Source organism: Pseudomonas sp. CH235 (assembly GCF_004368175.1).
Lineage (GTDB): Bacteria > Pseudomonadota > Gammaproteobacteria > Pseudomonadales > Pseudomonadaceae > Aquipseudomonas > Aquipseudomonas paraglycinae.
The window spans coordinates 55,922-166,459 of sequence record NZ_RRZJ01000012.1 but is presented as its reverse complement, the minus strand read 5'-3'; the positions used below and the strand labels follow the sequence as shown (position 1 = coordinate 166,459).

Here is a 110,538-nt window from a genome sequence, read left to right as displayed (position 1 = left end):
GGGTCTTTCTCGAAATATTTTTTGTATTCCATCCAGGTCGTCGCGGCCAGCGTGCGCAACTCTCCTCGGGCCAGCGCGGGTTTGAGCAAGTTGGCCGCGTCGCTGCCACCCTCGGCACCGCCAGCGCCGATCAGCGTGTGGGCCTCGTCGATGAACAGGATGATCGGCTTGTCGGCGCTGCGAACTGCGTCGATCACACCTTTGAGCCGCTGTTCGAATTCGCCTTTGACCCCGGCCCCGGCCTGCAGCAAACCAAGGTCGAGCACCCGCAAACTGACTTCCTGCAACGACGGCGGCACATCCCCGGCGGCGATGCGCAGTGCCAGGCCTTCGACCACGGCAGTTTTGCCGACTCCGGGTGCGCCGACCAGAATCGGGTTGTTCTGCCGGCGTCTCAGAAGAATGTCGACGCACTGGCGGATTTCGCCATCGCGACCGACGATCGGGTCGATGCGCCCGGCATGGGCGTCGGCGGTCAGATCCTGGGTGTATTGATCGAGCACAGAGTCTTGCCGTGGCGTTGGACTCCCCGAAGACACAGAGCGCGGGCCAACGTGCTCACGGGAGTTTGCCGTCCATTCCAGCAGGTTTGCGCGCAAGGCTTCTTTCGGAATTCGCAGCAATGACGACGCGCTGTTGAGCAGCAGGCTGCGGCGTTCGTCGCGATCGATCAGCGCCAGCAACAGCAAGCCGGAACGAATGCTGTCGATCCCCAGCACACTCGCCTGCACCACGGCGTCTTCCAACAATCCCAGCGTGTGCGAAGACAGCGCCGGCGTGCGCGTGCTGCCGGTCTTGAACAGGTCCAGCGCCTTGTTGATCTCCGCCGTCAGCGCATCACGCTCCAGCCCGAAGCGCGGCAGCAGAAAAGCAAAATCGCCGCCCTCGATATCCAGCAACTCCAGCAACAGATGCTCGATCTCGACAAAGTGATGCCCGCGCTGCAAGCACCGTTGCGCGGCACGTTCGAGGGCGCGGCGGTTGTCCGGGTTGAGGCGTCCGATCAGGCTGGCCAGTTCCATTTCAGGTAATCTCCAGCTGACGCAGGCGGGTTTCGATCCGTTGCACGGCGAGGCTGGTCTGGCGTTGCAGGCCACCGTTCCAGCTCAGCAGGGCCGGGGTTTGTCGGCCGAGTTGCAGCGGCCCCGCACCGCGCACCAGCAGCACCAGTTTCACGTCCAGATCCGGGCCGAAATACAGCGCAGCAAGGCTGGCCAGTGCCGGATGCGCTTCGCCTTCCGGCAGGAATCGCGCGGCCTGCGTCGATGGCAGCGGCCCCAGCGTCAGACGAATTCCGGCGTGTTCATCCCAGACCCGAGTACCGGCGACAGCACTGCGGCCGAGCTGCAGATTGCGTCCGCCGGCCTTCATGACGCTGCGGCTGGCACGTGGAATCTCACGCCACGCCCCCTCGTAAGCGCTCAGTTCCACCGCCACGGAAAACTGCTCACGGACAATCGCCGCGAACCCCGCCAATGACCGGCGGCCATCGGCGTACAACGCGGTGCAGGCCAGAACGGCGCAGTCGGGAATCGCCTGGCGCTCTTGCAGGGATTTGGGCAATAACCCGGTCAGCGCCCGCAATTGCGCCTGCACGGGCGAAGCGCCGGGCGTGGTGAAACCGAGGGCGATCCGGTGTTTGCGCATCACCTTGTACAGCAGGCTCAGCAGCCGATGCTGGAACAGGTCGAGGAACTCGGCGGGCGCGTGATCCTTGGCCCGCGCACGTTGTTGCAGCCATTCCTGATAGGCGTAAGGCAGCGGGCCGTCGGGGCCGCCGAGGCCGAACATCGGCGAGTTCAGGGTCAGCGGTTCACCGGGGTTTTCTTCCAGGCTTTCGATCTGGCTGGCGGCGAACAACGGCGTCAGCGGCCCGCGCAATTTCAGCGCTTCGGCCTGTGGCGATGTACCCGAACCAAGGGCGTCGGCCTGGGGCTGTTCGCGCTCCAGCAACAGCAACGCCTGCAACCATTCGAACGCCTGTGGATCACGGCGCAGGCGCTGGCTCAGGGTCAGAGCGACAGGGGCATGCCGGCTTGGGGTTGCCATGCCTTGACCTCCTTGTCTGCCTGCATGAGCACCGTGCGCACAAAGCGATTGGCCGAGGCGTACACCGAAAAGAATTGCGCGAGCACCGCTGAAAACAACACCGCGCTGCTGCCGACGAAATGCTGTGGATCGAGCTGCAATTGCACTTCAAGCCCGTTGCGCCAGCCGCGCCAGGCGTCGGCGCCGACATGGCCGATTACTCGTTCGCAACCGAGGCTCAGCAGACCTTCAATCTGGCGCAGGGCGCTGGCTTCATCGCGCAGGTTGTGCAGGGTCAGGATTTCCTTCAGCGCATCCAGTGCCTGCGGCCCTTCGACCAGCGACAGATGATTGAGGGTCAGTTGCGAGACCAGCCGCCAGCGCGAATCACCGTCCAGACGCGGCAGGCTCTGCGGGCTCGGGGGATTGCGCAGGCGTGCCCACGCCACCGGGCCCGGCCGTTCGAAACCCAGCGGTGTACCGGCGGGCAGGCTCTGGGCCAGATGCCGATTGGTGCAGAGCAGTTCGGCGGTCAGGCTGTAATCGGGCAGATCGGTCTGCGGTTCGAAACGGGTGTCGACGACGCTGACCAACAGATCGCTGCCGAGCCGGTTCGGCGTCTGTCCGTTGACTCGCCGCGCATGCCAGTAACGTTGCCGGTCACCGCTGCTGTGCTGGCTGCCGAAATACGCCGGCAGCCGTTGCACACCGCTGGCGGAGCTGGCGCGCACGCTGCGGATGCTGTGGATCTCGACGCTGTTTTCCCGGTGGCTGTCGGCGATCAGTCGATACTCACTGCGGGTGCCGTCCGGGCGCAGCGGCTCCGAAGTGCGCGGGAACAGGTTGATCACCGGCGCGCAGCCCAGCGCTATATCGCTGGCCTGCAAGTGCAATCGGCCGGCCGGGGCCCGATCAAAAACGATGTACAGATACAGCGTCTGGCTGTCACTCGATACGCCGGACAGTGGCAGATCAAAGAAGTGGAATTTGTCCGGGAACGCGAAGTACTCGGCCAGCAGGCGCATACCTGGATGCACGCCGTCTTCGTCCGGCAGCAGCACTTCGTCGTCGGCGAAACCAACCATCTTCGGCAGACCTTTCACGCCGGCAGGAATGCTCCCCGGCGAGCCGGCCAGCACCTGCACCGCGTGGGCGCCGAGCAGGTCATAGAGGCTGGCGTTGATCACTGGTGATGCGGCCAGGTGAATGCGCAAGTGTTCGATGCCAAGCTCGGACCACTGACTGTCGCCGAGGCAACGCAGACTCAGGCGCAACGCCGAGCGGGACTGCGCCACACCGGTCAGCGCCTGGGCTTCATCGCTACCCAGCAACAAGGCTTCACTGACTTCGACTGGCCACAAACGCACGGCGGCGCTGGTGCGAAAGTGAATGCTCTCGCCCTTGCTGGTGGTGACGAACAATGGCGTGTCCCGGGGGAGGGGATAGCCGCCGTCGAGGTTGCCTTTGCTCGGGTCCGGTTCGAACTGGACGATCGCGCACGACGGCAACGGGCGCATGGCCAGGGGATAAAGCTGTTCGAGCAATGCGTCGCTGAATTCGGCGTAGTCGTCATCCAGCCGTCGTTGCAGGCGTGCGGCGAGCAGGGCGAAACCTTCCAGCAATCGTTCGACGTGCGGGTCCGGGCATTCGCCGGGAGACAACTCCAGACGTCGCGCGACTTTCGGATAGCGCTCGGCAAACTGTCCGCCGGCATGTCGCAGCCAGGTCAGTTCGCGCTGGTAGTAGTCGAGCAGTTGCGGGTCAATCGAGTCGCTCATGGCGCACCTCCAGCCCTTCGTTGCCGGGCTCGATGACAAACGCCACCGGCCAGTGCTGCGTGCCGCTGCGCAATTCACCGGTCAGGCGAATGCTCAGGCGCTGCGGGTGCTCGGGCAGGGGATTGACCTGAACCTCGCCGAGCAGCAGGCGCGGTTCGAAATGGGTGATGGCTTCGCGAATGTCCCGCATCAGCCGGCGACGGTCATCGCTGCGCTGTTGTTGCAGGGCGCTCCAGTCCGCGATGCCGTAGTCGATGACGCTGGGCGGGGAGGTGAGGGGGCGCGGGCCACGGCGGGTGTTGAACAGGCGCCCGAGCTCGGTGTGCACCGAGTCGAGCAGATCCTGCCGATCGAACTCCCGCGCCCCGTCGCCCTCGCTCGAGGCGAGGCGTTCGAACAGCGGTGGAAGTAAGCCGGTGCCTGCCATGGCCGCGCCGCCGGGTTAGCTGACGAGCTTGTTGGCGGCCATGTCCCAGGTCGAGGCAGCCGTGCCTTCCTTGGTGCCGTCGTCTTTCTGTGCGGTGAGTTCCCATTTGATCTTGGTGAAGTTCAGGGATAGGGTTTCCACCGGTTTGCCGCCGGTACCGCCGCTGACGCTGACGTTGGAAATCACCACGTTGGTCAGGGTGTAGATGATGAAGGGCAGCAGTTGCCCGCTGCCTTCGGCGGCGTTGCGGCCGATGGTGATCTTGGCTTCCGGGATCGGCTTGCCGGCACAGCAGTATTCGTTGAGCGACGGTGTGGAGGTGTCGACGAATTTGGTCAGGGTGAACTCGCCGACGTGGGGCTTGCCCGAGGTTCGTTCCGAGTTGCTGACGTCGTTGGTGACTTGCATCGCCACGTTGTGGCTGTAGGACATGACTTCGATCTTGTCCGCGTAACCCTCGAGCAGGCTGTCGCCTTTGATGTCGCCGCCGAGGTCGAGAATGATTGCATCCATCGCTTGAAACTCCTGAAAGGTGTCGTGCCAGGAAAACAGGGGAGCGCCCGCAGGAAATCCGGCGGGCGCAGGCAGGTCAGGCGGCTACCGGTGGCGGCAGCGTGGCAACCAGGCGGATCGACGCGGTCAGCTCTTCGAGCTGGAAGTGCGGCCGCAGGAACACCGTCGCGCGATAGGCCCCAGGCTTGCCGGCGACCTCGGTGACGTCTACCCGCGCTTCACGCAACGGGTACTGCGCCTTGATTTCCTGCGGGGCGTTGTCGTTGATCAGCACGTAGTCGGCGATCCAGTTGTTGAGGTAGGTCTGCACGTTGTCGCGGGTCATGAAGCTGCCGACCTTGTCGCGCATGATCACCTTCAGGTAATGGGCGAAACGCGAGGCCGCGAGCACGTACGGCAACATCGCCGAGATCCGTGCGTTGGCGTTGGCCTCGTTGGTGTTGTAGACCTTGGATTTGTTGGTGGTCTGGCCGCCGAAGAACACCGCGACGTCGCTGTTCTTCTTGTGGCACAGGGCGATGAAGCCGAGGTCGTTGAGTTCCTTCTCGCGGCGGTCGGTGATCGCCACTTCGGTCGGGCATTTCAGCGACAGATCACCGGAGCTGGTGCGGAAGGTGTGCGCCGGCAGACCTTCAACCGCGCCGCCGCCTTCAGCGCCACGGATCGCCGCGCACCAGCCGTATTTGGCAAAGGCTTCGGTGATACGTTGCGACAGCGCCCACGCGGCGTTGCCCCACAGGTATTTGCTGTGGTCGGTGCCGTTGGTGTCCTCGACGTAGTTGATGCCTTCCACTGGCGAAGTGTCCGGGCCGTAAGGCAGGCGCAGCAGGAAGTGCGGCAGCACCAGGGAGACGTAACGCGAGTCTTCGCTTTCGCGGAACGAGCGCCACTTGATCAGCTCCTGGCTCTCGAACACTTTCGACAGGTCACGCGGCACCGCCAGTTCGGTGAAGCTGTTCATGTCGAACAGGCGCGGGCTGGCGGCGGCAATGAACGGCGCGTGGGCAGCTGCGGCGACGTTCGACAGTTTCTCCAGCAGGCCGATGTCCTGCGGGTGCCGGCCGAAGGTGTAGTCACCTACCAGCAGGCTGAACGGATGGCCACCGAAGGTGCCGTATTCCTCTTCGTAGATCTTTTTGAATAGCGCGCTCTGGTCGAACTCGACGGCTTTTTCCAGATCGTTCTGCAGCTCTTTCTGGGTCACGTTGAGCAGGCGCAGTTTCAGCCGGGTGCTGGTTTCGGTGTTCTGCACCAGCATGTGCAGGCCACGCCAGGACGCTTCGAGTTTTTGCAGGTCCGGGTGGTGCAGCACTTCGTTGAGCTGGGCGCTGATCAGCTCGTCGATCTGGCTGATGCGGTCGTTGATCATCGCCACGGTGTCCTTGTCGATGGCCATGCCTTCGTCGAGCACCTGGGTGGCGAATTCCGCGAGCATGTCGCGGGCGTAATCCTGCTGACTGTCGTCATGGGCCATGCGGCCCTCGGCGATGATTCGATCGAGCAGGGATAAAGTCTCGGCGGCAGCATTTTCGCTGGCTTGATTCTGGGCGGCGGCGGGCATGGCGAATTCTTCCTCGGTCAGGTGGACGATCAGGCTTGCGGTTCGGCCGGAGCTTCGGCATCAGCGGCCGGGACAGCGGTGTCCGGGCGGGCCGACTTGATCTCTTGCAAGCCTTCGGTGTTGGCGATGACGTCGCGCAGCAGCTTGTCCAGATCGTCATTGCCGTCGAGTTTGGTCAGCAGGTCGCGCAGACGCTGGCGGGCCTCGAACAGGCGCCGCAGCGGCGTGACTTGCTCCACCACCTTGACCGGGTCGAAGTCGTCGATGTGCTTGAAGTTGAGTTCGATGTTGAGCTTGCTGTCGTCGCCGCTGAGGGTGTTGTTGACCTGCAGCGTGGCGCGGGGGGCGATGGAGGCGAGGACGTCGTTGAAGTTGTCGCGGTCGATTTCGGTGAAACGGCGTTCGGTCAGTTTTGCCAAGGGTTCGAGCGGCTTGCCCGAGAGGTCGGCGAGGATGCCGACTACCAGCGGCAATTCCTTTTTCTCGATGGCATTGCCGATTTCGACGTCGTAGGTGATTTGCACGCGGGGCGGGCGAACCCGGTCGAGCTTGTGCTGGGTACTTTCTGCCATGTCGGCGGACTCCGATGCGATGAGCGGGCGCAATGCATCGGGGAGGCCCGTTCATCGCTTTCCCTTGCTGGACCACAGGTTAGAAAGGGTGGCAGATGACCTGTCGTTCCTTTGACAAACCTTCCTCATTCGGCTGTAGGAACCGAACTACCCAAGACGCTAGAACAGGTCTATAAAAATGCAAGCGAAAACTTTTTTGGACTGACTGGCGAAAAGGAAAATTCATTTTGTCTGCACGACTTTTTCTAACGATCGGGTTTGCGCTGCTCGCCGGCTGTTCGTTTTTCGGGCCGAAAGTCGATCTCGACAGCCTGACCCTCGACGTCGCTCCCAAGGCCAATGACGACACCCCGATCGCCGTGGATTTCATCGCGGTCAACGATCCGGATCTGCTCAAGCAACTGTCGGGCATCAGTGCCCGTCAGTGGTTTGCCGAGCGCGAGCAGTACCAGCGCGACTATCGTCAGCTGATGAGCGTGTGGGGGCTGGAGCTGGTGCCGGGGCAATTCATCGACCGCCAGCCGTTCCCTTTGGGGGGCAAGCGGGCGGCTGGACTTTTGGTCTTCGCCAGCTATAACACTCCCGGAGCGCACCGCCTGCGGCTGGACGATCAGAGCGACGCATGGCTCAAGTTCGACAGTCGCGAGATGAGCCTGGTCAGCAAGGAAAACTGAAACACACCGTCCGCCGCCGGTTCGCGGTGCAGTCGAAGGGAGTCGTATGAGTCTGCTACCTGACGCGGTCTGCTGGCATGAAGGCATGCAATTGCTGCCACAGCATTTTCAGTTACAGGGCCTGCGGGCCGAGGCGCTCGGCGCGCATCTGGCTCAGGCGTGCAACCCGTGGTTTTTCGGCGTGAGCCACATGGAGTTCGACCCGTCGGCGATGAGCGCCGGGGTGGTGCGGGTGCTGTCGTTGCAAGGGACGATGCCGGATGGTCTGCCGGTCAATCTGCAAGTTGGCGTCGACTCGACGCTGGAACTGGACGTCGCTGCCGCGATCGACGCCACGGACGATGCGACGGTGACGGTTTATCTGGCGATCAGTCCGCTGTGGCGCGCCGGACAGTTGCTACCACTCAAGGGGCGTCTGCAATCGGTGGTCGGCGAGGCGTTACCGGATCTCACCAGCGGTGAATTTCCTGAATCGATCACGGTGTGGCGTCCCAATCCACGGCTGTGTACGCAACTGAACAAAGCCGATTCGATCTGCCTGCCGCTGCTGAAAATCCGCAAGGAGGGCGGCGGTTTCCTGCCGTTGCCGTACACACCGCCGACACCGGTCCTGCTGCCGGAATCCCCATTGGGTCGGCGAGTGACCGGGCTCTGCGCACGGGCGCGGGAGAAGTGCCTGTTCCTCGGCGGGCGATTGCGTCAGGCGCAGCAGGCCGGCAATCAGGATGACGCGCTGGAAATCCGTAGGCAGATGACGGCGTTGTGGGCGCGGTTGCCGGAAGTGGAAGGGGCGCTGATCAGTCGTGTCGCTCATCCGCAAAGTGTTTATGTGCAACTGCTGGGACTCGCCGGTGCGTGGTCGGCGCTGGATCCGCTGGCGGGGGTACCGGCCTTTGCGCCATTGGATTTTCTCGAATTGCAGCGTGGTTACGAACCGTTGCTCGACTGGCTGGAAAACACCCTGGAACTGATCCGCGCCGGTTATCGCAGCATCGCGTTCGAGCGCGGCGAGCAGAGCTTTTCCATTCAGTTGCCGGACGAGCAAGCGAGCCAGCGTCTGGTCATCGGCCTGCGCATGCCCAACGGTGCAAGCGAGCAGGCAGCCGGCGAGTGGTTGCGGGGCGCGATCATCGCTTCGGCGCCGCACATCGCGTTGCTCAGCCGCCAGCGCATGAGCGGTCTGACGCATCAGGCCATGAGCCGCAGCGAGCAGGTGGCTTACAGCGTCGGCGACGACACCCGGTTGTTCGTGGTGACCGCCGAAGGCAGCTGGTTCGACGCGCAACTGCCGCTGATGATCGCCGCGCCGGCCACCCGGCTGACCAGCAGCCCGTGGCAAGTGGTGTTGTTTGTCGCCCAGAACAGTGAACGTGCCTGATCACACAAGGAACGTCGTATGTCGCAAGGAAGTGCCGCAAGCCTCGGGTTGCAGGACGCTCCGCTGAGCAGTGCGTTCCGCCAGACGTGGCAGCAGTGGTCGCAGGACTGGAGCCAGTTGCCCAAGGACAGCGAGGACGAAGCGGCGCTGGTCGAAACCGTGGTCGAACTCTCGACCCAGGCTTCGCAACGGCTGTGGCGTACCGCGTTTGCCCGAGTGGGCGATTCGGCGACCGCACAGGTCAAGGCGTTGGTGTATGCCTTTGTCGCGCTGGTCGATGAGACCCTGTTGTTCAGCCCGTGGCCGGGCCAGAGTGCCTGGCAGGAAAAACCTTTGGAGTCGCGACTGTATTCCAGCCGTCAGGCCGGCGAGCAAGTGCCGGCGGCGATCCAGACCTTGCTCGATGAACAGCAGCCCACCACTCGCGATCTGGCCAACGTGTATTTGCAGTGCCTGATCCTCGGTTTCCACGGACGCCTGCGCGGTGAGCAGGGTCAGGTGCAACGGGAAAAATGGCGGCGGGCGCTGTTCATGTTTGCCTGGCAGGACGAGGCCGATTACGCGGGTGTCAGTCAGCGACTGGTACAGCCTTCGCTGGCGACACCCTTGCAGTTGCCGGTGCGCACGGCGTTGCCCGATGGCTTTCGTCTGGCGCTGGGCATTCTGGCGATGATTCTGCTGCTGACCGGGCTCGGGCAGTTTCTGTGGCGCGACATCCGTCAGGAACTGGAGCCGGTGTTGCAGGCGCCCGACACGCTGACGGCGCCGGAGCAAGACTCATGAGTACCCTGACGATCGTGGCCTGGGCGGTCGCCATCCTCCTGCTGTTGGTGATCATCGCGCTGGCGGTGTGGTGGCTGCGCACCCAGAGCGGCGCGGCGATCCGCAGTTTCTACGCCGCCGTGCGGCACATGGAACAGGAGCAGAGCGCCCACGACCGGTATCAGATGCCGTGGCTGCTGATGCTCGGCGATGAAACCCAGGGCGCGCAACTCGCCACTCAATGGCGTTTGCAACCCACTGACAAACCGGCGTGGTTCGGCCGTTGGTGGTCGGACTCCGAAGGCGCGGTGCTGGTGGTGCCGCAGGCGCTGTTTCTGCCGGAAGACGGCATGCACCTGCAACGCGGCGGCTGGTGGCGCTTGCTCGGGTTGATCCTGCGCCTGCGCAGCAAGCGGCCGCTGGACGGGGTGATCTGGACGGTGCCGGTCAGTCGGCTGAGCAATCTGGAACAGGCCACGCAGCTCGGTCTGGCGGCGCGTCGGCGTTTCATCGATCTGTTGCAGCGCTTTGGTCTGAGCCTGCCGGTGTACGTGGTCATCACCGGGCTGGAAGAACTGCCGGGATTTCAGGAACTGATCAGCGCCTTGCCGGACGAGGCCCGCGATCGCACCTTGGGCTGGTCGTCGCCCTATGCCCGCGATGCGGTGTGGCAGGGGCAATGGAGCGATCAGGCGCTGGATCGGTTGCACCGTGCGGTGGCGGAAGCGGTGATCGAAATCGGCACTTTGTCCGGGCATCTGAGTGCCGATCTGTACGCCTTGCCGGAACGTCTGGAAACCCTGCGCCGTGGTTTGCAGAACGTGCTGGAGCCAGTGTTTCAAGGCAACGCTCAGGGCGAAGCACCGTGTTTTCGTGGCGTTTACCTGACGGCCAATCAGCCGGCCGAGGATGCGCTGGACGGTTTTTCTGTCGATGACAGCGGCCTGCAGCAAAGTGCGTTTGTGCGTCAGTTGTGGCGCCAGCGAATAGTCGGCGAACGCGGACTGGCCCAAGGCGTGCCGCGCCTGATGCGCTTGCGCCAGCGCTGGCAGCGAGTGACCGCCGGGGTGGCGCTGGTGGTCGGGGTGGTCTGGGCGGTGGCGATGCTCTGGGTCTGGCAGGCGTCGGTCAAGGACGCCCATGAACTGGCGCGGCTGCTGCAAGGCGCGCAGAAGAATTACGTGGCGGTCACCGACGACGAGCATCGGGTCGAGCCGACCCGGCGCAACGTGCAGAACTTCTGGCGGGTGCTGGAACGGGCGCCGCACTGGCACTACGTTTCGCTGGCCTTTCCGACGTCGTGGTTTTCCTCGCTGGACGGGCGACTCGAACAGGAAGTGTTCAGATCGACCCAGCGCCACATGCTGCAACCGCTGCACGATCTGCTGGTCGCGGAGCTGGCGAAAATCAAGGCGATCCGCGCCACCGACCGGCGTACCAGCGTCGAAAGCGAAGACCCGGCGCAGTGGCAGAATTATCAGAAGGCCACGGATCTGGTCGAGCGGGCCTTGCGTCTGGAACAACAGAACCAGTTGTTCGCTCAGGTGCAGAACAATCAGCGGACGCCGCTGGAGGATTTGGCGCAGCTGAGCAACAGCGCGCTGTCACTCAACCTCAACGCCGGCACCTTGCCCCATGCCGCCTACTACAACCGGCTGCTCGCAGCCAGTGATGGCGGCGACTTGCAGGCTCTGGATCTGAGCGTTGAACGGCCGTTGATCGTGAGTAATTTCACCGGGCTGATGGAGCGCTGGCTCGATCAGTATTTTCTGGCCGACAACTTCGTCAGCAAGGCCGGCTACCTCAAGTTGCATCTGGAACAGCTTGAAGCCGGGAGTGGCAACAGCCTCACCGAACTGGAAGACCTGCGCGCGCTGATCGACGACCTGCAAGCGGCGATCGCCCTGACCAACTCGACCTGGAGTCGCGGCAAGGGTCAGGAGCTGGTGCCGGGTTATCGCGAGTTTCTCGACAAGGTGCGCAAGAGTTCATTGCTCGGCCCGGCGGTCGAACAGCAGCTCGATGCGCAGGCCGGCAAGTTGCAGCAGAGTTTTCGCGATCAATGGATCGCCCAGGTGGGTTCGCGGGGCAATCTGCTGGTGCAGCAGGGCAGCGGGCAACTGGCGTTGCAGGATCAGGTGGTCAAGCTCAACAACGCGGTGCAGGCGCTGTTCAAACGTGACTTCGTCTCGATTGCCCTGCGCGCCAGTCAGGACAGCGTCAACAGGCAGGGTCAGACCGTGGACGGCGATGACCTCAACGAATCGCTGAATTATTTCGCGAGTTATAAAAGCTACGTTGCCGAAGAACTGCCGCGCATTCCGCCGGCCTATCGCGAAGCATTGCTGCAAGCGGCCGAAACCGCCGCCGCGCAAGCGATGTGGTTGAGTCTCAAGGATCATGATGATCAGACTCATCCTTACGCGGTATTCAACGTGCAGGCCGTGCAGGCGATGAACCTGCAAAAGGCCTTTGTCGAGGTCCATCGCAGTGATCTGGCGGCACGTCTGCAAGGGGCGCTGAACCGCCGGGCGATGGCGCAGATCGTTGGCGGGCTGGATGAAATCACCGCGCAGCCGCTGTTCGGTGGCCGCACGGAAATCAGCCAGTGGGATGGCTCGAAAAACCTTGGCCTGCAACTCTACGGCGCCAGCGATGTGCAGGATCTGAAGCTGAGCCTCAAGCAGCAATTCAACACCATGCTCGGCATCACCGAGCGTCGCGCCCCGGCGCTGGAATGGCTGAAGACCCAGCAGGGCAATCTGTCGGCGCTGGATTACGAGCGCGTGACCCAGTTCAGCGCGCTCAATGACGAATTGCTCAAGTACAAGGATTCCAACCCCGCCAGTTCACCGGCGCAGATCGAGCAACTGGTCAGCCGCGACTTCATTGAAATGGACACCGGTTCCTGCGTGCAGGTGTTGCAGACCGCCAATCTGACCGGCGGGCGCGGCACCCTGGCGATGCGGGCGGTGGAGTTGCAACAGTCGGCCCTGCAACGCTGCCAGTTTCTGCAACAGCAACAGGCGGCCGCCGCGTGGAACGAGCTGGCCACCTACTTCAATCAATACCTGGCCGACCGCTTTCCGTTTGCCAACGGCGTGCAGGCTCCGGATGCCGACCCGGCGCGGGTCCAGCACTTTCTGGAAATCATCGACAAGCGCTTGCCGGTGGCCCAGGCCGGACTGGTCCTGAGCCAGACCCCGGAGCGGCTGGCGGCAGAAGATTTTCTCAACCGGGTGAAACAGGCCAGCGTCTGGCTGACACCGCTGTTCGTGCGCGACAAGAGCGGCATTCTAGGCGTCGAGCTGGATGTACGCTGGCGCACCGATCGCGAAGAAGAGAAGGGTGCCGATCAGGTGATTGCCTGGGGCTTGCTGGCCGGCAATCAGCAGATCAGCTATCCCGCTGCCGATCAGCCGAACCTGCGCTGGATGCCTGGTCAGCCGATCCGCCTGACCTTGCGCTGGGCGCGCAACGGCAAGGAGCGTCCGGTCAATGACCCGCTGCAACCGAACCTGGTGGTGCGCGATCTGGAGGCCGGTTGGGAGTACGGCGGGCCATGGTCGCTGCTGCGCCTGATGCGCGCGCACTTCTCGGTGCAGCGCCAGCCGAGCATGGATTACACCGATTTTCCGTTGAGCCTGCGTTTGCCGGTTACCGCGCAGAACGACAGCGTCACCAGCGAATTCACCCGGATGTTCGTGCGCGTGTCGCTGATGAGCCAGGGCTCGAAACTGCCGCTTTCGATTCCACCATTGCCGACCCGCGCGCCGCGTTCACCGTTCCAGGTGACCGGCACCACCGCCGCCCTTGAAGTCCAGAAGGAGGATTTGTGAGCCTGCCATCGACCCCGTTGCCGGACCTGATCGATCAGTTGCTCGCGCCCATCAGCGACGACGCGCCCTGTGGTGCGGATCTGCGCTATGAGCGCGAGTACGACCAGTTGCGCGATCTGCGCCGCGAGGACGACGCGAGTTTGCCCACGGGTGTCTGGCAGTCGACCCTGAAACGCGCCAACTGGCCGGAAGTCGAGCGGCTGACCACCACGTTATTGCTCGAGCGCAGCAAGGACCTGATGCTCAGTGCCTGGCTGGGCGAGGCCTGGCTGCATTTGCAGGCACTCGATGGACTGCCGGGCAGTCTGGCGCTGATTGCCGGTCTGTGTGAGCGCTATCCCGAACATCTGCATCCGCAGGCCGACGACGGTGACCAGTCGTGGAGAGCGATTCCGCTGGAATGGCTAGTGCGTCGCTACAGCGAAGTGTTGCTGACCCGGGTGCCTTTATTTGGCGCCAACAACAGCGATTTTGAGGGCTACACCCTCGAAACCTGGCGGCGGATTCAGGTGCGGCAGGTGCAGGCCAACGACTCCAAAGGCGCCAAGGCGTCGGCCGAAACGGCGCGCAGCGAGCACAAGAAACTCATCGAGCAGGTGCGTGCCACGCCCATGGCGTTCTGGCTGCGCCATCAAGGCAATCTGCTGCTGAGCCTGCAACACCTGCAGCGTCTCGATGACTGGTGCGATGCGTATCTGGGAGATCAGGGGCCGGGGCTCGGGCCGTTGCAGGACACCCTTCAAGCGTTGTTGATACTGGTTCAGGAGTTCATCGCCATGCACCCACAACAACCACTGTCGGCACCGCCGCCTGCGCCGGTCGCAGTCTCACCGGTTGAAGCGTCTGTCGCGGCCACGCCCGAAGCCGCGCCAGTGCCGCGCGAACCGGCCAGTCGAGAAGAGGCTTATCGGCAATTGCTGCTGATCGCCGAGTACCTGGCCCGCACCGAACCCCACAGCCCGGTGCCGTATCTGATCCGGCGCGGGGTGGAGTGGGGCAACAAGCCGTTGAGTGAGTTGCTCGGCGAGCTGATTTCGGCAGACGCCGAATCCCGGCGTCTGTGGACCTTGCTCGGCGTGCTTTAGTGCACGCGCTGGTTGTTGAGTTTCGGCGGCAACTGGAGCGGCGTCAGCACCGGTTGTCCGGAGAAGAACGCCACCAGATTTTTGCCCACCAGCTCCACGGTGCCTTGGGTGGCTTCCGGTGACAACCCGGCGACGTGAGGGGTAAGAAGCACGTTGCTGAGGTTTTTCAGCGCATCGGGCACTTGCGGCTCGTGATCGAACACATCCAGCGCTGCGCCGGCGATTCGACGTTGTTCCAGTGCGGCGATCAAGTCGGCAGTGGCGATCACGCTGGCACGGGCAATGTTGACGATGAAACCATTGGGCCCCAGGGCATCAAGCACCGGGCGGGTCACCAGATGCTGGCTGCCGATGCCGCCGGGCGTGGCGACCACCAGAAAGTCCGAGGCCCGGGCCAGTTCGGTCGGGGTCGAGCAGAACGCGTAAGGCACGTCACTGCGCACCTGACGGTTGTGGTAGCTGATCTCCATGTCGAAGCCCAGGCCTGCGCGTTTGGCAATCGCCATCCCCACTGCGCCCAGACCGAGAATCCCCAGACGCTTGCCGGCCAGCGACGGGCGCATGATCTTCGGCCACTCGCCGCGACGCACTGCGGCATCGCAGCGCGGAATGTCCCGCACCAGCGCCAGCAGCATCGCCATGGCGTGGTCGGCCACCGACGAAGCGTTGACGCCTGCGCCGTTGGTCACGGTCAGGCCACGGTCGCTGGCGGCCTGCAGGTCGACCTGCTCGTAACCGGCGCCGATCACGCAGATGATTTTCAGCGCGGGCAAGGCCGCGATTTCTTCAGCATATAAACCCAGCGGGCCACGGGTCAGCACTGCGTCGATCCTTGCCCCATGGGTGGCGATGGCTTGCGCGCGCTCGGCAGGGGTCGGCGCGAGAATCAGGTGAAAACCCTGACGTTCGAGGATCGGCAAATAGTCATTGATGGTTTCAACCAGTACCAGAACGGTGGCGGGCATTGCTCGGCTCCTGTGATCGTCGGTATTCGGGCGCAAAAGTCGCTTCAGAGTGCTGATTCCAGAGCGGTTTGGCAATGGCTGGCACGGCCCCGCATCAGGCAGTGTAGGAGCTGATGCGGGGAGCGCGCGGGTGCTTCGTCAGAAGGTGATGTCGGCGCTGGCGGTCACTGGATCACGTCACGTACTGGGCGATGCCGTTGCCGAATGACCAGTTCTCTTTTTTCACTTCCACCAGATTGATGAACACGTCTTCCTGACGCACGGCCAGTTGCTGGTTCAGGTTGCGCGCGATGGTCTGGAACAGCCGTTGTTTCATCTCCACGGTGCGGCCTTCGCTGATGGTCAGCTGGATGAACACGATGCCGTCGCTGCGCTGGATCCCCAGGTATTGCGGGTCATAGACGAAGTGCTGGTCGTCGTGCTCGGCCAGCACCTGGAAATTGTCGTGTTCCGGCACATTGATCTCGCTGCGCAGGGCGGCGTAGATCACTTCGCCAATGCGTTTGGCGAACGTCGGGTCCGGGTTTTTCTTGATGTCGACGCGGACGAGAGGCATGGGATGGCTCCACAGGTGAGGGGACTGGACGGGGATGTCAGTCAATTCGCCATTGGGTATAGCCGAAAAATGCCAGACGGTGAGGTTGTTTAAAAACGTTAGGAAATGGACGCACCGTCCTGCGGGATTTACGGATGTTGCCTACGAGTGCTGCCGGATTCATCCGCTATACGGCGGGGTGAGAAGCGCGGAATTATAGAGAGCAGGACGGGATGCGTTCTTCATGACGAAGCAGTAATCCGGACGGAAATTGCCATCAGCCAAGGAAGGCCAATGTTTCAGAACAACCGCGAAAACCTGGAACTCGACAGGCTGCATAACGAAACGCGAAAACTGATAGCTGAGCGGCAGAAGCTTATGGCGGAACAGAAGAAGCTGAAGTGGGAGACGTATTTTTATCCAGTTGCGGTGGTGGCCGGCGTGTTGACGGCAAGCGCGGCATTGGCAGGCGTCTTTTTCAAGTTTTGAGCGTTCGTTTTCGCAATCTTCAGACACATGACTCAAAAGGAAATCAACATGAGCACCTATGACGCCAAAGCCAGAATGGAACAACTGGAACGGGAACACGATGAGTGGGCCGAAAAAATACGTATCAAAGACAGGAAAGAAATGCGCCCGATCTGGGGGTTGATGGGTCTGGGCATCTTTTGCATGTTCCTCGGCTTCATATTGGCCCGATCGATCTGATCGGGCTTTCCCATGGCTCATTCGGCGCCGGTACATGTCATAAAACGACATGTAGCGTATCTGGCGCCGACAGGCTTTTTCCCAAAAGCGACAAGCCTCCGATCTGCTCCGTACAACCATTCCTCAGCTAAGTCTTTGCTTCTGCTCATTTATCGCGGAGAATCGCGCCCCTGTTTCGGCCGGAGCATGTCTGTCGGTTTTTTCCGACGCGTCCTGACCGAGTGGCAAGTGACCGGAATGCGGAGATCCGACCGGATGAATGATCAGGCCAATAGCGTCGAACAACGCTTTGAGGCGGCAGCACCAGCCGAACTGTCGAGCTGGAATCGCCATGACACTACCTGGATGTTGGGACTGTTCGGGACGGCCATCGGCGCCGGTACCCTGTTTTTGCCGATCAATGCAGGTCTGGGTGGCTTCTGGCCGCTGGTGATCCTCGCGCTGCTGGCCTTCCCGATGACGTTCTACGCACACCGCGGCCTGACCCGCTTCGTGCTTTCCGGTCGCGAAGGCGCCGACATCACTGACGTGGTGGAACAGCATTTCGGCATCAAGGCCGGCGCGCTGATCACTCTGCTGTACTTCTTCGCGATCTTCCCGATCCTGCTGATCTACAGCGTCGGCCTGACCAACACGGTCGCCAGTTTCCTCGAACACCAACTGCACATCACGCCGCCACCGCGCGCGCTGCTGTCGTTCGTGCTGATCCTCGGCCTGCTGGCCGTGGTGCGCTGCGGCGAGCAAGTGATCGTCAAGGCCATGAGCCTGATGGTGTATCCGTTCATCGTTGCGCTGCTGTTCCTGGCGGTGTACCTGATTCCGCACTGGAACGGCGGCATCCTGACCACCGCTTCGCAAGTGCCGGCACCGTCCGCGCTGCTGCACACGTTGTGGCTGGCGATTCCGGTGATGGTGTTCTCGTTCAACCACTCGCCGATCATCTCGGCGTTTGCTGTGGACCAGAAGCGTCGTTACGGCATTCACGCGGATGAGCGCAGCTCGCAGATCCTGTCTCGCGCGCACCTGCTGATGGTGGTGATGGTGCTGTTCTTCGTGTTCAGCTGCGTGCTGACCCTGTCGCCGGAGCAACTGGCCGAAGCCAAGGCGCAGAACCTGTCGATCCTGTCGTACCTGGCCAACCATTTCAGCAACCCGACCATCGCGTTCGCGGCACCGCTGATTGCGTTTGTGGCGATTTCCAAGTCGTTCCTCGGCCACTACATCGGTGCCAGCGAAGGCCTGAAGGGCTTGATCGTCAAGAGCGGCAAGCGTCCGGGCGCCAAGGCGCTGGACCGCATCGTGGCGGCGTTCATGCTGGTGGTGTGCTGGATCGTGGCGACCCTGAACCCGAGCATCCTCGGCATGATTGAAACCATCGGTGGCCCGGTCATCGCGGCGATCCTGTTCCTGATGCCGATGTACGCGATCCGCAAAGTGCCGGCGATGGCCCGTTATCGTGGGCAGATGTCGAACGTGTTTGTCACCGCAGTGGGTCTGGTGGCGATTTCGGCGTTGATCTACTCGCTGACTGCTTGAGGTTCAACACAGGATCCCGTTTGATCTTGTGAAACAGAAAGGCCGACCTGCCTCGCAGGTCGGCCTTTTTTGTGCCTGTATGGTTTGTGATTGATCGTTCCCACGTCGAGGCGTCGAACCGTCTGCGTGGGAATGCCTCTTGTGACGCTCTGCGTCACGGTTCGGGACGCAGAGCGTCCTTGGCTGCATTCCCACGCGGAGCGTGGGAACGATCAACGCGGGGATAGGCCTTACTCGGTAGGCATAAAAAAAACGCCGCTCATCTCGCGATGGGCGGCGTTTTTCATTGCGTTGCAGCGTTAGGCTTGAACGACAGGGATCTTGGCGTTCGCAGCAGCTTCACGGAACTCGGCAATCTGGTCGAAGGACAGGTAGCGGTAAACGTCGGCCGCCATGCTGTCGATCTTGCCAGCGTATTCCATGTACTCCTCGACGGTCGGCAGGCGACCCAGGATCGAAGCAACGGACGCCAGCTCAGCCGAAGCCAGGTAGACGTTCGCGCCGTCGCCCAGACGGTTCGGGAAGTTACGGGTCGACGTCGACACCACGGTGCTGTTCGGCTCAACGCGTGCCTGGTTACCCATGCACAGCGAGCAGCCTGGCATTTCCATGCGGGCGCCGGCCTTGCCGTAGATGCCGTAGTAGCCTTCTTCGGTCAGTTGGTGAGCGTCCATCTTGGTCGGCGGCGACAGCCACAGACGGGTTGGCAGCTGACCTTTGACCTGATCCAGCAGTTTACCGGCAGCGCGGAAGTGACCGATGTTGGTCATGCACGAACCGATGAACACTTCGTCGATCTTCTCGCCAGCAACGCTGGACAGCAGACGGGCGTCGTCCGGATCGTTTGGCGCGCAGAGCACAGGCTCGCTGATGTCGGCCAGATCGATTTCGATGACTTCTGCGTATTCGGCGTCGGCATCGGCTTCCATCAGTTGCGGGTTGGCGATCCAGGCTTCCATCGCTTGGGCACGACGCTCCAGGGTACGCGCATCGCCATAGCCTTCGCCGATCATCCAGCGCAGCAGGGTGACGTTGGACTGCAGGTACTCGGTGATCGACTCTTTCGACAGCTTGATGGTGCAACCGGCAGCCGAACGTTCGGCCGAGGCGTCGGACAGTTCGAACGCCTGTTCCAGGGTCAGACCTTCCAGGCCTTCGATTTCCAGGATGCGGCCGGAGAAGGCGTTTTTCTTGCCTTTCTTCTCGACGGTCAGCAGACCGTTCTGGATGGCGAAGTAAGGAATGGCGTGAACCAGGTCACGCAGGGTGATGCCAGGTTTCATTTTGCCTTTGAAGCGCACCAGGATCGATTCCGGCATGTCCAGCGGCATGACGCCGGTGGCAGCGGCGAACGCGACCAGACCGGAACCGGCCGGGAACGAGATGCCCATCGGGAAACGGGTGTGCGAGTCACCACCGGTACCGACGGTGTCCGGCAGCAGCATGCGGTTCAGCCACGAGTGGATGATGCCGTCGCCCGGACGCAGGGAAACGCCGCCGCGGGTCATGATGAAGTCAGGCAGGGTGTGGTGGGTGGTCACGTCGATCGGCTTCGGATAAGCCGCGGTGTGGCAGAAGGACTGCATCACCAGATCAGCGGAGAAGCCCAGGCACGCCAGGTCTTTCAGTTCGTCACGGGTCATTGGACCTGTGGTGTCCTGAGAACCTACGGTGGTCATCTTCGGTTCGCAGTAGGTGCCAGGACGAACGCCTTTGCCTTCTGCCAGACCGCAAGCCTTGCCGACCATTTTCTGCGCCAGGGTGAAGCCCTTGGTGCTTTCAGCCGGTGCTTCCGGCTTCTTGAACAGGTCGAACGCTGGCAGACCCAGTTCGGCGCGAGCCTTCTCGGTCAGGCCACGGCCGATGATCAGCGGGATACGGCCGCCGGCGCGGACTTCGTCCAGCAGGACCGGGGTCTTCATTTCGAAGGTGGTGATGACTTCGTCGGTACCGTGCTTGCAGACTTTGCCTGCGTGCGGGTACAGGTCGATCACGTCGCCCATGTTCATGTTCGATACGTCGAACTCGATTGGCAGTGCGCCGGCATCTTCCATGGTGTTGTAGAAGATCGGGGCAATTTTGCTGCCGAAGCAGAAACCGCCAGCGCGCTTGTTCGGCACGTAAGGGATGTCGTCGCCGAAGAACCACAGGACCGAGTTGGTCGCCGATTTACGCGAGGAACCGGTACCGACCACGTCACCGACGTAGGCGATAGGGAAGCCCTGGCCGCGCATTTCTTCGATCTGCTTCATCGGGCCGGTCTTGCCTTGCTCGTCCGGAACGATGCCGTCACGGGCCATTTTCAGCATGGCCAGGGCGTGCAGCGGGATGTCTGGACGCGACCAGGCGTCAGGAGCAGGGGACAGGTCGTCGGTGTTGGTTTCGCCAGTCACCTTGAAGACGCGCAGGCTGATCTTGTCGGCCAGCACCGGACGCTTCTTGAACCACTCGCCGTCAGCCCAGGATTGCAGCACGGCCTTGGCGTGAACGTTGCCGTTCTTGGCCTTTTCAGCCACGTCGTGGAAAGCATCGAACATCAGCAGGGTGTGCTTGAGTTCCTCGGCGGCCACTGGCGCCAGCTCGGCGTTGTCCAGCAGTTCAACCAGGGTCACGATGTTGTAGCCGCCCTGCATGGTGCCGAGCAGTTCTACAGCGCGCTTCTTGTCCAGCAGAGGGGAGGAGACTTCGCCCTTGGCCAGTGCGGAGAGGAAACCGGCCTTGACGTAGGCGGCTTCGTCCACTCCTGGTGGTACGCGATTGGTGATCAGGTCAACGAGGAAAGCTTCTTCGCCAGCCGGAGGATTCTTCAGCAGCTCGACCAGGCCTGCAGTTTGTTCGGCGTTAAGCGGCTGGGGAACGATACCCAGGGCTGCACGCTCTTCGATATGTTTGCGGTAGGCTTCAAGCACAGTTATTACCCTCATCAGTGGTCCCAAATGGGTGTCCGGGACGCTCATCCCGAAATTGCCGTACTCATGCTCCTCACGACGTTGTGGGTCGTTCGGCCAGAATTACCGGCAATTCCTTACAGAAGCTGCTTTCAAAGTTTTACGCCTGCAGAACGGGGAGCTGATGAGGGTTGGCGTATGGCTTTTCCCCGCTGGAAAAACCTTCCGCCAACACCGCTCTGAAGGAACGACTGTGCTCGTGACGCTTTGAAAACAGCTTCTAACGGACATTGGCGCCTAAAAAGGCTGGCTGATTCTACGGCAAAAAAAATTTAAAGGTAAGTCGCGCTCTATTGGACTTTGGTTGCGTTGTGCACGGCTGGGGCAAACCCTGATCCGGCGCTTGCCCCTGACGTTTGAGGGGTGATGAATGGCGGACAAAGGGCTAACATGCCGACCTGTTCCGCGTTTCAAGTGTTTTGCCCACTCTATGCCCAATCAGACCATCAAGACCCCCTGCGTCGGCCTCTGCTCCACCGTTTACGGTGATCTGGTGTGCCGTGGCTGCAAGCGTTTCCACCATGAAGTGATCCATTGGAACGGTTACAACGAGGAGGAAAAGCGCGCGGTCTGGCTGCGTCTTGAGCAATTGCTGTCACAAGTGATGGCGAGCAAGGTCGAGGTCTTCGATCCGGCGCGTCTGCGCCTGCAACTGGAACAGCGCAAGATCCGCTTCGTGCCGCATCAATCGGAATATTGCTGGGCGTATCAGCTGATCGCCCGGGGCGCGCGGGTGATCATTAATCTGGAAGCCTACGGGATGGTGCTACTGCCGGAGTTTCGCGACTGGAACCTGCCGGAACTGCGCGATGCCATTGATCGGGAATTTTTCCTGCTGTCGGAAGCGCACTATCAACGCTACATTGCGCCCGGTTTCCTCAAGGATGCCCTCGGCGACTGATCTATTGCTATCGCTGGCAAGCCAGCTCCCACAATGATGGTGTAAAGCTCTCCATGGAGTGCACACCTAAGTCCCTGTGGGAGCTGGCTTGCCAGCGATGACGGCCTTGCAGGCGCCCCAATAGTTAATGCTTCACCGCCAACTCCACCAGGTGGTCTTCAACCTCCTGCGGTTTGAGCACCAGCACGTCACTTTCCAGTTGATCCAGCACCTGTTCGGCCGTATTGCCGATCAACGCCCCCGACACACCGCTGCGCGCCACGGTGCCAATCACCGTCACCGCCGCCTGCAGCTTGTGCGCCGTGAACGGAATCAGCACATCCGCCGGGCCTTCCTCGACGTGCAGGTGAGCGTCATCAATGTCGAATTCAGCCTGAAACGCCCGGCATTGTTCGCGATAGCGCGCCTCGATGGTTTCCTTGAGCTGGAACGTCGGGTCCGCCGCCGACAGCATCGGTGACGGATGGGCGGTAATCACGTGCAGATGCCCCTTGGCCAGGCTGGCGATGTCGAAGCCGTGGTCGATGATCGTGGTGTGCAGATGACGGTGTTCGCCATCGGCATTGCCGACGTCGACCGCTGCCAGAATCACTTTGTCCTTCCACGAACCGGCGGTTTTCACCAGCAGCACCGGAGTAGGGCAGTGGCGCAGCAGTTTCCAGTCCGCCGGGGTCAGCAGGGCCTTCTTCAACGAGCTGTCGGGGAAGTGCTGCTTGATCACGAGACCGCAGCCTTCGGCCTGCTGCACGTCGATGATGGTTTCGTGCAGGCTCTCGTTCCACGCCTGTTCGGTGGTGACGCTGTAGCCGTCCGCCAGCAGCGCGGCCTTGAGCACGCTGAGCATGCCGGCGTGATCGTGCTTCTTGTCGCAGACCAGCAGGTGCAGATGGGCCTGGGTCACCCCGGCGATCAGCTTGGCGCGCTTGAGCGCCAGGCTTTCCGCGTGTTCAGGTTCAATGACCACCAGAATGCTGCGAATGGCTTGCATGAGTGAGTCTCCAGCAATGAAAAGGCACGGCGTTGCACAACTATAGTTGCTGCGCATCCGTCTGCGACTTGATGCATATCAACGCGGGCCGCTGGTGGTCTGCGGGCAGGCCGGTATAATCGGCGCCCTTCGCTCGAACACCTTTTGACCGTGAGCCCCATGATCCTTCCCGAAATCCACGAATTCCTTGGTTGCCGCACGCCTGATGCCTGGGTTGAAGCCGCGCTGGCCGATCAGGAAACCCTGCTGATCGACCACAAGAACTGCGAGTTCAAGGCCGCCAGCACCGCGTTGAGCCTGATCGCCAAGTACCATTCCCACGTCGATCTGATCAACATGATGTCGCGTCTGGCCCGGGAAGAACTGGTGCACCACGAGCAGGTGATGCGCATCATGAAGCGACGCAAGATCGAACTGCGCCAGCTGCACGCCGGCCGTTATGCCTCGAGCCTGCGCAAAGTGGTGCGCAGCCACGAACCGGTGAAACTGGTCGACACCCTGGTGGTCGGCGCCTTTATCGAAGCGCGCAGTTGCGAGCGATTCGAAGCGCTGGTGCCGCATCTGGACGAAGAACTCGGCAAGTTCTACTTCGGCCTGCTGAAAAGCGAGGCCCGGCATTTCCAGGGTTATCTGAAACTGGCCTACCAGTACGGTGACGCCAAGGACATCGCCCAGGTGATCGAGAAAGTCCGCGCCGCCGAGCAGGACCTGATCGAGTCACCGGACGAGGAATTCCGTTTCCACAGTGGCGTACCCGTCGCGGCATGAATTGTTAAAAACTCTTAAGAGTATGAAACATCAACGAAAACCGGCCCCAGAGGCCGGTTTTTGCTGCCTGCGATAAACGTCTCGCCATTGAATGCCCGCATAATGTCGCCCACTTCACAAAGCGGTTGGCGGCGGTTGTTATGGATAACCTGGGTTTTGGCAGAGTCCTGCTGGTGGAAGACGATGAGCGGCTGGCCGCACTGATCGCCCACTTTCTCGAACAACACGGCTACGAGGTATGCACGGTGCATCGCGGCGATCTGGCCGTGGCCGCGTTTCTCGAATTCAAGCCCAAAGTGGTGGTGCTCGACCTGATGCTGCCGGGGCAGAGCGGCCTGCACGTGTGCCGGGAAATCCGCAGCGTGTCGGACACACCGATTGTTATTCTGACGGCCAAGGAAGATGACCTCGACCATATTCTGGGCCTCGAGTCCGGGGCCGACGACTACGTGATCAAACCGATCAAGCCGCCTGTTCTGCTCGCACGCCTGCGCGCGCTGCAACGCCGGCAGGTGCCGGACAGCGGTGTGGTCAGCTCGCTGGAATTCGGCAATCTGGTCATCGACCGCAGTTGCCGCGAAGTGCGTCTGGCGGGCGAGCTGATCGAACTGACCACCATGGAATTCGAGCTGCTGTGGCTGCTGGCCAGCGCCGCCGGCAAGATCCTGTCGCGCGATGAGATTCTCAACCGCATGCGCGGCATCGCCTTCGATGGCCTCAATCGCAGCGTCGACGTGTACATCAGCAAGTTGCGCAACAAACTCAAGGACAACCCTCGCGAGCCGGTCTGCATCAAGACCGTGTGGGGCAAGGGTTATCTGTTCAATCCGTTCGCGTGGGAGTTGTAGATGCTGCGGTTATTTCTCGGGCTGTTTCTGGTGATGACCGTCGGGCTGGTGGCGGCGCTGCAAACCGTCGAGCACACCTTCAACGCTTTGCTCGACAACCAGATGCAGGCCTACAACCGTGAGGCGGTTCGCGGCCAAGCGTGGTCGCTGGTCGAACACATGCGCGACCAGCAGGGCGCGGCGCGCGAGGCGCAACTGGAAGCCTTGCGGCCGCACTACGGGCTCACGCTGAGCCTGGTCGAGGCTGACCAGTTGAAACTCAACGATCAGGAAAAAGCCGAACTGGCCCAGGATGTGTTGGTGATCCGCGATGACTACACCCAGTTCATCAGCAATATCGACGGTGGTTCGCAGTTGCTCAGCATCAAGCTGCCGCCCGAGCCGAGCCTGATGCCGTTCTACATTGCCGGGGCCTATATGATGTTGGCGGTGCTGCTCGGCATCGTTTTGTACTTCTGGGTTCGCCCGCACTGGCGCGATCTGGAAAAACTGCGCCTGGCCGCCGAGCGCTTCGGCGACAACGACCTTTCGGTGCGGATCCAGCTGTCCAAACGTTCCAACATCCGCGACCTCGCCGGTCACTTCAACCTGATGGCGGCGCGCATCGAAGGCCTGATCGCCAATCAGCGCGAACTGACCAACGCGGTCTCCCACGAACTGCGCACGCCGATTGCCCGGTTGTCGTTCGAACTCGACCAGCTCAAGCAACAACCGGACGCCAGCCAGAACCGCGAACTGATCGCCGACATGTACGCCGACCTCGGCGAGCTGGAAGAAATGGTCTCCGAGCTGCTGACCTACGCCAGCCTCGAACGCGGCGCGACGGTGATCACCCGCGAAAACATTCAGGCTGCCAACTGGCTCGACAGCGTGGTCGGCAGCGTGGCGCTGGAAGCCGAGGCCGCCGGGGTGCAGCTGTTGATCGTAGATTGCCGGGTCGATGAAGTGCGGATCGAACCGCGGTTCATGGCGCGTGCGGTGATCAATCTGCTGCGCAATGCCATCCGGTATGCCGAGCAGCGGGTCGAGGTGTCGCTGGTGCGCATCGGCGATCAGTACGAAGTGCAGGTCAACGACGACGGGCCGGGTGTGCCGCTGGCCGGTCGAGAGAAGATTTTCGAACCGTTCTCTCGTCTGGACGCCAGCCGCGACCGCCGCACGGGCGGCTTCGGCCTCGGTCTGGCGCTGGTGCGGCGGGTGTCGCAATCCCATGGCGGGCAGGTCGAGGTCGGCGATTCGCCGTGGGGCGGCGCGTCGTTTCGCATGACCTGGGCGCATCTGGATTGATGACTTTCCCTCCCCCGAAGGGGGAGGCAGTCGATTAACTGAGGACGTAGTCCACCGGTTTCAGCGCCGGCGGCAACGGCTCAGTCCCCAGCTCCGCCAGAATATCCCGCTCGATACCCCGCACCAGCGCATCGGTCGGCAAATCGTTTTCATCCCGGCCGAACGGGTCCTCCAGCTCATCGGCAATCGCATCCAGCCCGAAGAAGGTGTAGCTGACAATCGCCGTGAACAGCGGCGTCAGCCAGCCCAGCGGTTCTGCCATGGCGAACGGTAGCAGGATGCAAAACAGATAAATCGTGCGGTGCAGCAGCAGGGTGTAAGGGAAGGGCAGCGGCGTGTTCTTGATCCGCTCGCACACCGCCTGCGCCTGGGTCAGGCTGGTCAGGTGATTGGCCAGCAGCATGTAACGCCATTCGCTGAGATCGCCTGATTCGTGCAGATCGGAGCATTGCTGACCCACCGTCTGCAGGATGCGCCCGCTGTAATCCGGCACCTGCGCATCGTGCTGCGGGGTGATCCATTGGGCGCTGGCGGCGGCTTCGTCTTCCCGGCGCAACCGCGCATTCAGTGCATGGGCGAAACCAGCGAGGTTGAGCAGCAACAGTCGACGCTGGGCCGATTCGCGGATCACGTGAGTTTCGCGGATTACCGAGCGCACATGAACGATCACTTCGCCCCAGGCCTTGCGCGCTTCGTACCAGCGGTCGTAGCAGGCGTTGTTGCGAAAATTCATGAAGATCGAGAGCGACAGGCCGAGCAGGGTGAACGGCGTGGCATTGACCTTGGTGAAGTTGCTCGGGTGGAGCATTTCCACCAGCACGATGGCCGACGCCAGCAGCGTGACCATCAGGGCGCGCAGGGCGATGCGCTTGGCAATCGAGCCCTTGAGGGTGAAGAGAATGGCGAATTGATTGACCTTGGGTCGGATGATCATGCGGCTCTCTGCCTTGAAAACGTGGCGGATCAACCGCCGGTCATGTTCATGAAACGCACCACTTGCACGTCGTCGTTCACTTCAAAGTTGTGCCGGTAAGGCTTGAGTTTCATCGCTTCAATGATGGCTTTCTCCAGCCGTTCCGGTTGGCCTGGATGGGCGCGCAGTACCGCCTTCAAGTCCACCGAATGCTCGCTCCCCAGACACAGTAGCAAACGCCCCTCGACGGTCAGACGCACCCGGTTGCAGGTGCCGCAGAAGTTGTGGCTGTGGGGGGAGATGAACCCCAGCCGGATGTGCGGCGCTTCCGCCAGCCGCCAGTAGCGCGACGGGCCCTGAGTCGACTCAGCGGAGTCGATCAGGGTGTAGCGCTCGGCGATCTTTTCGCGCACCTGGGTGCTGGAAAAGAACGACTCGGCGCGGCTGTGTTCGCTGATGATCCCCAGCGGCATTTCCTCGATGAAGGAAATGTCCAGATCCCGTTCGATGGCGAACTGCACCAGATCGTTGATCTCGTGATCGTTGCGGCCCTGCATCACCACGCAGTTGAGTTTAGTGCGGGTAAATCCGGCGGCGCGGGCGGCGTCGATGCCGTCGATCACCTGGGCCAGGTCACCGGTGCGGGTCATCTGCTTGAAGCGCGTGGCATCGAGGCTGTCGAGGCTGACGTTGAGGCGTTTGACCCCGGCGTCGAACAGCGGACTGGCGAGTTTGTCGAGCTGCGAGCCGTTGGTGGTCAGGCACAGTTCGCGCAGGCCGGGCAGGGCGGCGATCTGCTTGCACAAGCCGACGACGCCGGGGCGAATCAGCGGCTCGCCACCGGTCAGGCGGATCTTGCGGGTGCCCAGCGCAACGAAGCCCTGCGCCAGTTGATAGATCTCCTCCAGCGTCAGCACCCGTTGGCGCGGCAGGAACTGCATGTCTTCGGCCATGCAATACACGCAGCGAAAGTCGCAGCGGTCGGTGACCGACATGCGCAGGTAGTCGACGCGGCGGTTGTAACCATCGATCAAGACGCGCTCTGACATGACAGCCTCGCTTGGGTGAAATCCGCTATTGAAGGGATTGGGTCGGCGCAGGTTATGAGCAACTTGAGACAGCGTCCAATCACTCTTAATGACCGGCCGATTGATGCTGTCGATGATGAAATAATTATTCCGGGTTTATCGCTTGTTAGTTTTGCAAGTGCCCGTATTTAAAGGGTTTAACGCCGTGATAGATGCTTTCGATAACGCAGTCATTAATAGCGATTAGACAAGTTTTTGCAGCGGTTCCTATCCTTGGCCCCGTCAAACGAAACGACCGCTCTTTTAACTTGAAAGTCAGTCGTCGCTGTTTAAACCCGATCAGGTTTTTGCCTGTGTGCATCGTCATGGAGAAGTCCCATGTCACAAGTCGACCGTTACAAACCCTACAAGGGCGCCGCTGCGGGTTGGGGCGCTGTCATCAGCCTCACCAAGAACTGGCTGGGCAGTGAAAACGCCCTGAAAAACATCCGCGCCATGCTCAAGACCAACCAGAACGGCGGCTTCGACTGCCCCGGTTGCGCCTGGGGTGAAGCACCCGGCGCGAGCATGCTGAAGTTCTGCGAAAACGGCGCCAAGGCGGTGAACTGGGAAGCCACCGGCCGCCTGGTCGATCCGGCGTTCTTCAACAAGTACACGGTCTCGACCCTGGCCGAACAAAGCGATTACTGGCTCGAATACCAGGGCCGGATCACCCATCCGATGCGCTACGACGCGCGGGTCGACCGCTATGTGGAAACTACCTGGGACGATGCCTTCGCGCTGATCGCCAAGCACCTCAAAGGCCTGAAATCGCCTCACGAGGCCGAGTTCTACACCTCGGGTCGTGCCAGCAACGAAGCGGCGTTTCTCTATCAGTTGTTCGTCCGCGCCTATGGCACCAACAACTTCCCGGACTGCTCGAACATGTGCCACGAAGCCAGCGCGGTGAGCATGGGCGAGAGCCTGGGCGTCGGCAAAGGCACGGTGGTCTATGAAGACCTGCACCACGCCGACGCGATTTTCGTGATCGGCCAGAACCCCGGCACCAACCACCCGCGCATGCTCGAACCGCTGCGCGAAGCGGTGAAGCGTGGCGCGCAGGTGGTGTGTATCAACCCGCTGAAGGAGCGTGGGCTGGAGCGTTTCCAGAACCCGCAAAACCCGATCGAGATGCTCAGCAACGGCTGGGAAGCGACCAACACCGCGTACTTCCGCCCAGCCTTGGGCGGCGACATGGCGATGATTCGCGGCATGGCCAAATTCCTGCTGGAGTGGGAGCGCGAAGCCCAGGCCATCGGCGGCGAACCGGTGTTCGATCACGCCTTTATTGCCGAGCACACGTCGGGCCTCGACAGCTACCTGGCCGAAGTCGATGCCACGAGCTGGGAGCATATCGTCGAGCAGTCCGGCGTGCCGCTGCATGACATCGAACTGGCCGCGCGCATGTATGCCCGGGCCAAGAGCGTGATCATGTGCTGGGCCATGGGCCTGACCCAGCACGTGCACTCGGTGCCGACTCTGCAGGAAGTCATCAACCTGCAACTGCTGCGCGGCAACGTCGGCCGTCCGGGCGCCGGGCTGTCGCCGGTGCGCGGCCACAGTAACGTGCAGGGCGACCGCACCATGGGCATCAACGAACTGGCCCCGACCGAGCTGATGGACGCCCTGGAAAAACGCTTCAACTTCAAAGTGCCGCGGATGCACGGCCACAACACGGTCATGGCGATTGGTGCCATGGAACGTGGCGAAGCCAAGGTGTTTATCGGGCTCGGCGGCAACTTCGCTCAAGCTACGCCGGACACCCCGCGCACCCACGCCGCGATGCGCAAACTCGACCTGAGCGTGCATATCTCGACCAAACTCAACCGCAGCCATCTGGTGACCGGGCGTGATGCGTTGATTCTGCCGTGCCTCGGCCGTACCGACATCGACGTCCAGGCCGAAGGCCCGCAAGGCGTGACCGTGGAAGACACCTTCAGCATGGTGCACTTGTCGTTCGGTCAACTGAAACCGAAGTCGGCGCACCTGAAATCCGAGCCGGCGATCATTGCCGGGATCGCTGCCGCGACCTTGGGCAAACACCCGATCGATTGGGAATGGGCGGTAGGCGACTACGGGCGCATCCGTAACCTGATCGCCGACGTGATTCCGGGCTTCGAGAATTTCAACGAGAAGCTGCTGATCCCGGGTGGTTTCCACCTCGGCAACAACGCTTCCGACCGGATCTGGAAAACCGAATCCGGCAAGGCCCAGTTCACCCCGTGTGTGCTGCCGGAACATCTGATCAGCGAAGGCGTGCGCAACCTGCCGGTCAAACCGCATCTGATCCTGCAAACCATGCGTTCTCACGATCAGTACAACACCACGCTGTACGGCCTCGACGACCGTTATCGCGGTGTATACGGGATGCGCGACGTGGTGTTCGCCAACGAGCAGGACATCCGCCGGCTCGGTTTTGAACCGGGACAGAAGGTTGATCTGGTAGCGCTGTGGGATGACGAGCGTGAGCGTCGGGTCAGCGGTTTCACCCTGATCGCCTACGACATTCCGGCCGGGCAGGCTGCCGCGTACTACCCGGAAACCAATCCGCTGGTGCCGCTGGAAAGCTACGGTGACCGCACCTACACGCCGACCTCCAAGTTCGTGGCGATCCGCCTCGAAGCGGCCGAGGCGAGCAACCTGATCCCGTCGTCGGTGGCGTAGCCGACTCACGCGATCCAACCCTTTTGCATTTTGACTGGCTGCAGGCGTTCGCGCCTGGCGGTGGCCCGGCCGTGTGCTGCCGCTTTTCAGCCTGGATGAGGACATCATCATGTTCAACCTGGAGGCACTGGACCTGGCGCGAATTCAATTCGCGTTCACGGTTTCGTTCCACATCATTTTCCCGGCGATCACCATTGGTCTCGCGAGTTTCCTGGCGGTGCTCGAAGGCCTGTGGCTGAAAACCCGTAACGACACTTACCGCGATCTCTACCACTTCTGGTCGAAGATCTTCGCCGTCAACTTCGGCATGGGCGTGGTCTCGGGGCTGGTCATGGCGTACCAGTTCGGCACCAACTGGAGCGGATTCTCTGACTTTGCCGGCAGCGTCACCGGGCCGTTGCTGACCTATGAAGTGCTGACCGCGTTCTTCCTCGAGGCCGGGTTCCTCGGGGTGATGCTGTTCGGCTGGAACCGCGTCGGCCGAGGGTTGCACTTCTTTGCCACGGTGATGGTCGCCATCGGCACGCTGATCTCGACCTTCTGGATTCTTGCCTCCAACAGCTGGATGCAGACTCCGCAAGGCTTCGAAATCGTTGACGGTCGAGTGATGCCGCTGGACTGGCTGGCGATCGTGTTCAACCCGTCGTTTCCGTTCCGTCTGGCGCACATGGCGATTGCCGCATTCGTCGCCACGGCGTTCTTTGTCGGCGCTTCGGCGGCTTGGCATTTACTGCGTGGCAACGACACCCAACCGGTGCGCAAGATGTTCTCCATGGCGCTGTGGATGGCGCTGATCGTGGCGCCGATTCAAGCGGTGGTCGGTGACGCCCATGGCTTGAACACTCTGGAACACCAACCGGCAAAAATCGCCGCCATCGAAGGCCACTGGGAAAACGCCGACAACGGGCCGACCCCGCTGGTGCTGTTCGGCATCCCGGACATGCAGGCGGAGAAAACCAAATACGCCATCGAGATTCCGTACCTCGGCAGCCTGATCCTCACCCACAGCCTCGACAAGCAGATACCGGCGCTCAAGAGCTTCCCGAAAGAAGACCGGCCGAACTCGACCGTGATCTTCTGGAGCTTCCGCGTGATGGCCGGGCTGGGCATGTTAATGATCCTCGTCGGTGTGTTGGGCCTGGCGTTGCGGCGCAATGGCAAGGTCTACCGGCATCGCGGCTTCCAGCGGCTGGTGCTGCTGATGGGGCCGAGCGGCCTGATCGCGCTGCTGGCGGGTTGGATCACCACCGAAGTCGGGCGTCAGCCGTGGGTGGTCTACGGCCTGATGCGAACCCATGACGCGGCGTCCCATCACTCGGTGGCGCAGATGAGCACCTCGCTGGCGCTGTTCGTCGTCATCTACTGCTCGGTGTTCACCGTGGGTATCGGCTACATGATGAAACTGGTGAGCAAGGGCCCGCAGCCGCACCACGAACATCCGCCCGAAGGCACTCAGGTGCAGACCCCGCGCCGGCCACTGTCGGCGGTCACCGACAACCTCGAATCCGCGACCCGGATCCACTGAAAAAGGAGCGTTGAGTCATGGGTATTCAAGGTATCGATCTCTCGTTGATCTGGGGCGTGATCATTGCCTTCGGGGTAATGATGTACGTGATCATGGACGGCTTCGATCTAGGCCTCGGGATCCTGTTCCCGATGATCAGCGACGAGCAGGAACGCGACGTGATGATGAACACCGTCGCACCGGTCTGGGACGGCAACGAAACCTGGCTGGTGCTCGGCGGCGCGGCGTTGTACGGCGCGTTTCCGCTGGCTTACGGGGTGATTCTGGAGGCGCTGTATCTGCCGCTGATCTTCATGCTCGCAGGGCTGATTTTCCGCGGTGTGGCGTTCGAGTTTCGCTTCAAGGCGCCGGCTGAAAAACGTCATCTGTGGGATTGGGCATTCATCGGCGGTTCGCTGCTGGCGACGTTCTCCCAGGGCGTGGTGATCGGCGCGTATGTGGCGGGGATTCCGGTGGTGGATCGACAGTTCGCCGGTGGTGGTCTCGACTGGCTGGCGCCGTTCCCGCTGGTCTGCGGCGTCGGTCTGGTGATTGCTTACGCCTTGCTCGGCAGCACCTGGCTGCTGGTCAAGACCGAAGGCATGCTCGAATCGCGGATGCGTCACTACAGCCGTCCGCTGGCGTGGCTGCTGCTGGCGATGGTGGTGGTGATCGGCGCGTGGACGCTGCAACTGCATCCGGAACTGGCTGGCCGCTGGTTCAACCATGCGCACCTGACCGTGTTCGCCGGGCTGGTGGTGTTGGCGGTGCTGGCGCTGTTCGGGCTGTTGCGTTCGCTGCGTCAGCGCCACACCCACTGGCCGTTCGTGTTCACCCTGGTGCTGATGTTCCTTGGTTACATCGGGCTGGCGCTGAGCCTCTGGCCGAACATCATCCCGCCGTCGGTCAGCCTGTGGGCGGCGGCTTCACCGGCCACCAGTCAGTTGTTCGCCCTTATCGGCGCGCTGTTCATCCTGCCGGTGATCCTGATGTACACCTTCTGGAGCTACTACGTGTTCCGCGGCAAAGTGAGGATTGGCGATGGCTACCATTGATTCGCGTGAGGTGAAATCCAGCCCCTGGTACAAGCGTCTGGGCTGGCTGCTGCTGATCTGGTTGGGCAGCGTGGTCTCGCTGGCGGTGGTGGCGAGCCTGCTGAAACTGGCGATGTATGCGGCGGGAATGAGGACTCATTGACCATAAAAAAACCGGAGCCTGGCTCCGGTTTTTATTGCGCGGGATTTACTCCCCGCCAAACATCGCAGTCCAGTAAATCCCGGCGCTGCTCTTCGGATCGACTGCGTAGGCAGCGCCCAGCTCGCGGTACTGCGGGTTCATCAGGTTGGCGCAATGGCCAGGGCTGGCGAGCCAGCCGGCAACGACCTTCTGCACCGTGTCCTGCCCGGCGGCGATGTTTTCGCCGACCTGCTGGCCGCTGTAACCGGCCAGTTCCGCGCGGTCGCCGGGAGTGCCGCCGTTGCGGTCCTTGTGGTCGAAATAATTGTTGTTGGCCATCTCGCGGCTATGCTCCTGGGCAACGCCACCGAGCACCGAGTTCCACGCCAGCGGCGCTGTCGCTGCGAATGCCTGACTGCCGCACTGGCGCGGTTGGGCGCGGGCGGCGTTGAGTTGTTCGAGGAGTTTCTGGCCTTCCGCCTGACCGTCGCCGAGGCGGGCGGACAGCAGTGGTCGGGCGAGGGTGATGCGCCAGTCACGGTCGGCGCGACTGACGCCGATATCGACGAACTGCGGATCCAGCACCACCTGACAGAAACTCTCCTGAATCGCCTTCATCGCCGACGCCGCATCCCTTGGCCCGTTCAGGGTAATCGCCTGCACGTTGACCATCGGGTAGCGAGCGCTGGACATCGCCTGCTGCAAATCCACCACGCCGCTGGCCGGCAGAATCAGGCGCGGATCGGCCGACAGCGGCGGCAATTCGCTGGACGCCTGGCTGCCACAACGCTGCGGCTGGCTGCGGTAGCTGTTGATCGATTCGATCAATTGCGACTCGTCGGTGGCCATGGCCGAAGTGGCCAGCGCCAGGCCCACGGACAACGCGGCGAGTCGCAGAACGGATGGCATGAAGCGCATGGAAATCTCCCTTGGGCTGAGTGCGCACATCATGCGCGAAAGGGCCCCGGTTCGTGCAATGTCTTTTTCTTCACGACGCGGATTTTTCTGCGGAACGATGCCGTGAAAATTGCCGTCTACACTTCGCGAAGAGCCCGGGATCCGGGCGTCTCAACCACGTAACACTTTGCCCGCATCGGGCCCTGCCGGAAGAATGATCATGCAATTGAACGGGTTGCTTTGCTGTCTTGCGTTGACCTTGCTGAGCGGCGCGGCACTGGCCACCGATCAGGCACCGATCAAGGAAAAGGCCGAAGCGAAAGCCGAGGTTCTGGAAGAGAAGGCCGCCGACAAACCCGACGCGCCCCCGGCACCCAAATCCGAAGCCATCACCCCGACCGAAGCGCAGGCGGTCGACCCCGCTGGCGCCGCTCCGCTGGACGACCCGATCACCTGTCTGGCGCGCAGTATCTATTGGGAAGCCAAGGGCAAGGACAATGCCGACATGGAAGGCGTGGCCAGTGTGGTGATGAATCGCCTCGGGCATGACGGCTTTCCGGGCACGGTGTGCGAGGTGGTCAAGCAGGGCTCGGAAACCAAGAGCTGCCAGTTTTCCTGGTGGTGCGACGGGCGTCCGGATCAGGTCAAGGAAGATGCCGAATACGCGCTGGCCAAGGAAATCGCCGGCAAGGCGCTGAACCGCCAGCTCACCGACCGCACCCATGGCGCCCTGTATTTCCACGACCGCAACGTTCATCCAAGTTGGGCCAAGGAATACAGAAAAACCGCCGAGACCAGGAAATTTCTGTTCTACAAACCTGCTGGCGGGGATGCGCGTTAGGCGCAAACTTCGCGCACACAATGGCGCAACCAGCGGTGCGCCGGGTCGGCGTCCATGCGCGGGTGCCAGAGCATCGACACGCTGATGTCCGGCATCCGGAATGGCAGGGCGAAGCTGTGCAGGCCCGTGCGCAGTTTGCTGGTGTGACGTTCCGGAACGGTGGCGATCAGGTCCGACTCACGGACCAGCGTCAGCGCCGCCGAAAATCCGCCGAATGAAGTGACGATGTCCCGCGTCAGGCCTAAGGCGAGCAGCGCTTCGTCCACCGGTCCGCTGCTGCGCCCACGGCGTGACACCAGAGTGTGCTGGCCCGAAGCGAAGCGTTTGGCGCTGATCTTTCCGCTGCTCAACGGATGCCCCTCACGCACCACGCCAATCCACTGATCGTGGAACAGGATGCGGCTGTGGAGCGTCGGGTCGGTGCTGTCGTCGACCACGCCGGTTTCCAGATCCACCCGGCCTACGCGCAGCAGCGTGCTGTCCTTGTCGGCTTTTTGCACAAAGCGCAGGCGCACGCCAGGCGCCTCTTCGGCGATGCGGGCGAGCAGGGCGGCGGCGAAGGTTTCGACAAAACCGTCGGTGTTGCGCAGGGTGAAGGTGCGCCGCAACTGGCCAGGATCGAGCACTTCTGCCGGGCGCAAAACCGCTTCGGCCTCCTGCACCAGATAACTGACCCGGTCGCGCAGCTCCAGCGCACGCGGGGTCGGCACCAGTCCGCGACCGGCGCGCACCAGCAGCGGATCGCCGGTGGTTTCCCGCAGCCGGGCCAGCGCCCGGCTCATGGCTGACGGACTCAAACGCAGGCGCTCGGCGGCGCGGGCGACGCTTCCTTCGCTCAGCAGCACGTCGAGGGTGATCAACAGGTTCAGATCCGGTGCATTCATGACGTGGCGTTCCATGCAGGTATCAAGTGCGAAGCATGCGTCTTGCGCCTTGTATTGTCGAGGCTCAGGCTGTGTCGCATGACCTTTGCCCTGTGAGCCCCCCATGCACCGAGAACCCCTGAGCCCTTCAGCCTGCTGGGCGTTGACCAGTCTGGCGCTGTCGATGTTGATGCCGTCGCTCGATACCAGCATCGCCAACGCCGGATTGCCCACGCTGGCGGCGGCATTCGATGCGACGTTTCAACAAGTGCAGTGGATCGTTCTGGCCTACCTGCTGGCGATCACCACGTTGATTGTCAGCGTCGGGCGGCTCGGTGACGGCTTCGGTCGACGGCGCTTGTTGTTGATCGGCATCGGCATCTTTACCGCTGCTTCGCTGGCTTGCGCACTGGCGCCGAGCCTTGCCTGGCTGATCGGTGCGCGGGCGGTGCAGGGCCTCGGCGCGGCAATCATGTTTGCGCTGACGGTCGCGCTGGTGGCCGATGCGGTGCCCAAATCCCGGGCCGGCAGTGCGATGGGGTTGCTGGCCACGATGTCGGCCACCGGCACCACCCTCGGGCCGTCGCTCGGTGGGCTGTTGATGGCGCATGTCGGCTGGCAGTCGATTTTTGTGATCAACGTGCCGTTGGGATTGCTCAATGCGTGGCTGGTGTATCGCTACCTGCCGAAGGATCGGAGCGTGCGCTCGGGTGTTGCATTTGATTATCCCGGCACCGCCGTATTGATGCTGACGCTGGCGGCCTATGCACTGGCGATGACGGTTGATGGATTCACCACGACGTTGCTGTTGCTCAGCCTGTTGGGCGTGGGGGTATTCATCCTGGTCGAGAAGCGGAGCAAGGCGCCGCTGATTCATCTGTCATTGTTCACCGACACGCGAATCAGCAGCAGTCTGGCGCTGACCTTGCTGGTCACGACGGTGATGATGACCACGCTGGTGGTCGGGCCGTTTTACCTGAGCCGAGGCCTGGGTCTCACCAGCACGCAGGTAGGACTGGTGCTGTCGATCGGGCCGTTGCTGGCGGCGTTCAGCGGCGTACCGGCCGGGCGGCTGGTGGATCGTTTCGGCGCGCGGCGGATGGTGCCGGGCGCGTTGTTCGGTCTGGCTTGCGGTTGCGGTCTGCTGGCGCTGTTTCCGGTGAGTTTCGGAGTGCTTGCATACGTGCTGCCGATCACGGTGGTGGCCTTGAGTTATGCGCTGTTCCAGGCTGCCAACAACACCGGGTTGATGTCCGGCGTTGCTCAGGATCAGCGCGGCGTGGTCTCGGCCATGCTCGGGCTGTCGCGCAATCTGGGGTTGATCACCGGGGCGGCGGCGATGGGCGCGGTGTTTGCACTGGCCACGGACGATCCGACTCAGGCACCGGCCGAAGTTATTGCGGCCGGGTTGCACATGACTTTCGGCGTGGCCTCGGCATTGATGTTCGCGGCGTTTGCGCTCGGTGCCTTCACGCACCTGCGTCTCGCGTCTCCCGTGCCGGAAAGAACAGTTCAAAGCAGGTGACGCCGTCGGCGCTGCTGACGCTGTAGCGGCCCTGATGCAATTGCATGATGGTCGCGACAATCGACAGGCCCAGTCCGTTGGATTGGGCCGAACGCTCGCGGGACGGATCGACGCGGTAGAAGCGCTCGAACAACCGCGACAGATGTTCCGCCGGAATGGTCGCGCCCTGATTGCGTACCCGCAGGTAGCTGCCGTCCGCTTCGGCGATGGCTTCGACCTGCAGCGTCGAATCCGCCGCGCCGTACTTGATCGCATTGGCGCACAGATTGGCCAGGGCCCGACGCAGCAGCATCGGTTCGGCCCAGATCACACCGCTGCCACTGGCCTCGATGGTGACGCCGACATCGGCGGCCAGGCCTTCGAAGTAATCGGCAATGCGTTGCATCTCATCGCCGGCGTCCAGTTCCTGCCGCTGGCTCAGCGCGCTGGCCGGGTCGGTGCGGGCGAGAAACAGCATGTTGTCGAGCATCCGCGCCAGCCGTTCGAGTTCTTCGACGTTGGAGGCGAGCAACTGCTGATAGGCGTCCACACTGCGGTTCTGTTGCAGCGCGACCTGGGTTTCCCCGAGCAGGTTGTTGATCGGTGTGCGCAGTTCGTGGGCCATGTCGGTGGAGACTTGGCTCAGTTGCGCAACCCCTCGGTCGAGCCGGTCCAACATCGCATTGAAGGCTTCGATCATCGGCTGCAATTCCCGAGGCGTGCCGTGGCGGTCGAGGCGTTCGCCGAGGTTGGCGATGCCGATCCCGTGGGCGTGCCGGGCAATCCGCCGCAACGGCAGCAGGCCGCGATACACCAGCAGGCAGCCGACCAGCGCCAGCACAATCGCCGCCAGTGACGCGAGGCCGTACACGCTGAGCCGGTAATTGGCGAGCATCGCCGTGCGCTCGGTCATCAGGCGTCCGGTGAGCACCTGCAGGTTGCCCAGATCGCCCGAGTCGATGGTCGCCGCCACCGCCGAAAACGGCACACCGTCGACGCTCGGCAAGTGCTGTACATCGCTCAGGGCCATCGGATGATCGATCGGTACGGCGGACAAGTTCGGAGTGGCGAGGTTGCCGGGGTTGACCACCAGCAACGGCGGCTGGCCGGGTGCGCCGATGGTCAGCAAGGCTTCGCGGTTGCCGAGCATGTTCTGAAACAGCGCCGGCTTGTTCTTGATCAGTTCCAGGGTGTTGCTGTCGTTGAGGAAGGTGCGCAACTGATCGACGCGACTGACCAACTGGATGTCGTCGCGGCGAATCAGAGCTGCTTCCAGTTGGTTGTACAGCGCCGCGCCCAGGCCTCCCAGCGCGGCGAAGGCAAGCACGGCGAAGACCAGCGCCAGACGCAAGGTCAGGGAATACGTGCCGGCGATTTTCATGGTTGGGTATCGAAGCGGTAGCCGATGCCGCGCACGCTGTGGATCAGCTTGAGCGGGAACGGATCGTCGATCTTCGCCCGCAGGCGGCGCACGGCGACATCGACCACATTGGTGTCACTGTCGAAATTCATGTCCCACACCCGCGAGGCGATCAGCGAGCGCGACAGCACTTGCCCGGTGTGGGTGGCGAACAGTTGCAGCAGGGCGAATTCCTTGTTGGTCAGGGTGATCCGGTTGCCGGCGCGGGTGACTCGGCGCTTGAGCACATCGATCTGCAGATCGGCCACCTGCAATTGCTCCTCTTCATGGATCGGCCCGCGCCGGGTCAGGGTGCGCAGGCGCGCCACCAGTTCGGCGAAGGAAAACGGTTTGATCAGGTAATCGTCGGCGCCCAGTTCCAGGCCCTTGACCCGGTCGGCAATGTCGTCGCGGGCGGTGAGGAACAGCACCGGCGTGTCGGTCTCCTTGCGCAGCCGGCGCAGGACTTCCCAGCCGTCCATTTTCGGCATCATCACGTCCAGCACGATCACGTCGAAGTCGAACTCCAGCGCCAGGTGCAGACCGTCGGCGCCGTCCCGGGCCAGACTCACGCTGTAGCCCAGTTCCTGCAGGCCGTTGAGCAAGTAGTTGCCGGCCTTGGGTTCGTCTTCGACAACAAGGATATTCATGGGCACTGCGCCTCAATGGTCGTTGGTGCAGCCGCTGCCTTGCACTTGATAGTCCAGCACATGTTCACGGCCCTGGTGGTCGAGGTAGTTGAGTCGCGCGGGGATCACGCCGCAAGCCTGGGAAATATCGGTGCTGGAGAGGACTTTGTCGACATCCAGGTGCACGAAGAAACCGGTTTTGTCATGAATGACGGCAGCGTCCGGTGCAGGGGCGGCGAACACGGAACCGGTGGCGAGGAGGGCGGTGAAGGCGAGGATCAGGGTTTTCATGATGGGTCACTCGAGTCGTTGAAGTTGATCGGCGTTTGGGCCGGGACAACTTCAAGCTACCGGGCGATCCGCTCGGCAAACCGACAACTCGATGACAAATCTGTAATAAACCGAACCTGTGGGAGCCAGCGCACTCCCACAGAGTATTCAGCTGGCGTGCGTGCTGAGAATGCTCGCGATCTGTTGTGGCTGGCAGTTGAGGTACGGCGAGGATTTCAGCCACTGCTGATCCGGGTACCAGGAGAACATGAATTGGCCATTCTTCAGACTGTCGATCACCCGTTTGGCCACCTGCGGTCGCACGGCCGGGCAACCCTGGCTGCGGCCCAGACGGCCGGTACGTTTGCTCCAGAACGGGTTCACGTAGTCGGCGGCGTGGATCACGATGGCGCGGTCACGGGCCATGTCGTTGACGCCCGGTTCCAGACCATCCATGCGCAGCGAGTAACCGTGGGTGCCCTGGTAACTTTCCTGGGTGCGGAACAGGCCGAGGCTGGACTGAAAACTGCCTTCACGGTTGGAGAACCGGGTGGCGAAGTTTTCCCCGGAGTTCGAGCCGTGGGCGACCAGATCGCGCAGCACCAGTTTTTTCCGGGTCAGGTCGAAGATCCACAACCGACGCTCGGTGGACGGCTGCGAATAGTCGATGATCGCCAGGTGACGGGACTGCTTCGCGCCGTTGTTGATCGCACATTGCATGGCGTTCAAGGCACCTTTCAGCGCCTGGGGATTGAGTTCCGGAGCGGCGTGCGCGAGGCTGGTGTACAGAACCGGCGAAGTGGTGCCGGCGGCAAAGGCTGGACTGGTCAGCACGCCAATGGCGGTGGCAGTCAGCAGAAGTCGGCGCAAAAACGTCAACATTTAAAGTGAGTCTCCACTTGCTACTTGTTTGGCACTTAGGCTCCTGACGTCCAGTCGTTCCCGGCAAGCCCGCGAATCGGGCCTGACTGTGCACCGCACCTGAGGTAAGGTTGACCGTCAATCAAGACGGCCATGGATTGGAGTAAAGCAGTTGTTCAAAAAGTACGCATGCTACTTGAGCATTTGTTTGCTCGCTGCGCCGTTTGTCGCTTGCGCCGAAGAGCCGTTGCCGGGACTCCCGACGCTGCCGCCCGTGCCGACGGAAATGCCCATCGAGCCACAGAGCCCGCTGCAGGCTGCGCTGATCAGCCTGCCCCAGGCGTGCCCGACGATCGGCACCAGCCTCAACGGCCCGGCGCTGGATCAATTGCGCGCATTCTACCAGCAGCAGGACTGGCTGCCGGTGTGGGCCGATGGCGGGCAATTGCCGGCCTTGCATGCGCAATTGCAGCTGTTGGCGGACGATGGCCTGAATCCGAAACGCTATCCGGTGGCGCTCACCGCCCCGCAGGACGGCGAACTGTGCGCCGACATCGAGATCAGCCGTTACTACCTGCAAGCCCTGCAGGATCTGCATTACGGCCGCCTGTTGCAATCGCACTTCGAACCTCTGTGGCATTCCGACGAAACGCCTCGCGACCGTCAGGCTGAATTGCTGGCGATCGCCGTGCCGGGCGTGCACAACGTTCCGGCTGCCTTCGATCTGGCCCGACCGCAGCTGGCGCAGTATCAGAATTTGCGCCATCTCTACGCAGCTCAACGCCTGAAAGCCTTGCCCCAATGGACGTCGGTGGGCAACGGCCCGTTGCTGCGTCCGGACATGGAAGACAAACGCGTGCCGGAACTGGCCCGCCGGCTCTACAGCGAAGGCTACCTGAGCAGTGTGGTCGGCACGCCGGACAACGCTTATCACGGCGTATTGGTGGAGGCGGTGAAGAGCTTTCAGGCCAACCATTCGTTGCAGGCCGACGGGGTGGTCGGGCCGGGGACGATTGCCGAACTCAACATCAGTCCGCTGACCCGCCGCGAACAGTTGCGGGTCAACCTTGAACGTTTCCGCTGGATGGCCCAGGACATGGAGCCGGACGGTTTGTTGGTCAACGTCGCCGCTGCCGAGCTGACGCTTTATCAGGGTGGCCTGCCGGTGTGGCAGACCCGCACCCAGGTCGGGCGCGCCGAACGCCAGACCCCGCTGCTCAAATCCCGGGTCACGCGCCTGACCCTGAACCCGACCTGGACCGTGCCGCCGACCATCTGGAAGGAAGACAAGCTGCCGGAAATCCGCAAGGACCAGACCTTCCTCAGCCGCCAGAACCTGCAAGTGCTCGACGCCAACGGCCAGCCGCTGGCCGCCGCCGACATCGACTGGGACAACCCCGGCAACATCCTTCTGCGTCAGGACGCCGGGCCGCGCAACCCGCTGGGGCAGATGGTCATTCGTTTCCCCAACCCGTTCTCGGTGTACCTGCACGACACGCCGAGCAAGGCGCTGTTCGACAAGGGGCCACGGGCGTTCAGTTCCGGCTGTGTGCGGGTCGAGCATCCGATGAAACTGCGCGATTTCCTGCTCAGCCCGGCGGAGAAGGCGCGCACCGACACCTTGCTCGCCACCGGCACCACCCATGAATTCCGCCTGAGCAATCCGGTGCCGATCCTCATGACTTACTGGACGGCACAGGTCGATGGCCAGGGTCGCGTGCTCTACGCGCCGGACATTTACAGCCGAGACAGCGCGTTGCTGGCGGGGCTGGACCGGGCGCATTGATCCTCAGCGGCTGGCGCGTTTCCAGAAAAACCGCGCCAGCCACGCATCCACGCTCAACTTGCCGGCCCCGGCAAATACGAGCGGCACCAGCGAAGCCAGGTAGATCGCCGGCAGCTTGAAGTTACCGAAGCCCTTGTTGGTGATCGCGTAACCCTGGGCCAGTTCACTCAGCGATGACCAGTCCGCCGGCCAGTGCACGGCAGCGGTGGCGACGACGGTCACGACAATCAGCGAAATCGCCGAAATCCGCGTGCCGAATCCGATCAGGATCGCCAGCGCGCAGATCAGCTCTGCCCACATCGACAGCTCCCAGTTCAGCGTCGCCGGCAAGTGGTCGAAGGGAAACGGGAACCGCTCCTGAATGTCTTCGAACCAGTTCTGGCCGTTGAATTTCTCCAGTCCCGATTCGAAAAACTCCCAGGCGATGAACAGGCGCAAGGTCAGCGGCGCGAGCCACTGGCCGGCGCGGTTGAGGTTCCAGTGCAGGCCTTTGACGGCCGACGAGAGAGCTGTGGTCATGGGAAGGCTCCATTCATTCAAAAGAAAACGGGGCACCAACGTGCCCCGTGAAAAGGGTTACTCGCCGGCGCCGCACTTGCCTTCGCCGCATTTGCCTTCCGAGGTTTTTTCCGCCGAGTCGGCCTTGGCCTGGGACTGGCTGTAGCCGTGATCCAGTTGCTTGACGCTGAACGCTTCGGAAGCCGAAGCCGCGTTGGACAGGGCCAGGCCACCGGCAAGCAGCAGGCCGAGGGTCAGGGAAGTTTTTGAGCGCTTGGTCATGGTGAATCTCCGATGCGATGTTTGAGTTCAAAGGCTTGATCGGGGCTGCCGATCGACAGGTTCATTTGAGCGCCGGGCTGTATCGCTGATGTGTCGCGAAGGGCCGGATTTGTGCGCGGGATGTGTCGGGCGTCGGGCCGTACACACTGCGATACAGAGCGCCGGTGTGATTCGATTGCCGGGCGCAGCGTCTAGCCACGGTGTCCCCGCAATCCCATGGGGCGAGACTTCGGAACCCGGCATGCAAGCGCTGTTGAACGAGATCCTTGACGCTGTCCGGCCCCTGATCGGGCAGGGCAAGGTGGCTGACTACATTCCCGCCCTCGGCACCGTGCCGGCCAATCAATTGGGCATCGCCGTGTATGGCAACGACGGCGAGATGTATTGCGCCGGCGACGCCGAGACGCCGTTCTCGGTGCAAAGTATTTCCAAGGTGTTCAGCCTGGTGCAGGCCATCGAACATTCCGGCGAGGCGATCTGGGAGCGTCTGGGCCACGAGCCATCCGGCCAGCCATTCAACTCGCTGGTGCAGTTGGAGTTCGAACGCGGCCGTCCGCGCAATCCGTTCATCAATGCCGGGGCGCTGGTGATCTGCGACATCAACCAGTCGCGCTTTGCGGCACCGGCGTTGTCGATGCGCGATTTCGTGCGGCGGCTGTCGGGCAACCCGCAGGTGATGGTCGACGGCAAGGTCGCCGACTCCGAGTACCAGCACCGCGCGCGTAACGCAGCGATGGCTTACCTGATGCAATCCTTCGGCAATTTTCACAACGACGTCGAAGCGGTGCTGCGCAGCTACTTCAGCCACTGCGCGTTGCGCATGAGCTGCATCGACCTGGCCCGGGCGTTCTGCTTCCTGGCCAACGACGGTTTCTGCAAACACAGCGGCGAACAGATCCTCAGCCGACGCCAGACCCAGCAAGTCAACTCGATCATGGCCACCAGCGGCCTCTACGACGAGGCTGGCAACTTCGCCTATCGCGTCGGCCTGCCGGGCAAGAGCGGCGTCGGTGGCGGCATCGTTGCGGTGGTGCCGGGGCAGTTCACGGTGTGCGTGTGGTCGCCAGAACTGAACACGGCGGGCAACTCGCTGGCGGGGATGGCGGCGCTGGAAATGCTCAGTTCGCGGATTGGCTGGTCGGTGTTCTGAGCCCGTGTTGCTTTGAGGGAGGCCAACCTATACATTTTCCGGCCGCCCTCAATATGGTGAATCCGCTCCATGTCTCTCGCGCTCGAACGTCTCGTCGCTGGCACGCCTATCCCTTTCGCCGGTAACCGCGTCACCGTGGTCAGCCCCGAACTGGCCGAGCGTTTCCGACCCGGCGACCACCTGTTGGTGGAGCAAGTGAGCGGCGAGCTGTTGCTGATTCCGGTGGTGGATCAGCAGGCCGCATCGGTGGCGATCGAGCGTGCAGCGGCGGCGTTTACCGCGTTGTCTGCGGTGCCGGATGAGGCCATCAGCCGCTTCTTCGATCTGTTTGCCCAACGTCTGGAAAACCCGGACGCCTGGGCACTGATCGAAACCGCCAACCTCGCCGACATCGAACGGGCCAAGGCGCGCGGTCGTTCCACCACCCGGTTGCTCGCCGACGAGCGCATGCGCCGCGACATGATCGCCGGCCTGCGCGCCTGGCGTGATGCGCCGGCCACCCGTGGCAAAGTGATCAGCAGCGTCGAGCATGACGGCTGGAAGGTCGAGCAGGTGGTGTCGCCATTGGGCATCGTCGCGTTCGTGTTCGAAGGCCGGCCAAATGTCTTCGCCGACGCCGCTGGCGTTCTGCGTACCGGCAACACCGCCGTGCTGCGCATCGGTAGCGATGCGCTGGGCACCGCGCAAGCCATCGTCACCCACGCCCTGAACCCGGCGCTGGCCGATGCCGGTCTGCCGGCGGGTGCGGTGTCGCTGGTGGAGAGCGTCAACCACGCCGCCGGTTGGGCGATGTTCGCCGACCGGCGTCTGTCGCTGGCGGTGGCCCGTGGTTCGGGCCGTGCGGTCAGCCAGTTGGGCAGCATCGCCCAGCAGGCCGGTACCGCCGTCAGCCTGCACGGCACCGGTGGCGCGTGGTTGATCGCCGATCGCGATGCCGACGCCAAGCGCTTTGCCGCTGTGGTGCGTAACTCGCTGGATCGCAAGGTCTGCAACACCTTGAATGTCTGCCTGATCCAGCGCGAGCGTGCTGCCGAACTGGTGCCGCTGTTCCTCGATGCCTTGCAGCAGGCCGGTACCGCGCGCGGTCAGGGCTGCAAATTGCACATCGTCGAAGGCAGCGAAAGCTACCTGCCGAGCGATTGGCAGAACGCGACGGTCGAGGTCTATCGCGCCGAGGGTTACCAGACCGAAGCCCTGGCCGAGCCCTTGCCGAAAGCGCAATTGGGCCGCGAGTGGGAATGGGAAGAAACCCCGGAAACCAGCCTGATGATCGTCGACGATCTGGATCAGGCCATCGCGCTGTTCAATCGCTACAGCCCGCAGTTCACGGTGTCGCTGATCAGCGAAGACGCGGCGGTTCAGGAGCGTTTCTACAGCGCGGTCAACGCGCCGTTCGTGGGCAACGGGATTACCCGTTGGGTCGATGGCCAGTACGCGCTGAACAAGCCGGAGCTGGGGCTTTCGAACTGGGAAAGCGGCCGGTTGTTTGCCCGCAGCGCGATTCTCTCCGGTGACGGTGTGTTCACCGTACGCAGCCGCATGACGCAAATCGATCTGGGCGTAAAACGCTGAACAGTACAACGCCGCGCCCGTCGCAATGACGGGCGCGGCGTTGTGTTTTCAAGCAGCATCGACTGCCTGACCGTACACCGCGCACGTCGACGGTTGCTCGGCCAGCGAGACGAAGGTACGGCGGTCGGCACTCAGCGCGTCGATCGAGCCGGTCTCGATGTCGTAGACCCAGCCGTGCAGATTCAGCAGGCCTTTCTCCTGGGCCAGGCGCACGCTCGGGTGAGTCTGGATGTTCGCCAGTTGCGCGATCACGTTTTCCCGCACCATCGAACTCAGTTTGGCGGCGTCGTTGGCGTGCGGTCGCGATTCATTCACCACTTTCGCCGACTCGGCGTGTTGCAGCCAGCCGCTGACGGCGGGCAGGTGATCCATGCATTTGCACTGGGCGATAGCAGTCATGGCGCCGCAGTCGGAGTGGCCGCAGATCACGATGTCGGTCACGCCGAGCACAGCCACCGCGTATTCCACCGTTGCCGAAACCCCGCCCGGATGCGGGCTGTAGGACGGCACGATATTGCCGGCGTTGCGGATCACGAACAACTCGCCGGGCTCCTGCTGGGTCAGCAGTTCCGGGACGACGCGGCTGTCGGAGCAGGTGATGAACAAGGTGCCCGGGGTTTGGGTGGTCGCCAGGTGTTTGAACAGTTCGGTGCGTTGCGGAAACGCTTCGTTCTGGAACTTCAGGAAGCCTTCGATCAGGTTTTTCATGGTGTGTCCTCTCAGTTCGAACAGCCGGTGCCGAACTCGCTGTATTGAAGAATGTGTTTTGCGCCGTGGCTGTCGAGGTAAGTCATCTCGACCGGCACTACGCCGCAGACGTCGGCGACCGGGGTGATGCTCACGACTTCAGCGATATCCAGAGACATGCCGTAGCGGTAAGCGACGGCTTCGTCATCGGCCTGGGCTTGAGTGCAAAGGCCGGCGAGCAGGGCAAGGGTCAGCAGAATTTTTTGCATGGGGCAGCCTCCAGGCAGATGTGGTGATGACTTGGCAAATCAGGTTTGGAGGGGCCCGCACGCGGAGTGCGGGCCCGGAGGCGTCAGAACGGACGCAGCGGGAGGAACTTGCCGTCGAGGGTGACCACGGCGCGGGAACCGCCTTCAGGGTCTTCGACTTTCTTGATGTCGAGCTTGAAGTTGATCGCGCTGATGATGCCGTCGCCGAACTGCTCGTGAACCAGCGCCTTCAGGGTGGTGCCGTAGATCTGGATCATCTCGTGGAAGCGGTAGATGGTCGGGTCGGTCGGCACACCGTCGAGGCTGCCGCGCAGCGGGATGATTTGCAGGGCGGCGACGTCTTCGGCGCTCAGCTCAAGCTTGTCGCCGACCACTTCGGCAGCGGCTTTTGGCAGCGGGTGCTGGCCGAGAAGGGCGGCGGTGACGTAGGCCAGGCTCAGGCCGGTGCCGTCGGCCAGATCCTGCCACGACAGGTTTTTCTGTGCCTTGGCATCCAGGGCGCGGGTGGTCAGGGCGATGCGGCTGTCGTTGTAGGCTTGGGATTGCATGGTGCTTCTCCTTTCGGGGTTGGCTTGCTGTGTGGGATTCATCTTCTGCCGATTGATCCATAGCGTCCAAGACCGATATACAATGCAAAGCATAAGTACTGCCTATAGATGGAGCGTTCCATGCTGCTGCGACATTTCCGATACCTGCTGGCCGTGGCCGATCACGGCGGCTTCACCCGGGCGGCCGAGGCGCTGCACGTGTCGCAGCCGACCTTGTCGCAACAGATCCGCCAACTGGAAGAAAGCCTCGGTGTGGATCTGTTTGATCGCACCTCGCGCTCGGTGAAACCGACTGATGCCGGGCAGGCCTATATCGAATGCGCGCGACGGGTGCTGGTGGAGCTGGAGGCGGGCAAGCGCGCGTTGCATGACGTGAAGGATCTGACCCGAGGCTCGCTGCGCCTGGCGATGACGCCGACATTCATGGCGTATCTGGTCGGGCCGTTGGTGCGCGACTACGTGGCGCGGTATCCGGGGATTCACCTGGAGATTTTCGAGTTGTCGATGGACGACATCGAGGCCGGGCTGGCGGATGACTCGCTGGATATTGCGATTGCCTTCACGCCGGTGCGCAATCCGGACATTGAGTGCATTCCGGCGTTTGTCGAGACGTTGGGGGTGATGGTCGGGCGTGAGCATCCGCTGTACGACAGCTCATCGGTGCTGACGACGGATGACATTGCGCAACTGGATTTCGCCTTGCTGGCGCCTGACTTTTTCACGCGCCTGTCGATCGACGAATATTTCCGCCAGCACGGCATCACGCCCAAGGTACAGATCGAGGTGAACTCGGTGAGTACGTTGCTGGAAGTGATCCGGCATGCGCCGATTGCGACCATGTTGCCGGAGGCGATTGCGACCGAGGACCGGGCATTGCGCAGGTTGCGGGTCGAGAGCGAGGCGCCGCAGCGGGGAGCGGCGTTATTGCGGCGCCAGAACAACTATCACAGTGCGGCGGCTGAGGCGTTCATGAAGCTGGTGCTGGAAACTCGTTCATGAGCTTTTTTTGCGAGCAATAAAAAGGGCCTGCTTCGCTTTCGAAGCAGGCCCTTTTGTTTATTGAAGTTTTAACTTAGCAGAACCGATCAATCACCCGAACTTCGTTGTTGTTCTGCATCGAGTCCCACGCCTGTTTCAGCGTCTGCAGAACATTACCGATGAAGTCCTTGTCGGCCGCGGCTTTCTTGCCGACATAGCCGTGGCCGCGGCGGTACATCTTCAGGCGGGCCAGCAGGTTCTGGTTGTTCCGGTCGAACTCTTCTTCACCAGCATGGGGCGACAGGCAGTCGATATGGACCTGACCCGACTTGCTGATCCACAGAATATGGCTGTCGTGGCTGTCTTTTTGCGCCGCGAACATACGAGCCAGTTCTTCGATAGTAGGTTGATTGTTCAGATTCATGATATTGCCCCTTGACCAGTCTGGTGATCTTTCAAAGTTGATTCGCTAATACAGGTAGCCCATCGGTTAGTTGATCCCTGGCACCGAAACCAGGACGTCAGCGGTCGCCCGTGTGAAGTACGGGGTCATGCGTCTGTTGCATGTAGTCGTGTTGAATAACTGCTACGCAATAGCGTCACAACGAGGAGAAGCAGCGAAAACCGGGAGGCTCCTTGACGACGTTTTCAGGGTCGACCACAAGCGTCTTGAGAATTTTCGCCAGCGCTTCTCGTCCTTGTACTGGACGTTCAGGCCAGGTCAGCTTCTTCAATCTGCCTTGTGGGCAGCGTGTATCCGGAAAAAACAGCTCGGCGGTCAGACGAGCTTGCTCAAGCGTGTTGCCAGTGCTCCCGATCGGGGAGACGTCTGCATCATGCAAAAGCAAAACGATGCCGTCAACGGTTTTGTAGTGATTATTTTTGGTCACTACATATTGTCGGACAAAGTCATTCTGGAATGAAAAAAGCGGCGGTCAGGCAGCGGGAGAGAGGCTGCGCAGGCAGTAGAACGTGCAGGGATAGCCGTCCACTGTTTTGGTCTGGCGGGTAAAGTCGCCGCCGCTCAGCTCAGGGATGAGCCGGGCCCAGAACCGCTGTGCAGGCAGGTTGGCGTCGACATGGAAAATCTGCCATCGACCGGGCAGGTGGCTCAAGAGGGCAGAGGCGACAAACTGCGCGACGCCTTGGCCACGCCAGCGTCGGCTGACGAAGAAGTATCCGATGTTGTAGTCGGCGCCTTCGATGAGGAGGTGGTCATCCACGGTCAGGAATCCCGCCAGTTCGCCGTCGACGTGGATCAGGAATGGCCGCGTCGCCGGCTGGCGCCAGTAATCGTCTTTCAACTGGATCGGGAAGAACCCATGCCCGCCGAACTTCAGCGGCAGCCACTCGCTGAAGTCATAGGTGTAGAACTGCATCAGGTTTTCGAGGGTTTCCAGTTCGTCACGCCGGGCGACGCGCAGTTCGATGACAGACATGCGGCTGCCTCCTGACCATCACTGCAGAAACAGTAGCGTGCAGCGGGCTATTTGGCTGCCGGTTTTGCCGCACGCTTGCTGGTTCCGGTGGTTTTGCGCCGGGTGGCCTTGCGTTTGTTCTTCCACGGCGCGGCGGCCTTGCCGGCGGGCGGCGGGCCGCTGATGGTCAGGCTCAGCCCGGCGCAGCGGGTTACTTGCTTGCTCATCCACGCCGCCTGTTTGGTAACGAATTCTTCAAGACTCATCTCGCCGCTCTGCACCATGTCCAGCGCCTGCTCCCAGATCGCGGTGGTGCCGGGATCGGCAATTGCGCGCGGCACGGCGTCGATCAGGCTGAACGCAGCGGGTGTGGCGGACAGCGCCTTGCCGTTCTTCACCAGATAACCGCGATCCAGCAGCCCTTGAATGATCGAGGCGCGGGTGGCTTCGGTGCCGATGCCGGTGGTGTCCTTGAGTTTCTGCTTGAGCAGCGGATCTTCCACCAGTTTGGCGACGTTCTTCATCGCCTTGATCAGGTCGCCTTCGGTGTAGGGCTTGAGCGGCTGTGTCCACAGGTCCTTGAGCTTCACGTCCGCCACGGCGCATTCGGCACCTTGGGTCAGCGTCGGTAGCGTTTGCGGCGCGGGGGCTTCTCGGCCCTTGGCCGGGGCCAGTGCTTCGGGCAACGCGCGTTTCCAGCCCGGCTCGATGATCTGCTTGCCAACCGCGCGCAAGGCTTCCCCGGCGCAATCGAAATCGGCCTGGGTGCGGTCGTATTCGTGATTGGGCAGGAACTGCGCCAGATACCGTGCGCGAATCAGCGTGTAGACCGCGCGGTGCTTGCCGGTCAGGCGCTCCATGTTTTTCGCAGCAGCGGTCGGGATGATGCCGTGGTGGGCGCTGACCTTGGCGTCGTTCCAGGCGCGAGAGCGGCGCTGTGGCTCCAGATGCTCACGCAGCGCTTCGAGGCTAGGGTCGGCCTGACGCAACGCCGCGAGAATCCCCGGCGCCTCGCTGTGCTGGCTCAGGGGCAGGTAGCCGCAATCGCTGCGCGGGTAGGTGATGACTTTGTAGGTTTCGTAAAGCGCCTGGGCGATGTCGAGGGTTTCCTGGGCACCGAGGCCGAGCTTCTTCGAGCAGACTTCCTGCAAGGTGCCCAGATCGAAGGGCAGGGGGGCCACTTCGCGCATGCGCTCGGTGCGCAGCTTGATCACCCGGGCGCTGGCAGCGCTGCTTATTGCGGCGGCCGCTTGCTGGGCGAGGGCCTGATTGAGGCAGCGGTCCTGATCGTCACAGGCATCGTTCGGCGCACGCCATTGCGCCGTGAACGGCATGCCGTTGTGCAGCAGTTGCACATCGATGGCCCAGTACGCCACCGGCACGAAATCGGCGATGCTGCGGTCGCGATCCACCACCAGTCGCAAGGTCGGCGTCTGCACCCGGCCCACCGGCAACACGCCTTGATAGCCCGATTGCCGGCCGAGCAGGGTGAACAGGCGACTCATGTTCATCCCGATCAGCCAGTCCGCCCGCGAGCGCCCGAGTGCCGAGTGATACAGGCTGAAGGTTTCAGCACCCGGTTTGAGCGACGCCAACGCCTTGCGAATCGACGCTTCGTCCAGCGCCGACAGCCACAAACGGCGGATGGGTCCGCGATAGCGGCAATGCTCGACCAGCTCCCGGGCGATCATCTCGCCCTCGCGGTCGGCGTCGGTGGCGATGATCAGTTCGCTGGCCTCGCCGAGCAGGCGCTTGACCGCCTTGTACTGGCTGGCGGTACGCGGTTTGACGGTCATTTTCCATTTGTCGGGAATGATCGGCAGGTCGGCCAGCACCCAGCGCTTGTATCTGGCGTCATAGGCGTCCGGCGGGGCGGTTTCCAGCAAGTGGCCGATGCACCAGGTCACCGTGACATCCGTTCCCAGCCAGCAGCCGTCGCCCCGACGCTTGGCGCCGAGTACGGCCGCAATATCCTTGGCCTGGGAGGGTTTTTCACAGAGGTACAGCCGCATAACCACCGTCGTCGATCATTGCCCGAAGAGGCGCACAGAATGGCCTGAGTCGGGCGTTCGGGCAACTTTTATCTGTATGGATATACAGATAAATGGATTGCCGGTCATGACAGCGTGCGTCGGGGCAATCCGGGACGCTATCGAGAAATTGATTAGCGCCCCCGTTGGCGGCTGTGGCAGGTTCAATCTGCCTGACAAGGCGAGTGACAGGACGATCTCGCCAGAAGATCGCCGTTTTTCTGTCTGACACTGACTCTTCAGAAACAAGGACGTACACCATGTCTCAACCTTCCTCCCAGGCCAGCAGCGCCTTCACCGCCGTCGACACCTTCAGCCACCTGTACGATCGCGGCACCGGGACCGTCAACGGCAAACCGTCGTTCACCGCCGACCAGGCCGCCGACGAAATCCTGCGCAAGGACATGTCGTGGCAGGACAAGAACGCCGACGGCAAGATTGATCTGACCTACACCTTCCTGACCGACAAACCGTCGAACTACAACCCGAAACTCGGCAACTTCAGCGAGTTCAGCGCCCAGCAGAAGGCCCAGGCCGTGCTGGCGATGCAATCGTGGTCGGACGTGGCCAACGTGACCTTCACCGAAGGCAAGGGTGGCGACGGTCACATGACCTTCGGCAACTACGACGTCAGCACTGGTGGCGCAGCGTTCGCTTACCTGCCGCAGGGCAGCAGCTACGACGGTCAATCGTGGTACCTGATCAACGATCAGTACCAGGTCAACAAGACCCCGGACACCAACAACTACGGGCGCCAGACCCTGACCCACGAAATCGGCCACACCCTCGGCCTGTCGCACCCGGGCGCCTACAACGCCGGCAACGGCAACCCGACCTACGGCGACGCCAAATACGCCGAAGACACCCGTGGCTACAGCCTGATGAGCTACTGGAGCGAAGCCAACACCGACCAGAACTTCAGCAAGGACGGCAGCGGCGCCTACGCCTCGGCACCGTTGATGGACGACATCGTCGCGGTGCAGAAACTCTACGGCGCCAACTTCCAAACCCGTGCCGACAACACCGTGTACGGCTTCAACTCGAACGCCGATCGCGATTTCTATAGCGCCACGTCGAACACCTCCAAAGTGGTGTTCTCGGTGTGGGATGGCGGTGGTAACGACACCCTGGATTTCTCCGGCTTCAGCCAGAACCAGAAGATCAACCTCAACGAAGGTTCGTTCTCCGACGTCGGCGGTCTGGTGGGCAACGTGTCCATCGCCCACGGCGTGACCCTGGAAAACGCCATTGGCGGTTCGGGCAATGACCTGCTGATCGGCAACGCGGCGGCCAACGACCTGATCGGCGGTGCCGGCAACGACATCATTTACGGCGGTGGCGGCGGTGATACGTTGTGGGGCGGTGAGGGCGCGGACACCTTCGTGTTCGGTGCGGCCAGCGACTCGACCATGACTTCGCCGGACTGGATCATGGATTTCACCAGCGGCCTGGACAAGATCGACCTGTCGGGCATCGCCGGGTTCGCCACCGGCGCAGCCACGCTGAACTTCGTCAGCGGCTTCACCGGGCACGCGGGCGATGCGATCCTTACGTACTTCGAACAGACCAACCAGACCAGCCTGATGATCGACCTTACAGGCCAGGGTTCGGTGGACTTCGCCGTGGGTGTGGTGGGGCAGGCCGTGGCGACCGATATCGTCGCCTGATCTGAAAACGGAAAATCTGAAACGAAAAAACCGCAGTCCTTCGCAGGCTGCGGTTTTTTTGTTTTCGGACATCGCTCTACGACATTGAAATCGGTTACTGCTCGGTTTCGAGGATCGAAGCTGCGGATGTATTACGTACTCTGGCAAACCACCAGAGAGCCGCAACGCCCAGCAGCGTCGCCAGCACAGCCAGGATCAGGATCACACGTTGTGCCCCCAAAGGCGCGGCGAGCAGCGCAACAAGCAGTCCCGCGAGCGGTTGTGACAAGTTGTTGAGCAGGGTGATCACGCCCACGGTCTTGCCGAAGTCCTGAGGGGGAATGACTCGCTGGCGAATGCTGCGCATGTAAACGTTGAACATCTTGTCGAAGCCGACGATCAGCAGGAAACCCAGCACATAACCCGCCAGGTTCGGGCTCAGGGCGCTAATGAAGGCGCCGGCGGCGAGCATCGAACAGGCAACGCCACCCAGTACGCGCAACGGCAATACCACCCGGGCGAGGAAAAACAGAATCACGATGGTGGTCACCGCGCCAGCCGCTTGCAGCACGGCGTAGTCGTCCTTGCCGGCGCTGTATTGACCGAGCACCATGGCCGCCGAAGTGGCCAGGGTGACCCCGACAATCAGGTTGACCCCGACTGCCAGGGTGATGATCTTTTTCAGCTCCGCCAGTTCGCGGATATGCCTGAAAGCGATGCGCAGAGGCTGCAGCCAGATGTCCTGATGCTGCTCGAACACCTCCAGGGCGATACGGCTGAAACGTTGCCACACCAGCATGCTGAGGTCCGCCAGCAGGAACAGTCCGGCCACCCACAGCACCACCCAGTGCCAAGCCGAAACCTCCAGCAGCAATGCCGCCACCAAGGGCCCCAGAACCAGTCCGGTCTGGTCGGCTATCTGCGAGTAGGAAAGGGTTTTGGTGTAGCTGTAGTGTTGGAAGATATGCGGCATCAGCACTTCGCGGGCCATGATGCCCTGAGTCGTCAGCACGCCGCACAGCGCTGACAGCACCACCAGCCATGCGATACCGCCGAAGACGGCATAAAGCCCTACTGCCAGCACGCAGAGCAGCGCCCGGTAGACCTGACTGATGTGCAGGATTCTGATGGGCGAGAACTTGTCGCACAGGGCCCCGCACAACGGAAACGCGAGAAAACGCGGCAGCGACTCGACGAAGAATGCAAGCCCCGCCCAGGACGCGCTGTTGGTGGTCTGGAATACCCCAACGGCACGATGAACAACAGGATCTGATCCGCCAGCCGCGACAGGAACAGCGAGATGAAAAAAGCCAGGTAATCCTTGCGCATGATGACTCCTGTCGGTGGGCGTTTTGGGCGTGATATGAAACCAGAATCCGCCGCCTCCGCAAGCGGCGGTCATATCTGATCGAAGAAAGGCCGTTCGGCTGCGAACCCGACGAGATGCCCCCGCATGGGTTATACCTGAACCGGTGCCTTCGCCGCAGTCAGGAGAAACCGATGAAAACCTCCGGTCCCAGTCCCGTCATCACCATCGCCGAGCAGCCAGGCTGCCTCCTTGTGAAATTCCACGGCATACAAGTCGCCGCCTCGGCTCGAGCGCTGGTGCTGCTCGAAGCCAATTACCCGCCGGTCTACTACATCCCGCGCGAGGATATCGACGAGAAATACTTCGCCCGCACCGACCACACCACCTACTGCCCGTACAAGGGCGATGCCAACTATTTCAGTCTGCAAGTGCCGGGGCATGAAGGAGCGAATGCGGTGTGGACGTACGAAAATCCGAAGATTTCGGTGAGCCAGATCAAAGACTATGTGGCGTTTTATCCCGATCAGGTGAAGTTTGAGTTGCTGGAGGCGGAGGTCTGAGATTTCGCAGCGTGGCGAGGGCATTGCGCTCCCGCCACACGTCTATCAATCAGTTCTTGTCCAGATCGATATTCTTAGTCTCCCGCAGACAGATCATCCCCACCACCAGGCTCACCCCGGTAATCAGCACCGGGTACCACAGCCCGTAGAAGATATCCCCGGTGTACACCACCAGCGCAAACGACACGGTCGGCAGGAAACCGCCGAACCAGCCGTTACCGATGTGGTACGGCAGAGACATCGAGGTGTAGCGGATGCGGGTCGGGAACAGTTCGACCATCAGCGCCGCGAGCGGGCCGTAGCACATGGCGGAGATGATGATCAGGCCGACGATCAGGGCCACGATCATCGGTTTGTTGATCTGCTGCATGTCAGCCTGTTGCGGATAACCGGCGAGGGTGATGGCGCCGCGTAAGGCTGCTTCGTCGAAGCCGTCGAGTTTCACATCGCCGACGCTCACTTGCACCGCGCTGCCCGCCGGGGCGGCGACGCTGGAGTAGGGCAGGCCTTGCTTGACTAGGAAGGTCTTGACCTTGTCGCACGGGCTGTCGAATTTGGCCTTGCCCACCGGATCGAACTGGAAGGTGCAGGTCGCCGGGTCAGCCACCACGGTGATCGGTGCCTGACGGCTGGCGTGGTCGATGGCCGGGTTGGCGTAGTGGGCCAGGGATTTGAAAATCGGGAAGTACAGCGCGGTGGCCAGCAGCAGGCCGAGCATCAGCACCGGTTTGCGCCCGACCTTGTCCGACAGCCAGCCGAAAATGATGAAGAACGGCGCGCCGATCACCACGCTGATGATCAGCAGACTGTTGGCCACCGCGGGGTCCATTTTCAGGAACTGGGTGAGGAAGAACAGCACGTAGAACTGCGCGGCGTAGAAGGTCACCGCTTGCCCGGCGTTGATGCTGAACAGGGCGATCAGCACGACCTTGAGGTTTTCCCATTTACCAAAGGATTCGCGGATCGGCGCCTTGCTGGTCTTGCCTTCCTCTTTCATCTTCAGATAGGCCGGCGACTCGTGCAGGCTCAGGCGAATCCAGGTGGAAATGCCCAGCAGCACGATCGACAGCAGGAACGGAATGCGCCAGCCCCAGACTTCGAACTGATCGCCGGTGAAGTAGCGGCAACCGAGCACCACCAGCAGCGACAGCAGCAGACCGAGGGTGGCAGTGGATTGAATCCAGCTGGTGTGGAAACCGCGTTTGCCGATCGGCGCGTGCTCCGCCACGTAAGTTGCGGCGCCGCCATATTCGCCGCCAAGGGCCAGGCCCTGCAGCATGCGCAACACAACAAGAATGATCGGCGCGGCGATGCCGATGCTGGCGTAGGTCGGCAGCAGGCCCACCGCGAAGGTCGCTACGCCCATCAGGATGATGGTCGCGAGGAAGGTGTATTTGCGCCCGATCATGTCCCCCAACCGACCGAACACCAGCGCCCCGAACGGCCGCACGATGAAGCCTGCGGCAAACGCCATCAGCGCGAAGATGAACGCGGTGGTGTCGTTGACTCCGGCGAAGAACTGCTTGCTGATGACCGCCGCCAGGGCGCCGTAGAGAAAGAAGTCATACCACTCGAACACCGTCCCCAGGGACGAGGCGAAGATGACCTTTCGGGTATCGGGGCTGGCGTCCGTGCTGCGCACGGCGTCCAGCGGTTGAGCGTGTTCTGACATATCGGTATCCCTCACAGTGATTGTTTTTGTTGTTTCCACTGTCGGCGCCGACCTTGTGGGCGTGCGCCGCTGTTCCTTTGGTCAAGAGAGTGCGGTCAGTGCTTTTTCTTCGGCGGGAAAACTCCGGGCGGTTGGGGTGAGAATCAGCTGAGCCGCTTTTTCAGCAATCATCAGCGTAGGCGAACAGGTGTTGCCCGAGGTAATGCGCGGCATGATCGACGCATCGGCAATCCGCAGGCCCGGTACGCCGTGCACGCGCAACTGCGCATCGACCACCGCGTCCGCGTCGTTGCCCATGCGACAGGTGCCGACCGGGTGGAAAATCGTCGTGCCGATCTTCGCCGCCGCTTCGTGCAGTTGTTCTTCGGTTTGCAGGCTGGCGCCTGGCAGGTATTCCACCGGGTTGAAGGCTTGCAGGGCCGGGGCGCTGACGATGCGCCGGGTCAGGCGAATCGCATCGGCGGCCACGCGCAGGTCTTCGGGATGGCTGAGGTAGTTGGGTTGAATCAGCGGCGCGGTTTGCGGATCGGCTGAGCGGATCTCGATCCGGCCCCGGCTCTGCGGACGTAGACCGCACACCGATGCGGTGAACGCGGGGAAGCTGTGCAGCGGTTCGCCAAAGCGCTCCAGCGACAGCGGCTGCACGTGGTATTCGAGGTTGGCCGAGGTCTGTTCCGGCCCCGAGCGGGCAAACGCGCCCAACTGACTCGGCGCCATCGACAACGGTCCGCTGCGGTCATACAGATAGCGCAGGCCCATGCCCATCTTGCCCCACACGCTGCCAGCGATCTGGTTAAGTGTGCGGGCGTTTTCCAGTTTGTAGATCAGGCGCAGTTGCAGGTGATCCTGCAGATTGCCGCCAACCCCCGGCAATTCATGCACGACGCCGATCCCGAGCTTTTCCAGCAGCGGGCGCAGGCCGATTCCGGAGCGTTGCAGAATGCTCGGCGAACCCACGGAGCCGGCGCACAACACGATCTCCTTGCGCGCCTTGAAGCTCTTTTGTTGACCCTGCCAACGGGCACTGACTTTCGAGGCGCGACCGTCCTCGAACAACACTCGATCCACTTCGACTTCGGTCAATACCGTGAGATTGGCCCGATCGCGAATCGGCTTCAGAAACGCCTTCGCCGCATTCCAGCGCACCCCGGCTTTCTGATTGACCTGAAAGTAACCACAACCCTCGTTGTCGCCCTGGTTGAAGTCATCGATGCTGGCGATGCCGCTCTGTTCGGCAGCGCTGCGGAATGCATCGAGAATCGGCCACGACAGGCGCTGGCGTTCAACGCGCCATTCACCCTTGTCGCCATGAAAGTCCGCCGCGCCGGCAAAGTGGTTTTCGCTCTGCTTGAACAGCGGCAGCACGTCATTCCAGGCCCAGCCCGGATTGCCCTCGGCAGCCCAGCCGTCATAGTCGTTGGCCTGGCCGCGCATGTAGATCATGCCGTTGATCGACGAACAGCCGCCCAGCACCTTGCCGCGCGGATAACTCAGCGCGCGGCCATTGAGGCCCGGTTGCTCTTCGGTCTTGAAGCACCAGTCGGTGCGCGGGTTGCCGATGCAGAACAGGTAACCCACGGGGATGTGAATCCACGGGTAGTTGTCGCGCCCGCCGGCTTCCAGCAGCAGCACGCGCTGCTGCGGATCCGCCGACAGCCGATTGGCCAGCAAACACCCGGCCGGTCCGGCGCCGACCACGATGTAATCGAATTCATCGAGGGAAGTCTGCATTCCCTGACCTCGCTTATTGTTTTTGTTGTCGGTCATCCTAGTTGTTAGCTTTCGTCAAAAGAATGTTAGTTTTTGCGCAGCCGCTGTGCGTTTTCAAACAGCGCTCCCTGACGATAGCCGACAAGGACAAGCCATGTTCGACTGGAACGACCTGCGGTTCTTTCTCGAGTTGCAGCGCAGCGGCCGCTTGCTCACTGCTGCCCGCCGCCTGAACACCACCCACGCCACCGTGGCCCGGCATATCGAGGCCATCGAAAAAAGCCTCGGCACCGCGCTCTTCGTCCAGCACGCCCAAGGCTACGAAATGACCCCGGCGGGGGAGGCGCTGCTCAAACACGCCGAAGCGATGGAAAACGTCGCGCTGCTCGCCCAGGAAGAAATCACCCAGTCCACCGCACCGCTGGGCAAGATTCGCGTCGGCGTCACGGAAGGGCTGGGCATCATGTTTTTGGCCAGCCGCATGATCGGGTTGTTCGAACGCTATCCGGGGCTGGAAGTGGAACTGGTGGCGGTGCCGCGTTTCGTCAGCATCCTCAACCGCGAGGCGGAAATCAGCATTCACCTGGAACGGCCGGCAGCTGACATGCTGGTCACCCGCAAACTCACCGATTACCGGCTCGCGCTCTATGCCAGCCGCGCCTATCTCGACAATGCGCCGCCGCTGCGCAGTCGCGAAGATCTCGGACGACACGCGTGGATCGGCTACGTCGATGATCTGCTGTTCAGTCAGGAACTGATGTTTCTCAACAGCTTCTGTCGCAACCCGCGTGTTGTGTTTCACAGCACCAGCGTGATCGCGCAGCAGCAGGCGGCGCGCTCAGGTCTCGGCATTGCAGTTCTTCCTTGTTACATGGCCGCGTCGGACCCGGATCTGGTGCCGCTGTTGCCCGATGAGAGCATCGAGCGCAGCTACTGGATCAGTACGCGGCGCGAGTTGCACAAGTCGGTGCGGTTGCGGGTGGTCTGGGATTACGTGGTGGGGTTGTGCGAAGGCGAGCGCGAGTTGTTGATGGGCCAGTAAAGAAGCTGTTTCATGCAACTAAAACGCTTGGCAAAAGGTCATTCGATTTGCGGAGGTTGAGTCATCTCGCAGAACCTCGACAACGAAGACGTTACCCGTGGCCACTCACCTCGATCGCCGCAATAACCTGTCCCTCGACAGCCTGAATTTCTTCCTCGCCGATGTGCGTGACGGGCTCGGTCCTTATCTGGCGATTTACCTGCTGGCGGTTCACCACTGGGAGCCGGCGAGCATTGGTCTGGTGATGACGATTGCCGGGATCGCCGCGCTCATCACGCAGACCCCGGCAGGCGCACTGGTCGACAGCACTCGCTTCAAACGGTCGCTGATTGCGATTGCCGCGCTGGTGGTCACCGCAAGCTGTCTACTGCTGCCGTTTGTGGCGTCGTTCAGCCTGGTGGCGGTGACGCAAGCCATCAGTGCCGTCGCCGCTTCGATCTTCGCGCCAGCCATTTGCGCGATCACCCTTGGCATTACCGGGCCTCGTGCCTTCACGCGAAGAACCGGGCGCAACGAAACTTTCAATCACGCCGGCAACGCCTGCGCCGCGTTGTTGGCCGGTTTGTCCGCGTACCTGTTCGGCCCGGTCGCCGTGTTTTATCTGATGGCGGTCATGGCGCTGGCCAGCGTGATTGCCGTTTCGTTCGTATCGGCAGACGCGATTGACCACGATCTCGCCCGAGGCCTGAATCCCAGCGAAACGGGGCAGGGCAAGCAGCCTTCGGGGCTTTCCGTGTTGCTCACCAACCGACCGTTGCTGATGTTTGCGATTTGCTGCGCGCTGTTTCATCTGGCGAACGCGGCGATGTTGCCGCTGGTGAGTCAGAAACTGGCGCAGGCCAATCTGCAGATGGCCACGCCGCTCACGTCTGCCTGCATCGTCGCGGCGCAACTGGTGATGGTGCCGGTCGCGCTGCTGGTGGGGGCGAAGGCCGATCTGTGGGGGCGCAAGCCGTTGCTGCTGGCGGGGTTTCTGATTTTGCCGTTGCGTGGCGTGTTGTATGTGCTGTCGAACGATCCGTGGTGGCTGGTTTCGGTGCAGTTGCTCGATGGCATCGGCGCGGGGATTTTCGGCGCGCTGTTTCCGGTGGTGGTGAAAGACCTGACGCAGGGGACCGGGCATTTCAATGTCAGCCTCGGGGCGATTTCGACAGTGTTTGGTCTGGGCGCAGCGTTGAGCAATAGCCTGGCGGGGATTGTGGTTCAGGAGGCGGGGTACAGCGTTGCGTTCCTCACCTTGGCGGGGGTGGCGATGGCGGCGCTGGTGCTGCTTTGGGTGGCGGTGCCGGAGACGGTGTCGCGCCCCGATGCCGACTCAATCACCCTGCAAGGCAAGGCGCCGCCGATGGTTGCGCCATGACTCAACGCTCGCAAGACCTGTTCAACCGGCGGGAATCGACAACGTCGCCCGCAGGCCACCTTCGACCCGGTTTTCCAGTGTGATCCGCCCACCCAGACGCGTTGCGATGGTATTGACGATGGTCAGCCCCAGGCCCGCGCCCTCGGGATTGCCCCGGCTGTAGAACCGTTCGAACAGTCGTGCCCGGTCCGCTTCATCGATACCCGGCCCCTGATCTTCAACGCTCAAATGGTAAAACCCGTCGGCCCGGGTCAATTGCACGCTGATCACGCCTTGCTCCGGGGAGAAGTTGGCGGCGTTGGTGATGAGGTTGTTCAGGGCAATGTCGATGGTGGCAGCATCGGCGAACGCTGGAAAAGGTTGTTCGCTGACGTCGAAGGCCAGTTCCAGATGCTTGCTCAGCAACCATGGCGTGAGTTGCACCAGACTGTTGCGCACGGTGTCGCCAAGGTCGATGCGTTGGTTGGCAGGCGCACTGGCCTTGGGTTCGAGGCGGGCCATGGTCAGCAACTGATTGACCAGTCGGCTGGTTCGATCCACGCCGGCAATCAGAAACTCGAGTGACTCGCGACGTTCCTGCTCGGTGCCGGCTTCCAGCAGGTTTTGCGCGTGTACCCGCAGAACCGCCAGCGGCGTGCGCATTTCGTGGGCGGCGTCGGCGATGAACCGGCGTTCCCGACCGAGCACTTCCTGGATCTGCGCAAGCATGCGGTTGAGCGCGGCCTGCATCGGTTCCAGTTCGCTGGGCAGCGGCGTCAGTTGCAGCGGTTCTAGGGAGCCGCTGTGCCTGGCGCGTAGCGTCGCCGCCATATTGGCCAGGGGCTTGAGCCCCCAGCCGATGGCCAGCCAGATCATCGCCGCAAGAATCAGGCTGCCGATCACGTTCGGCCACAGGGTATGGCGGACGATCCGGTCAACCAGATCCGCTCGCACGTCACCGCGTTCACCCACCCAGATGCGCAAACCGTTCTGTCGGTCTTCCAGGACAAACGCCCGCCAGTGGCGCTTGTTCAAATCCACCACATCACTGAAGCCTGGCTGGATCGGCGGCGTGCTGAAGGAGGGCGCGCTGGCGGTATGCACCAGGACCTCGCCCTTGGCATTCCAGACCTGAAAGGCGAGCTTTCTCTCGTAGGGATGGCCGTCACCCTTGGGCACGGCTTCAGCCAGGGCCGAGTTGAACGCCCGATAAAGATCCGCGTGCTCCTGCCCCGGCAACGGCATGCGCATCACACCTTGCAGCAACCGTGCGTTCTGCGCCAGTTGCGCGTCGTAGACTTCGGCGATTTCGTGGTTGCTGTCGTGCAGATTGAACAGGCTGAGCACGGTCAGACCGGCGAGCATCAGGCCGATGATCAGGGTCAGGGTGCGGCGCCGGATCGAGGTCATCGGCGCTCCTCCACCAGATAACCCACGCCACGGATGGTGCGGATCAGGTCGGTGGAGAATTTCTTGCGCAGGTGATGAATATGCACTTCGAGAGTGTTGCTTTCGGCTTCTTCGTTCCAGCCGTAAAGCAGTTGTGTGAGGTGGTCGCGGGTCATGACCCGACCCGGCGGCGAGAGCAGTTCGTGCAACAACTGATATTCCTTGGGCGTGAGCACCACCGGCTGCCCCAGGTAGCTGACTTGCTGGGTGCCGGGGTTGAGGCTGATGCCGGCATGTTCGATCAGCATCTGCGCGCGTCCGGCACTGCGTCGCAGCAGGGCGCGCAGGCGGGCCTTGAGCTCGGCCAGGTCGAAGGGTTTGATCAGATAGTCGTCGGCGCCGGCATCCAGCCCCGCGATGCGGTCTTCGGTGGCATCGCGGGCGGTGAGGATCAGCACCGGCAGGTTCGAACCGCTGCCACGCAGACGACGCAGGACTTCGAGCCCATCCATGCGCGGCAGGCCGAGATCGAGCACCGCCAGATCAAAGGTTTCGCTGAGCAGGGCGTGCAGGGCGCTGCTGCCGTCCTTGAGCCAGTCGACGGTGTAACCCTCGCGCCCCAGCGCCTGATGAATGCCCTCGCCGAGGGCCACGTCATCCTCGATCAGTAATAAACGCACACGGACTCCTGTCAGTCGAGTTTCTTGTTCACGTCCACCAGCAACGCGGCGATCTCTTTGCGGCGCCCGGCGTCGGCACTTTCCCGGCCTGGGCGTGGAGCGGCTTGCAGGGCCTTGAGCAGCGCTGCTTTGGCTTCAGCGTAGCGTTTTTGACGGTAAAGGTGATCGCCCCAGAAGTACAGACTGTCGATGCCGTCCGGGTTGAGTTGCAGGGCTTGTTTGAGCAGTTGTTCAGCCTTGTCGCTGTCGCCGAACCCGATCGGCCATCCCGGTACCCGATCGTACAGCGCGGCGAGGCTGGTGTAGGCCGAACCTTGCAATGCCTTGGGGTCGAGGTTCAGGGATTTTTCCAGATCGGCTTTGGCGTCCTTGGCTTTGCCCAGGGCCCCGAGCCCGCCCTCGGCACCGGCCCAACTGCTGGTGACAATGCCTTTCCAGATCCAGGCCTCGGCGACGGCCGGACGTTCGGTGGCGAAGTGCGTTGCCTGGACGGCCAACTGTTCAAATGCAGCGGCGCGCTGTTTTTCCGGTGTTTCGTACTGGATGTGCGCCCAGCTCTGCTGGATGCTGTTGAGGCGTTGTTGATCGGCAGCGTCCAGCGCCCAGACACTTTGACTGAGGGCGCCCAGCAGCACACAGGCGAGAATTTTTTTCATGGTTTCGGCGTCTCGTTTTCAGGTTTTTCACTCAGGCGACGGATCAATGGCAATTGCTTGCGCAGACCGCGATCCACCAGATTGGGCAGCAGGCTGTTGAGGCGTACGAAAAAGCGCTCCGGCCAGCCCAGATAGAGGTCTCGGCGATCGCCGGCAATTGCATGGATTACGGCATTCGCGACGGCTTGCGGGTCGTCGACGCTGGATTTGAGTGCGTCATTCAAGGCTTGGGCGGCGGGGCTGTTCATGGCGGTGCGCGTGGCGCGGGGCGCCACGTACAACACACCGACCCGGGTATCCGCCAACTCTCGGCGCAAGGCCTCGGAAAATCCGCGCAAGGCAAACTTGGTCGCGCAGTAACTGGCATAACCTGGATAACCGATCGAACCATAGGTCGAGCCGACGTTGACCACCATGGCACTGTCGGCCTGCTTGAGCAGCGGCAGCAACAGTTTGGTCAGGCAGATCGGCGCACCGATGTTCACCGCCAGCATGGCGTTGATGTCGCTGTCGTCGAGCTGTTCCAGCATTGCGAAATGATTGACCCCGGCGGCGTTGATCAGCAGGTTGATGCCGCCGATGGCCTCGGCGGCGGCCAGCACCTTGCGCCGGTCGCTGAGGAATGTCAGGTCGGCAGCGACCCAGCACAGGTTCTGTGGGTAAAGGTCAAGCAACGGGCGCAGCGATTCCTGATGCCGCGCGACCGCCAGGACCTGCGCACCGGCAGCGCACAAGGCACGCGTGATCGCCATCCCGATGCCGCCGCTGGCACCGGTCAACACCACACGGGCTTCATGCAGCTGCATGTTGAGCCTCCGCGTCACGGGGCAGGCCGCGGAACATGTCGGTGTAGAGCCGATAGACGACTTTCGAGGCATGGATCACCGCCGCCTGGTCGGCCGGATCTTCCAGCTGATTCATCAGCCGGCGATAGGTTTGCATGTGCTCGATGTCCAGCGAGCCGTGGGAACTGAGGTAGCTGAACGCCGTTTCCGGCAGGGCCAGACGCTCGCGGATACTGCCCGCGGCGTGGGTGGCCAGGGCGATGCTGGTGCCCTCGAGCACGTTGACCATGCCAAACAGGCCCACCGGATTGCCTCGGGCGATCAGGTCGTAGAGAAAGCTGACCATCAGCTCGATCGGCAGCGACGGCTGTCCGTCACGCACCGCGTTACGGTCACCGCCACAGGCCTCGATGTCGTTGAGCACCCATTGCTCGTGGCCGTATTCGTCCTCGATGTATTCGCACACGGCTTTGCGCAGCCATTCCAGGTGCGTTGGCAGGCGCGCGCCGCAAGCCATCATCAAGGGTACGGTGTGACGCACGTGGTAGTAGGCCTGGGCGAGAAACGCGCGATAGCTTTCAAGGCTGACCTTGCCTTGCAGCGCATCAAGGATGATCGGCAGATTGAACAGCTCGTGGCGTTCCTGGTGCGTGGCTTCTTGCAGGGTGTCGAAAAAACTCATGGTGCGGATTCCTCGGAAAGGGCGGATTCGGTAAGCACGGCACGGTACTGCGCGACGATTGCCTCACGGCGCGGGCGACCGTTGGCGGTGAGCAGGCCGTTGGCGGCCGTGAAAGGTTGTTTGAGACGTGTCCAGTGATGCACCTGGGCGTAATCGGGCAAGGCCTCGTTGGCAGCGGCGACGGCGGCGGCGAGCTGAGCATCGGTGCAGTCCGGACGGTGCGGCCAGAGCAGGGCGTGGTTGTGCGGCAAGGCTTCGCCATACACAAAGGCCTGGGCGATGTGATGACGCTGGGTCAGTTCGGATTCGACCCATTCCGGGTTGACGTTGCGGCCGAAACTGGTGACGAACTGATGCTTCTTGCGGCCCTTGAGGTAGAGAAAACCTTCCGGGTCGAACTCCCCCAGATCGCCGCTGGGCCACCACTCATCGGTGTACGCCGGTTCGCCAAGGTAACCGAGCAGGGGCGAGCCTTTGATCAACACCTCACCATCTTCGGCCAAGCGCACGTCGACGTGGGGCAGGGGCCGCCCGACGCTGCCCGGACGTCGAGCCCCAGGCCGGTTGAGACAGACAACCGAGGCGCATTCGGACAGGCCGTAGCCTTCGTAGACCGGCAGGCCGACCCGTTGCGCGCGGTGCAGCAGATCCTCGGATACCCGTGCGCCACCAACGGCGGCAAAACGCAGCGATTGCGGATCGAAGGCTTTCTGTTCGGCAGCGCTGACCAGTAACAGCAGCAATTGCGGCACCAGAATCAGGCTCTCGGGTGCCCGGCTGGCCAGACAGCCGAGCAAGCGCGGCAGGTCGACGCCGCTGGCGCCCTGGATGCCCAGGGTTTTCTGGCTCGGCACGCTCAGCGTCGCACCGGCGTACAGCGCCGCGTAACAGCCGAGGTTCTCCAGCAGGATCGCCAGCGGCAGCAACGCCACGTGATGTTGAGGGGCTGTGGGTTTGCTGGCCTCTTCCAGCTCCCGAGCGACCCGCAGCAGACTGTCGGCGCTCAGGCACACGCCCTTCGGTGTACCGGTGGTCCCGGAGGTAAACGTCAGTTTGGCGGTGCCGACTGGCAGGCGGTTCGGGCCTTCAAAGGCGCGGCACCAGAATTCACCGCGTTGTTCATAACCGGCGGCGAGCAATTCTGGCTCCAGCTCCGGTTCGGCGATCACTCTTTCGGCCTGGCTTTGTTCCAGACAATGGGCACGTTGTGCCGGACTGAAGAACGGCGGCAGGGGCACGCACGTCAAGCCTTCAAACAACGCCGCCAGATCCCAGAGTATGGCCTCGACACCGTTGTCCAGTGCCAGGGCAATGACCTTCACGTTTTCATCGCGCAGGCGCTGCTGGCGGTACATCACCTCGGCGTACAGCGTCGTGTAGCTGATTTTCAGCGTGTCGCCCCATAACGCCAGGGCGTTGTCATTGCGCCCTGCATGGCTGCGCAGGGTTTCCTGGAATCGTTGGCGTTCAAGCGACATGGCAGGCTCCTTCGACAGAAGTCGGCAATCCCAGCCGACTGAACAGACCGATGTTGCGCAGATGGATGAAACCGGAGCGGATATTGCCCACGTGCACCCAGGGTTTGCTTTCGTAGTAACTGCCCCAGTGGTGACGGTCATCGCCCAGACGCTCCGGGTCAGCGGCGCACAGCGTCACCGGCTTCAGACCCAGGCGATGGAAGCTGTTGACCAGCCCGATATTGCCGGTGAAGGTCACCCATTCCAGACCGCCCATGGCCAACAGATAAGTGATCGCAATGATGCTCAGGCGCGCGCTGCCGGTGTCGTTGGCGGCAAGGTTGCCGACTTCGACAATCGCGCTGCGCTCCACCGGATGGTCTGCCGCCGCGCTGATCAACGGCTCGATCGGTTCATCCAGGTAACGTTCGAGAAAAAGTGGTTCAAGGTGCGCACGACGTACTCCAGCGACCGCGCACAAGTCCCCGGAGTCGTTGTGCACACCAAACAGTTCAGGCATGAAATGGCGGATATCGGCGCCGTGGGCCTTGCGAAAACGTTGTTGAATAAACGCTTCGAACGCCGCCCGTTGAGCGTCGCCGGGTTGGGCGCTCGACAGCTGCATCTGCGTTGTTTCGCCTTGGCCAAAACGCAGGGGCAGGTGGATGTTCCAGTCAGAATCGGGCATGGGCTGAACGCCTCCCTCAATAGGTTTGAGTGGAGTATCCGGACCATTTCTTAACGAAGTCTGAAGGTGAAAAAAGGTTAACGAACGACGGATCTTCAGATTGTCTTAAGACTGTCACGGCAGTGTGACGCCGTCGGTTCGCCCGGCAACCGGATCGAGACAGCCGAACGAGTCGGCCGTCGCTTACAACAATCACGAGGCAACTATGACCCGCGACATGGCCGCACCCCGTTATGGAAAACTGTCGATCACCTTGCACTGGCTGATGCTGGCGCTGTTCGTGGGCGTGTATGCCTGCGTTGAAATCAAAGGCTTCATGCCCCGAGGCAGCGAAGCGCGGGGCCTGTTAATGGGCCTGCACGGGATGTTCGGCGCGAGCATTTTCGTTCTGGTGTGGGTGCGCCTGTTTGGCCGCCTGACGCCGCGTCCGCCGATCACCCCCAAACCGCCTGCCTGGCAGACGGCAATCGCGCACCTGATCCACCTGGCCCTGTATGGGCTGATGATCGCCACCCCGGTGCTGGCCTGGCTGATGCTCGCGGCCGGCGACAAACCTTTTCCGTATTTCGGCTTTCATGTGCCGGCGCCGGTGGCGGTCGATCCGGACCTGGCCAAGCAGATCAAGTACTGGCACGAGCTGATCGGCAATGCCGGTTACTGGCTGATCGGCCTGCATGCCGCTGCCGGACTGTTCCATCATTACTGGGTCGGCGACGACACCCTGGACCGGATGCTGGGCGGGCGCAATCGCTCCTGAGGACCAGGCCCGCTCAGTCAGCCAGGTGTTCCGGCGACACCACCCATACGCTGCACGGAATCTTGTACAGCAGGTGTTCTACCGTGCTGCCGACCAGCCGGCCTGCGCCGCGATGGCCGACGCGGCCCATGACGATCATGTCGATGTCATACCCGCTCGCGTAGCTGCACAGCACCTTGGCCGGGTTGCCCATGACCATGTGCTGACGCTCGTCCGGAATGCCGTTGCGCTCGGCCAGTTCGCGAAAGGCGGCAGCCTGGGCATCGAACAGGGACTTGGCGGAGCTGGAGGAGAAGAACGCCGAGGCATTGTTGAAGCCGAATTCACTGGCGCTGATTGATGACAGATCATGGGCATACAGCACGTCGAGTTCGGCATTGCACAGGCTGGCCAGTTTGGCGGCCTCGCGCAGGATCCGGTCGTTGAAGCCGGCGTACTGCCCGTCACGGTGGAACGGGTCCACGGCGGCCAGGATCTTGCGGGGCAGGGCATGCCCGACATGGCTGACGAAATGCAGCGGCACCGGGCATTCGCGCAGCAGGTGAATATCCAGCGGGGTGAACATCAACCGTGACAGGAGCGATTCCGGCTCCAGCGCCTTGATCAACGCCGCCATGGGCTGTTCTCTGAGGTGAATGAGGATTTCCTGTAAGGGCCGTTCCACCCACACCACTTCCGTGGTGACGGTGACCCCGAGCTTGCGCATCGAATGCGCCCGTTCTTCGAGCCACTGACGATGACGCTCGATATAGCCGATTCGCATCTGTTCCAGTGCTTGCTCGTTGACCATGCTGGCGGTCGCCAGACCTTCCAGATAATCGAAAGCCACGATGTGCAGGGCCGCGCCCGCCGCCTTGGCCAGTGCCGCTGCACGGTCGAAGGCAGGGTTGTTTTCCATCAGGGGTGAGGCGACCAGCATGTAACGCGATTGCTCTGACATGACGACTCTCCTTTGGCAGGACACTTGAACCGATGGTTACAGGCTGCGCCAGGCGCGGGGTGGCCGTTTGATCTTTGTCAAACAACCGATGGTCGGCAGAACGCCGTCAGACGGGTGGTCAATCGAGGTGGATGTCGTCGATTGTTGATCATTATCAAACGCTGGCCAGACCGTGCGGCGCAGGCTGGGTTACGAGTCGAATCCCTCAGGAGAATGCTCATGGCCACCATGAAAGCCGCGATTTTCGTCGAGAACAATCGCATCGTGCTCGACGACAAGCCGATCCCCGAAGTTGGCCCGCAGGACGCTTTGATTCGAATAACCACCACGACTATATGCGGTACGGATGTGCATATCCTGCGCGGCGAATACCCGGTGGCGCAGGGTTTGACGGTCGGTCACGAGCCGGTGGGCTTCATCGAGCGTCTGGGATCACAGGTGCGCGGGTTTGTAGAGGGGCAACGCGTGATTGCCGGCGCCATCACTCCCAGTGGGCAAAGTTATGCTTGCCTGTGTGGCTGTGGTTCTCAGGACGGGCCGGACACTCGTCATGGTTTCCGGGCCATCGGCGGGTGGAAGTTCGGCAACACCATCGATGGCTGCCAGGCCGAATACGTCTTGGTGCCCGATGCCATGGCCAATCTGTGTCCAATACCGGACGGCCTCAGTGATGAACAAGTGCTGATGTGTCCTGACATCATGTCCACCGGTTTTTCCGGTGCCGAACGGGGCGAGGTGAGCATCGGCGACAGCGTCGCCGTATTCGCCCTCGGCCCCATTGGTCTGTGTGCAGTCGCCGGTGCCCGGCTCAAAGGCGCCAGCACGATCATCGGTGTCGATGCGGTGGCCGAACGCATGACGGTAGCGCGTCGATTGGGGGCCACGCATGTCGTCAATTTTCGCGAGGGCGATGTGGTCGAGCAGATCATGGCCCTCACCGATGGGCGCGGTGTCGATGTCGCGATCGAGGCACTGGGCACACAAGGTACCTTTGAATCGGCGTTGCGCGTGCTGCGTCCGGGCGGCCGCTTGTCGAGCCTGGGTGTTTACTCGAGCAACCTGCACATACCCCTCGACGCCTTTGCGGCCGGGTTGGGCGATTACAGCATCGTCACCACCCTGTGCCCCGGCGGGAAAGAGCGTATGCGGCGTTTGATGGCGGTCGTGCAGAGCGGCATGGTTGACCTGTCACCGCTGGTGACTCACCGATTCAAACTGGATGACATCGAAGCAGCCTATGACTTGTTTGCGCACCAGCGTGACGGGGTGATGAAAGTGGCGATTACACCGTGAAGGTGCAGGTCCTGCCGCTCACGGGACGAGCACGATCGCGCCGTTGAATTGCCCGGCGCGCAATCGCTCCAGTGCCTGATTGGCTTCTTCGAGCGCAAACAGGGTGGTGTCGCAGTGCACCGGGGCGTGCTGCAGCTCCGCGAAAAAAGCCGTGCCATCTTCGCGGGTCAGGTTGGCCACCGAGCGGACGCTGCGCTCGCCCCACAGCAGCCGGTAGGGGAAGGCCGGAATGTCACTCATGTGAATTCCGGCGCAGACCACGCCCCCCCCTTTGGCCGTGACAGCCAGCGCCAACGGCACCAGGGCCCCGACCGGGGCGAAGATCAGACTGGCATCGAGCAGGTGTGGCGGTGGCTGATCCGAAGGCCCGGCCCATTCGGCGCCCAGCGATCGGGCGTAGCGCTGGCCTTCGCTGTCATCCGGTCGTGTAAAGGCATACACCTTCTGTTTGCGTGCGCGTGCGACCTGAATCGCCAGATGCGCCGCAGCCCCGAAACCGTAAAGCCCCAAATGGCGCGCCTCCCTGGCCATTTGCAATGCGCGAAAACCGATCAGCCCTGCGCACAGCAGCGGCGCAGCCTGGGTATCGGAAAGGGTTTCAGGAATGACCAGGCAGAAACGGGCGTCGGCCACGAGGTACTCGGCATAACCACCGTCGAGATGGCAACCGGTGAACTGGGCCTTGTCGCAAAGGTTTTCCCGGCCCGTGCGGCAAAACGAACACTGACCGCAGGTTCGGCCCAGCCAGGGAACGCCGACCCTTCGGCCGACCCATTCGGGCCCGACATCGCTACCGACGGCCGAGACGGCGCCGACCACCTCATGCCCCGGCACCCGTGGCAACCGTGCCTGAGGCAACTCACCGTCGACCAGATGCAGATCGGTACGGCACACCCCGCAGGCCAAAACCTTGATCAACAACTGGTGTGAGCCGGGCGTGGGAATGGGCCGCTCTTCAAGTATCAAAGGCTGGCCGGGGCGGTGCAGAACCATGGCGCGCATGACGTCACTCCCGTCGGCAGGGTCACCGCAGGTGACGATGGCAGCCGACGATCAACTGCTTGAGCCCATCCATGTTCTGAATGGTGACGTCGCGGCCGGTGATTTCCACCAGCCCCATGTCGCGCAGGTGGGCGATGCCGCGACAGATGGTTTCGAGGCGCAGGCCCAGGTAAGAGCCGATCTCCTCCCGACGCATCTTCAACACAAAGCAGCGCGACGAATAACCACGAGAGTTCAAGCGTTGCGACATGTTCAACAGGAACGCTGCCAAGCGTTCATCCGAGCTCATGTTGCCCAGCATCATCAGCATGTCGTGATCGCGAACGATCTCCCGGCTGAGGATCTTGTTCAGGTTGTGCTGCAGTGATGGCAGCTCCCTGGCCAGTTTTTCCAGATGACCGAAATGGATGGGGCAGACTTCGCTGTCTTCCAGCGCGACTGCATCGCAGGTGTGCAGATCCGAACTGATGGCGTCCAGACCGAGCATTTCACCGGCAATCTGGAACCCGGTGACTTGCTCGCGACCGTCGATCGACAGCACGCTGGTCTTGAACGAGCCCAGCCGCACGGCATAAAGCGAGCGCAAGGGGTCGCCGGCACGGTAGAGCGCCACACCTTTTTTGACCTTCGATCTCTGCACGATCAGCGTGTCCAGACGCTCGATTTCCCCACCGGTCAAGCCGAGCGGCAGACAGAGCTCCAGCACGCTGCAACTGGAGCATGCGGTTTTGAGATGCTGGTCGTGGTACGCGCGAGTTTCTGCCACCAGGAAACCCTCCCCGTCACCTGTTGAGCATAGTTCTCAAGGCGCCTTGGACACGCAAAAAGTGTCGTGAGCCCAGCTGAAACGACGAACGGAGCCGTTGCTGTCGAATATCCAGGCGTATTGGAAATGAGTCATGCATCACTGCTGTGACGCAACGCCGACTCAATTGATAAAAATCAGTACTGCGCACGAACGCCGCCAGATACTTGAACGACAGCATTGCCTGTTGTGACCACGCTGGGGGACGTCATGCATCAAGCCTTTGTGCGTGCTTCGACGCCCGGGTTCCGGCACAGGAAATGAAGTTTGCAATCTTCCAGATACACGTTTCGGGGAGAGGCACGTGATGCTCAAACTCAAACGCATTCTATTGATAGCCCCGGGTGAAATGATCCTGACCCCGGCCTTTGAACGCGCCTATGCGCTGGGTGGTGCGAGCGGAGCGCTGTTGCACATCGTCGCGTTCGATTATGTCCCGGTGCTGGCAGCGGCCGGGCTGTTTGCACCGGAAGCAATGGCCCAGGCGCGGGAAGGGTATCTGCAAGTGCATCGGCACTGGCTGGAGCAGCAGGCCCGCTTCAAACGATGCATTGGCTTGAACGTTACTACTGAAGTGGTCTGGGCCAGATCGAACCTGGCGCACGTGCTTGAGTACGTGAATGACTTTCATCCGGACCTGGTCATCAAGGATACCCATTACGTCCCGGCACTCGACCGCGCCTTTCATCGCCCGCTGGACTGGCACTTGCTGCGCGAATGTCCGGCACACCTGCACCTGGTGACCCACGCCGGGCATGCCAGGCCAATGAAAATTCTTGCGGCGGTCGATCTGTCGCATCTGGAAGAACTGACGCAAGGGTTGAACGACCGGATACTCGACCTCGCTTCCACACTGGCGGCCGGCTGCGACGCGACGCTGCACCTGCTCAATGTCGGTTGCTGGGCGGTTATGGGTGATGGGGCCGCAAGTGTGCCGACAGGCAGCCTGCATGGCAGTCTGAAAGGTGCAATCGAGGACGCCCAGCAAGAAGCTTTCGAAGCACTCGCTGAACGCTACGGCATCCAGAGTTCATGCAGACACTTGCTGACCGGCATCCCGCAAAAGGTCATCGGCCTGTTTGCCCGGCAGCACGCTTTTGACATGGTGGTGCTGGGCACGCTGTATCCCGACGGCAAACACCGGTTCATCGGCAGTATCGTCGAGAGCGTGTTGAACCAGGCTCCCTGCAGTCTGATGATCGTCAAACCGCCGCAGCCCTCCGAGTGAAAGTCAGCGCTGTCAGGCCTGCAGTTGATAAAAATCAACGGCTCCCGAGCCAGAAGGAGCGCTCAATAGTGCTCCTCTGAGCGTTCAAGGAAACGGCCATGCGAATCACATTTCTGGGTGCTGCGGGCACGGTGACGGGCAGCAAGTATTTGCTGGAACATCATGATCAACATGTACTGATCGATTGCGGCCTGTTCCAAGGCTACAAGCAACTGCGATTGCACAACCGCGACCCGTTCCCGCTCCCTCTCGGCGGTCTTGACGCGATTGTACTGACCCATGCCCATCTTGATCACAGCGGCTATCTGCCGGTACTGGTACGCAATGGTTATCGCGGCCCGGTCTACGCCACGCCAGCGACCTGTGAACTGGTAAAGATCCTGTTGCTGGACAGTGGCCGATTGCAGGAAGAAGAGGCTGAGTTCGCCAATCGGCATGGCTTCTCGAAGCATAACCCGGCGCAGCCGCTTTACACCGAGCAAGATGCGGCACAAGCATTGAAACTGTTACGGCCGGTGGAGTTGCGTCACAAGGTTCAAATCATCCCCGGCATGACCATCGAGCTACGCTGCGCCGGGCATATCCTGGGCGCAGCGACGGTCACGGTGGTTGCCGACGGACGGTCCCTGGTGTTTTCAGGGGATCTTGGCCGACCGGATGATCCCTTGATGCTCGCCCCGGAAATCGTCGAGCAAGCGGACTTTCTGCTGGTGGAGTCAACGTACGGCGACCGCAAGCATCCAGCCGAATCGCCGCATCAACAGTTGGCCGAGGTCATCAACCGTACTGCGTTGCGCCGAGGCATCACGCTGGTGCCATCGTTCGCAGTCGGACGTGCCCAATTGCTGATGTATCACCTGTATCAATTGAAACGCACAAAAGCGATTCCCGATCTTCCTGTCTACCTGAACAGTCCCATGGCTACTGACGTCACGGGCCTGTATCAGCGATTTCGCAGCGAGCACAAATTGTCTGCGCAGGCCTGCGACGGGATGTGCCATGTCGCGCAGTTTGTCCGGACTGTTCAGGACTCGAGAGAGCTTGATCAACTGCGCACCCCGGCGGTGATCATCGCTGCCAGCGGCATGGCGACGGGAGGGCGGGTCGTCCATCATCTCAAGGCGCTGGCTCCCAACCCGCTCAACACATTGTTGATGCCGGGCTTTCAGGCCGGTGGCACCCGTGGGGCGCAGATTGTCGCGGGCGCTCCCAGCGTACGCATCCATGGCAGGGACGTACCCATCAACGCTGAGGTGGTACCCATGCAAACCCTGTCGGCGCATGCCGACGCCGACGAAATCATGCAGTGGTTGCGTGGATTCAAGCGGCCGCCGAAACACACCTTCGTGGTGCACGGCGAGCCAAACGCATCCGACACGCTGCGCCGCCGCATCAGCCTGGAACTGGGATGGTCGGTGTCGGTGCCGGAGTATCGTGACAGCGTGGATTTAGGCGAAACCGATGCCCCAGAGCATTCGCGACTCTGATGAAAAAGCCCCCGCCGTTATCGGGCGGAGGCTGTCAGGCGGTCAGTCGGCCTTGATCGGCACGACCTTGTCCGCCTTCATGGCTTCGGGCTTTTTCGGCAGGGAAATGTTCAGCACACCTTTGCTGAAGCTGGCTTCGATCTTCTCGGCATCAACGCCCTTGGGCAGATTGAATACTCGCTCGAAGGAGCCGTAGTGACGCTCGCTGAGGTGATAGCCCTTCCTTTTTTCCTCCTTGTCCTCTTTCTTCTCCCCCTTGATGATCAGGTTGCCGTTGGACAGCTTGAGCTCGATGTTCTTTTGATCCATGCCGGGCAACTCGGCCGTGATCTCGAAACTCTTGTCCTTTTCGGTGATGTCCACGGCAGGCAGGCCGTGGCTGCTCAGTTCGCGCCGCCAGAAGGGTTCGACATCGAACAGTCCACGGCTGAACGGCGACAGCGCCGAACCGCGATTGAAATCTTCGAACAGGCGATCAACCTGTTGCCGGAGTTTTTCCAGAGGGCGCCACGGGTCTGATGGCAGGGGCAGCTGGCTCGATTTGTCCTCGGGATGGATCGGCATTTTTTTCACGGAATTGCTCATTTTGACGACTCCTCTCAGATGAAGGGCAGGCTGCAAATGTCCTGTACGCGAGTCCACCCTGGAAAAAAAATACGGCGCGGGCACTGGCCTCAAAGCGTCAGTGCCCCGGTCCACAGCATCCAGCCGGCGAAGGCCGCCGCCGTCCAGATGATGATCAGCAGTCCCGTTTCGGGGCCGTTGAGCGGTTGTCCCTGGCGCGATTTCATGCTGGCCAGGTAAATCAATGAGCCTGGGGCATAGAGCAAAGCGCTGAGCAGCATGTATTTCGGCCCGGCGGCGTACAGCAGCCACACGCAGTACAGGGTGGCGATCAGGGCAATGGCCACGTCGCGTATTTGCAGGCCCAGATGTCCCTCGTAGGTCTGCCCTTGCCAGGCCAGCTTCAGCGCATAAAGGCCGCTGAACAAGTACGGCAGCAGAATCATCGAGGTGGCCAGGGAAATCAGCGCCAGGTAGCTGGCGCTTGAATACAAAGTCAGCAACAGAAACAGTTGAATGCAGCCATTGGTGATCCACAGGGCGTGATTCGGCACGCCACGGCTGTTTTCCTCGGCCAGTGCGCCCGGCATGACGTTTTCCCTGGCTGGCGTGAATACCGATTCCGCCGCCAGCAGTGTCCAGGCGAGCAGGGCTCCGCCCACCGAGATGATCAAGCCGATGCTGATCAGAACGGCTCCCCAAGGTCCTGTCGCAGCTTCAAGCACACCGGCCATGGATGGATTTTTCAGGGCTGCCAGATCCGGTTGCCTGAGAATGCCCAGCGACAACAGAGACACAGCAATCAGCAGCAACAGGGTGATGACAAAACCAATAACCGTGGCGCGTCCGACATTGGCCCTTTCTGCCGCCCGGGCGGAAAACACGTTGGCGCCTTCGATGCCGATGAATACCCAGACCGTCACCAGCATTGTGCTTTTGACCTGGTCAAGGGTGCTGCCCAGCGCCGGCGAACCCCAGAAGTCGACGCTGAAGGTTTGACGTTGAAATGCCGCGATCACCAGGCCGATAAACAACAGCAACGGCACGATTTTGGCCACGGTAGTCAGCGCGTTGGCGCGTGCTGCCGTGCGCATCCCGCTGAGGATCATCCAGTGCAGCGACCACAACACCACAGACGCCCCGACAATCGCCGCCGTGTTGTTGCCTTCGCCGAACAGTGGAAAGAAGTAACTTAACGCGGCAAACAGAATCACCAGGTAGCTGACGTTGCCGATCCATGCGCTGATCCAGTAGCCCCAGGCCGAATTGAACCCGAGGTATTCGCCGCCCAATGCCCGGGCGTAGGCAAATACGCCGTTATCCAGCGCCGGTTGACGGTTGGACAGTGTCTGGTAAACCAATGCCAGCGAGAGCATGCCGACACCGGTGATCAACCAGCCAATCAGAATCGCCCCGGCGCCCGCACTGGCCGCCATGTTCTGCGGCAGGCTGAAAATGCCGCTGCCGATCATCGAGCCGACCACCAGCGCAATCAGCAGGCTCAGGGACAGCCGTTTGCTCTCGACTTTTTGCAAACGGCCCGTCATCGGTTGACCGGTGGGAGGAACAGTTGAATGCGTGCCTTGCAGGTGCGTAGCCATGGGAGCCTCCGGGAAACGAGGTGGTATGCACTCACCGAATGCGTTGGCGTGAATGCTGACTCTAATTTCTGCGGGAACACTCAGACGCCGTTTGATCTAGATCAGAAAGAACAAACACCGTGTTTTTGCCTGGGCGCCGCCACGATGTGAGCGCTGACACAGGGATTACCCTGACCGTTTGCGGCGTGGATTGTTGATCATTATCAAGTGTCGGACACGTAGCCCGGCGCAGTCTGGTTCAGCGCCCACCCCGGTACATGACTGCAATGTTCAGCCTGACGCTGAGGCGCAATAGCATCGGCGACAGCCTATTCATGGCGAGCTCACGACACTGCTTCGAAGGACGTAACGGTGACTGCATGACGGATTGCTTTCGGCGATTGGAGGTGATGATGAACATTGAAATCAGTGGACCGAGCGACGATCAATGGATCGTGCGAATGGATGCATTCGTGGTCAGGTTTGACAGCAAGGTCGCTGCGCAATCTTTTGTCGATCAGCTCAAGGCACGGATCGATGCGCCTCATGTGTGGCCAACGATTGTCGATACAGCGCCGGTTGCACGACCCAGGGTCACGCGCGCCGGTGACCCCGTCGCGCTATGAACGACGCACTGGGTCTGGCGGGGGCCGCCGCAGCGCTGGGTATCGGCATGCTGGTCGGTCTGGAGCGCGAGCGGCATAAAGGGCGCGGCGACAGCCGTGCCTGTGCCGGGTTGCGCACGTTCGCGATCACGGCGCTGCTGGGTTACGTCGCGATGCAAGTGGGCGGCGCACTGCTGTTGGGTATTGTGGGCGGCTGTCTGGCGCTGCTGATCAGCGTGGCTTACTGGCGCAGCCTGAGCACTGATCCGGGGCTGACCAGCGAAGTGGCCTTGCTCACGGTGCTGGTACTGGGCGCGCTATGCGGCACAGCGCCGGAACTGGCAATCGCCATTGGCGTGGTCATGGCGGGGCTGCTGGCTTACCGGCAGAAACTCCATCACTTCGCCCGCAGCCAGTTGAGCGAAGCGGAGATGCGCGATGGGTTGGTGCTGCTGATCGCAGCATTGGTGGTGTTGCCGCTGACGCCAGACCGGTTCATCGGTCCCTACTCGGCACTCAACCTGCGCACCCTTTGTACATTGACCGTGTTGCTGATGGCCGTCGGCGCCATCGGGCATATCGCCGTGCGCACGCTGGGTGTGCGCTACGGCTACGCGGTCAGTGCCATCGCGTCCGGTTTCGCCTCCAGCACCATGACGATTGCGGCGATGGGGCATATCGCCCGCAAAGACCCGGAGCACCTCAAGGTACTGAGTGCGGCGGCCCTGCTGTCGAACCTGGCCACGGCGGCGCAGGTCGCGCTGATCGTCGGCGCGGTCGACACCGCGCTGTTGCCGCACCTGTGGGGGCCGTTGCTGGCCGGATTTGGCGTAACGCTGCTGTTCAGCCTGGGCCTGCTGTTCCCCAGGCCTGCGGTCGCTGCGAACCAACCGATCAAGGTCGGCGGGGCGTTCAATCTCAAGCTCGCGCTGGCGGTCACGTTGACCATGGCCGGCGTGACGTTTTTGTCTTCGTTGATGCTCGATCACTTTGGCGAGGCGGGCGTGATGCTGACTGCCGTGCTAAGCGGATTCGCCGATGCCCATTCTTCCACGGCTTCAATCGCCACCCTCGCCAAGGGTGGCCTGTTGGCTTACAGCGCCATTGCGCCACCCGTGTTGCTGGCGGTCAGCAGTAACGCGTTGAGCAAGTGCCTGGTGGCCTGGATCAGTGGCGGACGACGCTTCGCCGCGTATGTCATACCCGGTCAGATTCTGCTGACCGCCGCGATGTGGGCCGGTCTGCTGGTGGATCGAGAGACGATTTGACTGGACACTGACAAAAATCAAAGTGGTGGTCGGTAAAAGGGGCAGCCTGAGACTCATTCCCTGCCATCGCTCAATGCCGAGGTGCACCATGTCACAGGAACCCCGCCTGCTGCTGATCGCTCCGCCCGCCATGAACCACACGCCGGCATTCGATCGTGCCTTGGCATTGGCGCAGGCGCTGCAAAGACCGCTGCATATCGTGGCATTCGATTATTTACAGGCGCTGGCAGTGGCCGGGCTGTTTGCCCCGGAACAGGTGGCCGTGGCCCGTGAAGCCTACCTGGAGAAGCATCGCCACTGGCTTGAAGAACAGGCGACCCGGATGCGTGGACACGGGATCGTTGTCACGAGCGAAGTAGTCTGGGTCCAGGACCCTTACGCGGAGATTCTGCAATTCATCAATGAGATACCGTTGGTGGTGATCATCAAGGATGCTCATGAAGAGTCGGCCTTGAAACGGGTGTTCTTTACTCCGCTGGACTGGCAACTGCTGCGCGATTGCCCGATCCCGGTACACCTCGTGACCAACGCCTTGAACCCTCGCCCCCGTCATGTTCTGGCGATCATCGACGTGCTGCGCAGCGAAGATCAGGATCTGGTGTTCAACGACCAGATTATCGATGCCGCATCGAAGCTGGCCGAGGTGTGCAATGCCCGGCTGCAGTTGTTGCACGTTTACGATTGGACCGCCGCCTATGCGCAAGACTTCGGGGTCGGCGCGTTGCCACTGGCCACCGGTATCTACGAGGCACTGGGCACGGCGCAGCATGAGGCGTTTGCCGCGATGGCCGAGCGTCATGGCGTGTCGAAGGAGTGTCGTCATTTCATCGAAGGTGCGCCGGTGCCGGCCATTTGCCGATTCGTCGAAGAGCAAAACGTCGACATGATCGTGGCGGGTACGGTGCAGCACCTGGGTCTGACCAAACTGCTGGGCACCACCGCCGAACAACTCTTGCACCGGGCACCGTGCAGTGTGTTGGCGATCAAGCCGGGCAGGGGACTCTAGCGTCGGAGCACCGGCGATCGCCCGTACGGACGTTCGCCGGCGGCAGAGGCTACAAGTACAGGCTGTGAATGACCTGGCGGGGATCGTCAGGGTCATTGTGCCGTTCAAACCCCAGCGTCCGGGCCAGGTCACGCATCGGGGCATTGCTGGCAGCATCGACCGAATACATTCGATGCATTCCATTCTTGCGTGCCGCCGAGATCAGGTGCTCCATCAACAGGGTCCCCAGTCCCAGGTGCGTCCATTCATCGGCGACGGTAACGGCGCATTCGCACTCGTGTTCACCCGTGGCGGCATAGCGGCTTACGCCGATCTCGATCAATTGGCCGTTGTCGTGCACCAGCGCGACGTAGGCCAGGCGCAGGCGATTATCGGTGTCCATCAATTGATCCAGCATCGTGCCCGACGGTTCGTTGATCTGCGCCAGAAAGCGCATGTGTCGCGACTCCGGAGACAAGCGTTTGATGAACGCATATTCGCGTTCCCGATCCTTTTCCGAAAGGGGCCGGATCAGCACATGGCGACCGTCCCTGAGTGCTTCGATCCAGTGTTGCCCGGCGATCGAGGCATAGGCATTGGCGGCTCGTTCGTTGTGGTCTTTGACGGTGAGCATGAGGAGACCCTCCTTGCGGTTTTAAAGACGGGTGCGGGACACAGCGCCCTGCAGTCGCTTTCTTTCTACGCCGCTCAATGGGCAGGAATCTGATCTGGGTCAGAGACCGGCGATGTTGAATGGTCCGAAGTTGATGTAAATCAACTGCGCGCCAGTCGCGCAGGCTCAGTCTCAAAGCCTGCGGTTGTCTTGCGGAGGTGTGTGATGGGGCAATATCAACGTTTGCTGCTGGTCGCCGACCAGACCCTGCATCAGACGCCCGCCATGCTGCGCGCGGTGGCGCTGGCCAAGGCGAGCGGGGCGGCGCTGGACGTTCGGGTCTTCGCTGAACCGGCACCCGTGGTTCGCCTGTGGGAGGACAAAATCGATGAGGTCGGCTATCAGCGCTATCTGCGCCACCACCGTCGCTGGGTAGCCGATCAGCTTGAGCTACTCTCGGAACAGGGACTGAAGGTGACGGTGAACGTGGTGTTCACCACCCACGCGCTGCTGGATATCCTGCGGGCTGTCGCAGACCTCAAACCTGATTTGCTGATCAAGGATGTGATGCTCGAACCCCTCCTGAAGCGGGTTTTCATAACGCCGCTGGATTGCCATTTGCTGCGCGAATGTCCGGTGCCCGTGCATCTGGTCAACGAGGTCCGTTACAGCCTGCCGCATCGGATCGTGGCGGCCGTGGATCCGTTCGATCCCGAGACCCAGATCAGCGGTCTGAATGACACCATCATTCAGACTGCCAACGCGCTGGCCACGCAATGTGACGCGCCCATGCACCTGCTCTACGCCTATGACCTGTCACCGGCCTTCAATGGCGACGCGCCGCTGGTCGGTGCCGGATGGGGAGTGGATTTTGTCGAGGAGCTGCGGCAGTCCCTGCACCAGGCTTTCATCAACCTCGCCGATCGCTACGGGATCCCGCCCGAGCGACGCCATTTTGTGATGGGGTTGCCAGTGCCAGTCATCAGCGAGTTTGTCGAGCAATACCTGGCGGATGTGGTCGTGATGGGCACGGTGCACCGCGCAGGTATTGACCGGTTGATGGGTAGCAATACCGAGCGGGCGCTGTATTCGGTACCCGGCAGCATCCTGGCGGTAGGGCCGGTCGTTCGAACCGAAGTGCAAGGTCCTGGATCTGACGAGAGGTCTCTATGAGCCAGTATCAACGGTTGTTGCTGATCATCAATCCGCTCCTGCGCGAGTCCGCTGCGATCAACCATGCCGCGGCGCTGGCCAAGGCCAGTGGCGCGCGCTTGCACATATTGGCGCTGATTCCCTCGCTCGACGGTTTGTCGCTGCTGGAAACAGGCAACCGGTCACAGGCACGCGAAGCATTTCTTGAGGAACACCGGCAGACGCTGGAAGCCCGGGCGGTCAATCTGCGCGGCAGGCGGATCGAGGTGACCACCGAAGTGGACTGGGCCGCTGATGTGGAGCAGCGCATCCTTGATCACGTCAAAGCGTATGGGCCCGATCTGCTGATCAAGGAAATCGAACAGGTGTCGACCCTCAGGCGCGCGTTTTACACGCCGCTGGACTGGCAATTGCTGCGCGATTGTCCAGTCCCTGTGTATCTGGTGGGCGGAAGCGGCTATGTATTGCCTCGTAAAGTGCTGGCGGCGGTCGAGGTGTCGGATATCGAGTCCGCCGACAACTCGTTGAACGAGCAGATCATCCGGCAGGCCAGTGCCTTGGCCATTCAGTGCGACGCCGAGTTGCACTTGCTCTATGCCTGCGATATTTCCGCCGCGTACCTGGCGGACATGGGAGGATCGCCCTTGGCCGAGCTGACTCGGTCACTGCGCGAGGACCTGCAAAAATCGTTTCTTCGACTGGCCGGGCAGTTCGGTGTGGCCTCCAGTCAGCGGCACTTCGTTGAAGGCCGGCCAGTTAGCGTACTGAGCGAGTTCGCCGACGAACAGCATGTCGATGTCATCGTGATGGGAAGAGTTCGCAACCGGGGCTTGAGCAAATGGTTGGGCAGTACCACCGAGCACATTCTTTACCAGGTACCTTGCTGCGTTCTGGCGATTTGACGAGCGTTGCCGAGCTCTCGGCAGGCGAGATGCTTTCCGTTGGTCAATCAGCGTATTGACATATCGAACAATCTCGATATTCTCGCCGCATGGACCTGATCGAAGTATTCAAAGCACTCTCAAACCCGGTACGGCTTGAAATCCTGAAAGGCTTGAAAGACCCCGTAAAGAACTTCCCTCCGCAGGACGAGGGCGACGTTCACACGGTGGGCGTGTGTGTGAGCAGTATTCAAGAGGGCATCGGACTCTCGCAGTCAACGGTGTCCGGTTATCTTGCAACGCTGCAGCGTGTGGGCCTGGTTGAAGTCAGGCGCATCGGTCAGTGGACCTACTACAAGCGCAATGAAGCCAACATCAGCGCCTTGGCCGAGGTCATAGGGAAAGAGCTGTAAAAAAATTTACCGCATGATATCGAGATATCTCGATATCCCTTATTATCGATACGAGGATTCAACATGAAAGCGATGCTGCTTGAATCATTTGGCAACCCGGAATCGTTCACACTTTGCGACGTACCCAAGCCCGTGCCGAAAGCGGGGCAAGTGCTGGTCCGGGTACACGCCACCTCGATCAATCCATTGGATTATCAAGTCCGACGCGGCGACTATCAGGATCTGGTGCAACTGCCGGCCATCACCGGACATGACGTCTCCGGCGTAGTCGAAGCGGTCGGCCCCGGCGTGACGGCTTTCGCGCCGGGCGATGAAGTCTGGTACACGCCGCAAATCTTCGACGGCCCCGGCAGCTATGCCGAGTACCACGTCGCATCCGCCAGCATCATCGGCAAAAAGCCTTCCTCGCTGAGCCACCTCGAAGCGGCCAGCTTGAGCCTGGTGGGCGGGACGGCGTGGGAAGCGCTGATCGTGCGGGCGGCGCTCAGAGTGGGGGAGAGCATCTTGATCCACGGTGGCGCAGGCGGCGTCGGACACGTCGCCATCCAGCTCGCCAAAGCGATGGGCGCCAAAGTGTTCACCACCGCGAGCGAAGCAAACGCCGAGTTCGTCCGCCGTATGGGCGCCGATGTGATCATCGACTACGAAAAGGGCGACTACGTCGACGCCATCCTGCGAGAAACCAATGGCCTCGGAGTGGACGTGGTATTCGACACCATCGGCGGCGACACCCTGTCGCGCAGCCCCGACGCCCTCGCACAACTTGGCCGCGTGGTCTCGATCGTCGACATCGCCCGGCCACAAAACCTCGTCCAAGCCTGGGGCAAGAACGCGAGCTATCACTTCGTGTTCACCCGCCAGAACCGCGGCAAGCTCGATGAATTGAGTGCCCTGGTGGAGCGCGGTCAACTGCGACCACATGTTGGCGCGGTGTATTCGCTTGCGGAGATTGCGCTGGCCCATGCTCGGTTGGAAAGTCCCAACAACGGTCTTCAAGGGAAAATCGCGATTGCGGTTGAGCCGTCGCTTCGGGCGGGTTCTGCGGGGGATGCGTCATGATTTATGAGATCGCTTTGTTGCCCGTTTATAAAGAACGTGTTGATGAGTTCAGAGGTGCATTTGCCGAGGTTGCGGCTTTGCTCCGCCGCGCGAATGGGTATGGCGGGCACATGCTTGCGCAGGGGATTGAAACGCCGGAGCGGTTCAATTTGATCGTGCGGTGGGAGTCTCTTGAGGCTCATACGGAGTTTGAGGCGGGGGAGGATCACAGGGTCTTTATGTTGGGGCTGGAGGGGTATTTTTCGGAGGCGCCGCAGGTTTATCACATTGAGGGGGCGGCTTTTACTGCGGGTGGAGATGATGGGGCTCTTTGGCCCGGAAACTGAAACTTGCGTTTGTGATGAGGGCGCCGGACTGGGTGACAGTCCGGCTTTTGTCCGGAATTAAACGCTCTGCGCTTTGGTTGTTTAAATCAGTCCTGCTGTCACACCCGGATGCCCACAGCGCCTTGCGCCGTCCCCTACACCTAAGACAGAATCCGCCGGCTTGTGCGTCTGGCCCCCCGACCGTAACTTGATTCCCGTCACTGCCCATCAGTGATCGGGTCTGCAAGCCCGCCGGAAAACCAGTCGCACAGCCTGCCAAAAGGACGCTCGTTCGCGCCCGCGCAATGGCGGCTTTGTGCGGGAGACCCTCGGGTCTGCCGGGTGCCTGGTTTCCCGGTCTTGCAGACCCGCACATGGCTGCCACCCATCATCTGCAAGTGATGCTGGTAGCTCCTAATCAAAATCAGGAGTTTCACCATGATCAAACCGACACCGAACCCCCCGGAAACCGATCCGGTTTCACCCTACAGATTCCCCGACTCCCGAACCCTGAACGAAGCCGCCGAACGCGCGCTCGATCATTACCTCACTCCGCAGCAACGGATTATGGGGAGTCACCACAAGCACGACCCGATGTACTTGGCGAATCCGGCGTACGACACCGAATCACTGCTCGCCAACGCCAGTGAATCCCTCGGTTCGGCCAGCGAGATGCTCAACAACTTTGCGGCCACGCTGGAGCCCTCTCACCGTAAGACTGCGATAGGGATTGCGCAGATTGTGATGCTCGGGGAATTGGCGGTGAATCAGGCGTTGGATAACGTCGAACTGAAAACTTAAGGCTGTATTTCAGTAAAAAGGGAGCAGATTCACTACCTGAATCTGCTCCCTTTTTTGTTCGTTAAGCTCAACCGTTGGCGTTTGCTCTCTTTTCCGCCGTCACGATGCAAGCCTTGTAGAAATTGGAATGGAAATCGCTGATCGCTTTCTGTTGCAAACTCTCGCTTGAGTATTGAGGAATCTCGTACGCCTCGCGAATCAACGACTTGAACACCTCACCCACATACTCGTTCTGCTTACCTGCCGCTTCGGCCAGTTCCATCACCGAAGCCATGGGCACGCCTTGCTGCCTGGTTTTCATGACCTGTTTGGCCGAGTTTTCTATTCGTTGGCACTCTTCTAGCTCTTCCTGCGGCACAGGAGAGGCAAGGGCGGAAAAACTGATGGCGAAGGTTACTGCTGCTGCCAGACATTGTTTGTGCACGAGGTGTCGTCCCTGGTTTTGAGGCTGAACCATATCATTCGTGGCTCGGCGCCACCATTGCAGGCAGGGAGAAAGAGCGCCAGGTGCTGGCACGCGGCCACGCCTTGCGCCCCCCGATTTCCGCTGTCACCCTTCGGCCCGTTCTTCAAGGATCAGAAGAAGGAATCAAGGATTGAGTGGCTACATTCCCAACCCGCCTAAAAACTATCGCAACAAAGGAACCGACCCCGTCGATATTCATGCCCAGCGTTGGGCTGAGTATGAGAAACACGGGAAGGAACCGGCATCGGCACGTGAAAAAATCGGCATAGCCCTGCGGATCGGAGTGTTCTTCGATGGGACGGGGAATAATGCCAATAATGCTGCGGCCGGGCTTCTGTGTGGTGCTCATCATCCGATTGCGGCTCAAGATATTGATGCCAGTTGTAAGCCGTTCATGAAAGATCCGGACAGCAGCTACGGTAACGACACCAGCAATGTGCAGAAACTGAGTGACTTGTATTACGCACCTCAGAAAGCCGAAGGAGACGGCTCGCAGAAGCAAGCCTTTCGCATGGTGTATGTCGAGGGCATCGGTACTCGCTCAGGCATGGAGGACAGCACGCTTGGGGCCGGCACTGGTCGAGGTGAGACGGGGGTTGCAGGTCGTGTTCAGCTTTCGTTTTCAGAGATCAAACTGCGTATTGAAGGGGTACTGGCTAGCCATCCTGAGAGCGAAATTACTTCTCTGACATTCGATACGTTCGGTTTCAGCCGTGGAGCTGCTGCCGCTCGGCATTTTGCCAATGAAATTGCACGCGGAAAGCAGGGCCCTCTTGGGGATGTGATGCGCAGTAGTGCGAGAGGATTCAGTTCTACTTTCAATGATCAATACAAAAGCAGCATCAACATGGGCTTCATTGGTCTGTTCGACACCGTACCCTCGATTGCCGGATGGTCAAATCTGGGCAATATCAAAAGCCCTGTTGCCACTGGCATCAGGTTGTACCTGGATCGTCGCTATTTCTCTGATGTCGTCCAGCTGACTGCCCGCGATGAATGCCGGGCGAATTTCGCTTTGAGTCGCGTCAAGCCCGATCATTTGGAAATCGTTTTACCGGGAGTTCATTCCGACCTTGGTGGTGGTTACCTCGAAGAAGCACAAGAGAATGTACTCGTCAGCCCCATGCAAAGCTTGGACGTGTCGCAGAATACTGATGTTGTGACAACCTCGATTTATCGTGATGCAGAGATAGTGAAGGATCAGTTGCTTGCCAAAGGTTGGCCTGCGGAAATGCTGGAGATTGTCACGCCAGCTGCGTTGCCCTTGCCTAATGCGTTACAAGATCGGCTCAGTCCGCGCCTAAAACGGGTGTACGCCGCCGTCCAACTAAAACGTCCGGTGAGTGGCATGCTCTCCCGGGTGTACCTGCGCTTGATGCACCAGTTGGCGAAAGAGAAGGGCGTTCGCTTTAAAGACATTCCGGATACACCGGAATTGGCTGTTCCTTCAGAGCTTCAAGCGTTGTGTGATCGGTTCTTGGCGGGTGACTACAGCGTTACTCCGCAAGAAGAAAAGCTGTTGAAACTGAAGTACATTCACACGTCCGCAAACTGGAACCACCCCCTTGGCCGCAGAGATGGCAGCGGAATGAGCGCGGTCTATATCAATGCTCCTACCGCAGACTCAATTCGCGTACAACATCCTCACGTACCTGACTGGACGCTCTGGTAATGAAATTACTCGTCATTCTGTTTTGCGCGTTGTTCATGGCTGGCTGCCAGTCTGCTGACCCGCTATCAGGCAAAAACGACCCCAAATCCGAATGGTGGGAATTGGCATTCATCGAACCTGATTACATGCAGGTTTGGGTGGAGGACAGTTCTGTGCAGGACGTTACCGGCAAGGTCTACTTCAAGGCCAATGGTGGCTCCGCAGCCGGTGGCGAGCCAGAGGACGGCACCGAGTCGGCTCGCGGCTGGTCAATAGTGGACGGCAGCGGGAAACGAGTAGTGGGTGCCGATCTTCCCGTTCGGATATATGTTCGATGGCAGTCAATCGTTGAAAAGAAAACCTGGCAAGCCTGGGTGGATATTCCAGAACATGCCAGGCAATTGATGTTGGAATCCACCAGCAAACGTTGCCCGCAAACACCTGAACGAGAGGCGCGGTTTATGGCGTCGGTTTACTTGGGGCTGGCGCCCGGCGGGGTGGTGCAGGCTTGGGTTAAAAACTCGTGTCATAAGGCGATCAAGGTCGCTCGGGCGAAAGCAGAGATTGAGCCGTTAGGGCCTAGTCAGGGTAAGAACCAAGGACGTTACGCCTATCCGGTCAGTGAAAAATCCAAGCGTTATATCGACAAATTCGGCATTCCGTATGGCAGTTGGTAATTCTTGGGAAACGGAGGCGAGTCGGAAAAGATAGGGCGGCTCTTTTGATAAATAGATGCGTCCCATTTTTAAATCTGCCCGCATTCCTCCCTGACTTATTGAACAAGCTGCCGTATCCCCAGAGACAAAATCAAACCACCGCATAATTGATCAATAGCTTTTTTCCTCCTTCGATACGCTGACGCGATGTCAGGTTGCGAAAGAGCGATTGCGACCATTCCATACCAAGTCATTGAAACCACCACTACGACTGCCAGCATCGACAAAAACGTGCTTGTTGACACGTGGGCGGGGGCTGCCGCTGAGAAAATAGCGGCGTAGAAGGCCATGGATTTTGGGTTGCCGATGTTCGTGATGACTCCCTGAATGAACGACTGCCGAAAGTTTCCGACGGCAGCATCATTATTGGGGGCAAGCGCGGTCTTTCCGGCATTTAGCAACAGTCGGAGTCCAAACCACATCAGATAGGCGGCCCCCAGAACTTTTACGATCAGCGCCGCCCAAGGAAACGCAGCAAATACAACGCCGATACCTGCTATTGCACAGGTGGCCCAGAGTAAGTTGACCAATACAATGCCTGCCACCAAGGCCAAGGCTTCTGGCCGCGACGCAGCTACCGCTTTGTGGACTACCGCAACGAAATTGGGTCCTGGAATAACGACACCGGCCAGGTAAACCAAAAAAACTGTCAAAACAGCGGGACCATCGATCATGTGCGTTCCTTTGCGAGCTCAGTAGTTGGAGAGGTTATCATTCGGTTCAAGATCCAACGTACCTGCTACTTTCGGTTGTCATCCGATGAGCAGACCATTTTTGACGCTTATTAAGTGATGATGTCAACGGCAGTACTCCCCAACCGCTCCCCATTAACTACCACATGCACCGTATGTACCCCCGCATAGTGCTTGCGCGTAGTGAAATCCTTAATCACCTGTCGCCGCGCCACAACCTCACTCCCAAACCCCGCCAACTCCAACGTCTTCAACTTGAAAACCTTGGCCGAAGTCCCGCCATTCGCCTTCACATAGTCAATCGCATAATCAATCACCAACCGCTGTTCAACTGGCACCAACGATCGCACGGTAAACGACAGAGTGATCGTATCCCCAAGCCGCACAACCGCCGGCTCCACCTTCACATCCAGCAATTCAACCTCAGCCTTCGCCCCAGCGCCTATAACTGTGAGCGCCCGAGAATTCCCCTGTTTGATCAAACTTCGTAGCGCATGTTTGGCAATCCACGCCGTGTGTTTGTTCTCCAGCGACCACCCCTCAACTGTATCCAGCACCCACTCCGGATGCTCTTTGGTCACGTCATTCAAATGATTCGCCACGGACTTGCGCACGTACAAACTTTCATCGGCTTTCAATCGGTCAAGAATCCCGGCGGCCAAGTGTGGATCAGCCTGCACCGGTTCCAGCCGAAACGACCACGGCAGGCGAGGGCGGCTGCCTTCGCTGGCGAGTCTTCGGACGTGGTGGTTTTCGTCTTGGGTCCAGTCGTGCATCAGTTCCAGCGAGCGTTCAAGGTCGCTGCGAAGGAAGTGGCGGATGGCGAATTCAGAGGAGCCGAAGGTGGTGAAGTATTTCAGGGCCTCCATGGAAGTGTCGAACGCGTGCGCGCCGTAGCACGCGACGTAGTGCGGCAGGCACATGCTGACGAAGCCGCTGTTCAGTCGCGGGGCAAGTTCGCGCAGGACAGCGAGGGAATCTGCGTAATCCAGCGGTAGCACGTGGTGCAGGCTTTCGCTGACGCGGGCCATGCGTTGCATGACGGAGAGGTCGGCGAGGCCGTCGTTGGCGTGCTTGAGAAACGCCTTGGCCTTGAACGCCGGGTACACGGCGCTCATTTCTGTGGCGATGTGTTGCAGGCGTTCGGCGTTGAAGATTTCTTTGAGGGCCGGGGCGGCGGTTTCGGTGGCGCTCATGGTCAGGTCATCGGGGTGTCGATGAACGCCTGGGTGCTTTCGGCGTACGCGGTGTATTGGGCGATGCGCGGGAAACGTTGAGCGTCGATCTGGTCGGGGACGACGAGGCCGGTGAAGCTCCAGGCGACGGCGAGAGTGATGCCGTCCTGCTGGAGAGGGCCGTCGGTGGGCAGTGGGTGTTTTTCGAGTTCATGTTCAAGGGCGGTGAAGGCGGCGGCGAGTTGGCCTTCGACGCGTTTGACCCACGGCTGGTATTGAATGTCGGCCGGGCGCAGGTTGCGTTCGTAGTAGAGCTGCACGGCTTTTTCGCAGGCGGCGAGGCCGAGACCGATCAGGCGCAGGGCTTTGACCCGTTGCGGCAGGTCGGCTGGCAGCAGGGTTTTGCCGGACAGGGCTTCGAGGTAGTCGAGGATCAGGGGCGAGTCGATCAGCACTTCGCCGTCATCTAAGACCAAAGTCGGCGCTTTGACCACCGGATTGATCTGCTGGAAGCGCTCGAAGTGACGGAACACCGAGACTGGATCGTGCTCCAGTTCGATCCCCAAGCATTTGGCGGAGATCGCCACGCGGCGCACGTAAGGGGAGTCCAGCATGCCGATCAGTTTCATGACGCGTTCCTTCAAGTCGAACCGGGGAGGGCATAACGTAGCTGAGGTTGGGGGGATTTGTCAGTCTTTGGAAAGGGCTGCTGTCGCCGTCAACGACCGTAACGAATTGCGACAAAGCGCCGCTCGTCCGACGTTTGTCTTCTATATACAGCCGCTCGACTGAATTTCTTGCTATAAACGCACTCCGATGAGCGCTGTGAAGCCTGTGTCAGAGCAGTTTCCGGGCCTTGTCGGACAAATTCCCGGTATTTACAGTTGCTGAGGCCTCAAACGGGCCTTAGACTGCCGCCCCTTCGTAAATTGAGTGCCGGGTGGCGTTTGCAATAAACGATGCCTTTCCGATGACCGCAGGCGGTTCGCCGGAACGCTCCCTAATTCGCCTTAATGCACGTTTTTTATAGAGATATCAATGACAAAGGACAAGTTGCTGGCCATGCCGGCAGATGACTACATGAATGCCGAGCAACACGCTTTCTTTCAAGAGCTGTTGCAGAACATGAAAGTCGAAACCCATGAGCGCATTGAGCAGAACCGTATTGCCATCGAAAGCCTGGACACCCCGGCTGACCCGGCGGACGCCGCATCGGTGGAAGAAGAGCGCACCTGGCTGGTAAACGCGATCGATCGCGACCAGCGCATGCTGCCGCAACTCGAGCAGGCCCTTGAGCGTATCAAGGAAGACAGCTTCGGCTGGTGCGACGACAGCGGCGAGCCGATCGGCCTGAAACGCCTGCTGATCAGCCCGACCACCAAGTACTGCATCGAAGCTCAAGAGCGTCACGAGCAGATCGACAAGCACCAGCGTCAGGCCTGATTCCTGAGGCGACCCCTTCAATGCGGGTCGTCGCGAAAAGATCGCAGCCTTTTGCAGCTCCTAAGGGAACTGCAAAAGGCTGCGATCTTTGCTTTTTCTCGTCTGCCGGAAAGTCCCCGCACCATTCCATTGACCTGCCACAGACCCACGACTAACGGACCATGGATAATGGCGTTGTAGTGGCGTTTAATGCAGTCACAACAATGAGAACAAGCGTGGGGTAACAAAATGACGAGAGATGGATCTCTGGTTGCGGCTCTGCCTGCACCAGTTGTTTTGCCGAAGAGTCGCTGGCTGACGCCGACCCTGCAAAGCATCGCCCTGATGCTGTTGCTGGCCGGAATGAGCCTGGGCGAATGGCCGTTGTACGTCGGCATGCCGCTGGCGGTGCTGATCGTCTGGCTGCCGCGCCTGCGTTCCCGGGCGGTTCCCGATGCGCAACCGGTCGACAGCAGTAACGCGATGTCCGAGCTGACTCGCGACCTTTCCTACACCACCAGTCATAACGCGCTATCAGCTGCTGGCGTGGCGTTTTCCGTCAAGGAGCTGGCCGGCAAGCTGCAATCGCAACTCGACGCCGCCGCGCAGATCGTCAACAACGCCGAAGTCATGATCGCCACTGAGCAGGCCACTTCGCAGCTCAGCCGTGAAGCCTTGGGCGCTGCCAGCGAAGCCCATCACAGCAGCGCAGCAGGGCGCACCGAGCTGGTGGATTCCATTTCGCGCATGCATCAGCTCAGCCAGCGTGCCAATGCCAGCCGCGAACTGATCGAAGCCTTGAGCCAGCGCAGTGATGACATCCAGCGCGTGACACTGGTGATTCAGTCGATTGCCAGTCAGACCAATCTCCTGGCATTGAACGCCGCCATCGAAGCGGCCCGGGCCGGCGAGCACGGTCGCGGTTTTGCGGTGGTAGCGGATGAGGTGCGCGGTCTGGCGGCCCGTACTGCAACGGCCACTGGCGAAGTGGGCGAGATGGTCGCCGACATCCAGCAACGCACGGCGCAGGTGGTGGAGCAGATCCGCCAGCTCTCCGACGATTTGCACACCGGCGTCGAGCAGGTCGAACACACCGGCCAGCACCTGGAAAACATCGCGCGACTGGCTGCCGGCGTAGAAACCCAAGTCGGCGAAATCGCCCGAGGCGCGGAAACCAATCGTGAACAGCTCGACAGCCTGTTCACCGCCATCGAGCAGATGCGCAGCGATCTGGCGATCAGCGACCAACAGACCCGGCACCTGGCCGAGGCCGCCGTGCAAATGGAAGGGCAGGCGGAAACCATCAGCGAACGTCTGGCCGAAGTCGGGCTGGATGACTATCACCAACGCATCTACGACCTCGCCCGCGAAGGGGCCAGCCAGATTGCCGCGCGGTTCGAGGCCGATGTCGAGCAGGGACGCATTAGTCTTGAAGACCTGTTCGACCGCCAATATCAACCGATTCCCGACACCCAGCCCGCCAAGTTCCAGACTCGTTTCGATCGCTACACCGATCAGGTGCTGCCGGCCATTCAGGAACCGTTGCTGCCGCGCCACGAAGGCCTGGTGTTCGCCATCGCCTGTACGCAGCAGGGTTACGTGCCGACCCACAATCAGGCATTCAGCCAGCCGCTGACCGGGGATGCACAGGTCGATACCGTGAACAACCGCACCAAACGCAAATTCGCCGACCGCACCGGCATCCGCTGCGGCAGCCATCAGCAACCGGTGTTGTTGCAGACCTACACCCGCGATACCGGCGAGCTGATGCACGACCTGTCGGTGCCGATCATGGTCAAGGGCCGTCACTGGGGCGGGTTGCGTCTGGGCTACAAACCGGAAAAGCCGCGCTGAGCCATTGTTGCCGGAACTGCAATTAAGCTGTGCAGCGGCGTTGCTGTTTCCTCTTGATCCAAATCATTAACATGCCCACATAGTTAGGTTGCTAATGAAGTTGGGAGGTCAACATGCAATGCAGAGTCGATGTCGCGGTGATGATCGGCAGCGGTGTACCCGCCGGTCTGCGCGCGATGGGGCAAAGTGTCTGCTGGGTGGTGCTGCTCAATGGCGAACGCCGGGGCACTGCGTTTGCAAGTCGTAACGAGGCGGAAGAGTGCAGGGCCGCATGGCTTGCGCAATTGAGCGCTGAAACCGGTGACAGCCTGCACTGATCAAGATTACTTGCCCCGGTGCAGGCGCACATTCAGCTCATCGACCATGATGGCTTCCTCGCCATCGGCCCGCAGCCACTCCTTGAGCATTTGCGCCTGTTGTGGGCTCCAGAAGTCGGCGTCGATCAGCTTGGTATCGGCATCCAGCGGATGGGCTTCGATGAAGTCGTCGATCGCCGTTTCCTCCGAAGGCAGCCCTAATTGATCGAACAGGGTGGTCAGGTTGTAGGCAGGCAGTTCCATGGTGTACTCCTTGAAGGATGGCGGGGTCGGTCACTCTCTTTATCTGAGGTGCTCGCTGGCCAGGAGTTCGATTCGCGATTCCAGTGAACGGGCAAGGGCGCAGGCGGCGTTGTGATTCTCGCGGAAACCTCTGACAAGCCCCGTCGACTTTTCCCTGATATGGAAAAAGCCGTTGCCCGCCGGGATTACCTGGAACAACGGTTCCCGTCCGCAAGGCTCCATTGCAGGAACAGTCTCGAAGGCTGAAGTGTTCAAGGCAAAGGCAGGTTCGTGAGTCACGGCAAAATGCGTCATAGTGCACATATGAAGTCCTTTTCATGGATTGACCCGCATTTACTGGCCACTGCGGGTAGTCGCGAACAGCATCGCTGCTCTAGAATCGCCAACACCTGTTGACGGCATGGCGTTATCTAAAGCAATTTTTTGCGTGCGATATGTCGGAAAAGTGCTTTTCTTGGTGAGTTTTTTCCCTAAAGTTCGTAGTCAGTTTTCTCTGGCCGGCCGTGAGGCGTTTTCCTTCAACATTTGGAGAATGTCTTTGCAGGTTTCGCGGGTGGCATTCCAGTAGTCTTGTGGACCTCGCGTTGGATGAGCACTTCGCTCGCTCAGGCGTATATTCGAGTCATTGTGCAACACCTTCGGCCTGGCCGACTTTTACTGCCGTGCGCGCTTTTCGCGTACGGCACTCTTTTCAAGTGTGGGGATGTTTCTTTGGCAGTCAGTAACCTCGATATGCATGCTTTGTTCGTGCTGGGTGATTTGCGGGCAAAGCTGGTCAAGCAGTTTCAATCGCGTTTTGTTTACATCACCGAGCAAAACGCCGAAGGCATTTACGTTGCCGAGATCGACACCGAAAGCGCATTGGTGGTCGATGACAAACCTGGCCTCAAGCTCAAGGTCGGTGATCATTTCAGCGCGTCGGTGCTGCCGAGCCGTGAAGGCGGCAAGATGGACATCCGCTTTCGCGAAATCAAAATGACGGTGTACGGTCTGGGCGACTATGCGTTCGTCACCACGGCCGACGGCCATGCCATCGTGTTCAAGGAAGGCCACAGCGCGGTTACCGTGTTCGCCGCCAATGAACAACTGCAGGAAGGCCTGACCAAGACCCTGAAAGCCGTCACCGCCAAGGCCGCCAAGTGGCGCAAGGGCGAACTGGTGACGTTCAAGGCCAGCGAGTGAGCCGCGCCGATTTCCATTTGCAGAACCTCGACAGCGCCCGTGAAGAAGCACGTCGATTGTTCACTGCGAAGGCCGAGTTGAAGGGCGCTTGGTTAGGTTGGGTCGCCTCGCAGATCTACGCCTTGCAGCCTGCGGAATACGCCAGCATGGTCAGACGCGAGCTGAAGAACCTGCAGGAAATTTCTGAAAAGTAGCCTTGTCCGTGTCATGCCCCTGAAAAAGCAGGAACCTCGTCTACAGTCAGTTGACTGAGTATTCAGAGGCTTGCGGTCTTCTGTCAGGCCATCCTGCTATTGCTGTGAACAGCACGAGGTGCAAAAGCATGAACGGATTTCGACGGTTGCTGGCCGCTGGCCTGACCTCCTTCGGCTTGATGACGGCGGTGCCTGCGGTGAGCGCGGCACAGGCGCCGATCCACTTTGCCGACCTGAACTGGGAAAGCGGCAGCCTGATCACCGACGTCCTGCGGATCATCGTCGAGAAGGGTTACGGCCTGCCGACCGATACCTTGCCGGGCACCACCATCACCCTTGAGACTGCGCTGGCCAACAATGACATTCAGGTCATCGGCGAAGAGTGGGCCGGGCGCAGTCCGGTATGGGTCAAGGCCGAGGCCGAAGGCAAGGTCGTCAGCCTGGGCGACACGGTCAAAGGCGCCACCGAAGGCTGGTGGGTGCCGGAGTACGTGATCAAGGGCGATCCGGCCAAAGGCATCAAGCCATTGGCGCCGGAGCTGCGCAGTGTCAGCGATCTGAAGAAGTACAAGGACGTGTTCAAGGACCCGGAATCCCCGAGCAAGGGACGGTTCCTCAACAGCCCGATCGGCTGGACATCGGAGGTGGTCAACAAGCAGAAGCTCACGGCTTATGGCTTGCAGGATGATTTCGTCAATTTCCGCAGCGGCTCCGGTGCGGCACTGGATGCGGAAATCAGCTCATCGATCCGTCGGGGCAAACCGGTGCTGTTCTATTACTGGTCGCCGACCCCACTGCTCGGTAAGTTCAAGCTGATCCAGCTGGAAGAGCCGCCTTTTGATGCCGAGGCCTGGAAGACCCTGACCGACGCCGATAACCCCAATCCGAAACCGACCCGTTCACTGGCCTCTAAGCTGTCGATCGGGGTGTCCACGCCGTTCCAGAAGCAGTATCCGCAGATTGCCGAGTTTTTCAGCAAGGTCGATTTTCCGATTGATGACCTGAACAAGGCGCTGGCCGAAATGAGCGAGAAACACACGGCGCCTCGGGATGCGGCGGTGGCGTTCATGAAGGCGCATCCGGATGTGTGGCAGGCGTGGTTGCCGAAGGATGTGGCAGATAAGGTTTCAGCTGATTTGAAATAGAGGCCGTAACGACGGGCCTTATCGCGGGCAAGCCCGCTCCCACAGGTTTTTCGGTGTGCTCTGAGCTTTGAAAACACATCGATTCCTGTGGGAGCGGGTTTGCCCGCGAAGCTTTTAGAAGCGGGTTTGCACAGCCAGCTCAAAGGTGCGCGGTGAGCCGAGGTAATACGCCGGCGATACATGGGCGAACTCGGCATACACCTCATTCGTCAGGTTGCGCACCCGCCCGGTCACGGTGGTGTGCGAATCCACCTGGTAGCTGAGGAAGCTGCCAAACAGCGTGTACGACGGCACGGTCATGGTGTTGGCCGTGTCGGCGAACACCGATGCCACATACCGAGCATCGACCCCGCCTTGCCATTGCGGCGAGAAATCGTAGGTCAGCCACAGATTGCCGACCCGGTCCGGCACGTTGGTCGGTGTGTTGCCTTTGCGGGAAACCACTACGCCGGCGGCGTTCTTTTCGTTGAACTCATCGTATTGCGCATCGACCCAGGCGAAGTTGCCTTCGGCCAGCAGCTTGTCGGTGATCCTGAGCGAGCTGGCAATCTCGATGCCCTTCGAAGTCTGTTGGCCGACCGGAATGCTGCTAGTCGGGTCCATCGGATCCGTCACCGCGAAGTCCTTGCGCTCGATGGTGTAGGCGGCCACTGTCGCCGAGCCGCGCCCGTTCAGGTAGTCGAACTTGCTGCCGATTTCCCATTGCTTGCCGGTCGAGACATCGAAGTCCTGGGTGCCATTGGGTTGCTCGGCGGCGTTGCTGTATTGCACGTACACATTGGCTGACGGAATGAACTGGTATGTCAGGCCGATGCGCCCGGTGACCGGTTCCCAGCTACGTTTGAGATGGCGCGGGTTACTCGCGGTCACCGTGCGATGGTTGGTCACGTCGAGGTCGATATCGTCGTACCGCAGGCCAGTAAGCAGCGAGAGCTTGTCAGTCAGTGCCAGGCGGTTTTCGGCAAACAGCGCTTTGGTGGTGATTTCGTTGGTCTTGTCGCTGACGAAACCCGGCATCGTTCCGGGAATGTCATAGAAATGCCCCGGTCGGTAGTTGTTCGGGTTCACCGTGCTGGCGCCTTTGACGTTCAGCGGCGAGTTGGTGGTCTGGTTGACCTTGTACTCGAATCCGCCGGACCAGGTGGTGTCGAGGCCGAACAGGCTGTTGTCGTGGCGCAGTTCGAACTGGTTGCCGTTCTGCTCGCCCTGGTGTCGCACCTGATACGCAGTGGAGCGGTTCACGGCGCTGTTGTCGGCGTTGTATTGATAGGTTTCCAGGTTGCGGTAATCGCGCTGGCTGTCGAGGTGATAGAGGGTGTTGCGCAGGGTGGTGCTGTCGTTGATCCGGTAGTCGATGATCGAGCGCACCCAGATGGTCCGCTGCTCGTAGCGGCCGTCCTCGACGTTGTAGTTGTTGAAGCGGTTGTGCTTGCCGATTTTCAACTCGCCGGCCTTGGGGTTGAGCACCGGCGTGCCCCAGTACGGGCTGTCCTCGTGTTCGTCCTGATATTCCAGGGCCAGGGTGTGCGACAGGTTCGGCGTCAGGTCGCTGAGCAGCGAGAACGCCACGCTCCAGGCATCGCGCTCTTGGCGGTCGATGTAGCCGTTGCTGGTGTTGTGGCTGACGTCGAGACGCGCGTAATGCTGCACCTCGGCGCCGGGTTCGGTCAGCGCGTGGTTGAGGCCGAATGCGGTTTCGGTAGTGTCGTAGGTGCCGTAGCTGACCCGACCTTCGATGGCTTGCTCGTCGCGCGTGGCCAGTTTGGTCACGTAGTTCAGCGAGCCACCGACCGAGCCTGCGCCGTTGATCAGCGACGAGGGGCCGCCGACCAATTCCACCCGATCATAAATCCATGAATCTACGGGGCGAGCCAGGCCGCCGGAAACGTTCACGCCATTGAACATCTGGGTGATCTGGCTGCTGGTAAAACCGCGATAGGAGACGAACCCGCCAAAGCCCGGCGGCGCACTGGCGTTCACCCCCGGCAAGGTGTTGGCCGCGTCCTGAAAGTTTTGTGAACCGTGACGCTCGATGTCATTGCGGTTGGCGATCGCCACCGAGGCCGGAGTGTCGCGTACGCTCAAACCAAGGCGCGAGGCCATGCCGCTGGACTGGTCGAGGCTCAGGCCCGGTTCGACGCCGGACTCGCCGTCAATGGTGATCGGCGCCAGATCCACGGTGGATTGCGCCCAGACGTTGACGGACAGGCAGCCGCAAAGGCTCGCCAGCAAGGTAAGTTGTTTCATCGATTGAATCCTGAATACTTGTCTAGGAGTCAGCGCACAGGCGAACGCCGCGCGTTGGCGCAGTAGGCTGACAAATCAAAAAGGCAAGGACACTCAGGCGAGGGGCGGGGCGCGAGGGTTGGCCGAAGGCCAGATAAAGCGGGCAGGGAGGTCGGCGCTGACGATGACCGGCAGCGGCGGGCTGTGTTGTTCCGGCAGGATCGCCAGGGTCAGGCTGGAGTTGAATGCCGGACCCATGCCACCGGTAGAGCACAGCGGGCAGCCGAAGGCCTTGGCCAGAGTCGGCAGTTTTTCTTCGGCGGGACTCGAGGCGAGCGGCGCTTGGGTGCTCGGGTCGACGGCGCAGAACTGGCCGCCGATACCGTTGAGCTGCATGCCGACCATTTGTCCGTGACCGATGCTGCAGGCGAACACGTTGAACAGGACGCAGCAATAGAGCATCCAGGCCAGCAGTGAGCGATCGGTACGGGTGAATTTCATGGGGCGGCACTTTACCGCACCGCCGACCGGTCGTGCACATGGAAAAATGCCGACTAGGATGTTTTGTTCAAATCCCTTTAAAGGATTCTCGACCATGACCTTTGTGTTGGCTCAATGGCTGGTGGCGATATTTGCGGTGATCAGCCTGATGCATGTGTATTGGGCGATGGGTGGGCAGTGGGCGGCCGTGGCGGTGGTGCCGCAGGTTCCGGTTGACAACGGCGGACTGACGCTCAGGCCGGCGTTCAAGCCGTCAGGCTGGATCACGCTGGTGGTGGCGGCAGCCCTGCTACTGATTGCCGCACTGGTGTGCATGCGAGTGGGGTGGTGGCTGCCCGCCGTGCATCACTGGGCGCTGCAATGGGTGATCAGCGCGATTGCGCTGCTGATGTTTGCGCGGGCAATCGGCGATTCGGAGCTGGTGGGGTTTTTCAAGGAAGTGAAGGGGTCGCGATTTGCCCGGCTCGACACTTGGGTTTACTCGCCGCTGTGTCTGATATTGGGAGCCGGGCTGTTGGCTGTCGCCTGGATCTAACTGCCGGTTTCAGTACGCCGGCTGCTGACCTCGGCCGGCACGTCATCCCCGGCCATGCGCTTGCGGAACAATGCCGCCCGCGCCAGCAGCAGGGTGGTCACTGGCACGGTGATCGAAAGCAGAATCGGGATCAGCCATGCGTGCAGCACCGGCCCGGATTTGAGCGCGGAAAAACAGATGATCGACGCCAGCGCCACGCACCACGCGCCCAACGTCGAGGCCAGCGCCGGCGGGTGCATGCGCTGGAAGTAATCTTTCATCCGCAGCAGGCCGGTCGCGCCGATCAGGGCGAACACGCCGCTGAGGACCAGCAGGATCGCCACCGGGATTTCCACCCAGAGAGACAGTTCAGCGTTCATTCGATCACCTCGCCACGCAGGAGGAACTTCGCCAAAGCAAACGAGCCGACGAAGCCGAACAGCGCGATCAGCAGCGCCGCTTCGAAGTAGGTGTCACTGGCATAACGAATCCCCAGGGTCAGCATCATCAGCATGGCGACGATGTACAGGTAATCCAGTGCCAGTACCCGGTCTTGCGCCGACGGGCCTTTGAACAGGCGTACCAGCGTGAGGACCATGGCCAGTGAAAACAGGAACAGCGTCAGCAGAATCGCGTTCGACAGCAGCGGGCTCATTCGAAAATCTCCATCAACGGCCGCTCGTAAGTGACCTTGAAGTGCTGGATGAATTGCGCCTCGTCATCCAGATTCCAGACGTGCAGCAACAGAACGCTGCGATCCAGCGCCAGCTCCGACCACACCGTGCCGGGCACGACCGTACAGATCATCGACAGCGCCGCCAGACCGTTGGCATCGCGAAGGTCCAGCGGCACCTTGATGAAGCGTGAACGAAGCGGCCGACGACCGGCGTTGAGAACGCCCCAAGCCACTTGCAGGTTCGAGACGATCACATCGCGCCCGACCAGCAGAAACAATCGCAGGATCGTGCCCGGGCGGCGGATGTGAATCCGTTGCGGGCGCAGCTTGCGCATCATCAGTGGAGCGCTGAAACCGAGTACGGCACCCAGCAGCAGATTGCCCGGGCTGACCGACAGGTTCAGCACCAGCCAGAGCAACCACAGCGCAAGCGACAGCCAAGGAGCAGGAAACAGACGTTTCATGGTTGCACCTCCAGCAGCGCAGCCTTGGCTTCCGGGCTGGGTATGGCGCGGGTGCCGAGCACCGCCATCACGTATTGCTGCGGATTGTTCAGGGCATCTGCGGCTGCCTGGGTGTAACGCAGCAGCGGTTCAGCCTTGAAGGTCAGCGCGATGCTCAGGCCGAGCAGCAGGAAAATCGGCGTGCATTCCAGTTTGCGCAGCAGCGGCGACGGTCGCTCTTCAGGCGACCAGAAGCGCTGGATGCCCAGGCGCGAGAACGCCATCAGCGAGCCGAGTCCGGTGAGGATCAGCAGGGCCAGCAACGCCCATGCGGCATTCGAGATCGATTCGCCGGCGCCGAGGCCCAGCGGGTTGAGCAGGGCGCCGATCAGGCTCAGCTTGCCGATGAAACCGGACAGCGGCGGCATGCCAATGATCAGCAGCGCGCAGGCAATGAAGCTCAGGCCGAGGAAGGCCATGGTCCACGGGATCACCTGACCGACCACGGCTTTCTGATCGTCGTCGAGGTTGATGCCCTTCACCGGACGCTGCCACTCCTGCGGACGCGGCAGCAGTTCGTTTTCGTCTTCCAGCGGCACTTCGATGGCGGTGCGCGAACGTTCGATCAACTCGGCCAGCAGGAACAGCGCGCTCAGCGCCAGGGTCGAGCTGACCAGATAGAACAGCGCGGCGCCAATCAGGTTCGGCTGGGCAAAACCCACGGCCGACAGCAGGATCCCCGCCGACACCAGAATGCTTAGGCTAGCCATGCGTTCCAGGCGTTGCGCGGCAATGATTGCCACGCCCGCACCGGCCATGGTCGCCATGCCGCCGTAGATCAGCCAGTCACCGCCGAAGTAAGCCGAAGCGCCCGCTTGGCCCGAGAACAGCAGCGTCCACAGACGTAGCAAGGTGTAGACGCCGACCTTGGTCATGATCGCGAACATCGCCGCCACCGGCGCGCTGGCCGACGAGTAGGCCGGCACCAGCCAGAAATTCAGCGGCCACATGCCGGCCTTGGCCAGGAACGCCACGGCCAGAATCCCCGCGCCGGCGTGCAGCAGGCCACGGTCGGCCTCCGGCACCAGCGGGATCTTCAGGGCCAGATCCGCCATGTTCAGCGTGCCGGTCACACCGTAGATCAGCGCCGCGCCGATCAGGAACAGCGACGACGCCAGCAGGTTGATCGAGATGTAATGCAGCCCCGACGACACCCGCGCCCGGCCCGAACCATGAAGCAACAGGCCGTAGGACGCCGCGAGCAGCACTTCGAAGAATACGAACAGGTTGAACAGGTCCGCCGTCAGGAATGCGCCGTAAAGGCCCATCAACTGAATCTGGAACAAGGCGTGAAAGCTCGACCCGGCGCCGTCCCAGCGGGCCATGGCGAACAGCAGGGCGCTGACGCCGATGATCCCGGTCAGCACCAGCATCAATGCCGACAGACGATCGACCACCAGCACGATGCCGAACGGCACCTGCCAGTTGCCCGGCAGATAAACCCCAATCGAGCCGGGCACGCCGGTGGTCTGGGTCCATTGCAGCAACATCACTGAAATGCCGAGGCCGAGGAGGCTGGAGAACAGGTTGATTTTCGCCTTCAGTGGTCGGTGCTTCTCGCCGAGCATCAGCATGATGGCGGCGGTCAGCAGCGGCAGCAGGATCGGTGCGGCGATCAGGTGAGTCATCGCCGTCATTCCTTGGGCTCCCTTCCGTCAACGTGGTCGGTGCCGGTCAGGCCCCGTGAGGCCAGCAGCACCACCAGAAACAAAGCGGTCATGGCGAAGCTGATGACGATGGCCGTCAGCACCAGCGCCTGGGGCAGCGGGTCGGTGTAATTGAGCAGATCCTGCGGCACGCCGTCCTTGATGATCGGCTCCTTGCCGATGAACAGGCTGCCCATGCTGAAGATGAACAGGTTGACGCCGTAGGACAGCAGGCACAGGCCCATCACCACCTGGAACGTCCGTGGCCGCAGAATCAGCCAGACCCCGGAGGCGGCGAGCACGCCGATGGCGATTGCGATGACTTCTTCCATCAGACGGCTCCTTTGGCGGCAGCGGTTTTGTGGCCCCGGACCGATTGGTGGGCGAGGGCGGTGAGGATCAGCAAGGTCGAGCCGACCACCACGGCGTAGACGCCGATATCGAAGAACAGCGCGCTGGCGATATGGATGTCACCGAGCAGCGGCAAGCTGAAATGCCAGGTGTGGGTGGTGAGGAATGGATACCCGACCGCCATCGCCCCGAGCCCGGTGACGGTGGCGAACAGCAGGCCGGTGCCCATCCAGCGCAGTGGGCGCAGGCTCATTTGCGCCTCGACCCACTGGGTGCCGGCGACCATGTATTGCAGGATGAACGCCACCGACATCACCAGACCGGCGACGAAACCGCCGCCCGGCTGGTTGTGCCCGCGCATGAACAGGTAGAACGACACCACCAGCGCAATCGGCAGCAACAGACGCACCAGCACCGCCGGCACCATCATGAAACCGAGCGCGGTGTCGCTGGCCGAGCGCGGGTTGACCAGATCGGTGACCACGTCGGGGGCGAGCAGGCGCTGCTGGGCCGGCAGTTGCAGGCTTTCTTTCGGCGGGCGGAAGCGACGCAGCAGGGCGAACACGGTCAGTGCCACGGCGGCCAGCACCGTGATTTCGCCAAGGGTGTCGAAACCACGGAAATCCACCAGCATCACGTTGACCACGTTGCTGCCGCCGCCCTCGGGCAGGGCGCGGCTCAGGTAAAACGAGGAAATGTCGTTCGGCGTCTGCCGGGTCAGCATCGCGTAGGACAGCAGCGCCATGCCGCCACCAACGGCAATCGACAGCAGCAAGTCGCGCAGACGCCGTACCCGCGCCTTGCGCAGGCTGCTTGGCAGCGGCGAAACCTCTTCGATCCGCCGTGGCAGCCAGCGCAGGCCGAGCAGGATCAGCACCGTGGTCACCACTTCGACCACCAGTTGCGTCAGGGCCAGATCCGGCGCCGAGAACCAGACGAAAGTCACGCACGTCATTAGCCCGCAGACGCTGACCATGGTCAGGGCCGCGAGACGGTGATACTTGGCCTGCCACGCGGCGCCGAGGGCGCAGGCGATCGCCAGCAGCCACAGGGTCACGAACACGATCGAACCAGGGATCTTCGGCCGGTCGCCCCAGCTCAGGCTGCTGTGCAGCATCGGGATCAGGCCGGCCAGCACTGCCGCCAACACCATCAGGAACAGCTGGGTTTGCAGACGCTTGGTGCCGATGCGCCGCTCCAGCCGCCGGGCCAGACGCATCATCGCCACCAGACTGCGCTCGAACATTCGCTTGCCGTTGAGGCGGCCCGCCAGCGGCGGATACTTGAAGCGGCCGCGCTTGAGCTGGTTGCGCAGTAGCAGATAGACCACGATGCCGCCGGACATGGCAATCAGGCTCATGATCATCGGTGCATTGAGGCCGTGCCAGATCGCCAGGCTGTATTCCGGCAGCACGCCACCCACCACCGGCAAGGCGGCAGCGGCCAGCAACGGGCCTACAATTTGGGCCGGGAAAATCCCCACCAGCAAACAGGTGAAGACCAGCAACTCAACTGGCGCGCGCATCCAGCGTGGCGGTTCGTGCGGGGTGTGCGGCAGGTCGGTGGCGGTCGGGCCGAAGAACACATCAACAGTGAAGCGCAGTGAATAGGCCACGCTGAACGTGCCGGCAATCGTCGCGACGATAGGCAACGCGGCTTCGACCCACGCCGTGGCGTTGATGAACACGGTTTCGGCGAAGAACATTTCTTTCGACAGGAAACCGTTGAGCAGTGGCACGCCGGCCATGGATGCACTGGCCACCATCGCCAGGGTGGCGGTGAACGGAATCAGTTTGAACAGGCCGTTGAGTTTGCGGATGTCGCGGGTGCCGCTTTCGTGGTCGATGATCCCCGCGGCCATGAACAGCGAAGCCTTGAAGGTCGCGTGGTTGAGAATGTGGAACACCGCCGCCACGGCGGCCAGCGGGCTGTTCAGGCCGAGCAGCAGCGTGATCAGGCCGAGATGGCTGATGGTCGAGTAGGCCAGCAGTCCTTTGAGATCGTTCTGGAACATCGCGCAGTACGCGCCGAGCAATAGCGTGGCGGCACCGGCGCCGCTGACGATGTAGAACCATTCTTCGCTGCCGGACAGCGACGGCCACAGCCGGGCCAGCAGGAAAACCCCTGCCTTGACCATGGTCGCCGAATGGAGGTACGCCGAAACCGGTGTGGGCGCCGCCATCGCGTGCGGCAGCCAGAAGTGGAAGGGGAACTGGGCGCTTTTGCTGAGGGCGCCGATAAGAATGAGGGGAAGCAGGATAGGGTAGAGTGCATGTGCGCGAATCAGATCGCCGGCGGCCAGGACCTTGTCCAGGTCATAGCTGCCGACCACATGGCCGAGAATCATGACCCCCGCCAGCAGACACAACCCCCCCGCACCGGTGACCATCAACGCCATGTACGCACCACGGCGCGCGTCGTGGCGGTGGTGCCAGTAGCCGATCAACAGGAACGAGAAAAGGCTGGTCAGCTCCCAGAAGAACACGATTTGAATCAGGTTGCCGGAGATCACCAGCCCGAGCATGGCGCCCATGAACGCCAGAAAGAACGCAAAGAAACGCGGCACCGGATCGTCCGGCGACATGTAATAACGGGCATATAAGGAAACGAGGGTGCCGATGCCCAGCACCAGCATCGAGAACAGCCAGGCGAAGCCGTCCATGCGCAGGACGAAGTTCAGACCCAGGCTGGGCAGCCACGTGAATTCTTCGCGGATCACGCCGCCGTGGGCGATCTGCGGGTACAGCATCGCGACCGAGACAGTCCCGACCAGTGCGACCAGACCTGCCAGCAGGGATTCGGCGTTACGTGCGTTGTGCGGCAGCACGGCTGCCAGACAGCTGCCCAGAAAAGGCAGAAGCAGTAGAACTATCAGGGACATAGGCTTCTAATCTGCGGAAGTTTGTGAAGCATCATACGTGCCAGCCCCCGGATCGCCAAACGCGAGGATGTCTCTGAATCCTACAAAGTAGCCGTAAAACCCGCGTTTAGCCTTCGGTCTCGTGCTCCAATTCTTCCGTGACCGTTTGTGTCTCTTTGCCTTTGGTCTTCAATTCACTGACGATCACTGCCGCCACGATCAGCCCCGCACCCACCAATGCAATCGCTGGCAAACGCTCCCCCGCGATGCGCCCGACGATTCCGGCCCACACCGGCTCACCGGCGTAGATCAAGGTCGCTCGGGTCGGCGAAACACTTTTCTGCGCCCAGTTCATCGCCACCTGAATCGCCGCACTCATCGCGCCCAGGCCCAGAGCCGTACTCAGCAACAGCCACGAGAAGTCCGGAATCGCCTCGCCGGTCGGTACCACCATCAAAAACGACAGCACCGAAGTCGTCGCCAATTGCACAACGGTTACGCGACGCACATCGACCTGCCCGGCATAGTTGCTGATCAGGATGATTTCGGCTGCTATCGCGATGGCGCTGATCAGCGTGGCGATTTCACCGGGGCTGAAATTCAGCGAAGCACCGGACGGCCCGGAAAGCAGCATCAGCCCGGTAAACGCCAGCATGATGCCAATGCTCGGCATCAAACCCGGGCGCCGGCCGAGAACCAGCCATTGCAGCAGAGGCACGAACGGCACGTACAGCGCGGTGATGAACGCCGACTGGCTGCTTGGAATGCTCTGCAAACCGACAGTCTGCAAACCGTAACCGAGCAGGATCGCAACGCCGATAAAGGCACCGGCCTTGAGTTCGAACAGGGTCAGCTCACGCAGGTGCTTCCAGGAGAACAGCGCAACGATGCCCGCGGCGGCAGCAAAGCGCAGGCCGACGAAAAACATCGGACCGCTGACGGTCATCGCGTGCTGCACCAGCAGGAAGGTGCCGCCCCAAAGCATGGTGATCAGCACCAGCACGCACTCGGCTTTGCTGAACCGGGAAAACCGCAGGGGAGTTTGAGGGGAGTTGGCTGACGTCATGACCTTGCGCACTTTTAAGGAGGGGACGCACAATGCGCCAAATGTTGCGCAGTATACTGCCCAACCCCAGCCAGTGAGCAATATAGTGCACAAAGATTCCGTTCAGCGGGCTTCGGTCCTGCAACACGTCAGCCAGAACGTCCGACGCCTGCGCCACGCCGCCGACATGAGCCAGACGGCCCTCGCGGAAAAGTCCGGGGTCAGCCGGCGGATGCTGGTGGCCATCGAGGCCGGCGAGAAGAATGTCAGCCTGACCACCCTCGACCGCGTCGCCGAAGCCCTCGAGGTGGCCTTCAGCGATCTGATCCAGGCGCCGGATAACCGCGATCCCGGCCGTATCAACGAACTGGCCTGGGCCGGCAGCATCCCCGGCAGCAAAGCCGTTTTGCTATCCAAGGCCAACGCCACCCGAGCGGTGGAACAGTGGGAGTGGTGCCTGCAACCGGGTGAGGTCTATCCCTCGCAACCGGACGCCGAAGGCTGGAGCGAACAGATTTTCGTGTTCGAAGGCTGCCTGACGCTGATGCTCGGCGATCAACCTCAGCGCATCGCCGCTGGGGAGTTTTTCATGTTCGCCAGCAACCAGCCGCACACCTATCGCAATGACGGGGAAGTCGCGGCGCGGTTCGTGCGCAATGTGGTGATCTGACTGTTGCAGGGCCGACAGCGGATAAACAGATTGCTCCATCCTGCGTGCAGACTGCTTTGGGTTGTTATCTCAATCTATTGATAAATAAAGGAAATTTATTCAGGTATGACTCCTGCTAAGGGTTCTGGATCACCATCCGGAAACCACGGAGTCGCCTCACATGATCGCTTCAAATCAAACCGCTAAACGCCTCCTGAACATCGGGAGTACCGTCTGATGCCCCGCGAAATCCGTCTCAACGCCTTCGACATGAACTGCGTCGGTCATCAGTCGCCGGGCCTGTGGGCTCACCCTCGGGATCGCTCCTGGCAGTACAAGGATCTGGAGTACTGGACCGATCTGGCGAAAATCCTCGAGCGCGGCAAGTTCGACGGTTTGTTTATCGCCGATGTGCTGGGCATCTACGACGTGTACAACGGCAATGGCGAAGCGGCGATCCGGCAGGCGGCGCAGGTGCCGGTCAACGATCCGTTGCAGTTGATCCCACCGATGGCGCTGGTCACCGAGCACCTGGGCTTCGGTCTGACCGCTTCGCTGTCCTTCGAGCATCCGTATCCATTCGCACGACGCCTGTCGACCCTCGATCACCTGACCAAAGGCCGTGCCGGCTGGAACATCGTCACCTCTTATCTGGAGAGCGGCGCGAAGAACATCGGCCAGCAAGCCCAGACCGAACATGACGCACGCTACGACTTCGCCGAAGAATACCTCGAGGTCTGCTACAAACTCTGGGAAGGAAGTTGGGAAGAGGGCGCGATTCTGCGCGATCGCGAACGGCGGATCTTCAGTGACCCGAGCAAGATTCACGAGATCCGCCACCACGGGAAACACTTTCAGGTGCCGGGCATTCACCTTTGCGAACCGTCGCCGCAGCGCACGCCGGTTCTCTATCAGGCGGGTGCTTCCAGCCGGGGCAAGCAGTTTGCCGCCGAGCATGCCGAATGCGTTTTTGTCGCTGCCCCGTCGAAAGTGCTGCTGAAGAAAACTGTGGCCGACATCCGCCGCCGAGCCGCCGAGGCCGGGCGCGATCCGTCGAAGATCCTGATCTTCAACCTGCAAACCGTGATCCTCGGCGAAACCGACGCCAAGGCCAAAGCCAAATTCGAAGAATACAAATCCTGGGTCAGCTACGAAGGCGCGATGGCGCTGATTTCCGGCTGGACCGGCATCGACTTCAGCCGCTTCAAACCGGACGAACCGCTCAGGCATGTGCACACCAACGCGATTCAATCGGCGGTCGAGGCGTTTTCCACGGCGGATCCGAACAAGGTCTGGACCCCCAACGAACTGGCCGACTGGGTCGGCATCGGCGGGTTCGGCCCGTTGTTCGTCGGCAGCCCGGAAGCGGTGGCGGACCTGTTGCAGGAATGGGTCGACGAAACCGACGTCGACGGCTTCAACCTGGCCTACGCGCTGACCCACGAAACCTTCATCGACGCCGTGGAATTGCTGGTGCCGGAGTTGCAGAAGCGCGGTGTCTACAAGACCGAGTACGCGCCGGGGACCTTGCGCGAGAAGCTGTTTGGCGAAGGGCCGAGACTGCCGGAGGTTCATCCGGGCAGCGGCTATCGAAACCTCGGCGAGCTGCATCGGCAGGAGAAAAAAGTCGCGTCCGTCTAGACGCCTTCGCAGCGTCTGAATGACACTGCCTTGAGCAAACCCTCTGCAGCGAGAACGGCATGACTCAAACCGATACGACCGCACTGCGTCACGCCGACATCCTGATTGTCGGCGGCGGCCTCAGCGGCACGATGCTGGCGGTGCAATTGCTGCGTTTGCCGGGGCGCAGAAAGATTCTGGTGATCGAGCCCCGGGCCGAGCTGGGCCGGGGCGAAGCGTACAGTGCGGTGGAACTGGGCCACACGCTTAACGGCAACGCGGCGCGGATGAGCGTCGATCCGGACAATGCCGATGACCTGACCCAGTGGCTGACCGCTCACATCGCCGGTGGCGGCTGGCCGGAGTCGGATCAGCAACATGTGCCGGTCAGCGAACTGTTTCCACCTCGGGGGCTGTTTGGCGTGTATGTGCAACAGCGTCTCGCCGAAGCGCAGCAGGTTGGCGCGCAACACGGTTCTACGGTCGAGCATGTGCGCGCCGAAGTGGTCGATGTTCAGGCCTCCAGTGATTCCGTGCAGCTCACCTTGAGTAACGGTCAGCAATTGCTCGGGGCTTTTGCCGTGTTGGCGACCGGGATGTTCCCGGCTGCCCGCACCCCGCAAAAAGAATCCAGCGGCCTCAACGCGGCGGCGCTCGATCCGTGGGATGTCGCGGCCATGCGCCAGCTCGATCCACAATCCACGGTGCTGATCATCGGCTCCGGCTTGACCATGGTCGATGCCGTGGTGTCGCTGGAGCAGGCCGGGCATCGCGGGCCGATCGAGGTGTTTTCCCGGCACGGGCTGTTGCCCCATGTGCGTCGGCAGCCGCCTGCGTGGGTGGACTTCCTCGCCGAGGATCACAGCATCCGCACGCCGCGCCAGTTACTGCGCGAATTGCGCCGGCATTGCCGCGACGCCATCGCCCAAGGCATCGACTGGCAGGCGCCGCTCGACACTGTGCGGGCGCACATCGGTCGCTTGTGGAGCCAGGCCAGCGATGCGCAGCGCCGGCAGTTCGTGCGGCATGTGCGGCCGTGGTGGGAAAGTCATCACCATCGTTCGCCGCCGCTGAGTGCGGAACTGGTCGAGCGTCTGCACCGGGAAGGGCGATTGCGCATTCATGCGGCGTCTTACAAGGGTCTTGAGCCTGCATCGGGCGACGGCGTGAGTATCCTCATTCGCCCTCGCGGTGAGGCCGAAACCCGCGTAGTGCAGGGCGCGGCGTTGATCAATTCCAGCGGCATCGAATACGACTGGCGCCGGGTTGCGCGACCTTTGCCGCAGCAGTTGCTGGCGCGCGGTCTGGTTCGTCCAGGGCCGCTGGCACTGGGGATCGCGGCAGAGGTGGACGGTGCGGTGCTGGATGTCGAGGGCCGGGTCTCGAACCGCCTGTTTGCCATGGGCCCGCCGTTGCGTGGCATGTGGTGGGAAAGCACCGCCGTCACCGATGTGGCGTTGCAGGCCAAGGCACTGGCCGCGCGACTGGTTCGCTGATGCCCAAATGCAAGAAACCCCGCTTCGGCGGGGTTTCCTGTTTCTGGCAGCTCAAACCGATCACTCAGTAGCGCTGATATTTGGAACCGAATTCCGGGCGATTTTCCGCGACGTACAGTTTGGTCTGTTCGGCG

At 61.3% G+C, this 110,538-nt stretch carries 110 protein-coding genes and 1 pseudogene (2 of these 111 only partly in view); 52 read left to right on the top strand and 59 right to left on the bottom strand.

Features of this window, described 5'->3' with window-relative positions; translation table 11 throughout:
* From tssH to tssB, 7 genes are all read right to left on the bottom strand, one after another.
* A protein-coding gene (gene tssH, locus EIY71_RS15390) for a type VI secretion system ATPase TssH (protein ID WP_134022204.1) crosses the window boundary here: on the bottom strand, positions 1–1,022 show its beginning. It extends 1,519 nt beyond the left edge of the window; the window shows 1,022 of its 2,541 coding nt (coding positions 1–1,022); its start codon is at positions 1,020–1,022; its stop codon lies beyond the left edge, outside the window.
* A 1-nt stretch (position 1,023) separates the two neighbouring features.
* A complete protein-coding gene (gene tssG, locus EIY71_RS15385) occupies positions 1,024–2,049 on the bottom strand; it encodes a type VI secretion system baseplate subunit TssG (RefSeq protein WP_102687018.1) in 1,026 nt (341 codons plus the stop codon).
* On the bottom strand, positions 2,013–3,806 hold the full coding sequence (gene tssF, locus EIY71_RS15380) for a type VI secretion system baseplate subunit TssF (RefSeq protein ID WP_134022202.1): 1,794 nt from the start codon (positions 3,804–3,806) through the stop codon (positions 2,013–2,015). The genes tssG and tssF overlap by 37 nt, the downstream gene beginning before the upstream one ends.
* Positions 3,790–4,233 (bottom strand): type VI secretion system baseplate subunit TssE, encoded by a 444-nt coding sequence (tssE, locus tag EIY71_RS15375; protein WP_134022200.1) that lies wholly within the window; start codon positions 4,231–4,233, stop codon positions 3,790–3,792. Before tssE ends, tssF begins: the two co-directional genes overlap by 17 nt.
* Before the next feature lie 15 nt (positions 4,234–4,248).
* Complete coding sequence (locus EIY71_RS15370) at positions 4,249–4,746, bottom strand: Hcp family type VI secretion system effector (RefSeq protein ID WP_007958866.1); 498 nt, start codon at positions 4,744–4,746, stop codon at positions 4,249–4,251.
* Positions 4,747–4,822: 76 nt separating this feature from the next.
* Positions 4,823–6,307 carry a type VI secretion system contractile sheath large subunit gene (gene tssC / locus EIY71_RS15365; RefSeq protein ID WP_007958864.1) on the bottom strand — a complete coding sequence of 495 codons (1,485 nt, stop codon included), beginning with the start codon at positions 6,305–6,307 and terminating at the stop codon, positions 4,823–4,825.
* 29 nt (positions 6,308–6,336) lie between these two features.
* Positions 6,337–6,879 (bottom strand): type VI secretion system contractile sheath small subunit, encoded by a 543-nt coding sequence (gene tssB, locus EIY71_RS15360; protein ID WP_007958861.1) that lies wholly within the window; start codon positions 6,877–6,879, stop codon positions 6,337–6,339.
* Between the two features lie 227 nt (positions 6,880–7,106).
* Between tssB and EIY71_RS15350 the strand changes: the two genes are divergently transcribed.
* The 5 genes from EIY71_RS15350 to tssA are packed head-to-tail and all read left to right on the top strand — an operon-like array spanning position 7,107 to position 14,617.
* Positions 7,107–7,553, top strand: a complete 447-nt coding sequence (locus EIY71_RS15350) for a hypothetical protein (RefSeq protein ID WP_039767163.1) — start codon at positions 7,107–7,109, stop codon at positions 7,551–7,553.
* A gap of 46 nt (positions 7,554–7,599) precedes the next feature.
* Complete coding sequence (gene tssK / locus EIY71_RS15345) at positions 7,600–8,931, top strand: type VI secretion system baseplate subunit TssK (RefSeq protein ID WP_134022198.1); 1,332 nt, start codon at positions 7,600–7,602, stop codon at positions 8,929–8,931.
* A gap of 18 nt (positions 8,932–8,949) precedes the next feature.
* Positions 8,950–9,714, top strand: a complete 765-nt coding sequence (locus EIY71_RS15340) for a DotU/TssL family secretion system protein (protein WP_085746102.1) — start codon at positions 8,950–8,952, stop codon at positions 9,712–9,714.
* Positions 9,711–13,532, top strand: a complete 3,822-nt coding sequence (locus EIY71_RS15335) for a type VI secretion protein IcmF/TssM N-terminal domain-containing protein (protein WP_134022196.1) — start codon at positions 9,711–9,713, stop codon at positions 13,530–13,532. The genes EIY71_RS15340 and EIY71_RS15335 overlap by 4 nt, the downstream gene beginning before the upstream one ends.
* Positions 13,529–14,617 carry a type VI secretion system protein TssA gene (tssA, locus tag EIY71_RS15330; RefSeq protein ID WP_129973159.1) on the top strand — a complete coding sequence of 363 codons (1,089 nt, stop codon included), beginning with the start codon at positions 13,529–13,531 and terminating at the stop codon, positions 14,615–14,617. Before EIY71_RS15335 ends, tssA begins: the two co-directional genes overlap by 4 nt.
* Here tssA and EIY71_RS15325 read toward each other — a convergent pair.
* Positions 14,614–15,582, bottom strand: a complete 969-nt coding sequence (locus EIY71_RS15325) for a 2-hydroxyacid dehydrogenase (RefSeq protein WP_085746105.1) — start codon at positions 15,580–15,582, stop codon at positions 14,614–14,616. The genes tssA and EIY71_RS15325 overlap by 4 nt on opposite strands.
* Before the next feature lie 172 nt (positions 15,583–15,754).
* A complete protein-coding gene (locus EIY71_RS15320) occupies positions 15,755–16,138 on the bottom strand; it encodes a tautomerase family protein (RefSeq protein ID WP_007958838.1) in 384 nt (127 codons plus the stop codon).
* A 273-nt stretch (positions 16,139–16,411) separates the two neighbouring features.
* On the opposite strand from EIY71_RS15320, the gene EIY71_RS15315 reads away from it, so the two are divergent.
* From EIY71_RS15315 to EIY71_RS15310, 3 genes are all read left to right on the top strand, one after another.
* Positions 16,412–16,606, top strand: coding sequence for a hypothetical protein (locus tag EIY71_RS15315; protein ID WP_134022194.1), 195 nt, complete (start codon positions 16,412–16,414; stop codon positions 16,604–16,606).
* A 48-nt stretch (positions 16,607–16,654) separates the two neighbouring features.
* Positions 16,655–16,825 carry a hypothetical protein gene (locus EIY71_RS28570; protein ID WP_007958834.1) on the top strand — a complete coding sequence of 57 codons (171 nt, stop codon included), beginning with the start codon at positions 16,655–16,657 and terminating at the stop codon, positions 16,823–16,825.
* A 255-nt stretch (positions 16,826–17,080) separates the two neighbouring features.
* Positions 17,081–18,361: an HAAAP family serine/threonine permease gene (locus EIY71_RS15310; protein ID WP_064597506.1), complete on the top strand. Its 1,281-nt coding sequence runs from the start codon at positions 17,081–17,083 to the stop codon at positions 18,359–18,361.
* A 299-nt stretch (positions 18,362–18,660) separates the two neighbouring features.
* Here the strand turns inward: EIY71_RS15310 and acnB are convergent, their stop codons facing one another.
* Complete coding sequence (acnB, locus tag EIY71_RS15300; protein WP_115078343.1) at positions 18,661–21,270, bottom strand: bifunctional aconitate hydratase 2/2-methylisocitrate dehydratase; 2,610 nt, start codon at positions 21,268–21,270, stop codon at positions 18,661–18,663.
* Positions 21,271–21,739: 469 nt separating this feature from the next.
* On the opposite strand from acnB, the gene EIY71_RS15295 reads away from it, so the two are divergent.
* On the top strand, positions 21,740–22,210 hold the full coding sequence (locus tag EIY71_RS15295) for a DUF1289 domain-containing protein (protein ID WP_039767141.1): 471 nt from the start codon (positions 21,740–21,742) through the stop codon (positions 22,208–22,210).
* Positions 22,211–22,334: 124 nt separating this feature from the next.
* Here EIY71_RS15295 and EIY71_RS15290 read toward each other — a convergent pair whose 3' ends face one another.
* Positions 22,335–23,198 (bottom strand): universal stress protein, encoded by an 864-nt coding sequence (locus tag EIY71_RS15290; protein WP_134022190.1) that lies wholly within the window; start codon positions 23,196–23,198, stop codon positions 22,335–22,337.
* A 159-nt stretch (positions 23,199–23,357) separates the two neighbouring features.
* Between EIY71_RS15290 and EIY71_RS15285 the strand changes: the two genes are divergently transcribed.
* The 3 genes from EIY71_RS15285 to EIY71_RS15275 all read left to right on the top strand — a co-directional run bounded on the left by EIY71_RS15285 (position 23,358) and on the right by EIY71_RS15275 (position 26,101).
* Entirely contained in the window at positions 23,358–23,966 is a 609-nt protein-coding gene (locus EIY71_RS15285) for a tRNA-(ms[2]io[6]A)-hydroxylase (protein WP_064597504.1), read from the top strand.
* Between the two features lie 140 nt (positions 23,967–24,106).
* Positions 24,107–24,814 (top strand): winged helix-turn-helix domain-containing protein, encoded by a 708-nt coding sequence (locus EIY71_RS15280; RefSeq protein WP_134022188.1) that lies wholly within the window; start codon positions 24,107–24,109, stop codon positions 24,812–24,814.
* Positions 24,815–26,101 carry an ATP-binding protein gene (locus tag EIY71_RS15275; protein WP_129973163.1) on the top strand — a complete coding sequence of 429 codons (1,287 nt, stop codon included), beginning with the start codon at positions 24,815–24,817 and terminating at the stop codon, positions 26,099–26,101.
* Positions 26,102–26,135: 34 nt separating this feature from the next.
* On the opposite strand, the gene EIY71_RS15270 is transcribed toward EIY71_RS15275, so the two are convergent.
* Positions 26,136–27,035, bottom strand: coding sequence for a bestrophin family protein (locus tag EIY71_RS15270; RefSeq protein ID WP_134022186.1), 900 nt, complete (start codon positions 27,033–27,035; stop codon positions 26,136–26,138).
* Between the two features lie 29 nt (positions 27,036–27,064).
* Positions 27,065–28,063 carry a GTP 3',8-cyclase MoaA gene (gene moaA / locus EIY71_RS15265; protein ID WP_134022184.1) on the bottom strand — a complete coding sequence of 333 codons (999 nt, stop codon included), beginning with the start codon at positions 28,061–28,063 and terminating at the stop codon, positions 27,065–27,067.
* A gap of 357 nt (positions 28,064–28,420) precedes the next feature.
* Between moaA and EIY71_RS15260 the strand changes: the two genes are divergently transcribed.
* From EIY71_RS15260 to EIY71_RS15245, 4 genes are all read left to right on the top strand, one after another.
* On the top strand, positions 28,421–30,745 hold the full coding sequence (locus tag EIY71_RS15260; RefSeq protein ID WP_102687027.1) for an FdhF/YdeP family oxidoreductase: 2,325 nt from the start codon (positions 28,421–28,423) through the stop codon (positions 30,743–30,745).
* Positions 30,746–30,854: 109 nt separating this feature from the next.
* A complete protein-coding gene (locus EIY71_RS15255; RefSeq protein WP_102687102.1) occupies positions 30,855–32,270 on the top strand; it encodes a cytochrome ubiquinol oxidase subunit I in 1,416 nt (471 codons plus the stop codon).
* Between the two features lie 17 nt (positions 32,271–32,287).
* Positions 32,288–33,304, top strand: coding sequence for a cytochrome d ubiquinol oxidase subunit II (gene cydB, locus EIY71_RS15250; RefSeq protein ID WP_102687028.1), 1,017 nt, complete (start codon positions 32,288–32,290; stop codon positions 33,302–33,304).
* Complete coding sequence (locus EIY71_RS15245) at positions 33,291–33,446, top strand: DUF2474 domain-containing protein (RefSeq protein ID WP_102687029.1); 156 nt, start codon at positions 33,291–33,293, stop codon at positions 33,444–33,446. The genes cydB and EIY71_RS15245 overlap by 14 nt, the downstream gene beginning before the upstream one ends.
* 45 nt (positions 33,447–33,491) lie before the next feature.
* On the opposite strand, the gene EIY71_RS15240 is transcribed toward EIY71_RS15245, so the two are convergent.
* Positions 33,492–34,343: a CAP domain-containing protein gene (locus EIY71_RS15240; RefSeq protein ID WP_102687030.1), complete on the bottom strand. Its 852-nt coding sequence runs from the start codon at positions 34,341–34,343 to the stop codon at positions 33,492–33,494.
* Between the two features lie 199 nt (positions 34,344–34,542).
* On the opposite strand from EIY71_RS15240, the gene EIY71_RS15235 reads away from it, so the two are divergent.
* Positions 34,543–35,163 (top strand): cell wall hydrolase, encoded by a 621-nt coding sequence (locus EIY71_RS15235; RefSeq protein WP_085746115.1) that lies wholly within the window; start codon positions 34,543–34,545, stop codon positions 35,161–35,163.
* On the opposite strand, the gene EIY71_RS15230 is transcribed toward EIY71_RS15235, so the two are convergent.
* Entirely contained in the window at positions 35,160–36,047 is an 888-nt protein-coding gene (locus EIY71_RS15230; protein ID WP_134022214.1) for a LysR family transcriptional regulator, read from the bottom strand. The two genes, EIY71_RS15235 and EIY71_RS15230, sit on opposite strands and share 4 nt — an antisense overlap.
* A 103-nt stretch (positions 36,048–36,150) precedes the next feature.
* On the opposite strand from EIY71_RS15230, the gene EIY71_RS15225 reads away from it, so the two are divergent.
* The gene (locus EIY71_RS15225) at positions 36,151–37,551 is read left to right on the top strand and encodes an MFS transporter (protein WP_129973168.1); all 1,401 of its coding nucleotides are present in this window, start codon (positions 36,151–36,153) and stop codon (positions 37,549–37,551) included.
* Here the strand turns inward: EIY71_RS15225 and EIY71_RS15220 are convergent.
* The 4 genes from EIY71_RS15220 to EIY71_RS15205 form a co-directional block, all read right to left on the bottom strand.
* On the bottom strand, positions 37,496–38,911 hold the full coding sequence (locus tag EIY71_RS15220) for a heavy metal sensor histidine kinase (protein WP_134022182.1): 1,416 nt from the start codon (positions 38,909–38,911) through the stop codon (positions 37,496–37,498). The genes EIY71_RS15225 and EIY71_RS15220 overlap by 56 nt on opposite strands.
* Positions 38,908–39,579, bottom strand: coding sequence for a heavy metal response regulator transcription factor (locus EIY71_RS15215; protein ID WP_007950581.1), 672 nt, complete (start codon positions 39,577–39,579; stop codon positions 38,908–38,910). Before EIY71_RS15215 ends, EIY71_RS15220 begins: the two co-directional genes overlap by 4 nt.
* Before the next feature lie 12 nt (positions 39,580–39,591).
* On the bottom strand, positions 39,592–39,849 hold the full coding sequence (locus EIY71_RS15210) for a DUF2790 domain-containing protein (protein ID WP_129973170.1): 258 nt from the start codon (positions 39,847–39,849) through the stop codon (positions 39,592–39,594).
* 147 nt (positions 39,850–39,996) lie between these two features.
* Positions 39,997–40,710: a murein L,D-transpeptidase catalytic domain family protein gene (locus tag EIY71_RS15205; RefSeq protein ID WP_085746119.1), complete on the bottom strand. Its 714-nt coding sequence runs from the start codon at positions 40,708–40,710 to the stop codon at positions 39,997–39,999.
* Between the two features lie 151 nt (positions 40,711–40,861).
* Between EIY71_RS15205 and EIY71_RS15200 the strand changes: the two genes are divergently transcribed.
* Positions 40,862–42,475 (top strand): murein L,D-transpeptidase, encoded by a 1,614-nt coding sequence (locus EIY71_RS15200; protein WP_102687034.1) that lies wholly within the window; start codon positions 40,862–40,864, stop codon positions 42,473–42,475.
* Between the two features lie 3 nt (positions 42,476–42,478).
* Here EIY71_RS15200 and EIY71_RS15195 read toward each other — a convergent pair whose 3' ends face one another.
* Together EIY71_RS15195 and EIY71_RS15190 are read right to left on the bottom strand one after the other, a co-directional pair.
* The gene (locus EIY71_RS15195; RefSeq protein WP_129973171.1) at positions 42,479–42,994 is read right to left on the bottom strand and encodes a DoxX family protein; all 516 of its coding nucleotides are present in this window, start codon (positions 42,992–42,994) and stop codon (positions 42,479–42,481) included.
* A 57-nt stretch (positions 42,995–43,051) separates the two neighbouring features.
* Positions 43,052–43,255, bottom strand: a complete 204-nt coding sequence (locus EIY71_RS15190) for a hypothetical protein (protein WP_085746122.1) — start codon at positions 43,253–43,255, stop codon at positions 43,052–43,054.
* Between the two features lie 241 nt (positions 43,256–43,496).
* On the opposite strand from EIY71_RS15190, the gene glsB reads away from it, so the two are divergent.
* Positions 43,497–44,405 (top strand): glutaminase B, encoded by a 909-nt coding sequence (glsB, locus tag EIY71_RS15185; protein WP_064379522.1) that lies wholly within the window; start codon positions 43,497–43,499, stop codon positions 44,403–44,405.
* Between the two features lie 69 nt (positions 44,406–44,474).
* Positions 44,475–45,977 carry an aldehyde dehydrogenase family protein gene (locus EIY71_RS15180; RefSeq protein ID WP_134022180.1) on the top strand — a complete coding sequence of 501 codons (1,503 nt, stop codon included), beginning with the start codon at positions 44,475–44,477 and terminating at the stop codon, positions 45,975–45,977.
* Positions 45,978–46,025: 48 nt separating this feature from the next.
* Here the strand turns inward: EIY71_RS15180 and EIY71_RS15175 are convergent, their stop codons facing one another.
* From EIY71_RS15175 to cynS, 3 genes are all read right to left on the bottom strand, one after another.
* Positions 46,026–46,685 (bottom strand): carbonic anhydrase, encoded by a 660-nt coding sequence (locus tag EIY71_RS15175; protein ID WP_007950573.1) that lies wholly within the window; start codon positions 46,683–46,685, stop codon positions 46,026–46,028.
* Between the two features lie 11 nt (positions 46,686–46,696).
* Positions 46,697–46,933 (bottom strand): DUF2790 domain-containing protein, encoded by a 237-nt coding sequence (locus EIY71_RS15170; protein WP_085746126.1) that lies wholly within the window; start codon positions 46,931–46,933, stop codon positions 46,697–46,699.
* Between the two features lie 83 nt (positions 46,934–47,016).
* A complete protein-coding gene (cynS, locus tag EIY71_RS15165; protein ID WP_011334741.1) occupies positions 47,017–47,481 on the bottom strand; it encodes a cyanase in 465 nt (154 codons plus the stop codon).
* A 120-nt stretch (positions 47,482–47,601) separates the two neighbouring features.
* Between cynS and cynR the strand changes: the two genes are divergently transcribed.
* Positions 47,602–48,480, top strand: a complete 879-nt coding sequence (cynR, locus tag EIY71_RS15160) for a transcriptional regulator CynR (protein WP_134022178.1) — start codon at positions 47,602–47,604, stop codon at positions 48,478–48,480.
* Positions 48,481–48,553: 73 nt separating this feature from the next.
* On the opposite strand, the gene EIY71_RS15155 is transcribed toward cynR, so the two are convergent.
* Positions 48,554–48,883 (bottom strand): hypothetical protein, encoded by a 330-nt coding sequence (locus EIY71_RS15155; RefSeq protein WP_011334739.1) that lies wholly within the window; start codon positions 48,881–48,883, stop codon positions 48,554–48,556.
* 127 nt (positions 48,884–49,010) lie between these two features.
* Here EIY71_RS15155 and EIY71_RS15150 point away from each other — a divergent pair, with 127 nt between their 5' ends.
* Complete coding sequence (locus EIY71_RS15150) at positions 49,011–49,382, top strand: hypothetical protein (RefSeq protein ID WP_052026217.1); 372 nt, start codon at positions 49,011–49,013, stop codon at positions 49,380–49,382.
* A gap of 12 nt (positions 49,383–49,394) precedes the next feature.
* Here the strand turns inward: EIY71_RS15150 and EIY71_RS15145 are convergent, their stop codons facing one another.
* Complete coding sequence (locus tag EIY71_RS15145) at positions 49,395–49,898, bottom strand: GNAT family N-acetyltransferase (protein WP_134022176.1); 504 nt, start codon at positions 49,896–49,898, stop codon at positions 49,395–49,397.
* Between the two features lie 47 nt (positions 49,899–49,945).
* Positions 49,946–51,889, bottom strand: coding sequence for a DNA topoisomerase III (locus EIY71_RS15140; RefSeq protein ID WP_134022174.1), 1,944 nt, complete (start codon positions 51,887–51,889; stop codon positions 49,946–49,948).
* Positions 51,890–52,167: 278 nt separating this feature from the next.
* On the opposite strand from EIY71_RS15140, the gene EIY71_RS15135 reads away from it, so the two are divergent.
* Positions 52,168–53,574 carry a serralysin family metalloprotease gene (locus EIY71_RS15135; RefSeq protein ID WP_134022172.1) on the top strand — a complete coding sequence of 469 codons (1,407 nt, stop codon included), beginning with the start codon at positions 52,168–52,170 and terminating at the stop codon, positions 53,572–53,574.
* 94 nt (positions 53,575–53,668) lie between these two features.
* Here EIY71_RS15135 and EIY71_RS15130 read toward each other — a convergent pair.
* A pseudogene (locus EIY71_RS15130) lies at positions 53,669–54,882 on the bottom strand (MFS transporter).
* 171 nt (positions 54,883–55,053) lie between these two features.
* Here EIY71_RS15130 and EIY71_RS15125 point away from each other — a divergent pair.
* Positions 55,054–55,422 carry a DUF427 domain-containing protein gene (locus EIY71_RS15125; protein WP_064379499.1) on the top strand — a complete coding sequence of 123 codons (369 nt, stop codon included), beginning with the start codon at positions 55,054–55,056 and terminating at the stop codon, positions 55,420–55,422.
* 49 nt (positions 55,423–55,471) lie between these two features.
* Here EIY71_RS15125 and EIY71_RS15120 read toward each other — a convergent pair whose 3' ends face one another.
* Positions 55,472–57,094: an MFS transporter gene (locus tag EIY71_RS15120; RefSeq protein ID WP_134022170.1), complete on the bottom strand. Its 1,623-nt coding sequence runs from the start codon at positions 57,092–57,094 to the stop codon at positions 55,472–55,474.
* Between the two features lie 81 nt (positions 57,095–57,175).
* Positions 57,176–58,825, bottom strand: coding sequence for a GMC family oxidoreductase (locus EIY71_RS15115; RefSeq protein ID WP_134022168.1), 1,650 nt, complete (start codon positions 58,823–58,825; stop codon positions 57,176–57,178).
* 133 nt (positions 58,826–58,958) lie between these two features.
* Between EIY71_RS15115 and EIY71_RS15110 the strand changes: the two genes are divergently transcribed.
* Positions 58,959–59,846 (top strand): LysR family transcriptional regulator, encoded by an 888-nt coding sequence (locus EIY71_RS15110; RefSeq protein WP_064379494.1) that lies wholly within the window; start codon positions 58,959–58,961, stop codon positions 59,844–59,846.
* Positions 59,847–59,943: 97 nt separating this feature from the next.
* Positions 59,944–61,206 carry an MFS transporter gene (locus EIY71_RS15105; protein WP_134022166.1) on the top strand — a complete coding sequence of 421 codons (1,263 nt, stop codon included), beginning with the start codon at positions 59,944–59,946 and terminating at the stop codon, positions 61,204–61,206.
* A 21-nt stretch (positions 61,207–61,227) separates the two neighbouring features.
* Here the strand turns inward: EIY71_RS15105 and EIY71_RS15100 are convergent, their stop codons facing one another.
* Genes EIY71_RS15100 through EIY71_RS15070 form a run of 7 tightly spaced genes read right to left on the bottom strand, consistent with a single transcriptional unit; the run spans position 61,228 to position 67,522 of the window.
* Positions 61,228–62,595, bottom strand: coding sequence for an ATP-binding protein (locus EIY71_RS15100; protein WP_134022164.1), 1,368 nt, complete (start codon positions 62,593–62,595; stop codon positions 61,228–61,230).
* On the bottom strand, positions 62,592–63,254 hold the full coding sequence (locus tag EIY71_RS15095) for a response regulator (RefSeq protein WP_064379489.1): 663 nt from the start codon (positions 63,252–63,254) through the stop codon (positions 62,592–62,594). The genes EIY71_RS15100 and EIY71_RS15095 overlap by 4 nt, the downstream gene beginning before the upstream one ends.
* 11 nt (positions 63,255–63,265) lie before the next feature.
* Positions 63,266–63,910: a tetratricopeptide repeat protein gene (locus EIY71_RS15090; protein WP_129973185.1), complete on the bottom strand. Its 645-nt coding sequence runs from the start codon at positions 63,908–63,910 to the stop codon at positions 63,266–63,268.
* On the bottom strand, positions 63,907–64,716 hold the full coding sequence (locus EIY71_RS15085; protein ID WP_134022162.1) for an SDR family oxidoreductase: 810 nt from the start codon (positions 64,714–64,716) through the stop codon (positions 63,907–63,909). The genes EIY71_RS15090 and EIY71_RS15085 overlap by 4 nt, the downstream gene beginning before the upstream one ends.
* Entirely contained in the window at positions 64,703–65,377 is a 675-nt protein-coding gene (locus EIY71_RS15080; protein WP_039767068.1) for a TenA family transcriptional regulator, read from the bottom strand. Before EIY71_RS15080 ends, EIY71_RS15085 begins: the two co-directional genes overlap by 14 nt.
* Complete coding sequence (locus tag EIY71_RS15075; RefSeq protein WP_134022160.1) at positions 65,374–66,855, bottom strand: AMP-binding protein; 1,482 nt, start codon at positions 66,853–66,855, stop codon at positions 65,374–65,376. Before EIY71_RS15075 ends, EIY71_RS15080 begins: the two co-directional genes overlap by 4 nt.
* The gene (locus EIY71_RS15070) at positions 66,845–67,522 is read right to left on the bottom strand and encodes a thermostable hemolysin (RefSeq protein ID WP_102717584.1); all 678 of its coding nucleotides are present in this window, start codon (positions 67,520–67,522) and stop codon (positions 66,845–66,847) included. Before EIY71_RS15070 ends, EIY71_RS15075 begins: the two co-directional genes overlap by 11 nt.
* A gap of 205 nt (positions 67,523–67,727) precedes the next feature.
* On the opposite strand from EIY71_RS15070, the gene EIY71_RS15065 reads away from it, so the two are divergent.
* Positions 67,728–68,279 (top strand): cytochrome b, encoded by a 552-nt coding sequence (locus tag EIY71_RS15065; RefSeq protein WP_134022158.1) that lies wholly within the window; start codon positions 67,728–67,730, stop codon positions 68,277–68,279.
* Positions 68,280–68,292: 13 nt separating this feature from the next.
* Here EIY71_RS15065 and EIY71_RS15060 read toward each other — a convergent pair whose 3' ends face one another.
* Positions 68,293–69,219: a universal stress protein gene (locus EIY71_RS15060; RefSeq protein WP_085746143.1), complete on the bottom strand. Its 927-nt coding sequence runs from the start codon at positions 69,217–69,219 to the stop codon at positions 68,293–68,295.
* Between the two features lie 219 nt (positions 69,220–69,438).
* Between EIY71_RS15060 and EIY71_RS15055 the strand changes: the two genes are divergently transcribed.
* Positions 69,439–70,512 carry an NAD(P)-dependent alcohol dehydrogenase gene (locus EIY71_RS15055; RefSeq protein ID WP_085746144.1) on the top strand — a complete coding sequence of 358 codons (1,074 nt, stop codon included), beginning with the start codon at positions 69,439–69,441 and terminating at the stop codon, positions 70,510–70,512.
* 18 nt (positions 70,513–70,530) lie between these two features.
* On the opposite strand, the gene EIY71_RS15050 is transcribed toward EIY71_RS15055, so the two are convergent.
* On the bottom strand, positions 70,531–71,514 hold the full coding sequence (locus tag EIY71_RS15050; RefSeq protein ID WP_085746145.1) for a zinc-dependent alcohol dehydrogenase family protein: 984 nt from the start codon (positions 71,512–71,514) through the stop codon (positions 70,531–70,533).
* Positions 71,515–71,536: 22 nt separating this feature from the next.
* Complete coding sequence (gene fnr / locus EIY71_RS15045; RefSeq protein ID WP_102717580.1) at positions 71,537–72,280, bottom strand: fumarate/nitrate reduction transcriptional regulator Fnr; 744 nt, start codon at positions 72,278–72,280, stop codon at positions 71,537–71,539.
* A gap of 346 nt (positions 72,281–72,626) precedes the next feature.
* On the opposite strand from fnr, the gene EIY71_RS15040 reads away from it, so the two are divergent.
* A complete protein-coding gene (locus tag EIY71_RS15040) occupies positions 72,627–73,547 on the top strand; it encodes a universal stress protein (RefSeq protein ID WP_134022156.1) in 921 nt (306 codons plus the stop codon).
* Positions 73,548–73,645: 98 nt separating this feature from the next.
* Positions 73,646–75,034, top strand: coding sequence for an MBL fold metallo-hydrolase RNA specificity domain-containing protein (locus EIY71_RS15035; RefSeq protein ID WP_134022154.1), 1,389 nt, complete (start codon positions 73,646–73,648; stop codon positions 75,032–75,034).
* A gap of 42 nt (positions 75,035–75,076) precedes the next feature.
* On the opposite strand, the gene EIY71_RS15030 is transcribed toward EIY71_RS15035, so the two are convergent.
* The gene (locus tag EIY71_RS15030; protein WP_085746149.1) at positions 75,077–75,619 is read right to left on the bottom strand and encodes an Hsp20/alpha crystallin family protein; all 543 of its coding nucleotides are present in this window, start codon (positions 75,617–75,619) and stop codon (positions 75,077–75,079) included.
* A gap of 89 nt (positions 75,620–75,708) precedes the next feature.
* Positions 75,709–77,199, bottom strand: a complete 1,491-nt coding sequence (gene arcD / locus EIY71_RS15025) for an arginine-ornithine antiporter (RefSeq protein ID WP_134022152.1) — start codon at positions 77,197–77,199, stop codon at positions 75,709–75,711.
* A 392-nt stretch (positions 77,200–77,591) separates the two neighbouring features.
* Here arcD and EIY71_RS15020 point away from each other — a divergent pair, with 392 nt between their 5' ends.
* The 3 genes from EIY71_RS15020 (at position 77,592) to EIY71_RS15010 (ending at position 80,057) form a co-directional block, all read left to right on the top strand.
* Positions 77,592–77,804 carry a hypothetical protein gene (locus tag EIY71_RS15020; RefSeq protein ID WP_085746271.1) on the top strand — a complete coding sequence of 71 codons (213 nt, stop codon included), beginning with the start codon at positions 77,592–77,594 and terminating at the stop codon, positions 77,802–77,804.
* Positions 77,801–79,051 (top strand): DUF4010 domain-containing protein, encoded by a 1,251-nt coding sequence (locus EIY71_RS15015; RefSeq protein ID WP_102687059.1) that lies wholly within the window; start codon positions 77,801–77,803, stop codon positions 79,049–79,051. The genes EIY71_RS15020 and EIY71_RS15015 overlap by 4 nt, the downstream gene beginning before the upstream one ends.
* Before the next feature lie 88 nt (positions 79,052–79,139).
* A complete protein-coding gene (locus EIY71_RS15010) occupies positions 79,140–80,057 on the top strand; it encodes a universal stress protein (RefSeq protein ID WP_102687060.1) in 918 nt (305 codons plus the stop codon).
* A gap of 49 nt (positions 80,058–80,106) precedes the next feature.
* Here the strand turns inward: EIY71_RS15010 and EIY71_RS15005 are convergent, their stop codons facing one another.
* The gene (locus EIY71_RS15005; protein WP_085746153.1) at positions 80,107–80,670 is read right to left on the bottom strand and encodes a GNAT family N-acetyltransferase; all 564 of its coding nucleotides are present in this window, start codon (positions 80,668–80,670) and stop codon (positions 80,107–80,109) included.
* A gap of 204 nt (positions 80,671–80,874) precedes the next feature.
* Here EIY71_RS15005 and EIY71_RS15000 point away from each other — a divergent pair, with 204 nt between their 5' ends.
* The 6 genes from EIY71_RS15000 (at position 80,875) to EIY71_RS14975 (ending at position 85,260) form a co-directional block, all read left to right on the top strand.
* Positions 80,875–81,822 carry a universal stress protein gene (locus EIY71_RS15000; protein ID WP_102687061.1) on the top strand — a complete coding sequence of 316 codons (948 nt, stop codon included), beginning with the start codon at positions 80,875–80,877 and terminating at the stop codon, positions 81,820–81,822.
* On the top strand, positions 81,819–82,703 hold the full coding sequence (locus tag EIY71_RS14995) for a universal stress protein (protein ID WP_134022150.1): 885 nt from the start codon (positions 81,819–81,821) through the stop codon (positions 82,701–82,703). The genes EIY71_RS15000 and EIY71_RS14995 overlap by 4 nt, the downstream gene beginning before the upstream one ends.
* A gap of 89 nt (positions 82,704–82,792) precedes the next feature.
* Complete coding sequence (locus EIY71_RS14990; RefSeq protein WP_007950555.1) at positions 82,793–83,095, top strand: helix-turn-helix transcriptional regulator; 303 nt, start codon at positions 82,793–82,795, stop codon at positions 83,093–83,095.
* A 63-nt stretch (positions 83,096–83,158) separates the two neighbouring features.
* Positions 83,159–84,154: a zinc-dependent alcohol dehydrogenase family protein gene (locus EIY71_RS14985; RefSeq protein ID WP_134022148.1), complete on the top strand. Its 996-nt coding sequence runs from the start codon at positions 83,159–83,161 to the stop codon at positions 84,152–84,154.
* Positions 84,151–84,480, top strand: a complete 330-nt coding sequence (locus tag EIY71_RS14980) for an antibiotic biosynthesis monooxygenase (RefSeq protein WP_129973195.1) — start codon at positions 84,151–84,153, stop codon at positions 84,478–84,480. Before EIY71_RS14985 ends, EIY71_RS14980 begins: the two co-directional genes overlap by 4 nt.
* Before the next feature lie 417 nt (positions 84,481–84,897).
* Entirely contained in the window at positions 84,898–85,260 is a 363-nt protein-coding gene (locus EIY71_RS14975) for a DUF6124 family protein (protein ID WP_129973196.1), read from the top strand.
* A 67-nt stretch (positions 85,261–85,327) separates the two neighbouring features.
* On the opposite strand, the gene EIY71_RS14970 is transcribed toward EIY71_RS14975, so the two are convergent.
* Complete coding sequence (locus EIY71_RS14970) at positions 85,328–85,684, bottom strand: hypothetical protein (RefSeq protein WP_102687103.1); 357 nt, start codon at positions 85,682–85,684, stop codon at positions 85,328–85,330.
* A 172-nt stretch (positions 85,685–85,856) separates the two neighbouring features.
* Here EIY71_RS14970 and EIY71_RS14965 point away from each other — a divergent pair, with 172 nt between their 5' ends.
* Both EIY71_RS14965 and EIY71_RS14960 read left to right on the top strand, forming a co-directional pair.
* Complete coding sequence (locus EIY71_RS14965; protein WP_102687065.1) at positions 85,857–87,398, top strand: phospholipase effector Tle1 domain-containing protein; 1,542 nt, start codon at positions 85,857–85,859, stop codon at positions 87,396–87,398.
* On the top strand, positions 87,398–88,054 hold the full coding sequence (locus EIY71_RS14960; protein ID WP_134022146.1) for a DUF2931 family protein: 657 nt from the start codon (positions 87,398–87,400) through the stop codon (positions 88,052–88,054). Before EIY71_RS14965 ends, EIY71_RS14960 begins: the two co-directional genes overlap by 1 nt.
* 95 nt (positions 88,055–88,149) lie before the next feature.
* On the opposite strand, the gene EIY71_RS14955 is transcribed toward EIY71_RS14960, so the two are convergent.
* From EIY71_RS14955 to EIY71_RS14945, 3 genes are all read right to left on the bottom strand, one after another.
* Positions 88,150–88,767, bottom strand: coding sequence for a LysE family translocator (locus EIY71_RS14955; RefSeq protein WP_085746164.1), 618 nt, complete (start codon positions 88,765–88,767; stop codon positions 88,150–88,152).
* 110 nt (positions 88,768–88,877) lie between these two features.
* On the bottom strand, positions 88,878–89,981 hold the full coding sequence (locus EIY71_RS14950; protein WP_134022144.1) for a DNA alkylation repair protein: 1,104 nt from the start codon (positions 89,979–89,981) through the stop codon (positions 88,878–88,880).
* Between the two features lie 2 nt (positions 89,982–89,983).
* Positions 89,984–90,589, bottom strand: a complete 606-nt coding sequence (locus EIY71_RS14945) for a glutathione S-transferase (RefSeq protein ID WP_134022142.1) — start codon at positions 90,587–90,589, stop codon at positions 89,984–89,986.
* Positions 90,590–90,998: 409 nt separating this feature from the next.
* On the opposite strand from EIY71_RS14945, the gene EIY71_RS14940 reads away from it, so the two are divergent.
* The 3 genes from EIY71_RS14940 to EIY71_RS14930 all read left to right on the top strand — a co-directional run bounded on the left by EIY71_RS14940 (position 90,999) and on the right by EIY71_RS14930 (position 93,553).
* The gene (locus EIY71_RS14940; protein WP_039767046.1) at positions 90,999–91,403 is read left to right on the top strand and encodes a TraR/DksA C4-type zinc finger protein; all 405 of its coding nucleotides are present in this window, start codon (positions 90,999–91,001) and stop codon (positions 91,401–91,403) included.
* Positions 91,404–91,631: 228 nt separating this feature from the next.
* Positions 91,632–93,236, top strand: coding sequence for a methyl-accepting chemotaxis protein (locus EIY71_RS14935; RefSeq protein WP_134022140.1), 1,605 nt, complete (start codon positions 91,632–91,634; stop codon positions 93,234–93,236).
* A 113-nt stretch (positions 93,237–93,349) separates the two neighbouring features.
* The gene (locus EIY71_RS14930) at positions 93,350–93,553 is read left to right on the top strand and encodes a hypothetical protein (RefSeq protein ID WP_039767042.1); all 204 of its coding nucleotides are present in this window, start codon (positions 93,350–93,352) and stop codon (positions 93,551–93,553) included.
* A 6-nt stretch (positions 93,554–93,559) separates the two neighbouring features.
* Here EIY71_RS14930 and EIY71_RS14925 read toward each other — a convergent pair whose 3' ends face one another.
* Together EIY71_RS14925 and EIY71_RS28740 are read right to left on the bottom strand one after the other, a co-directional pair.
* A complete protein-coding gene (locus EIY71_RS14925; RefSeq protein ID WP_039767041.1) occupies positions 93,560–93,796 on the bottom strand; it encodes a DUF2789 family protein in 237 nt (78 codons plus the stop codon).
* Between the two features lie 39 nt (positions 93,797–93,835).
* The gene (locus tag EIY71_RS28740; protein ID WP_102687069.1) at positions 93,836–94,099 is read right to left on the bottom strand and encodes a hypothetical protein; all 264 of its coding nucleotides are present in this window, start codon (positions 94,097–94,099) and stop codon (positions 93,836–93,838) included.
* 408 nt (positions 94,100–94,507) lie between these two features.
* Here EIY71_RS28740 and EIY71_RS14915 point away from each other — a divergent pair, with 408 nt between their 5' ends.
* The 3 genes from EIY71_RS14915 to EIY71_RS14905 all read left to right on the top strand — a co-directional run bounded on the left by EIY71_RS14915 (position 94,508) and on the right by EIY71_RS14905 (position 96,317).
* Positions 94,508–94,978 carry a hypothetical protein gene (locus EIY71_RS14915; protein WP_007950541.1) on the top strand — a complete coding sequence of 157 codons (471 nt, stop codon included), beginning with the start codon at positions 94,508–94,510 and terminating at the stop codon, positions 94,976–94,978.
* Positions 94,975–95,172, top strand: coding sequence for a hypothetical protein (locus tag EIY71_RS14910; protein WP_102687070.1), 198 nt, complete (start codon positions 94,975–94,977; stop codon positions 95,170–95,172). The genes EIY71_RS14915 and EIY71_RS14910 overlap by 4 nt, the downstream gene beginning before the upstream one ends.
* Before the next feature lie 128 nt (positions 95,173–95,300).
* Positions 95,301–96,317 (top strand): ABC transporter substrate-binding protein, encoded by a 1,017-nt coding sequence (locus EIY71_RS14905; RefSeq protein WP_102687071.1) that lies wholly within the window; start codon positions 95,301–95,303, stop codon positions 96,315–96,317.
* Between the two features lie 114 nt (positions 96,318–96,431).
* On the opposite strand, the gene EIY71_RS14900 is transcribed toward EIY71_RS14905, so the two are convergent.
* Together EIY71_RS14900 and EIY71_RS14895 are read right to left on the bottom strand one after the other, a co-directional pair.
* Positions 96,432–98,564 carry a TonB-dependent siderophore receptor gene (locus EIY71_RS14900; RefSeq protein ID WP_085746171.1) on the bottom strand — a complete coding sequence of 711 codons (2,133 nt, stop codon included), beginning with the start codon at positions 98,562–98,564 and terminating at the stop codon, positions 96,432–96,434.
* A gap of 93 nt (positions 98,565–98,657) precedes the next feature.
* Positions 98,658–99,044, bottom strand: a complete 387-nt coding sequence (locus EIY71_RS14895) for a DUF2946 domain-containing protein (RefSeq protein ID WP_085746172.1) — start codon at positions 99,042–99,044, stop codon at positions 98,658–98,660.
* Between the two features lie 94 nt (positions 99,045–99,138).
* Between EIY71_RS14895 and EIY71_RS14890 the strand changes: the two genes are divergently transcribed.
* Positions 99,139–99,579: a DUF3995 domain-containing protein gene (locus tag EIY71_RS14890; RefSeq protein ID WP_085746173.1), complete on the top strand. Its 441-nt coding sequence runs from the start codon at positions 99,139–99,141 to the stop codon at positions 99,577–99,579.
* Here EIY71_RS14890 and EIY71_RS14885 read toward each other — a convergent pair.
* The 7 genes from EIY71_RS14885 to EIY71_RS14855 form a co-directional block, all read right to left on the bottom strand.
* Positions 99,576–99,938 (bottom strand): Na+/H+ antiporter subunit G, encoded by a 363-nt coding sequence (locus EIY71_RS14885; protein WP_007950534.1) that lies wholly within the window; start codon positions 99,936–99,938, stop codon positions 99,576–99,578. The two genes, EIY71_RS14890 and EIY71_RS14885, sit on opposite strands and share 4 nt — an antisense overlap.
* On the bottom strand, positions 99,935–100,213 hold the full coding sequence (locus EIY71_RS14880; RefSeq protein ID WP_011334688.1) for a K+/H+ antiporter subunit F: 279 nt from the start codon (positions 100,211–100,213) through the stop codon (positions 99,935–99,937). Before EIY71_RS14880 ends, EIY71_RS14885 begins: the two co-directional genes overlap by 4 nt.
* Positions 100,210–100,698, bottom strand: coding sequence for a Na+/H+ antiporter subunit E (locus tag EIY71_RS14875; protein WP_085746174.1), 489 nt, complete (start codon positions 100,696–100,698; stop codon positions 100,210–100,212). Before EIY71_RS14875 ends, EIY71_RS14880 begins: the two co-directional genes overlap by 4 nt.
* Positions 100,695–102,374 carry a monovalent cation/H+ antiporter subunit D gene (locus EIY71_RS14870; RefSeq protein WP_085746175.1) on the bottom strand — a complete coding sequence of 560 codons (1,680 nt, stop codon included), beginning with the start codon at positions 102,372–102,374 and terminating at the stop codon, positions 100,695–100,697. The genes EIY71_RS14875 and EIY71_RS14870 overlap by 4 nt, the downstream gene beginning before the upstream one ends.
* Positions 102,371–102,715, bottom strand: coding sequence for a Na+/H+ antiporter subunit C (locus EIY71_RS14865; protein ID WP_003192163.1), 345 nt, complete (start codon positions 102,713–102,715; stop codon positions 102,371–102,373). The genes EIY71_RS14870 and EIY71_RS14865 overlap by 4 nt, the downstream gene beginning before the upstream one ends.
* The gene (locus tag EIY71_RS14860; protein WP_134022138.1) at positions 102,715–105,615 is read right to left on the bottom strand and encodes a monovalent cation/H+ antiporter subunit A; all 2,901 of its coding nucleotides are present in this window, start codon (positions 105,613–105,615) and stop codon (positions 102,715–102,717) included. Before EIY71_RS14860 ends, EIY71_RS14865 begins: the two co-directional genes overlap by 1 nt.
* A gap of 106 nt (positions 105,616–105,721) precedes the next feature.
* Positions 105,722–106,660 (bottom strand): DMT family transporter, encoded by a 939-nt coding sequence (locus EIY71_RS14855; RefSeq protein WP_085602922.1) that lies wholly within the window; start codon positions 106,658–106,660, stop codon positions 105,722–105,724.
* A gap of 85 nt (positions 106,661–106,745) precedes the next feature.
* Here EIY71_RS14855 and EIY71_RS14850 point away from each other — a divergent pair, with 85 nt between their 5' ends.
* The 3 genes from EIY71_RS14850 (at position 106,746) to EIY71_RS14840 (ending at position 110,404) form a co-directional block, all read left to right on the top strand.
* On the top strand, positions 106,746–107,309 hold the full coding sequence (locus tag EIY71_RS14850) for a helix-turn-helix domain-containing protein (protein ID WP_007950529.1): 564 nt from the start codon (positions 106,746–106,748) through the stop codon (positions 107,307–107,309).
* 216 nt (positions 107,310–107,525) lie between these two features.
* Complete coding sequence (locus EIY71_RS14845) at positions 107,526–108,929, top strand: LLM class flavin-dependent oxidoreductase (RefSeq protein WP_134022136.1); 1,404 nt, start codon at positions 107,526–107,528, stop codon at positions 108,927–108,929.
* A 59-nt stretch (positions 108,930–108,988) separates the two neighbouring features.
* Complete coding sequence (locus EIY71_RS14840; protein WP_134022134.1) at positions 108,989–110,404, top strand: FAD/NAD(P)-binding protein; 1,416 nt, start codon at positions 108,989–108,991, stop codon at positions 110,402–110,404.
* A 64-nt stretch (positions 110,405–110,468) separates the two neighbouring features.
* On the opposite strand, the gene EIY71_RS14835 is transcribed toward EIY71_RS14840, so the two are convergent.
* Positions 110,469–110,538 carry the 3' end of a hypothetical protein gene (locus EIY71_RS14835; protein ID WP_039767006.1) on the bottom strand. It continues 179 nt past the right edge of the window, so 70 of the gene's 249 nt are visible here — the last part of the coding sequence; the start codon falls outside the window, past its right edge; the stop codon is at positions 110,469–110,471.

What these genes read in the sequence shown, in the direction of transcription:
- tssG (WP_102687018.1), bottom strand. Translation starts at nt 2,049, where the DNA reads ATGGCAACCCCAAGCCGGCATGCCCCTGTCGCTCTGACCCTGAGCCAG.
- tssF (WP_134022202.1), bottom strand. Translation starts at nt 3,806, where the DNA reads ATGAGCGACTCGATTGACCCGCAACTGCTCGACTACTACCAGCGCGAA.
- tssE (WP_134022200.1), bottom strand. Translation starts at nt 4,233, where the DNA reads ATGGCAGGCACCGGCTTACTTCCACCGCTGTTCGAACGCCTCGCCTCG.
- EIY71_RS15370 (WP_007958866.1), bottom strand. Translation starts at nt 4,746, where the DNA reads ATGGATGCAATCATTCTCGACCTCGGCGGCGACATCAAAGGCGACAGC.
- tssC (WP_007958864.1), bottom strand. Translation starts at nt 6,307, where the DNA reads ATGCCCGCCGCCGCCCAGAATCAAGCCAGCGAAAATGCTGCCGCCGAG.
- tssB (WP_007958861.1), bottom strand. Translation starts at nt 6,879, where the DNA reads ATGGCAGAAAGTACCCAGCACAAGCTCGACCGGGTTCGCCCGCCCCGC.
- tssK (WP_134022198.1), top strand. Translation starts at nt 7,600, where the DNA reads ATGAGTCTGCTACCTGACGCGGTCTGCTGGCATGAAGGCATGCAATTG.
- EIY71_RS15340 (WP_085746102.1), top strand. Translation starts at nt 8,950, where the DNA reads ATGTCGCAAGGAAGTGCCGCAAGCCTCGGGTTGCAGGACGCTCCGCTG.
- EIY71_RS15335 (WP_134022196.1), top strand. Translation starts at nt 9,711, where the DNA reads ATGAGTACCCTGACGATCGTGGCCTGGGCGGTCGCCATCCTCCTGCTG.
- EIY71_RS15325 (WP_085746105.1), bottom strand. Translation starts at nt 15,582, where the DNA reads ATGCCCGCCACCGTTCTGGTACTGGTTGAAACCATCAATGACTATTTG.
- EIY71_RS15320 (WP_007958838.1), bottom strand. Translation starts at nt 16,138, where the DNA reads ATGCCTCTCGTCCGCGTCGACATCAAGAAAAACCCGGACCCGACGTTC.
- EIY71_RS15315 (WP_134022194.1), top strand. Translation starts at nt 16,412, where the DNA reads ATGTTTCAGAACAACCGCGAAAACCTGGAACTCGACAGGCTGCATAAC.
- EIY71_RS28570 (WP_007958834.1), top strand. Translation starts at nt 16,655, where the DNA reads ATGAGCACCTATGACGCCAAAGCCAGAATGGAACAACTGGAACGGGAA.
- EIY71_RS15310 (WP_064597506.1), top strand. Translation starts at nt 17,081, where the DNA reads ATGAATGATCAGGCCAATAGCGTCGAACAACGCTTTGAGGCGGCAGCA.
- EIY71_RS15295 (WP_039767141.1), top strand. Translation starts at nt 21,740, where the DNA reads ATGCCCAATCAGACCATCAAGACCCCCTGCGTCGGCCTCTGCTCCACC.
- EIY71_RS15290 (WP_134022190.1), bottom strand. Translation starts at nt 23,198, where the DNA reads ATGCAAGCCATTCGCAGCATTCTGGTGGTCATTGAACCTGAACACGCG.
- EIY71_RS15285 (WP_064597504.1), top strand. Translation starts at nt 23,358, where the DNA reads ATGATCCTTCCCGAAATCCACGAATTCCTTGGTTGCCGCACGCCTGAT.
- EIY71_RS15280 (WP_134022188.1), top strand. Translation starts at nt 24,107, where the DNA reads ATGGATAACCTGGGTTTTGGCAGAGTCCTGCTGGTGGAAGACGATGAG.
- EIY71_RS15275 (WP_129973163.1), top strand. Translation starts at nt 24,815, where the DNA reads ATGCTGCGGTTATTTCTCGGGCTGTTTCTGGTGATGACCGTCGGGCTG.
- EIY71_RS15270 (WP_134022186.1), bottom strand. Translation starts at nt 27,035, where the DNA reads ATGATCATCCGACCCAAGGTCAATCAATTCGCCATTCTCTTCACCCTC.
- moaA (WP_134022184.1), bottom strand. Translation starts at nt 28,063, where the DNA reads ATGTCAGAGCGCGTCTTGATCGATGGTTACAACCGCCGCGTCGACTAC.
- EIY71_RS15260 (WP_102687027.1), top strand. Translation starts at nt 28,421, where the DNA reads ATGTCACAAGTCGACCGTTACAAACCCTACAAGGGCGCCGCTGCGGGT.
- EIY71_RS15255 (WP_102687102.1), top strand. Translation starts at nt 30,855, where the DNA reads ATGTTCAACCTGGAGGCACTGGACCTGGCGCGAATTCAATTCGCGTTC.
- cydB (WP_102687028.1), top strand. Translation starts at nt 32,288, where the DNA reads ATGGGTATTCAAGGTATCGATCTCTCGTTGATCTGGGGCGTGATCATT.
- EIY71_RS15245 (WP_102687029.1), top strand. Translation starts at nt 33,291, where the DNA reads ATGGCTACCATTGATTCGCGTGAGGTGAAATCCAGCCCCTGGTACAAG.
- EIY71_RS15240 (WP_102687030.1), bottom strand. Translation starts at nt 34,343, where the DNA reads ATGCGCTTCATGCCATCCGTTCTGCGACTCGCCGCGTTGTCCGTGGGC.
- EIY71_RS15235 (WP_085746115.1), top strand. Translation starts at nt 34,543, where the DNA reads ATGCAATTGAACGGGTTGCTTTGCTGTCTTGCGTTGACCTTGCTGAGC.
- EIY71_RS15230 (WP_134022214.1), bottom strand. Translation starts at nt 36,047, where the DNA reads ATGAATGCACCGGATCTGAACCTGTTGATCACCCTCGACGTGCTGCTG.
- EIY71_RS15225 (WP_129973168.1), top strand. Translation starts at nt 36,151, where the DNA reads ATGCACCGAGAACCCCTGAGCCCTTCAGCCTGCTGGGCGTTGACCAGT.
- EIY71_RS15220 (WP_134022182.1), bottom strand. Translation starts at nt 38,911, where the DNA reads ATGAAAATCGCCGGCACGTATTCCCTGACCTTGCGTCTGGCGCTGGTC.
- EIY71_RS15215 (WP_007950581.1), bottom strand. Translation starts at nt 39,579, where the DNA reads ATGAATATCCTTGTTGTCGAAGACGAACCCAAGGCCGGCAACTACTTG.
- EIY71_RS15210 (WP_129973170.1), bottom strand. Translation starts at nt 39,849, where the DNA reads ATGAAAACCCTGATCCTCGCCTTCACCGCCCTCCTCGCCACCGGTTCC.
- EIY71_RS15205 (WP_085746119.1), bottom strand. Translation starts at nt 40,710, where the DNA reads ATGTTGACGTTTTTGCGCCGACTTCTGCTGACTGCCACCGCCATTGGC.
- EIY71_RS15195 (WP_129973171.1), bottom strand. Translation starts at nt 42,994, where the DNA reads ATGACCACAGCTCTCTCGTCGGCCGTCAAAGGCCTGCACTGGAACCTC.
- EIY71_RS15190 (WP_085746122.1), bottom strand. Translation starts at nt 43,255, where the DNA reads ATGACCAAGCGCTCAAAAACTTCCCTGACCCTCGGCCTGCTGCTTGCC.
- glsB (WP_064379522.1), top strand. Translation starts at nt 43,497, where the DNA reads ATGCAAGCGCTGTTGAACGAGATCCTTGACGCTGTCCGGCCCCTGATC.
- EIY71_RS15180 (WP_134022180.1), top strand. Translation starts at nt 44,475, where the DNA reads ATGTCTCTCGCGCTCGAACGTCTCGTCGCTGGCACGCCTATCCCTTTC.
- EIY71_RS15175 (WP_007950573.1), bottom strand. Translation starts at nt 46,685, where the DNA reads ATGAAAAACCTGATCGAAGGCTTCCTGAAGTTCCAGAACGAAGCGTTT.
- EIY71_RS15170 (WP_085746126.1), bottom strand. Translation starts at nt 46,933, where the DNA reads ATGCAAAAAATTCTGCTGACCCTTGCCCTGCTCGCCGGCCTTTGCACT.
- cynS (WP_011334741.1), bottom strand. Translation starts at nt 47,481, where the DNA reads ATGCAATCCCAAGCCTACAACGACAGCCGCATCGCCCTGACCACCCGC.
- cynR (WP_134022178.1), top strand. Translation starts at nt 47,602, where the DNA reads ATGCTGCTGCGACATTTCCGATACCTGCTGGCCGTGGCCGATCACGGC.
- EIY71_RS15155 (WP_011334739.1), bottom strand. Translation starts at nt 48,883, where the DNA reads ATGAATCTGAACAATCAACCTACTATCGAAGAACTGGCTCGTATGTTC.
- EIY71_RS15150 (WP_052026217.1), top strand. Translation starts at nt 49,011, where the DNA reads ATGCGTCTGTTGCATGTAGTCGTGTTGAATAACTGCTACGCAATAGCG.
- EIY71_RS15145 (WP_134022176.1), bottom strand. Translation starts at nt 49,898, where the DNA reads ATGTCTGTCATCGAACTGCGCGTCGCCCGGCGTGACGAACTGGAAACC.
- EIY71_RS15140 (WP_134022174.1), bottom strand. Translation starts at nt 51,889, where the DNA reads ATGCGGCTGTACCTCTGTGAAAAACCCTCCCAGGCCAAGGATATTGCG.
- EIY71_RS15135 (WP_134022172.1), top strand. Translation starts at nt 52,168, where the DNA reads ATGTCTCAACCTTCCTCCCAGGCCAGCAGCGCCTTCACCGCCGTCGAC.
- EIY71_RS15125 (WP_064379499.1), top strand. Translation starts at nt 55,054, where the DNA reads ATGAAAACCTCCGGTCCCAGTCCCGTCATCACCATCGCCGAGCAGCCA.
- EIY71_RS15120 (WP_134022170.1), bottom strand. Translation starts at nt 57,094, where the DNA reads ATGTCAGAACACGCTCAACCGCTGGACGCCGTGCGCAGCACGGACGCC.
- EIY71_RS15115 (WP_134022168.1), bottom strand. Translation starts at nt 58,825, where the DNA reads ATGCAGACTTCCCTCGATGAATTCGATTACATCGTGGTCGGCGCCGGA.
- EIY71_RS15110 (WP_064379494.1), top strand. Translation starts at nt 58,959, where the DNA reads ATGTTCGACTGGAACGACCTGCGGTTCTTTCTCGAGTTGCAGCGCAGC.
- EIY71_RS15100 (WP_134022164.1), bottom strand. Translation starts at nt 62,595, where the DNA reads ATGACCTCGATCCGGCGCCGCACCCTGACCCTGATCATCGGCCTGATG.
- EIY71_RS15090 (WP_129973185.1), bottom strand. Translation starts at nt 63,910, where the DNA reads ATGAAAAAAATTCTCGCCTGTGTGCTGCTGGGCGCCCTCAGTCAAAGT.
- EIY71_RS15085 (WP_134022162.1), bottom strand. Translation starts at nt 64,716, where the DNA reads ATGCAGCTGCATGAAGCCCGTGTGGTGTTGACCGGTGCCAGCGGCGGC.
- EIY71_RS15080 (WP_039767068.1), bottom strand. Translation starts at nt 65,377, where the DNA reads ATGAGTTTTTTCGACACCCTGCAAGAAGCCACGCACCAGGAACGCCAC.
- EIY71_RS15075 (WP_134022160.1), bottom strand. Translation starts at nt 66,855, where the DNA reads ATGTCGCTTGAACGCCAACGATTCCAGGAAACCCTGCGCAGCCATGCA.
- EIY71_RS15070 (WP_102717584.1), bottom strand. Translation starts at nt 67,522, where the DNA reads ATGCCCGATTCTGACTGGAACATCCACCTGCCCCTGCGTTTTGGCCAA.
- EIY71_RS15065 (WP_134022158.1), top strand. Translation starts at nt 67,728, where the DNA reads ATGACCCGCGACATGGCCGCACCCCGTTATGGAAAACTGTCGATCACC.
- EIY71_RS15060 (WP_085746143.1), bottom strand. Translation starts at nt 69,219, where the DNA reads ATGTCAGAGCAATCGCGTTACATGCTGGTCGCCTCACCCCTGATGGAA.
- EIY71_RS15055 (WP_085746144.1), top strand. Translation starts at nt 69,439, where the DNA reads ATGGCCACCATGAAAGCCGCGATTTTCGTCGAGAACAATCGCATCGTG.
- EIY71_RS15050 (WP_085746145.1), bottom strand. Translation starts at nt 71,514, where the DNA reads ATGCGCGCCATGGTTCTGCACCGCCCCGGCCAGCCTTTGATACTTGAA.
- EIY71_RS15040 (WP_134022156.1), top strand. Translation starts at nt 72,627, where the DNA reads ATGCTCAAACTCAAACGCATTCTATTGATAGCCCCGGGTGAAATGATC.
- EIY71_RS15035 (WP_134022154.1), top strand. Translation starts at nt 73,646, where the DNA reads ATGCGAATCACATTTCTGGGTGCTGCGGGCACGGTGACGGGCAGCAAG.
- EIY71_RS15030 (WP_085746149.1), bottom strand. Translation starts at nt 75,619, where the DNA reads ATGAGCAATTCCGTGAAAAAAATGCCGATCCATCCCGAGGACAAATCG.
- arcD (WP_134022152.1), bottom strand. Translation starts at nt 77,199, where the DNA reads ATGGCTACGCACCTGCAAGGCACGCATTCAACTGTTCCTCCCACCGGT.
- EIY71_RS15020 (WP_085746271.1), top strand. Translation starts at nt 77,592, where the DNA reads ATGAACATTGAAATCAGTGGACCGAGCGACGATCAATGGATCGTGCGA.
- EIY71_RS15015 (WP_102687059.1), top strand. Translation starts at nt 77,801, where the DNA reads ATGAACGACGCACTGGGTCTGGCGGGGGCCGCCGCAGCGCTGGGTATC.
- EIY71_RS15010 (WP_102687060.1), top strand. Translation starts at nt 79,140, where the DNA reads ATGTCACAGGAACCCCGCCTGCTGCTGATCGCTCCGCCCGCCATGAAC.
- EIY71_RS15005 (WP_085746153.1), bottom strand. Translation starts at nt 80,670, where the DNA reads ATGCTCACCGTCAAAGACCACAACGAACGAGCCGCCAATGCCTATGCC.
- EIY71_RS15000 (WP_102687061.1), top strand. Translation starts at nt 80,875, where the DNA reads ATGGGGCAATATCAACGTTTGCTGCTGGTCGCCGACCAGACCCTGCAT.
- EIY71_RS14995 (WP_134022150.1), top strand. Translation starts at nt 81,819, where the DNA reads ATGAGCCAGTATCAACGGTTGTTGCTGATCATCAATCCGCTCCTGCGC.
- EIY71_RS14990 (WP_007950555.1), top strand. Translation starts at nt 82,793, where the DNA reads ATGGACCTGATCGAAGTATTCAAAGCACTCTCAAACCCGGTACGGCTT.
- EIY71_RS14985 (WP_134022148.1), top strand. Translation starts at nt 83,159, where the DNA reads ATGAAAGCGATGCTGCTTGAATCATTTGGCAACCCGGAATCGTTCACA.
- EIY71_RS14980 (WP_129973195.1), top strand. Translation starts at nt 84,151, where the DNA reads ATGATTTATGAGATCGCTTTGTTGCCCGTTTATAAAGAACGTGTTGAT.
- EIY71_RS14975 (WP_129973196.1), top strand. Translation starts at nt 84,898, where the DNA reads ATGATCAAACCGACACCGAACCCCCCGGAAACCGATCCGGTTTCACCC.
- EIY71_RS14960 (WP_134022146.1), top strand. Translation starts at nt 87,398, where the DNA reads ATGAAATTACTCGTCATTCTGTTTTGCGCGTTGTTCATGGCTGGCTGC.
- EIY71_RS14955 (WP_085746164.1), bottom strand. Translation starts at nt 88,767, where the DNA reads ATGATCGATGGTCCCGCTGTTTTGACAGTTTTTTTGGTTTACCTGGCC.
- EIY71_RS14950 (WP_134022144.1), bottom strand. Translation starts at nt 89,981, where the DNA reads ATGAGCGCCACCGAAACCGCCGCCCCGGCCCTCAAAGAAATCTTCAAC.
- EIY71_RS14945 (WP_134022142.1), bottom strand. Translation starts at nt 90,589, where the DNA reads ATGAAACTGATCGGCATGCTGGACTCCCCTTACGTGCGCCGCGTGGCG.
- EIY71_RS14940 (WP_039767046.1), top strand. Translation starts at nt 90,999, where the DNA reads ATGACAAAGGACAAGTTGCTGGCCATGCCGGCAGATGACTACATGAAT.
- EIY71_RS14935 (WP_134022140.1), top strand. Translation starts at nt 91,632, where the DNA reads ATGACGAGAGATGGATCTCTGGTTGCGGCTCTGCCTGCACCAGTTGTT.
- EIY71_RS14930 (WP_039767042.1), top strand. Translation starts at nt 93,350, where the DNA reads ATGCAATGCAGAGTCGATGTCGCGGTGATGATCGGCAGCGGTGTACCC.
- EIY71_RS14925 (WP_039767041.1), bottom strand. Translation starts at nt 93,796, where the DNA reads ATGGAACTGCCTGCCTACAACCTGACCACCCTGTTCGATCAATTAGGG.
- EIY71_RS28740 (WP_102687069.1), bottom strand. Translation starts at nt 94,099, where the DNA reads ATGTGCACTATGACGCATTTTGCCGTGACTCACGAACCTGCCTTTGCC.
- EIY71_RS14905 (WP_102687071.1), top strand. Translation starts at nt 95,301, where the DNA reads ATGAACGGATTTCGACGGTTGCTGGCCGCTGGCCTGACCTCCTTCGGC.
- EIY71_RS14900 (WP_085746171.1), bottom strand. Translation starts at nt 98,564, where the DNA reads ATGAAACAACTTACCTTGCTGGCGAGCCTTTGCGGCTGCCTGTCCGTC.
- EIY71_RS14895 (WP_085746172.1), bottom strand. Translation starts at nt 99,044, where the DNA reads ATGAAATTCACCCGTACCGATCGCTCACTGCTGGCCTGGATGCTCTAT.
- EIY71_RS14890 (WP_085746173.1), top strand. Translation starts at nt 99,139, where the DNA reads ATGACCTTTGTGTTGGCTCAATGGCTGGTGGCGATATTTGCGGTGATC.
- EIY71_RS14885 (WP_007950534.1), bottom strand. Translation starts at nt 99,938, where the DNA reads ATGAACGCTGAACTGTCTCTCTGGGTGGAAATCCCGGTGGCGATCCTG.
- EIY71_RS14880 (WP_011334688.1), bottom strand. Translation starts at nt 100,213, where the DNA reads ATGAGCCCGCTGCTGTCGAACGCGATTCTGCTGACGCTGTTCCTGTTT.
- EIY71_RS14875 (WP_085746174.1), bottom strand. Translation starts at nt 100,698, where the DNA reads ATGAAACGTCTGTTTCCTGCTCCTTGGCTGTCGCTTGCGCTGTGGTTG.
- EIY71_RS14870 (WP_085746175.1), bottom strand. Translation starts at nt 102,374, where the DNA reads ATGACGGCGATGACTCACCTGATCGCCGCACCGATCCTGCTGCCGCTG.
- EIY71_RS14865 (WP_003192163.1), bottom strand. Translation starts at nt 102,715, where the DNA reads ATGGAAGAAGTCATCGCAATCGCCATCGGCGTGCTCGCCGCCTCCGGG.
- EIY71_RS14860 (WP_134022138.1), bottom strand. Translation starts at nt 105,615, where the DNA reads ATGTCCCTGATAGTTCTACTGCTTCTGCCTTTTCTGGGCAGCTGTCTG.
- EIY71_RS14855 (WP_085602922.1), bottom strand. Translation starts at nt 106,660, where the DNA reads ATGACGTCAGCCAACTCCCCTCAAACTCCCCTGCGGTTTTCCCGGTTC.
- EIY71_RS14845 (WP_134022136.1), top strand. Translation starts at nt 107,526, where the DNA reads ATGCCCCGCGAAATCCGTCTCAACGCCTTCGACATGAACTGCGTCGGT.
- EIY71_RS14840 (WP_134022134.1), top strand. Translation starts at nt 108,989, where the DNA reads ATGACTCAAACCGATACGACCGCACTGCGTCACGCCGACATCCTGATT.